This is a genomic window from Pseudomonas mohnii, from assembly GCF_900105115.1.
Lineage (GTDB): Bacteria > Pseudomonadota > Gammaproteobacteria > Pseudomonadales > Pseudomonadaceae > Aquipseudomonas > Aquipseudomonas mohnii.
Genome location: NZ_FNRV01000001.1, coordinates 172,862 through 288,204, shown reverse-complemented (window position 1 = coordinate 288,204; position 115,343 = coordinate 172,862). Strand labels below are relative to the sequence as shown.

At 60.0% G+C, this 115,343-nt stretch carries 100 protein-coding genes and 1 pseudogene (2 of these 101 running past the window's edge); 63 read left to right on the top strand and 38 right to left on the bottom strand.

All coding sequences use genetic code 11. The annotated features are described in order from the left end of the window. The 3 genes in view from arnA to arnB are tightly spaced (each overlapping or abutting the next) and all read right to left on the bottom strand, a layout consistent with a single transcriptional unit that may run on beyond the window. Nucleotides 1-382: the start of a bifunctional UDP-4-amino-4-deoxy-L-arabinose formyltransferase/UDP-glucuronic acid oxidase ArnA gene (gene arnA / locus BLV61_RS01210; RefSeq protein WP_090461941.1), read on the bottom strand. It extends 1,610 nt beyond the left edge of the window; 382 of the gene's 1,992 nt are visible here — the first part of the coding sequence; it begins with the start codon at nucleotides 380-382; the stop codon falls past the left edge of the window. Further along, the gene (arnC, locus tag BLV61_RS01205; protein WP_047529303.1) at nucleotides 379-1,398 is read right to left on the bottom strand and encodes an undecaprenyl-phosphate 4-deoxy-4-formamido-L-arabinose transferase; all 1,020 of its coding nucleotides are present in this window, start codon (nucleotides 1,396-1,398) and stop codon (nucleotides 379-381) included. Before arnC ends, arnA begins: the two co-directional genes overlap by 4 nt. Beyond that, nucleotides 1,395-2,543 (bottom strand): UDP-4-amino-4-deoxy-L-arabinose aminotransferase, encoded by a 1,149-nt coding sequence (arnB, locus tag BLV61_RS01200; RefSeq protein WP_047529301.1) that lies wholly within the window; start codon nucleotides 2,541-2,543, stop codon nucleotides 1,395-1,397. Before arnB ends, arnC begins: the two co-directional genes overlap by 4 nt. Nucleotides 2,544-2,921: 378 nt before the next feature. Between arnB and BLV61_RS01195 the strand changes: the two genes are divergently transcribed. Beyond that, nucleotides 2,922-3,860 (top strand): site-specific integrase, encoded by a 939-nt coding sequence (locus BLV61_RS01195; protein WP_090461939.1) that lies wholly within the window; start codon nucleotides 2,922-2,924, stop codon nucleotides 3,858-3,860. 16 nt (nucleotides 3,861-3,876) lie between these two features. On the opposite strand, the gene BLV61_RS01190 is transcribed toward BLV61_RS01195, so the two are convergent. The 12 genes from BLV61_RS01190 to BLV61_RS01135 form a co-directional block, all read right to left on the bottom strand. After that, nucleotides 3,877-4,941 (bottom strand): ABC transporter ATP-binding protein, encoded by a 1,065-nt coding sequence (locus BLV61_RS01190; RefSeq protein WP_047529297.1) that lies wholly within the window; start codon nucleotides 4,939-4,941, stop codon nucleotides 3,877-3,879. Continuing rightward, a complete protein-coding gene (locus BLV61_RS01185; RefSeq protein ID WP_090469664.1) occupies nucleotides 4,938-6,536 on the bottom strand; it encodes an ABC transporter permease in 1,599 nt (532 codons plus the stop codon). The genes BLV61_RS01190 and BLV61_RS01185 overlap by 4 nt, the downstream gene beginning before the upstream one ends. 3 nt (nucleotides 6,537-6,539) lie before the next feature. Then, complete coding sequence (locus BLV61_RS01180) at nucleotides 6,540-7,553, bottom strand: iron ABC transporter substrate-binding protein (RefSeq protein WP_090461937.1); 1,014 nt, start codon at nucleotides 7,551-7,553, stop codon at nucleotides 6,540-6,542. Nucleotides 7,554-7,866: 313 nt separating this feature from the next. Next, the gene (gene arnT / locus BLV61_RS01175; protein ID WP_244159768.1) at nucleotides 7,867-9,525 is read right to left on the bottom strand and encodes a lipid IV(A) 4-amino-4-deoxy-L-arabinosyltransferase; all 1,659 of its coding nucleotides are present in this window, start codon (nucleotides 9,523-9,525) and stop codon (nucleotides 7,867-7,869) included. A gap of 215 nt (nucleotides 9,526-9,740) precedes the next feature. After that, entirely contained in the window at nucleotides 9,741-10,415 is a 675-nt protein-coding gene (pmrG, locus tag BLV61_RS01170; protein WP_425272094.1) for a lipopolysaccharide core heptose(II)-phosphate phosphatase PmrG, read from the bottom strand. A 299-nt stretch (nucleotides 10,416-10,714) separates the two neighbouring features. Next, complete coding sequence (locus tag BLV61_RS01165) at nucleotides 10,715-11,257, bottom strand: PqiC family protein (RefSeq protein WP_090461933.1); 543 nt, start codon at nucleotides 11,255-11,257, stop codon at nucleotides 10,715-10,717. Between the two features lie 17 nt (nucleotides 11,258-11,274). Further along, entirely contained in the window at nucleotides 11,275-12,951 is a 1,677-nt protein-coding gene (locus BLV61_RS01160; protein WP_090461931.1) for a PqiB family protein, read from the bottom strand. Further along, nucleotides 12,932-13,588, bottom strand: coding sequence for a paraquat-inducible protein A (locus BLV61_RS01155; protein ID WP_090461929.1), 657 nt, complete (start codon nucleotides 13,586-13,588; stop codon nucleotides 12,932-12,934). Before BLV61_RS01155 ends, BLV61_RS01160 begins: the two co-directional genes overlap by 20 nt. Next, entirely contained in the window at nucleotides 13,585-14,181 is a 597-nt protein-coding gene (locus tag BLV61_RS01150; RefSeq protein WP_090461927.1) for a paraquat-inducible protein A, read from the bottom strand. The genes BLV61_RS01155 and BLV61_RS01150 overlap by 4 nt, the downstream gene beginning before the upstream one ends. A gap of 171 nt (nucleotides 14,182-14,352) precedes the next feature. Then, nucleotides 14,353-15,654 (bottom strand): NAD(P)/FAD-dependent oxidoreductase, encoded by a 1,302-nt coding sequence (locus BLV61_RS01145; RefSeq protein WP_090461925.1) that lies wholly within the window; start codon nucleotides 15,652-15,654, stop codon nucleotides 14,353-14,355. Next, nucleotides 15,651-16,739 (bottom strand): polyamine ABC transporter substrate-binding protein, encoded by a 1,089-nt coding sequence (locus tag BLV61_RS01140; protein ID WP_047529279.1) that lies wholly within the window; start codon nucleotides 16,737-16,739, stop codon nucleotides 15,651-15,653. Before BLV61_RS01140 ends, BLV61_RS01145 begins: the two co-directional genes overlap by 4 nt. A 150-nt stretch (nucleotides 16,740-16,889) precedes the next feature. Further along, entirely contained in the window at nucleotides 16,890-18,248 is a 1,359-nt protein-coding gene (locus tag BLV61_RS01135; RefSeq protein ID WP_090461923.1) for a glutamine synthetase family protein, read from the bottom strand. Nucleotides 18,249-18,409: 161 nt separating this feature from the next. Here BLV61_RS01135 and BLV61_RS01130 point away from each other — a divergent pair, with 161 nt between their 5' ends. Next, nucleotides 18,410-19,354, top strand: coding sequence for a helix-turn-helix domain-containing protein (locus BLV61_RS01130; RefSeq protein ID WP_047529276.1), 945 nt, complete (start codon nucleotides 18,410-18,412; stop codon nucleotides 19,352-19,354). Here the strand turns inward: BLV61_RS01130 and BLV61_RS01125 are convergent. Together BLV61_RS01125 and BLV61_RS01120 are read right to left on the bottom strand one after the other, a co-directional pair. Next, on the bottom strand, nucleotides 19,351-19,947 hold the full coding sequence (locus BLV61_RS01125) for a helix-turn-helix domain-containing protein (protein WP_047529274.1): 597 nt from the start codon (nucleotides 19,945-19,947) through the stop codon (nucleotides 19,351-19,353). The genes BLV61_RS01130 and BLV61_RS01125 overlap by 4 nt on opposite strands. A 178-nt stretch (nucleotides 19,948-20,125) precedes the next feature. Then, a complete protein-coding gene (locus BLV61_RS01120; protein ID WP_090461920.1) occupies nucleotides 20,126-22,087 on the bottom strand; it encodes an oxidoreductase in 1,962 nt (653 codons plus the stop codon). Nucleotides 22,088-22,401: 314 nt separating this feature from the next. On the opposite strand from BLV61_RS01120, the gene BLV61_RS01115 reads away from it, so the two are divergent. The 20 genes from BLV61_RS01115 (at nucleotide 22,402) to BLV61_RS01020 (ending at nucleotide 46,972) form a co-directional block, all read left to right on the top strand. Continuing rightward, nucleotides 22,402-23,451, top strand: a complete 1,050-nt coding sequence (locus BLV61_RS01115; RefSeq protein ID WP_090461918.1) for an ABC transporter substrate-binding protein — start codon at nucleotides 22,402-22,404, stop codon at nucleotides 23,449-23,451. A gap of 74 nt (nucleotides 23,452-23,525) precedes the next feature. After that, a complete protein-coding gene (locus BLV61_RS01110) occupies nucleotides 23,526-24,320 on the top strand; it encodes a class II aldolase/adducin family protein (RefSeq protein ID WP_090461916.1) in 795 nt (264 codons plus the stop codon). A 165-nt stretch (nucleotides 24,321-24,485) separates the two neighbouring features. Then, nucleotides 24,486-25,133, top strand: coding sequence for a TetR family transcriptional regulator C-terminal domain-containing protein (locus BLV61_RS01105; RefSeq protein ID WP_047529266.1), 648 nt, complete (start codon nucleotides 24,486-24,488; stop codon nucleotides 25,131-25,133). A 107-nt stretch (nucleotides 25,134-25,240) separates the two neighbouring features. Then, nucleotides 25,241-25,957, top strand: coding sequence for a response regulator (locus BLV61_RS01100; protein WP_047529264.1), 717 nt, complete (start codon nucleotides 25,241-25,243; stop codon nucleotides 25,955-25,957). Between the two features lie 5 nt (nucleotides 25,958-25,962). Beyond that, on the top strand, nucleotides 25,963-26,736 hold the full coding sequence (locus BLV61_RS01095; protein WP_090469659.1) for a substrate-binding periplasmic protein: 774 nt from the start codon (nucleotides 25,963-25,965) through the stop codon (nucleotides 26,734-26,736). After that, nucleotides 26,733-28,994 carry an ATP-binding protein gene (locus BLV61_RS01090; RefSeq protein ID WP_090461914.1) on the top strand — a complete coding sequence of 754 codons (2,262 nt, stop codon included), beginning with the start codon at nucleotides 26,733-26,735 and terminating at the stop codon, nucleotides 28,992-28,994. The genes BLV61_RS01095 and BLV61_RS01090 overlap by 4 nt, the downstream gene beginning before the upstream one ends. A 208-nt stretch (nucleotides 28,995-29,202) precedes the next feature. Continuing rightward, complete coding sequence (locus tag BLV61_RS01085; RefSeq protein ID WP_090461912.1) at nucleotides 29,203-30,615, top strand: amino acid permease; 1,413 nt, start codon at nucleotides 29,203-29,205, stop codon at nucleotides 30,613-30,615. Nucleotides 30,616-30,865: 250 nt separating this feature from the next. Beyond that, complete coding sequence (locus BLV61_RS01080; RefSeq protein WP_090461910.1) at nucleotides 30,866-31,342, top strand: carbohydrate binding domain-containing protein; 477 nt, start codon at nucleotides 30,866-30,868, stop codon at nucleotides 31,340-31,342. Between the two features lie 540 nt (nucleotides 31,343-31,882). Continuing rightward, nucleotides 31,883-32,674: an enoyl-CoA hydratase/isomerase family protein gene (locus BLV61_RS01075; RefSeq protein ID WP_090461908.1), complete on the top strand. Its 792-nt coding sequence runs from the start codon at nucleotides 31,883-31,885 to the stop codon at nucleotides 32,672-32,674. Nucleotides 32,675-32,725: 51 nt separating this feature from the next. Then, nucleotides 32,726-33,886 carry an acyl-CoA dehydrogenase family protein gene (locus BLV61_RS01070; RefSeq protein WP_047529254.1) on the top strand — a complete coding sequence of 387 codons (1,161 nt, stop codon included), beginning with the start codon at nucleotides 32,726-32,728 and terminating at the stop codon, nucleotides 33,884-33,886. Nucleotides 33,887-33,903: 17 nt separating this feature from the next. Continuing rightward, complete coding sequence (locus BLV61_RS01065; protein ID WP_090461906.1) at nucleotides 33,904-36,003, top strand: acetate--CoA ligase family protein; 2,100 nt, start codon at nucleotides 33,904-33,906, stop codon at nucleotides 36,001-36,003. Between the two features lie 10 nt (nucleotides 36,004-36,013). Beyond that, entirely contained in the window at nucleotides 36,014-37,621 is a 1,608-nt protein-coding gene (locus BLV61_RS01060) for a 5-guanidino-2-oxopentanoate decarboxylase (RefSeq protein ID WP_090461904.1), read from the top strand. A gap of 30 nt (nucleotides 37,622-37,651) precedes the next feature. Continuing rightward, nucleotides 37,652-38,842 (top strand): pyridoxal phosphate-dependent aminotransferase, encoded by a 1,191-nt coding sequence (locus tag BLV61_RS01055; RefSeq protein ID WP_090461902.1) that lies wholly within the window; start codon nucleotides 37,652-37,654, stop codon nucleotides 38,840-38,842. Beyond that, nucleotides 38,835-40,250 (top strand): aldehyde dehydrogenase family protein, encoded by a 1,416-nt coding sequence (locus BLV61_RS01050; RefSeq protein WP_090461900.1) that lies wholly within the window; start codon nucleotides 38,835-38,837, stop codon nucleotides 40,248-40,250. Before BLV61_RS01055 ends, BLV61_RS01050 begins: the two co-directional genes overlap by 8 nt. Before the next feature lie 98 nt (nucleotides 40,251-40,348). Continuing rightward, nucleotides 40,349-41,950 carry an ABC transporter substrate-binding protein gene (locus BLV61_RS01045; protein WP_090461898.1) on the top strand — a complete coding sequence of 534 codons (1,602 nt, stop codon included), beginning with the start codon at nucleotides 40,349-40,351 and terminating at the stop codon, nucleotides 41,948-41,950. A gap of 160 nt (nucleotides 41,951-42,110) precedes the next feature. Beyond that, entirely contained in the window at nucleotides 42,111-43,070 is a 960-nt protein-coding gene (locus tag BLV61_RS01040) for an ABC transporter permease (protein ID WP_090461895.1), read from the top strand. A gap of 3 nt (nucleotides 43,071-43,073) precedes the next feature. Next, nucleotides 43,074-43,901 (top strand): ABC transporter permease, encoded by an 828-nt coding sequence (locus BLV61_RS01035; RefSeq protein ID WP_047529241.1) that lies wholly within the window; start codon nucleotides 43,074-43,076, stop codon nucleotides 43,899-43,901. A gap of 2 nt (nucleotides 43,902-43,903) precedes the next feature. After that, nucleotides 43,904-45,550: an ABC transporter ATP-binding protein gene (locus BLV61_RS01030; RefSeq protein WP_090461893.1), complete on the top strand. Its 1,647-nt coding sequence runs from the start codon at nucleotides 43,904-43,906 to the stop codon at nucleotides 45,548-45,550. 9 nt (nucleotides 45,551-45,559) lie between these two features. After that, complete coding sequence (locus BLV61_RS01025) at nucleotides 45,560-46,264, top strand: NAD(P)H-dependent oxidoreductase (protein WP_090461891.1); 705 nt, start codon at nucleotides 45,560-45,562, stop codon at nucleotides 46,262-46,264. Nucleotides 46,265-46,519: 255 nt separating this feature from the next. Beyond that, nucleotides 46,520-46,972, top strand: a complete 453-nt coding sequence (locus tag BLV61_RS01020) for a YMGG-like glycine zipper-containing protein (protein ID WP_090461889.1) — start codon at nucleotides 46,520-46,522, stop codon at nucleotides 46,970-46,972. A 67-nt stretch (nucleotides 46,973-47,039) separates the two neighbouring features. On the opposite strand, the gene BLV61_RS01015 is transcribed toward BLV61_RS01020, so the two are convergent. The 3 genes from BLV61_RS01015 to BLV61_RS01005 are packed head-to-tail and all read right to left on the bottom strand — an operon-like array spanning nucleotide 47,040 to nucleotide 50,732. After that, nucleotides 47,040-48,071, bottom strand: coding sequence for a DUF2955 domain-containing protein (locus tag BLV61_RS01015; protein WP_090461887.1), 1,032 nt, complete (start codon nucleotides 48,069-48,071; stop codon nucleotides 47,040-47,042). Further along, the gene (locus BLV61_RS01010; RefSeq protein WP_090461885.1) at nucleotides 48,061-49,182 is read right to left on the bottom strand and encodes an HlyD family secretion protein; all 1,122 of its coding nucleotides are present in this window, start codon (nucleotides 49,180-49,182) and stop codon (nucleotides 48,061-48,063) included. Before BLV61_RS01010 ends, BLV61_RS01015 begins: the two co-directional genes overlap by 11 nt. Then, the gene (locus tag BLV61_RS01005; RefSeq protein WP_244159766.1) at nucleotides 49,179-50,732 is read right to left on the bottom strand and encodes an efflux transporter outer membrane subunit; all 1,554 of its coding nucleotides are present in this window, start codon (nucleotides 50,730-50,732) and stop codon (nucleotides 49,179-49,181) included. Before BLV61_RS01005 ends, BLV61_RS01010 begins: the two co-directional genes overlap by 4 nt. A gap of 238 nt (nucleotides 50,733-50,970) precedes the next feature. On the opposite strand from BLV61_RS01005, the gene BLV61_RS31805 reads away from it, so the two are divergent. From BLV61_RS31805 to BLV61_RS31445, 5 genes are all read left to right on the top strand, one after another. Further along, entirely contained in the window at nucleotides 50,971-52,974 is a 2,004-nt protein-coding gene (locus tag BLV61_RS31805; RefSeq protein ID WP_090461883.1) for an aminotransferase class I/II-fold pyridoxal phosphate-dependent enzyme, read from the top strand. A 24-nt stretch (nucleotides 52,975-52,998) separates the two neighbouring features. Continuing rightward, a complete protein-coding gene (locus BLV61_RS00995; RefSeq protein ID WP_090461881.1) occupies nucleotides 52,999-53,781 on the top strand; it encodes a transporter substrate-binding domain-containing protein in 783 nt (260 codons plus the stop codon). Between the two features lie 160 nt (nucleotides 53,782-53,941). After that, nucleotides 53,942-54,655 carry an ABC transporter permease gene (locus tag BLV61_RS00990; protein ID WP_047529225.1) on the top strand — a complete coding sequence of 238 codons (714 nt, stop codon included), beginning with the start codon at nucleotides 53,942-53,944 and terminating at the stop codon, nucleotides 54,653-54,655. Between the two features lie 5 nt (nucleotides 54,656-54,660). After that, entirely contained in the window at nucleotides 54,661-55,359 is a 699-nt protein-coding gene (locus BLV61_RS00985; protein WP_047538681.1) for an ABC transporter permease subunit, read from the top strand. Beyond that, complete coding sequence (locus BLV61_RS31445) at nucleotides 55,359-56,363, top strand: DMT family transporter (RefSeq protein WP_090461878.1); 1,005 nt, start codon at nucleotides 55,359-55,361, stop codon at nucleotides 56,361-56,363. Before BLV61_RS00985 ends, BLV61_RS31445 begins: the two co-directional genes overlap by 1 nt. Here the strand turns inward: BLV61_RS31445 and BLV61_RS00975 are convergent. Further along, nucleotides 56,319-56,747: pseudogene (locus BLV61_RS00975) on the bottom strand (TetR family transcriptional regulator C-terminal domain-containing protein); the annotation flags it as partial. The gene BLV61_RS31445 and the pseudogene BLV61_RS00975 sit on opposite strands and share 45 nt — an antisense overlap. A 228-nt stretch (nucleotides 56,748-56,975) precedes the next feature. On the opposite strand from BLV61_RS00975, the gene BLV61_RS00970 reads away from it, so the two are divergent. The 3 genes from BLV61_RS00970 (at nucleotide 56,976) to BLV61_RS00960 (ending at nucleotide 59,298) form a co-directional block, all read left to right on the top strand. After that, on the top strand, nucleotides 56,976-57,992 hold the full coding sequence (locus BLV61_RS00970) for a M14 family metallopeptidase (protein WP_090461875.1): 1,017 nt from the start codon (nucleotides 56,976-56,978) through the stop codon (nucleotides 57,990-57,992). A 184-nt stretch (nucleotides 57,993-58,176) separates the two neighbouring features. Next, on the top strand, nucleotides 58,177-58,734 hold the full coding sequence (locus tag BLV61_RS00965; protein ID WP_090461873.1) for a chalcone isomerase family protein: 558 nt from the start codon (nucleotides 58,177-58,179) through the stop codon (nucleotides 58,732-58,734). 39 nt (nucleotides 58,735-58,773) lie between these two features. Continuing rightward, nucleotides 58,774-59,298: a DUF3833 domain-containing protein gene (locus BLV61_RS00960; protein ID WP_047529219.1), complete on the top strand. Its 525-nt coding sequence runs from the start codon at nucleotides 58,774-58,776 to the stop codon at nucleotides 59,296-59,298. A gap of 17 nt (nucleotides 59,299-59,315) precedes the next feature. Here the strand turns inward: BLV61_RS00960 and BLV61_RS00955 are convergent, their stop codons facing one another. Then, entirely contained in the window at nucleotides 59,316-59,807 is a 492-nt protein-coding gene (locus tag BLV61_RS00955) for a DUF2878 domain-containing protein (RefSeq protein ID WP_090461871.1), read from the bottom strand. 165 nt (nucleotides 59,808-59,972) lie between these two features. Further along, nucleotides 59,973-61,163, bottom strand: a complete 1,191-nt coding sequence (locus BLV61_RS00950) for a cation:proton antiporter (RefSeq protein ID WP_047529214.1) — start codon at nucleotides 61,161-61,163, stop codon at nucleotides 59,973-59,975. 294 nt (nucleotides 61,164-61,457) lie between these two features. Here BLV61_RS00950 and BLV61_RS00945 point away from each other — a divergent pair, with 294 nt between their 5' ends. Both BLV61_RS00945 and mgtA read left to right on the top strand, forming a co-directional pair. Then, on the top strand, nucleotides 61,458-62,129 hold the full coding sequence (locus tag BLV61_RS00945; protein ID WP_090461868.1) for a MarC family NAAT transporter: 672 nt from the start codon (nucleotides 61,458-61,460) through the stop codon (nucleotides 62,127-62,129). A 158-nt stretch (nucleotides 62,130-62,287) separates the two neighbouring features. Beyond that, the gene (gene mgtA, locus BLV61_RS00940; protein WP_090461866.1) at nucleotides 62,288-65,845 is read left to right on the top strand and encodes a magnesium-translocating P-type ATPase; all 3,558 of its coding nucleotides are present in this window, start codon (nucleotides 62,288-62,290) and stop codon (nucleotides 65,843-65,845) included. Between the two features lie 355 nt (nucleotides 65,846-66,200). Here mgtA and BLV61_RS00935 read toward each other — a convergent pair whose 3' ends face one another. Next, the gene (locus tag BLV61_RS00935; RefSeq protein ID WP_244159764.1) at nucleotides 66,201-67,127 is read right to left on the bottom strand and encodes a transporter; all 927 of its coding nucleotides are present in this window, start codon (nucleotides 67,125-67,127) and stop codon (nucleotides 66,201-66,203) included. A gap of 264 nt (nucleotides 67,128-67,391) precedes the next feature. Between BLV61_RS00935 and BLV61_RS00930 the strand changes: the two genes are divergently transcribed. The 7 genes from BLV61_RS00930 to BLV61_RS00900 all read left to right on the top strand — a co-directional run bounded on the left by BLV61_RS00930 (nucleotide 67,392) and on the right by BLV61_RS00900 (nucleotide 74,924). Continuing rightward, entirely contained in the window at nucleotides 67,392-68,603 is a 1,212-nt protein-coding gene (locus BLV61_RS00930) for an MFS transporter (protein WP_081997880.1), read from the top strand. A 218-nt stretch (nucleotides 68,604-68,821) separates the two neighbouring features. After that, nucleotides 68,822-69,427 (top strand): TetR/AcrR family transcriptional regulator, encoded by a 606-nt coding sequence (locus tag BLV61_RS00925; RefSeq protein WP_244159762.1) that lies wholly within the window; start codon nucleotides 68,822-68,824, stop codon nucleotides 69,425-69,427. Between the two features lie 286 nt (nucleotides 69,428-69,713). Continuing rightward, a complete protein-coding gene (locus BLV61_RS00920; protein ID WP_090461858.1) occupies nucleotides 69,714-70,196 on the top strand; it encodes a VOC family protein in 483 nt (160 codons plus the stop codon). Continuing rightward, nucleotides 70,193-71,413 (top strand): FAD binding domain-containing protein, encoded by a 1,221-nt coding sequence (locus BLV61_RS00915; protein ID WP_090461856.1) that lies wholly within the window; start codon nucleotides 70,193-70,195, stop codon nucleotides 71,411-71,413. The genes BLV61_RS00920 and BLV61_RS00915 overlap by 4 nt, the downstream gene beginning before the upstream one ends. 31 nt (nucleotides 71,414-71,444) lie before the next feature. Beyond that, the gene (locus tag BLV61_RS00910; protein ID WP_090461854.1) at nucleotides 71,445-71,807 is read left to right on the top strand and encodes a DUF485 domain-containing protein; all 363 of its coding nucleotides are present in this window, start codon (nucleotides 71,445-71,447) and stop codon (nucleotides 71,805-71,807) included. Beyond that, the gene (locus BLV61_RS00905; RefSeq protein ID WP_090461852.1) at nucleotides 71,804-73,459 is read left to right on the top strand and encodes a cation acetate symporter; all 1,656 of its coding nucleotides are present in this window, start codon (nucleotides 71,804-71,806) and stop codon (nucleotides 73,457-73,459) included. Before BLV61_RS00910 ends, BLV61_RS00905 begins: the two co-directional genes overlap by 4 nt. Before the next feature lie 127 nt (nucleotides 73,460-73,586). Then, on the top strand, nucleotides 73,587-74,924 hold the full coding sequence (locus tag BLV61_RS00900; protein WP_090461850.1) for an OprD family porin: 1,338 nt from the start codon (nucleotides 73,587-73,589) through the stop codon (nucleotides 74,922-74,924). Between the two features lie 233 nt (nucleotides 74,925-75,157). Here BLV61_RS00900 and BLV61_RS00895 read toward each other — a convergent pair whose 3' ends face one another. Genes BLV61_RS00895 through BLV61_RS00885 form a run of 3 tightly spaced genes read right to left on the bottom strand, consistent with a single transcriptional unit; the run spans nucleotide 75,158 to nucleotide 79,145 of the window. Beyond that, the gene (locus tag BLV61_RS00895; RefSeq protein WP_090461848.1) at nucleotides 75,158-77,413 is read right to left on the bottom strand and encodes a xanthine dehydrogenase family protein molybdopterin-binding subunit; all 2,256 of its coding nucleotides are present in this window, start codon (nucleotides 77,411-77,413) and stop codon (nucleotides 75,158-75,160) included. Beyond that, nucleotides 77,410-77,874: a (2Fe-2S)-binding protein gene (locus tag BLV61_RS00890; RefSeq protein WP_047529190.1), complete on the bottom strand. Its 465-nt coding sequence runs from the start codon at nucleotides 77,872-77,874 to the stop codon at nucleotides 77,410-77,412. The genes BLV61_RS00895 and BLV61_RS00890 overlap by 4 nt, the downstream gene beginning before the upstream one ends. A gap of 5 nt (nucleotides 77,875-77,879) precedes the next feature. Then, nucleotides 77,880-79,145, bottom strand: a complete 1,266-nt coding sequence (locus BLV61_RS00885) for a cytochrome c (protein WP_090461845.1) — start codon at nucleotides 79,143-79,145, stop codon at nucleotides 77,880-77,882. Nucleotides 79,146-79,430: 285 nt separating this feature from the next. Between BLV61_RS00885 and BLV61_RS00880 the strand changes: the two genes are divergently transcribed. From BLV61_RS00880 to BLV61_RS00865, 4 genes are all read left to right on the top strand, one after another. After that, the gene (locus tag BLV61_RS00880; protein ID WP_047529186.1) at nucleotides 79,431-80,075 is read left to right on the top strand and encodes a DsbA family oxidoreductase; all 645 of its coding nucleotides are present in this window, start codon (nucleotides 79,431-79,433) and stop codon (nucleotides 80,073-80,075) included. 37 nt (nucleotides 80,076-80,112) lie between these two features. Continuing rightward, nucleotides 80,113-81,225: an alkene reductase gene (locus BLV61_RS00875; RefSeq protein WP_090461844.1), complete on the top strand. Its 1,113-nt coding sequence runs from the start codon at nucleotides 80,113-80,115 to the stop codon at nucleotides 81,223-81,225. A gap of 53 nt (nucleotides 81,226-81,278) precedes the next feature. Further along, nucleotides 81,279-82,421, top strand: a complete 1,143-nt coding sequence (locus tag BLV61_RS00870) for an FAD binding domain-containing protein (protein WP_090461842.1) — start codon at nucleotides 81,279-81,281, stop codon at nucleotides 82,419-82,421. Nucleotides 82,422-82,533: 112 nt separating this feature from the next. Next, a complete protein-coding gene (locus BLV61_RS00865; protein ID WP_047529180.1) occupies nucleotides 82,534-83,433 on the top strand; it encodes a LysR family transcriptional regulator in 900 nt (299 codons plus the stop codon). 98 nt (nucleotides 83,434-83,531) lie between these two features. On the opposite strand, the gene BLV61_RS00860 is transcribed toward BLV61_RS00865, so the two are convergent. Continuing rightward, entirely contained in the window at nucleotides 83,532-85,439 is a 1,908-nt protein-coding gene (locus BLV61_RS00860) for a sigma 54-interacting transcriptional regulator (protein ID WP_047529179.1), read from the bottom strand. 243 nt (nucleotides 85,440-85,682) lie between these two features. Between BLV61_RS00860 and BLV61_RS00855 the strand changes: the two genes are divergently transcribed. The 20 genes from BLV61_RS00855 (at nucleotide 85,683) to BLV61_RS00760 (ending at nucleotide 105,817) form a co-directional block, all read left to right on the top strand. Then, nucleotides 85,683-86,165 carry an MSMEG_0572/Sll0783 family nitrogen starvation response protein gene (locus BLV61_RS00855; RefSeq protein ID WP_047529177.1) on the top strand — a complete coding sequence of 161 codons (483 nt, stop codon included), beginning with the start codon at nucleotides 85,683-85,685 and terminating at the stop codon, nucleotides 86,163-86,165. Nucleotides 86,166-86,303: 138 nt separating this feature from the next. Continuing rightward, nucleotides 86,304-87,281, top strand: coding sequence for a Nit6803 family nitrilase (locus tag BLV61_RS00850; protein ID WP_047529175.1), 978 nt, complete (start codon nucleotides 86,304-86,306; stop codon nucleotides 87,279-87,281). Then, nucleotides 87,268-88,350 carry an MSMEG_0568 family radical SAM protein gene (locus BLV61_RS00845; RefSeq protein WP_090461840.1) on the top strand — a complete coding sequence of 361 codons (1,083 nt, stop codon included), beginning with the start codon at nucleotides 87,268-87,270 and terminating at the stop codon, nucleotides 88,348-88,350. Before BLV61_RS00850 ends, BLV61_RS00845 begins: the two co-directional genes overlap by 14 nt. A 14-nt stretch (nucleotides 88,351-88,364) precedes the next feature. Beyond that, entirely contained in the window at nucleotides 88,365-88,925 is a 561-nt protein-coding gene (locus BLV61_RS00840) for an MSMEG_0567/Sll0786 family nitrogen starvation N-acetyltransferase (RefSeq protein WP_090461837.1), read from the top strand. Next, nucleotides 88,918-89,946: a sll0787 family AIR synthase-like protein gene (locus tag BLV61_RS00835; RefSeq protein WP_090461835.1), complete on the top strand. Its 1,029-nt coding sequence runs from the start codon at nucleotides 88,918-88,920 to the stop codon at nucleotides 89,944-89,946. The genes BLV61_RS00840 and BLV61_RS00835 overlap by 8 nt, the downstream gene beginning before the upstream one ends. 1 nt (nucleotide 89,947) lies before the next feature. Beyond that, complete coding sequence (locus tag BLV61_RS00830; RefSeq protein WP_090461833.1) at nucleotides 89,948-90,283, top strand: MSMEG_0570 family nitrogen starvation response protein; 336 nt, start codon at nucleotides 89,948-89,950, stop codon at nucleotides 90,281-90,283. A 52-nt stretch (nucleotides 90,284-90,335) separates the two neighbouring features. Continuing rightward, nucleotides 90,336-91,637: an MSMEG_0569 family flavin-dependent oxidoreductase gene (locus BLV61_RS00825; RefSeq protein ID WP_090461831.1), complete on the top strand. Its 1,302-nt coding sequence runs from the start codon at nucleotides 90,336-90,338 to the stop codon at nucleotides 91,635-91,637. A 386-nt stretch (nucleotides 91,638-92,023) separates the two neighbouring features. After that, the gene (locus tag BLV61_RS00820; protein ID WP_090461829.1) at nucleotides 92,024-93,673 is read left to right on the top strand and encodes a flavin-containing monooxygenase; all 1,650 of its coding nucleotides are present in this window, start codon (nucleotides 92,024-92,026) and stop codon (nucleotides 93,671-93,673) included. Nucleotides 93,674-93,756: 83 nt separating this feature from the next. Then, nucleotides 93,757-94,806: an alpha/beta fold hydrolase gene (locus BLV61_RS00815; RefSeq protein WP_090461827.1), complete on the top strand. Its 1,050-nt coding sequence runs from the start codon at nucleotides 93,757-93,759 to the stop codon at nucleotides 94,804-94,806. 83 nt (nucleotides 94,807-94,889) lie between these two features. Then, nucleotides 94,890-95,864 carry a transporter gene (locus BLV61_RS00810; protein WP_244159760.1) on the top strand — a complete coding sequence of 325 codons (975 nt, stop codon included), beginning with the start codon at nucleotides 94,890-94,892 and terminating at the stop codon, nucleotides 95,862-95,864. Between the two features lie 84 nt (nucleotides 95,865-95,948). Next, nucleotides 95,949-97,070: a Re/Si-specific NAD(P)(+) transhydrogenase subunit alpha gene (locus BLV61_RS00805; RefSeq protein ID WP_090461822.1), complete on the top strand. Its 1,122-nt coding sequence runs from the start codon at nucleotides 95,949-95,951 to the stop codon at nucleotides 97,068-97,070. A gap of 15 nt (nucleotides 97,071-97,085) precedes the next feature. Continuing rightward, entirely contained in the window at nucleotides 97,086-97,409 is a 324-nt protein-coding gene (locus tag BLV61_RS00800) for an NAD(P) transhydrogenase subunit alpha part 2 (protein WP_003187010.1), read from the top strand. Next, complete coding sequence (locus BLV61_RS00795) at nucleotides 97,409-98,851, top strand: NAD(P)(+) transhydrogenase (Re/Si-specific) subunit beta (RefSeq protein WP_090461820.1); 1,443 nt, start codon at nucleotides 97,409-97,411, stop codon at nucleotides 98,849-98,851. Before BLV61_RS00800 ends, BLV61_RS00795 begins: the two co-directional genes overlap by 1 nt. A gap of 344 nt (nucleotides 98,852-99,195) precedes the next feature. Beyond that, entirely contained in the window at nucleotides 99,196-100,086 is an 891-nt protein-coding gene (locus BLV61_RS00790) for a helix-turn-helix domain-containing protein (protein WP_047529135.1), read from the top strand. A 92-nt stretch (nucleotides 100,087-100,178) separates the two neighbouring features. Beyond that, nucleotides 100,179-100,436, top strand: coding sequence for a hypothetical protein (locus BLV61_RS00785; protein WP_090461818.1), 258 nt, complete (start codon nucleotides 100,179-100,181; stop codon nucleotides 100,434-100,436). 462 nt (nucleotides 100,437-100,898) lie between these two features. Further along, entirely contained in the window at nucleotides 100,899-101,174 is a 276-nt protein-coding gene (locus tag BLV61_RS00780; RefSeq protein WP_425272112.1) for a DUF2251 domain-containing protein, read from the top strand. A 1,030-nt stretch (nucleotides 101,175-102,204) separates the two neighbouring features. Then, on the top strand, nucleotides 102,205-103,542 hold the full coding sequence (locus BLV61_RS00775) for an MFS transporter (RefSeq protein ID WP_090461816.1): 1,338 nt from the start codon (nucleotides 102,205-102,207) through the stop codon (nucleotides 103,540-103,542). Nucleotides 103,543-103,847: 305 nt separating this feature from the next. Continuing rightward, a complete protein-coding gene (locus BLV61_RS00770) occupies nucleotides 103,848-104,540 on the top strand; it encodes a 3-oxoacid CoA-transferase subunit A (RefSeq protein WP_090461814.1) in 693 nt (230 codons plus the stop codon). Between the two features lie 8 nt (nucleotides 104,541-104,548). After that, the gene (locus BLV61_RS00765) at nucleotides 104,549-105,190 is read left to right on the top strand and encodes a 3-oxoacid CoA-transferase subunit B (protein WP_047529126.1); all 642 of its coding nucleotides are present in this window, start codon (nucleotides 104,549-104,551) and stop codon (nucleotides 105,188-105,190) included. Nucleotides 105,191-105,373: 183 nt separating this feature from the next. Next, entirely contained in the window at nucleotides 105,374-105,817 is a 444-nt protein-coding gene (locus BLV61_RS00760; RefSeq protein WP_090461812.1) for a hypothetical protein, read from the top strand. 319 nt (nucleotides 105,818-106,136) lie between these two features. Here the strand turns inward: BLV61_RS00760 and BLV61_RS30615 are convergent, their stop codons facing one another. The 10 genes from BLV61_RS30615 to BLV61_RS00710 form a co-directional block, all read right to left on the bottom strand. Next, nucleotides 106,137-106,418 (bottom strand): hypothetical protein, encoded by a 282-nt coding sequence (locus BLV61_RS30615; RefSeq protein WP_139213587.1) that lies wholly within the window; start codon nucleotides 106,416-106,418, stop codon nucleotides 106,137-106,139. Nucleotides 106,419-106,430: 12 nt separating this feature from the next. Beyond that, nucleotides 106,431-107,471 carry a 3-ketosteroid-9-alpha-monooxygenase, oxygenase component gene (locus tag BLV61_RS00750; RefSeq protein ID WP_090461810.1) on the bottom strand — a complete coding sequence of 347 codons (1,041 nt, stop codon included), beginning with the start codon at nucleotides 107,469-107,471 and terminating at the stop codon, nucleotides 106,431-106,433. Nucleotides 107,472-107,649: 178 nt separating this feature from the next. Next, nucleotides 107,650-109,062 (bottom strand): DUF1329 domain-containing protein, encoded by a 1,413-nt coding sequence (locus BLV61_RS00745; protein ID WP_081997879.1) that lies wholly within the window; start codon nucleotides 109,060-109,062, stop codon nucleotides 107,650-107,652. 112 nt (nucleotides 109,063-109,174) lie between these two features. Then, a complete protein-coding gene (locus BLV61_RS00740; RefSeq protein ID WP_047529120.1) occupies nucleotides 109,175-110,383 on the bottom strand; it encodes a helix-turn-helix transcriptional regulator in 1,209 nt (402 codons plus the stop codon). A gap of 91 nt (nucleotides 110,384-110,474) precedes the next feature. Then, the gene (locus BLV61_RS00735) at nucleotides 110,475-111,683 is read right to left on the bottom strand and encodes an acetyl-CoA C-acyltransferase (RefSeq protein WP_081997878.1); all 1,209 of its coding nucleotides are present in this window, start codon (nucleotides 111,681-111,683) and stop codon (nucleotides 110,475-110,477) included. A gap of 7 nt (nucleotides 111,684-111,690) precedes the next feature. Beyond that, nucleotides 111,691-112,161: a MaoC family dehydratase gene (locus BLV61_RS00730; RefSeq protein ID WP_047529118.1), complete on the bottom strand. Its 471-nt coding sequence runs from the start codon at nucleotides 112,159-112,161 to the stop codon at nucleotides 111,691-111,693. A 10-nt stretch (nucleotides 112,162-112,171) separates the two neighbouring features. Continuing rightward, on the bottom strand, nucleotides 112,172-112,957 hold the full coding sequence (locus BLV61_RS00725) for an SDR family oxidoreductase (protein WP_047538666.1): 786 nt from the start codon (nucleotides 112,955-112,957) through the stop codon (nucleotides 112,172-112,174). A 176-nt stretch (nucleotides 112,958-113,133) separates the two neighbouring features. Continuing rightward, a complete protein-coding gene (locus BLV61_RS00720) occupies nucleotides 113,134-114,012 on the bottom strand; it encodes an SDR family oxidoreductase (protein WP_047529116.1) in 879 nt (292 codons plus the stop codon). Between the two features lie 67 nt (nucleotides 114,013-114,079). Further along, on the bottom strand, nucleotides 114,080-115,231 hold the full coding sequence (locus BLV61_RS00715) for an acetyl-CoA C-acetyltransferase (RefSeq protein ID WP_047529114.1): 1,152 nt from the start codon (nucleotides 115,229-115,231) through the stop codon (nucleotides 114,080-114,082). Nucleotides 115,232-115,234: 3 nt separating this feature from the next. Beyond that, nucleotides 115,235-115,343: the final stretch of an acyl-CoA dehydrogenase family protein gene (locus tag BLV61_RS00710; RefSeq protein WP_047529113.1), read on the bottom strand. 950 nt of this gene lie beyond the right edge of the window; 109 of the gene's 1,059 nt are visible here — the last part of the coding sequence; the start codon falls outside the window, past its right edge — the gene reads right to left on this strand; it ends in the stop codon at nucleotides 115,235-115,237.

Genomic DNA, 115,343 nt, shown 5'->3' with positions numbered 1-115,343 from the left:
TTTCGCCATTGACCAGCACCCAGTTGGCCGGCGCGCGGCCACGGTAGCTTGGCAGCAACGAGCCATGCAGGTTGAACGCACCTTTGCGTGCGGTGGCCAACAATGGCTCGCTCAACAGGTTGCGGTAGTAGAACGAGAACAGGTAGTCGGGGTCGAGCTTGCTGATACGTTCGATCCACAGCGGATGGTTGGCGTCTTCCGGGGCATGCACGGTAATGCCCTTGCTCGCACACAGTTGCGCAACGGAACCGTAGAAGGCGTTTTCCTTGGGGTCATCGGCGTGGGTGAAGACGGCGGCGATTTCGATACCGCTGGCGAGCAGGGCTTCAATACCGGCACAACCGATATCGTGATAGGCGAAGACAACAGCTTTTGCGCTCATGGGTGAACCCGATCAGAAGAAGTGGAGGTGAGGCCATCGATGGTGGCAACGGAAACAGGAGAGGCAGGCTGACTACGCAGCACCTTTTCGATAAAGAAACGCGGGCGGGCACGGACATCGCTGTACATGCGGCCCAGGTATTCGCCCAGCAGGCCCATGCCGATGAATTGCCCGCCGGTGAACACGAACAGCACGGCAAACAGGACAAAGGTGCCACCGCCGGCCCAGCCGGCACCGAATGCCAGACGCAACACGATCAGGGCGACGGCGAAGAGTACGCCGAGGCCCGCCATGGCGAAGCCGACGATGCTCAGCAGGCGCAGCGGCGTGGTGGTCATGCAGGTCACCAGATCGAACATCAGGTTGATCAGGCGCATGGGGCTGTATTTGGATTCGCCGTGTTCGCGCTCGGCGTGGTTCACCAGGATTTCCGTGGTGTGGCGGGCGAAGCTGTTGGCCAGGATCGGGATAAAGGTGCTGCGCTCGCGGCAGGCCAGCATGGCGTCGACGATGGTGCGTCGGTAGGCGCGCAACATGCAGCCGTAGTCGCTCATGGCCACGCCGGTGGAGCGTTGTACGGCGAGGTTGATCAGTTTCGACGGCCAACGGCGCAAGGCCGAGTCCTGACGATTGTTGCGCACGGTGGCGACGACGTCGTAGCCCAGTTCAGCCTGGGCCACCAGACGCGGGATTTCTTCGGGCGGGTTTTGCAGGTCGGCGTCGAGGGTAATCACCACGTCGCCCTTGCACTGCTCGAAACCGGCCATGATCGCCGCGTGCTGGCCGTAGTTGCGGTTGAGAATGACCGCCACTACCGGGCTGTCGGGGCGGGAGGCGGCTTGTTCCAGAATATGCGCGGAGTCATCGCGACTGCCATCGTCGATCAGTACGATCTCGTAGGGGTGGTGCAATTGCTCGCACGCCGCTTCGGTGCGGCGCAGCAATTCCGGCAGGCTGTCTTCTTCGTTGTAGACCGGAATCACGATCGAAACGAAGTTGATTGGGTAAGGTCTCACAGGCGTGTGTCCAGGCAGTTTTCTATGGCGCCGACAACGCGCTCGACGTCATCGGTGGTCATGTCGGGGAACAGCGGGATCGAACACAGTCGGGCCGAGTTCCATTCGGTATTGGGCAGGTACAGGTCAGGGTAACGCTGGCGATACCAAGTATGCAGGTGTGTCGCGATGAAGTGAATGCCGGTGCCGATGTTCTGCTCCTGCAGGGCTTTCATGAACGCTTCGCGGTCGAGGCCGCAGCGCTCGGCATCGATACGCAGGATGAACAGGTGCCAGGCGTGTTGCTGGGCATGGGCAGGAATGGCCAGCGGTTGCACCGGCAGACCTTCCAGGCGTTTCAGGTAGGTGTTGGCCAGCAGCGTGCGTTTGGCGTTGATCTCGTCCAGCCGCTCCAATTGCACCAGCGCGATGGCGGCATTGATGTCGGCCAGGTTGTACTTGAATCCCGGTTCCATGACTTGCGCCTGGGGCTTGCGGCCATGGGTCAGGCGGTCGTAAGCGTCGACACCGAGGCCATGGAACTTGAGCATGCGTACCCGCGTGGCCAGGGCTTCATCGTCGGTCACGAACATCGCGCCTTCGGCACAGGTCATGTTCTTGATGGCGTGGAACGAAAAAATCGCGGTGCCCCGGGCACCGACATGGCGGCCTTTGTACAGGGTGCCCGCTGCGTGGGCGGCGTCTTCGATCACGGTGATGCCGTGCTTGTCGGCCAGTGCATACAACGGATCGAGATCGAACGCAGCGCCGGCGTAGTGCACGGGAATGATGGCTTTGGTGCGCGGGGTGATCGCCGCCTCGATGCTCGCCACGTCACTCATCAGTGTGTCACGGTCGACGTCGACGAAAACGGGAGTCGCACCCAGCAGGCTGATCATGTTGGCGGTGGACACCCAGGTCTGCGAGGGTGTAATGACTTCATCGCCCGGGCCGATGCCCAGTGCCAATAGAGTGATATGCATTCCGCCCGTGGCCGAGGACAGCGCCACGGCATGACGGCAACCGACATAATTGGCGAAGTGTTCTTCCAGCGCCTGGTTCTTTGGTCCCGTGGTAATCCAGCCCGAGCGCAGGACTTGTTCTACCGCGGCAATTTCCTCTTCGCCGATACTGGGACGGGAGAAGGGAAGAAAAGCCTGACTCATGCGCACCTCTTGGCTGAAAAAGAGTGTAGCCGTTGAGGCTAAAAAATGGATCCGGTCGCAGTCTAGACGCAAAACGAGTCAACGAATTACTTAAGGTCGGTGAGAAATACCGCCCGTTGACTTTTCCTACAACGATCGGCAAGTTGGGAAAATGCCGAGGGTCGCCGGAGCCGCATGAGGGTATGCCCGATTTTGTGAAAGGAACATGAAAAAACGGTCGGCGAATCGTTTATCTAAAAGCTATTAAGCGACTGTTCAGACTTTTACGGTTTCTCGCTGCTTTTAACAGAAAAGTCTTACAGAAATATGGCGCTGTATATGGTCTGTTTTCCACCCTTAGTTGTTTCGTTGAATTGTTTTCATTCAAGGCCGTTTCGTTTGATTGACTTACCTGCTGTTGACTCGAATATTCCCAAGACCAATCCACTGACGCTGTATCTGGCGCGACTGGCGCCGTCCAGCCAATTGACCATGCGTTACGTCCTGCAGGACGCTGCCGATCGTCTGGACTTCGAAGACGTGAACATCGAAGAGATCCCTTGGCATCAACTGCAACCTGAAGATGTGATTGCGCTGGTCGCCACCCTGCGCGCCGATGGATACGCACCCAATACCTCGTCGCTGTACGTCAATGCGGTACGCGGTGTGATGAACGAGGCGTGGCGCATGAGCCTGATCAGCCAGGAACACTTGCTGAAAATGCGTTCGGTCAAGGGCATCGCGGGCACGCGCCTGTCCCAGGGACGCAATCTCCGCCGGACGCTGATCCAGGAACTGATGGAAGTGTGTGCCGCTGATCCACGACCGCAGGGCCTGCGTGACGCGGCGATCATCGGGATTCTGTATGGCTCGGGCATGCGCAAATCGGAATCGGTGAACCTGGACTTGAATCAGGTCGACTTCACTGAGCGCAGCCTTCGGGTCACCGCCAAGGGCAACAAACAGTTAATCAAGTACGCCCCGGCCTGGGCCTTCGCCAAGCTCGACGCCTGGCTGGAGTTGCGCCGATCACAGTTGAAGGAGGGTGAGGCCGACGACACCTTCCTGTTCAACCGCATACGGCGCGGCAGCCACATCACCCGTGAGCGCATTACCAAGCATGCGATCTATTACATCGCCCGCCAGCGGGGCGCCCAGGTGGGGGTGAAGATCATGCCCCATGATTTCCGCCGCTCGTTCATCACCCGGGTCATCGAGGAGCACGACTTGTCGATCGCCCAGAAGCTCGCCCACCACAGCAACATCCAGACCACGGCCAATTACGATGTGCGTGATGACAATGAGCGGCGCCGGGCGGTCGATCGCTTCGACCTTTGAAGGCAGGGGTGAACGGTCAGCTCAGTACATGGGCGTGACCGATGGTCGAGACTTGAACGGTACTGCCAGTCGGTGGCGCGTACATGCCGGAGCTGCGCACGAGCAGTGATCGACCTGGCGCGTCGTCGGCGTTCAAGGATTGCAGCTCCACGGTCAGCGTGCAGGTGTTGCCGCTGAAATCACGCTCGGTCACCACCGCGTTGCAACCGGCAACCTCTGTCGTGTTGGGCACGACGCTGGCCAGCTGCAATTGCTCGGGCCGCAGCATGATTTGCGCCGAGCTGTTGTTGCGGTGGTTGTTGACCGGAATCCGACCCAGATCGCAATGGGCCCAACCGGCCTCGATTCGGGCGGGCATGACCACGGCGTCACCGAGAAACAGCGCGGTCTCTTCATCCTCGGGATAGCGGTAAAGGTCCAGGGGATGCCCGGACTGCACCAACCGCCCATTACGCATGACCGCCAATTGATCGGCGAAGGACAACGCTTCGCTCTGGTCATGGGTGACCAGAATGGTGGTCACGCCGGCGTCCGCCAACAATCGCGCGACCAGTTTGCGCATGGCGGCGCGCAAGCCGGTATCGAGCGCCGAAAACGGTTCATCCAGCAGCATCAGCCGCGGTTGCTGGGCGAGGGCACGCGCCAGCGCCACCCGTTGTTGCTGTCCACCGGACAGCTCATGGGGCCAGCGGTCGGCCATGCGCGCGTCAAGGGCAACGCTGTCCATCAATTCAGCGATGCGTTCTTGCCGTTCGCGGCCCTTGCTGGCCAGTCCGAAGCCGATATTGGCGGCCACGGTCATGTGCGGAAACAGGGCGCCGTCCTGTGGGACATAGCCAATCAGGCGTTGGTGCGCCGGCACCTCGTGGGTGCTATCGACCAGCGTCTGGCCGTTGAGCGAAAGGCGGCCGGTATCGGGAAATTCGAAGCCGGCGATCATCCGCAGCAACGTGGTTTTACCCGATCCCGACGGGCCGACAATCACCGTGCGGCTGCCCGTCGGCACCGACAGGCTGACGTTATCCAGGGCCCGGTGGGACCCGTAGGATTTAGAGATCGAATGCAGTTCTAAAGCGTTCATCGGCCAGCCGTTTTCTTGGATTGGTGATAAAGGAGCCCGGTCAGCGGTAGCGACAGGACAATCATCAGCAGCGCGTAGGGCGCTGCGGCGGCGTAATCGATTTCGCTGGTCATGGCCCAGAACCCGGTCGCCAGCGTGCGCGTACCGTTGGGGGCGAGCAGCAGGGTGGCGGTCAGTTCATTGGTGATCGCCAGGAACACCAGCGCGGCGCCCGCTGCAGCACCCGGAGCGGCCAGGCGCAGGGTGATCAGCCACAGGGCCCGGGCGGGCGAGCGGCCCAGACTGCGGGCCATGTTTTCCAGTTCAACCGGCGCCTGGGCGATACCGGCACGCAGGCTCACCAGGGCGCGAGGCAGGAACATCAGCAGGTAAGCCAGCAACACCGTAATGGTGGTCTGGTAAATCGGCCGGGCAAAGTGGATGGTCGCCGTCACCAATGCCAGCGCCACGACGATCCCTGGCAGCGAACTGGTGATGTAGTTGCAGCCTTCCAGCAGTCGTTGCAGGCGGCCCGGTGAGCGAATCGACAGCCAGGCAATCGGAATCGCTGCGCAGGTGGTCAGCGCCGCCCCCGCCACGCCCAACAGCAGCGTCTGCTCCAGGGCCGGCAGTAGCTCGGGCAAGTCCCAGACCTGGGTACCGCCGGCCATCAACCATTTACCCAGGGTGTACAACGGCACGCCCAAGGCCAGGACACAAGTGATGATCTGCAGGAACAACGCAAGTGCCTTCAAAGGCGCGCTCAGTTGCACCACCCGTTGCTCCCGGGCACTGCCTGAACCGACACGGGCGTAACGCGCATTGCCACGCGCCGCCGATTCTGCGGTCAGCATCGCCAGGCAACACAGGGCCAGTACCCCGGCCAGCAGGTTGGCGGCAGGCCCGTTGAAGGTGGACTTGAACTGATCGAAGATCGCAGTGGTGAAGGTGTCGAAGCGGATCATCGCGTACAAGCCGTACTCGGCCAGCAGGTGCAAGCCGACCAGCAAGGCACCGCCGCAAATGGCCAGGCGCAATTGCGGCAGCACCACGCGGAAAAATACTGCCCAGGGCTTGAGCCCGAGGGACTCGGAAACATCTTCGATGGCCGGGTCGAGTCGACGCAGCGTCGCGGCCACCGGCAGGTAAAGAAACGGGAAGTAGGCGATGACCGACACCAGCACCCCGGCGAACAGCCCGTGAATCGGTGGCACCAGGCTGACCCAGGCATAACTGTGAACGAACGCCGGCACCGCCAGCGGCGCGGTGGCCAGCAACGACCACCAGCGTCGTCCCGGCAAATTCGTGCGTTCTGTCAGCCATGCCAGCGCTACCCCCAGGGCAATACACAAAGGAATGGTGATCACGACCAGCAACACGGTGTTGACCAGCAATTCGCCGACGCGCGGCCGAAACACCAGTGGCACCAGGGTGGACCAGCCGGTCTGCAGATAAACGCCGACGACGAATGCGATGGGAAGCAGTGCCAGCAAGGAAACCAGCACGGACAGGCCAACGACCCACGCGCCGCCACGGCTCGCGAACCGGCCGCGTGATCGACGACGCAGGTGGGCAGGTATCGCCTCGGCGATACCTGCCGGCAGGGTTTCAGGCAACAATTAAAGTAGTCCGGCCTGAGTCATGAGCTCCACGGCTTTCTTGCTGTCGAGTTTGGAAGCATCGACAGTTGGCGCGTCAAGCTGCTGCAAAGGCACCAGTTTTGGGTTGGATTGAGCATTCTTGCCCACGGCGTATTCAAACGAATTGCCGTTCTTGAGCGTGTCCTGGCCTTCCTTGCCCGTCACGTACTTGAGGAATGCCTGGGCTTGTTCCTTATGTTGGCTGGAGGCGAGGACGCCGCCGCCCGAGATGCTGACAAAGGCACCCGGATCCTTGTGTTTGAAGTAGTGCAGGGCGGTGTTCTGGCTGTTCTCACCGGTCTTGGATTGATCGACCAGACTGTAATAGTGGTAGATCACGCCGCTGTCGATCTGCCCGGCATTGACCGCCTTGAGCACCGAGCTGTTGCCCCGGTAGGCGGTGAAGTTGGTTTTCATTGCCTTGAGCCATTCAAGGGTCGCGGCTTCACCTTTCTGCTCCAGGATGGCGGCGACGATGGCCTGGAAGTCGGCACCGCCCGGCGATGCGGCCCAGCGGCCTTTCCAGGCTGGCGCAGCGAGGTCCATGATCGATTTCGGCAGTTGTGTTTCCGGCAGCTTGCTCGGGTTGTAGACGAATACGGTGGAGCGTGCGGCGATGCCGACCCATTTGCCGTGGGCCGGGCGGTAAGCGGAGTCGACTTGCTCCAGGGTGGTTTTGTCGACGGGGGCGAACAGACCCGCGTTATCGACCAGGACCATGGCTGGAGAGTTTTCAGTCAGGAACACATCGGCTGGCGACGCGGCGCCTTCCTGCACGATCTGATTGCCCATCTCGGTGTCATCACCGTTACGCAAGGTGACGGGAATACCGGTTTCCTGGGTAAAACCTTCGACCCACGCCTTGGTCAGGCCTTCGTGCTGCGCGTTATAAACCACAATACCGACGCTGTCGGCTGCATACACGTGGCCGGCACTCACCAGGGCGGTGGCCAGCAGGGCTTTTTTCAGGAATGACGGCAAACGGGAAATCATGCGGTGGCAGCTCCGGCTTTTAAGAATCGAACACGTAGAGTTGACGAGGATAGGGCGTCGCTCAGTGTAGTTCAATAGGAATCATTTGCATGTTTGGCGGGCGAATGTAGTGCGGAGAATGAGAAAAAAACGTCAAAAAAATCGTTAATTCCTGTCATTTAACGCTTCTGCGAAGGCCGGTAACGGCTCAAGCACGGGCTTTTGCGCAAAGGACTCGCGCAGCGTTGCCCTGGCCCCGAAAAACCAATGCAGCCCTGACGCAAAAAAAAACCGAGAACCCGTCGAGGGTCTCGGTTTTTTACATCAATCGCCGTCAGGGCCGGCTTTGCGGGAAGATCAGCACTTCCAGGTTGCCGCGTTGAAAACGCTGGCCGTCGATGGGCAGTAATTCGACTTCCTGAATTTCATCGACACTGTTGACCCGCATCACCACGCCGACCGAACCCTTTTTGCGTGCCTCGGTCATCCACTGCCCGACGTTTTCCTTGGTCACCTTGCGCGAAGCCATGGCCGGGTCGCTGAGGCCGTATTTCAACTCGCCGGTGATGTTGTAGAGATCGACCTGTGGGCGTTTCATCAGCCAGGACAGCGCCGAGGCCGCACCCAGGTCATTGCTGAGTAATGACGTGGTCTGCTTCAGGCTTTCCAGGTGCTCGGCGATAAACCGGTCGGGCATTTTGCTGTCGACAATCTGGCTCGGCATGGCGGCAGGCAGCAGCGCGACCAGCAGCCAGATGCCAAGTGCCGGCATCGCCCAAAGCTCCAGGGGGCGCAAGATCTGCAAGGCGTTGGCGATGATCCAGCCAACCAGCACGATGTACACCATGGACAGGCTGAACATCTCGGTATTTGCGTAGATTTCCCTGGTCGCCTGCAGGTAGAGCAACGCCAGCAAGGCGCCAGTGGCTATGACGACATTGAGCCAGCCGTTGATGCGAATCGTCCGGCCTCGCGCATGGGCCAGCAACTCGGTCACGGCATGTCCCATCAACACTGCCAGCGGCAACAGGCACGGCATGATGTAGGTCGGCAGCTTGCCGCTGCTCATGCTGAACACGGCCAATGGCAACAATAGCCAGAGCAGGAGAAAAGCAAAGACCGGTTGGCGTTTGTTCTTCCAGGCCTCGATGAAAGTCGTTGGCAACATCGCAGCCCACGGCAGACTCGAAACCACCATCATTGGCAGGTAGAACCACCAGGGACGAGCGTGTTGTGCGTTATCGGCGGCGAACCGGCGCACGTGTTCGTTCCAGAAGAAGAAGTTCCAGAAATCCGGTTCTTGGTGGTGGATGGCAAGCACCCATGGCAGGCACACGATGATCGCAACGAGCACCGCCAGTGAGCCATAGCCCAACATTTCCTTGAAACGGCGCTGCCAGAGCATATAGGGCAGGGCGATCAGCGCCGGCAACAACCAGGCGAGAAACCCCTTGGTCATGAAGCCCATGCCACAGGCAAAGCCCAGCAATGCCCAGGCCCCCAGCCGACCACGGCTCGTGCGACTGTCGATGGCGAACCACAGCATGACCAGGCTCAAGTTGACCCAGAGCGTAAACTGCGGGTCCAGGTTGGCGTAGCCGGCCTGGCCGGCGATCAGCCCGAAACTCATGTAAAACAGCGCGCACGCAAAACTTTTGCGCGGATCGTTCCAGAAACGGCGGCTGATCAGGTAAACCAGCCAGACGCTCAGGCCGGTACTCAACGCCGACGCGATCCGCACCCCGAACAGGTTGTCGCCAAACACCGCCTGCCCGATGGCGATCATCCAGTAACCGGCAATGGGTTTTTCGAAGTAACGGATACCCATGAAGTGCGGTGAGACCCAATTACCGCTCAGCAACATTTCCTGGCTGATCTGGGCATAGCGGGTTTCGTCGGGAATCCACAAGCCATGGGACATCAGTGGCAGCAGGTAGAACGCCACGAACGCCACAGCCAGGGCACACAGGATCCAGCGCTCACTGAAAAGCATTGGCCGGGAGGCATTACGGGGCAAGCCGTCAACAGATCGGGGTAAGGAAGGGTGGTGCGTCATTGCTCGTCCTTGGTACTCGGAAGTTGCCTGCAAGTATGGGCAGTTTCAGGTTGTTGGCCGACGGTGCAGAATTTATTACGTGTCATTTAGTTTCAGCGAAAACTCAATAAAGGGGAGTGCACTCACCCGTGCAACTAAGCCTGATTGTTGTTTCAGTGTTTTTGATTAGACAGCAAGTGCCAGTCTTCTGCCTTGACAATGCCGACTATCTGAAGCTCTCCATCGTTCGCGATGTGCACGAACAATGAACTGCCATATTCACTGGTTGCGGCATGTTTAAAGCCGGTCTGGGCTTCAAAATCGCTGATGCATCCGCTGTGCGTTACCAGTACCAGATTGTGTCCGGCACGCTTGTGCGCCACGACGTCATTGCGCAGGGTACTGCCACAAGTGGCTAGCCAATCCTGGGCCTGCGCGTCTTTGCCAAACATGTAATAGGCGGTTTGCATCGTGCGGGTCAGCGGGCTGGAAAGGACATCGGCCTGCGTCATCCCCAGGCCCAGAAAGCCTTGCCCGACGGCCTTGGCCGCTTCACTGCCCAGGCGGGTGATGCCGTCAGGCGGCCCCAGGCAAGGGTTGGTTGAGCGGTCACAGCGTTCAGCATGGCGCACCAGGACGACCACCTCACCAGCTGCCCATTCCTGCAACAGTTGAGCCCTGATTTGCGTTCCGGCGTCCACCAGATTGACCGGGGATTTTTGCCACCAGACAAAGCCGGTCACCAGCGCGGCAACCAACAGCACACCACCGAGCGTCAGCAACGATTTGAGCAGGCGCTTTGCCTGAACGGGGGGCTGCGATCCTTTGTGCGAAAAGCTGTTGATCAAGTTCTTTCTACCTGCGGAGGCGCATTTGAATGTGCTGTTAATAACAGGATTCAAACTGCGCAGAATGAGTGCCTCATAACCAAGAGGGCGATTTAGTCGCGGTGAAAACTAAATCCGTGCAGGTGTCGGGGGGGTGAAATGAATGTGAAAAAAACGCAACGATGCTCAAGCGGATAACTTAGTGGGTTATTGGTAACACTTATCTTTTACTGGGGCATAACGCGCAGTAGAACTGAACGGAGATCAACCGGCTCAACGGCGATCCCGTCACCGTTGAGCGCCGAGCCTGTGCAAGGTGATCAGGCTGACGGACAACTCGAGCGCGTGCCCGAGGCGGCCTGGCTGATCAGCGCAGCGAGGCGTTTAACGTTGTTCTGTTGTGCCGCCACCAGTTCATCGATGGATGGCCCGGAAGGGGTCTGCAACGTACTGCGACAGGTCATCAGAATCTCCTCGCCGTTGCGCAGGCGCCATTTCACATCAAGGAGTCCGTATTGGCCGGGGATCGAATCAAAACGCTGTACTTCCAGGCGCACCGAGAGTTTGCGTTGCGGATTACTGTTGACCATCTGATCGAGCAGGGCACTGCGCAACTCATCCACCAGGCTCGCCCCCCACCACTGGGTTTCGAGGATCGCCATGCCCGTATTGCCCTCGCGCACGACGATCTGTGGACGATCGACCTGGGGCGGGACGATCAGGCTTTCAATCCGGATATCTGTCGTTGATCCCGGACTGCTCAGTTGGGCCGGGGTCAGGGTGTGGAACTGTATCGGATCGCTGCGGCAGGCGGCGAGCACTGCCAACGCTGCGATCAACGTCATCTTCAGCGGAAAAACCATGGGTGAGGCTCCTCTGGTCATTTGCTCGGTGGTCCTTGCAGATCCATCGGCGCGGCGTTGTCGGGGCGACCGCGAATCAGGGATTCCGGATGCCGTCCCAGGTAGTCCGCCAGATCACGCAATGAACGGGATGTGCGCCCGAGTTCGTTCAGGGTCTGGTCCAGTTTTTCCCGTTGTGGCGAATCATCGGCCAGGGTGGAATGGGCCGATTGAAGCGTCGAGTTGGCTGTTTGCAGGGTCTTGCTCACGTCCGTAAGCGTGTTATGCACCCCAGGCAAGGTCTTGGCGTTGAACTGCCCCAGGCTTTTGCGCAATTCGACCAGGTTGCTGTCGAGATTGCTGGCAATGCGCTCGATCGGCAGTTGATTGATCTTGGCGACCATGGCTTCGAGTTTTTCCTGCAGTTGTTCGAGGTTGCCAGGAATCGTAGGAATCATGACCGGGCGCATATTGGCATCGAAGGTGACTTTTTCCGCTTTCGGGTAGAAGTCCAGGGCGATGTACAACTGGCCGGTCAACAGATTGCCGGTGCGAGCCTGGGCGCGCAGGCCGTTTTCGATGAAGGAACCTATCAGCCGCACACCGCCGGCTTCATCGTTGGGGTCATGATTCAGGGCCTTGAGCATTTTCTGATGAGCCTGACCCAGGCGTTGTGGATAGATCACGATCCCGACGTTGACCGGGAAACTGCGTTTTTGCGCGTCGAAATCGAGATTGACTCCGACCACCTTGCCAATCTCCACGCCCTGGAATTCGACCGGAGCATCAACCTTGAGCCCGCGCAAAGCCTGATCGAAGCGCAGGGCGAGGTATTGCGCCTTGCCATTGGGTGGGGCCAGGGCGGTTTGCTGGTCCTCGAATAATTCATAGGTATATTCCTCCGCGGCCGGCTTGTCGTTGGGACTGTATTCCGGCGCACGGAAGGCAATGCCGCCGACCAGCAAGGCAGACAAGGATTCGGTCTTGACCGCGAAGCCGTTGGCGCCGACGTTCACATCGACGCCACTGGCATTCCAGAAACGGGTGTTCTCGGTGACGTATTGATCATTGGGGGCGTGGATGAACAGGTCGATGTTCACCCCCTTGCCGTCAGGGTCCAGCGCATAGGCCACGACCTGGCCGACCGGGATCTTGCGGTAGTACACCGGAGAGCCGATATCCAGCGACCCCAGGTCCTGCGTATGCAGGGTGAAGCGTTTGCCCGGTTCGCCGTAGGTGATGGGGGGCGGGTTTTCCAGGCCCTTGAAATTTTTCGCCCTGGCATTGGCCAGGCCGATATCGGCGCCAATGTAATCCCCGGACAACAGGGTATCGATGCCCGACACCCCGCCGGCGCCGATACGCGGGCGTACTACCCAGAATTTTGAGTCTTCGCGGGTAAAACTCTCCGCCTGCTTGGCCAGTTTGACGGTCGCATTGACGCTTTTCTGGTCGTTGCTCAGTTCCACGTCCGAGACTTGACCGATCACCACGTTGCGGTATTTGACCTCGGTCTTGTTCGCCGTCAGGCCGTCACCGGTCTTGAAGGTGATGGTGATGGTCGGCCCTTCCTGCAGGATGCTGTGCACCACCAGGGAAATGCCCACCAACACCGCGACAATCGGCACGATCCAGACCAGCGATACGTTGAAACGGCGGGTCTTGATCGGCGCCGGCCCAGGCACCTGTGCCCCTTCAGTGGCTAGTTGCTTCATCCGTGACCTCCTCATTGTGTGGGGCTTGCGGTTTTTCATCCCAGATCAGACGCGGATCGAAACTCATCGCCGACAGCATGGTGAACACCACCACTAGGCCAAAGAACAGAATGCCGGGCCGTGGCTCGATATCGGCCAGGGCTTGAAACTTCACGAGCGAGGCCACCAGGGCCACCACTATCACGTCGAGCATGGACCAGTAACCAATGACCTCGACGAAGCGGTACAGCTGTGATCGTTCCTTGCGTGCCCATTGGCTGTCGCGTTTCACCGTCACCAGCAATAACGTAATGGCCACGAACTTGACGCCAGGCACCGCGATGCTGGCGATAAAAATGATCAGGGCGATGTCCCAGGCACCGGCCTCCCAGAACTCCAGCACGCCACTCATGATGGTGCTGTCGGCGCCATGGCCGACCATTTTGGTGTTCATCACCGGTAGCAAATTGGCCGGGATGTAAAACACCAGGGCGGTGACCAGGTAGGCCCAGGTGCGGGTCAGCGAATTGGTTTTGCGCCGGTGCAGCGGGGCGCCGCAGCGCTCGCATTCGTGGGGCTCGTGGGTCATGTCGCAGGCCAGCCCGCAGCTGTGACACAGGCACAAGCCGAGTTCACGGGCCACCGGAGGCGTTGTCATAGGATGTCCCAGAGTTCGCGAATGTCGCGCCCGGCAATACGGATCATCAGCAGGCTGAGAATGGCCAGGGCAAACAGGCCGATCCCCGGCAACACATCGAGAAAACCGGCGAGTTTGATCACCGCGACCATTGCCCCCAACAGGCAGACTTCCAGCATGCTCCAGGGCCGCAGGGTTTCGAGCCAGCGCATGCAAAACTTGAAAGCGGGCGAGCGTCGGCCGGCGAGGGCGAAACCGAGGACCCAGATCAGCAGAAACAGCTGAAAGATCGGCGCGATGATCATGGCGATGGCCGCCACCATGGCGATGAACGTGATGGGCCCCAGACTCAGGGCCAATACCGAATCCCAGAGCGTCGCGCTGTTTTTCAGGCCCTTGAGACTGATGCTCATGACCGGGTAGAAATTGGCGAAAATCCACAGCATCAGCGCGGTCAGGGTCAATGCCAGACGCTGCTGGAGCGTCAAGCCGTCATAGCGCTGCAGCACCCCGCCGCAGCGTGTGCACAGGGTTTTCTGGTGTTTGGCGAGCGTGACTTTCTCGTACACACAGTCGCAGTGCTCGCAAATGATCAGTGGGGCAGTCGTCGCCATTGGCCAAGCTCGACAGGAGGCAGGAATGAATGAGCACCTCCTCAATATAGAAGTGACTGGCCATTGAGCAAATCGAAAGGCTATTTGACGACTGAATGAAGCTGATTGCTCAGCCAGATACCGGTGGCGAGTGGGCTCGCCACAGGATGGGTCTATCTCTTGAGGCCAACCTCAGCCCAGTACTTCACGCAGGCGATACCACAACATGCCGAGCGCCAGCAGTGGCGAACGCAGAACGCGGCCGCCGGGGAAGGTCATGTGCGGCACGGCGCTGAACACGTCAAAGCCGTGGCTGTGACCCGCGTGAATCGCTTCACCCAGCAACCTGGCGCACCAGTGGGTCACGTTCAGGCCATGTCCGGAATAACCCTGGGCGTAGAACACATTGGGATGCTGGCTCAAGCGCCCGACTTGCGGGAAGCGATTGGCGGTGATGCCGATCATGCCGCCCCATTGATAGTCGATACGCACATTCGCCAATTGCGGGAAGACCTTGAGCATCTGTGGACGCATATAGGCCGAGATGTCTCGGGGATCGCGCCCCGAATAATGACAGGCACCGCCGAACAGCAGGCGCCGGTCGGCGGATAACCGATAATAATCCAGGCCCACTTTCTGGTCGCACAGGGCCAGGTTTTGCGGAATCAGTTGTGAGGCGAGTGCTGCCGACAACGGTTCGGTGGCGATGATATAGCTGCCCGCCGGCAGCACTTTGCCGCTGAGTTTCGGCTCAAGCTCTTCCAGGTGAGCGTTGCAGGCCAGTACCAGACTGCCGGCGCGCACCGTGCCGCCGGCACAACGCACCTGCACGGTACTGCCATGGATCAGCTCCAGCACCGGGCTCTGTTCGAAGATCCGCACGCCCAGGGACTCGGCGACTTTCGCCTCGCCCAGCACCAGGTTCAGCGGGTGCAAATGGCCCGACCCCATGTCGACCAAACCACCGGCATACACACCGGAGTTCACCACCTGCTCACGGATCTGCCCCGGTTCGATCAGGCGGGTTTCATGGGCGTAACCCGACGCCTTCAGCCCAGCGTATTCGGCTTTCAGGCCGGCGAACTGCGCCGGGGTGTTGGCCAGTTCGCAAAAGCCCCAGCGCAGGTCGCAGTCGATGCCATGCTCTCGGATACGCTGGCCCACGAGCGCCACCGATTCGACACCGGCCTGCTCCAGATAGCGCACGCCGTCGGCACCGATGTGCCGGGCGAAACCGCTGACGTCATGACCGATCCCGCGAATCAACTGGCCACCGTTGCGCCCGCTGGCGCCCCAGCCGATCCGCCGGGCTTCCAGCAGGATCACCGAGAGCCCGCGCTGGGCCAGTTCGATGGCGGTGTTGACGCCGGTGAAGCCGCCGCCAATCACACAGACATCAGCGACCAGGTCCCCGGCCAGCTCGGGCCGGGGCGCCATGCCCCTGGCCGAAGCGGCGTAGTAGGAGAGCGTGTGTTCCTGGGTGTACTGGTTCATTGATTGGACTTCACTTTGCTCCAGGAACGGGTCATCAGACGCATGATCGACTGTGGAGGGGTGGTGGAAATGTACAGTTTGTCGAGCACTGCCTGGGAGGGATAAACCTCGGGATTGTTCACCAGCTCCGCATCCATGTACTGCTTGGCGGGCGGATTCGGGTTGGCGTAGCCGACCGAGGCGCTGACCTTGGCAATCACCTGTGGATCGAGCAGGTAATTGATGAAGGCATGGGCTTGTTTCGGGTTACTGGCGTCGGCCGGGATCGCCAGCAGGTCGAACCACAGGTTGGCGCCTTCCTTGGGAATGGCGTAAGCGATGTTCACGTTGTTCTTGGCTTCCTTGGCCCGGTTGGCGGCCTGGAACACATCCCCCGAGTAACCGAACGCGACGCAAATGTCGCCATTGGCCAGGTCCGACACGTACTTGGAGGAGTGGAAGTAGGTGACGTACGGACGGATGCTCAACAGCTTGGCTTCGGCTTTCTTGAAGTCCTCGGGGTTTTCGCTGCGCGGGTCCATGCCCATGTAGTTGAGCACCGCCGGGAACACTTCATCCGCCGAGTCCATGATCGACACGCCGCACTGGCTGAGCTTCTTGATGTTTTCCGGTTCGAACAGCACGGCCCAGGAGTCGATGTGATCGATGCCCAGCACCTGCTTGACCTTGTCGACGTTGTAACCGATGCCGTTGGTGCCCCACAGGTACGGCACCGAGTGGGCGTTAGCCGGATCGTTTTTCTCGAGCAGCGCCAGCAGTTTCGGGTCGAGGTTCTTGAAGTTCGGCAGTTGCTCGCGGTCCAGCTTGAGGAACGCGCCAGCCTTCACCTGGCGGGCGAGGAAGTGGTTGGACGGCACCACCACGTCATACCCGGTCCGCCCGGCGAGCAGTTTGCCCTCCAGGGTTTCGTTAGAGTCAAAAACGTCGTAGACCACCTTGATCCCGGTTTTGGCCTGGAAGTCGGCGAGGGTGGTCTCGCCGATGTAGTCGGTCCAGTTGTAGACGCTGACCTGTGGCTGAGCCTGGGCCACGGCGCTGAACAAAACAGTTAGCGCGACCGGAACCACGGACTTCAATAGACGCATAGCGACACCTCTTCGAATTATTGGATTTTCAGGCGTTTCTTCATTGTTCTGGCGGCCGTCATCGCGAGCAGGCTCGCTCCCACAGGGGAATGCGTTTCAAATGTGGGAGCGAGCCTGCTCGCGATGAGGTCTGTGTGGGCGAAGCAGGTCTCAGACGCTGAGCATCAGGAATTCACGCTCCCAGGAGCTGATGACCCGCTTGAAGTTTTCGTGCTCGGCGCGTTTGACCGCGACATAGCCCCGCACGAACTTGCTGCCCAGATAACGGCCGACGGTTTCGCACTCTTCCATCTGCGACAGCGCTTCCTCGATGGTGATCGGCAGGCGCAGGTTGCGGCGTTCATAGGCGCGGCCCTGAACCCCGGCGCTTGGTTCGACGCCCTCGACCATGCCGAGGAAACCGCACAGCAAACTGGCGGCGATGGCCAGGTAGGGGTTGGCGTCGGCGCCTGGCAAGCGGTTTTCCACGCGCATCGCCTCCGGGCTGGAGGTCGGCACGCGCAGGCCGACGGTGCGGTTTTCTTCGCCCCATTCCACGTTCACCGGTGCCGAGGTGTCCGGCAGGAAGCGGCGGAACGAGTTGACGTTCGGGGCGAACATCGGCAGCACTTTCGGGATGTATTTCTGCAAGCCACCGATGTGGTGCAGGAACAGTTCACTCATGTTGCCGTTTTCATCGGCGAAGATCGGCTTGCCGGTGGCAATTTCCACCACGCTCTGGTGAATGTGCATGGCACTGCCGGGTTCATCGCCAATTGGCTTGGCCATGAAGGTTGCCGCCACGTTGTGCTTGAGCGCGGCTTCGCGCAGGGTGCGTTTGAACACCGTGATCTGGTCGGCCAGGTCCAGGGCGTCACCGTGACGGAAGTTGATTTCCATCTGCGCCGGGCCGTCCTCGTGGATCAGCGTATCGAGGTCCAGTCCTTGCAATTCGCACCAGTCGTAGACGTCTTCGAACAACGGGTCGAATTCGTTGGCGGCATCGATGGAGAACGACTGGCGACCACTTTCGGCGCGTCCCGAGCGGCCCATCGGTGCCTTGAGTGGCAAGTCCGGGTCTTCGCAGCGCAGGGTCAGGTAGAACTCCATTTCCGGCGCGACGATCGGCTTCCAGCCCTTGTCGGTGTACAGCTGCAGGACTTTCTTCAGCACGTTGCGTGGCGACAGTTCGATCGGGTTGCCGAACTTGTCGAAGGTGTCGTGAATCACGATGGCGGTCGGTTCGATGGCCCATGGCACGACGTACACCGCGTCGGACACCGGCTTGCAGACCATGTCGATATCGGCCGGGTCGAGCAGGTCGTAGTAGATGTCGTCGTCGACAAAGTCCCCGGTTACCGTTTGCAACAGCACACTTTCCGGCAGGCGCATGCCTCGCTCATGCAGGAACTTGTTGGTGGGTGCGATTTTGCCGCGTGCAATGCCGGTCAGGTCACTGACGACGCACTCGACTTCGGTAATCTTGTGATCTTTCAGCCAAGTGAACAGCTGATCGAAAGGGACATTCATAAAGACCTCGTTATTGGTTTTATTAACGCCAGGAGAAGCCGATTTCATCTTTCGGACACTTCCCCTGTAGCGCGTTGACGACTATCTTGGGCGAGCCTCGCCGTTCCATCTATCCACTTTAAGCAGCACAAAGCGCACCAAAAGAGTGCGCCAGGTCAACCATGACAGCCCCTACGACAGTGTTTAATCCGTTACAGGTTCAAGCGTTCAACACCGCCGACGTGGCCGAGCAAATCCGCGCCACACCCGGTTGGGTCCAGCATTACCAACAGATGTCGCCGGGGCATTTCGCCGGTCTGGTGCGCTATCTCGACCTGCAAGGCGTGGAGATTTACGAGGAACACATGAACACCCGGGTCGAGCAGAATTTCAGTGCGCCGCAAGGCTCGCTGGCGTTCTGCTTCGATCGCAGCGACAACGCGCTGTATGTGCTCAATGGTGAAAGCCGCAACATCTGGATCACCCCCGAGAACTACCAGGAAATCGCCGTGGTGTTCGGGCCGGAGTTCGTGCAGCGCCACGCGCTGGATGTGGCCAGGCTCGAAGGGCTGTTCATGGCACCCCTCAATTCGCAGCAGAATGCGCTGTTCAGTCGCTGGCTCAGCGGCACCCTGACGCGCTTGTCGCAGACCTTCGACCCGCCGAGCCGCGAGGCGCTGACCCAGCAGTTGCTTGACGATTGCCTGTTCATCCTCGACAACGCTTGCGTGTGCCTGGACCAGGGCGCCTTGCAGCGCCGGGCGGGGGAGCGGGCGATCATGAAGCGGGTAGGGGAATGGGCGGCGGATACCCCGGAAGAACACCTCAATCTGCTTGAGCTGTCCCAGGTTGCGGGGGTTTCACTGCGCCAGTTGCAGCACGCGTTCAAGACGTTCACCGGCATGGCGCCGACCCAATGGCTGCGCCTGCGTCGCCTCAACAGCGCCCGCCGGGAGTTGCTGATCAGCACGCCGTCGCAAACCACCGTCGCCGAAGTGGCGATGCACTGGTCGTTCTGGCATCTGGGGCGGTTTTCCAGCAGCTATCGCGCGCTGTTCAAGGAGTTGCCGAGCGACACCCTCAAGCGTGTGAGTGTCGCGCAGCCGGGTGGCCGCGGGCGTCGTTAGAAGGTCGGCGGGGTAATCACCCAGATCACCACCGCATCGACGTCCCCGGGGTTGCCGTAGCGGTGCGGCTCCTGGCTGGAGAAGCTGAAACTGTCGCCTTCGTTGAGCTGGAAGTAGCGCTCGCCGACCCATAACTCGAAACGCCCCGAGAGCAGGTAACCCGCTTCTTCGCCGTCGTGGCTGTAGCTTTGCTGGCTGTAGGTGCCGGGAGGGAAGCGCGAATGCAGCATTTCCAGGTGCTGACTGGGCTGTGGCGTCAGTAACTGGTCAATGATGCCGTCCTCGTAGTGCACGCTCAGGCGACTGTTCTTGCGCACGACAATGCCGTCATCTTCGGGCGCGGTGACCGCTTCGCTGGCGAAGAACCACTGGATGGTCACCCCCAGGCTGCGGGCGATATTGAACAACGCCGGAATCGACGGGTAGGCAAGGTTGCGCTCCAGCTGGCTGATGTAGCCGGCGGTCAGCTCGCTTTGTTGCGCCAGCTCCGCCAGGGTCATGCCCCGGCGTTTGCGCAGGCCACGAATCCGCGTGCCGAGAAAATGCGGTTCGGCGCTGCCGGTGGCGGGTTGTGGGGTGGTGCTGTTGCTCATGGTCGATTCCGAGCCGGTGGCTACGCTCCGCCCCCTGTAGGAGCGAGCCTGCTCGCGATGAACGTCAAGACACCGCGTTTATCCAGAAAACGCGCGTCATCGTCAGCGTCCATCGCGAGCGTGCTCGCGCCTGCAAAGAGCAGTCATTTAGCGTCAAAGCCCCGGAGTATAAACAGCCTCAAAGCTCCCACGCGACTTTCAGGCCCTCATAAATCGCTTCTTCGGCCGTTCGCGGCGCCAGGCAGTCACCAATGCGCCGGAACTCAACCAGCCCCTGCAGTTCGGCACCCAGGGTGTCCACCGGCTGATGGCCCTGGCACAGCACCAGGGTGTCGATGTTTTCCATCAGCATCGGCTCGCCGCTGGCGGTGTGTTGCAGGTAGACGGTGTTGTCATCGCAGCCGTACAAACGCGCGTAAGGGGTGATGGCAATCCCCAGTTTGTGCAGCTCGCCGGCCATTTGATCACGTACGTACAGCGGCAGGTTTTCCCCGCAATGGGTGCCGTTGACCGCCAGTTGCACCTGATGCCCGGCACGGGTCAGACGCTCGGCAATGCCGGGGCCGATCCAGTCGCAGCGCCAGTCGATGACCACCACCGACCGGCCGATCTGCACCACGTCGCGCAGTACCTGCCAGGCGTCCACCACCTGCAATTCACCACCGCGTTCGAAAAGCGGCCAGTAAGGCTCGGCGCCAGTGGCGACGATCACCATGTCCGGTTTTTCCCGTTCGACCAGGGCGCGATCGACCCGGGTGTTGCGCACCACGCGTACCCCGGCCAGTTCCATTTCCCGTTGCAGATTGGTGCTGGCGCCGCCGAACTCGCTACGCCGTGGCAGCAATTGCGCCAGCAACACCTGGCCACCCAGTTGCGCGCTGGCTTCATACAGCGTCACCTCATGCCCGCGTTGGGCAGCGACAGCCGCGGCTTTCATCCCGGCCGGGCCTCCGCCGGCAATCATGATGCGTTTGCGTGTGCTGGCTGGTCGACGCTCGCCGAAGATCAGTTCGCGTCCGGTTTCCGGGTGCTGGATACAGGAAATCGGCAAGCCCTTGTGGAAGTGGCCGATACACGCCTGATTGCAGGCGATGCAGGCGCGTACATCTTCAGCGCGGCCGGCGTCGGTCTTGTTGGGCATTTGCGGGTCGCAGATCAGGGCGCGGGTCATGCCGCAGACATCGGCCTGGCCACGGGCAATGATCAGTTCGGCCTCCTGGGGCTGGTTGATGCGCCCGGTGACGAACAACGGGATGTTCAAACCCGCCTTGAAGGTGCCAGCTTCCCTGGCCAGGTAGGCGGCTTCAATCGCCATCGGCGGCACAATATGCACCGCGCCACCGAGCGAGGCCGAGGTGCCGGCGACGATGTGTACGTAATCGAGCTGCGCTTGCAGCGATTGCACGGCGGCCAGGGATTCGTCTTCGGTCAGCCCTTCGGGGTCACGCTCGTCGGCGGAAATGCGCAGGCCGACGATGAACTGTTCGTCGGTGCTGGCGCGAATGGCGGCAATCACTTCACGCAGGAAACGCAGGCGTTGTTCCAGGTCACCGTTGTAGCCATCGGTGCGGCGGTTGACCCGTGGATTGATGAATTGCGCCGGCAGGTAGCCGTGGCTGGCGACCACTTCCAAGCCATCGATACCGGCCTGATGCAGACGCCTTGCAGCGGCGGCATAGCCGGCGACGATCTCGTCGATCATCCCCTGATCGAGCGCACGCGGCATGACCCGGAAACGCTCGTTGGGCACCGCCGAGGCGGAGTAGGCCACGGCCAGCAAGCCATCGCTGGACTCCATGATTTCCCGCCCCGGATGGAACACCTGGGACAACACCACGGTGCCGTGGGCGTGGCAGGCTTGCGCGATTTTCCGGTAGCCGTCGATGCAGGCGTCATCGGTGGCCATCAGCACATGGGAGGTATAACGCGCGCTGTCATGCACGCCGGCGACCTGCAACACGATCAGCCCGACACCGCCCTCGGCCCGCGCCCGGTGATAGGCGATCAACTGTTCGTTGACCAGGTTGTCGGTGGGCATCGAGGTGTCGTGACCGCTGGACATGATGCGGTTTTTCAGGCGCTTGCCACGGATCTGCAAGGGTTCGAACAGGTGCGCGAAGGCAGGGGTCGGGCTCGGCATGGTGCGGGTACTCCGGGCAGTCTGACCTGTAGGAGCGAGCCTGCTCGCGATGGACTTGAGGACGACGCGTTCATCCAGACAACACGCGTTAGCGTTAACGTCCATCGCGAGCAGGCTCGCTCCTACAGAGGCATTGGGTTTTGGTGTTGTTATTTTTCTCTATAGAAATTTACCCGCAGTAAAAAATCAACTTGTTTTTTTACTGGACGTTGCAGTAGTTTGAAATGGCACCCGCATCTTGGGGCGAACCTCACAACAATAAAAAAGGGCCGCACCGACTTGAGTTCGGCGGGCACCTGCACGAGGAACCACTGATGAAATCGCAAACGCTCAAGCACGGTTTTTATCCCTTGGTGTTGTCCATGGCCATGGGCCTGGGCAGCGCTCAGGCGGCATCGGAGATGGTGGTGGTCGGTTACGGCGGCGCCGGACAAAAAGCCCAGGATGTGGCGTTCTTCCAACCGTTCAGCGTGGTGGATCAAAGCAAGGTGATCCAGAGCGAATACAACGGTGAAATGGCCAAAATCAAAGTCATGGTCGACACCGGCAACGTCGATTGGGACGTGGTGCAGATCGAAGGTCCGGACCTGATGCGAGGCTGCGAAGAGGGCATGTATGAGCGCCTCGACTGGACCCGCCTGGGCCATGCCGATCAATTGATCCCCGAAGCTGCGCAGGAGTGCGGTTCGGCCGCTCTGGTGTGGAGCGTGGCGATTGCCTACGACACCGATAAACTGGCCCAGGCCCCCACCTCATGGGCGGACTTCTGGGACGTGCAGAAAATCCCCGGCAAACGCGGCTTGCGCAAACGCGCGGTGTACAACCTGGAGTTCGCCTTGCTGGCCGACGGGGTGAAAGTCGAGGACGTCTACAAAGTGCTAAATACCCCGCAAGGCGTGGACCGGGCATTCGCCAAACTGAACCAGCTCAAACCCTACATCCAATGGTGGGAGGCCGGCGCCCAACCACCGCAATGGCTGACGGCCGGCGATGTGGTGATGACCTCGACCTACAGCGGACGCATCGCTGCCGCCGCGCAAACCGGTAGTCATCTGGGGTTGGTGTGGCCTGGCAGTCTGTACGGCATGGACTACTGGGCAATCATCAAGGGTTCGAAACACGTCGATCAGGCCAAGCGCTTTATCGCCTTCGCCAACCAGCCGGATGCCCAGGTCAATTACGTGAAACAGATTCCCTATGGCCCGACCAATACCGAGGCCGCCGCTCGCCTGGACGACAAACTGGCGCAATGGGTACCGACCGCGCCACAGAACCTCAAAGGCGCGTTGTCGATGGACGTCGGTTTCTGGGTTGACCATGGCGAAGAGTTGGAAGAACGTTTCAACGCCTGGGCCAGTAAATAACCGCCTGTGGCTGGACGTCCTTGCACGTCCAGCCTTACTGTCTGCCCGGCCGCCCCTTCTGGAGAATTAAAACAATGAACGAAATCGCGACTCACCTGACTGCCGCGCCTGCGCGCAGCGCTACCGAACAGCGCCTGCGTGAAGAGTTGGCCGCCTGTTATCGCCTGATTGCGCATTACCGCATGACCGATCTGATTTTCACCCACATTTCGGTGCGTATTCCCGGCCCGGAACATCATTTTCTGATCAATCCCTATGGGTTGATGTTCGATGAGATCACGGCTTCCAATCTGGTGAAAATCGACCTCGATGGCCATGCCGTCGAGCCGTCGCCATTCCCGGTGAACCCGGCCGGTTTCGTGATTCACAGCGCGATTCATGGCGCCCGTGAAGATGCCCAATGTGTGCTGCATACCCACACCAAGTCCGGCTGCGCGGTGGCCGCGTTGAAGTGCGGCCTGTTGCCGGTGAATCAGATTTCCATGGAGTTCTACGGTCGGGTCGCTTACCACGACTACGAAGGCGTGGCGCTGGACATGAGCGAGCAGCAACGGCTGGTGCAGGACCTGGGCGACAAGCCTGTGCTGATGCTGCGCAACCATGGCTTGTTGACCGTTGGCGAAACCGTGGGGCAAGCGTTTTTGCGCATGTACTACCTGGAAAAAGCCTGCGAAATCCAACTGGCCGCGCAGGCGGCGGGTGAGTTGGTGCTGCCACCGGCCGAGGTCTGTGAACACACCGAGCGCCAGTTCAACGACCCTGGCCGACCGCTGGATGAAGGTGAGTTGAGCGACCCGGATGCCATGCAATTGGCCTGGGCGGCGTTGTTGCGCTTGCTGGAGCGAGTGGCACCGGGGTATCGGGATTGATCCAGACGTTCTGTTGATGGGGATGACGCCATCACCGGCAAACCACGCTCCCTCAGGGTCACAGACGCACACCAGACTGGAGACATGACCGGCTCGTGCTGTACAGTCGTTCAGCTTGCAGGCGTCGTGCGAGCCCCCATGATTGAATCCAGGAGCATGTCACCCATGAATCAGGAAGCCCGTTTTTCCCGCATGGAACCGGAGTTACGCAAGGCCAATCTGATCGAGGCGACGCTGGTGTGCCTCAAGCGCCACGGTTTCCAGGGGGCGTCGATCCGCAAGATTTCCGCCGAGGCCGGCGTCTCGGTGGGGCTGATCAGTCATCATTACTCCGGCAAGGACGAACTGGTGGCCGAGGCCTACATGGCGATCACCGGGCGCGTCATGACCCTGCTGCGCGATGCCATGGAACAGGCTGCTCCGAACGCCCGCGAACGCTTGTCGGCGTTTTTTCGCGGCTCGTTTTCCGCCGAATTGCTCGACCCGCAACTCATTGATGCCTGGCTGGCATTCTGGGGTGCGGTGAAAACCGCCGAGGCGATCAACCAGGCCCACGACCATTCCTACGGCGAGTATCGCGCCATCCTGCGCAAGGTACTGATGGAGCTGGCACAGGAGGAGGGTTGGGAAAACTTCGATGGCGATCTCGCCGCGATCAGCCTCAGCGCCTTGCTCGACGGGCTGTGGCTGGAGTCCGGACTCAACCCCGGCACTTTTACCCCGGAGCAGGGCATCCAGATTTGCGAGGCCTGGGTCGATGGTTTGCAGGCCGGCGGTCGCCAACGGTTCTGTATCAAGACAAGTTGCGTGTAGACGATCAGCTGTTGATCGATTGTTCAGCAATGGCTACTCTCTGGCGCTGATGCAGAAAAACACTCTAATAAGAAATACGCCTTCGGGCACAGGCAGGACACCCAGTCATGACGCCACGGGTACTGATCGTCGATGACGATCCGCTGATTCGCGAACTGTTGCACGCCTACCTGTCCCAGGAGGGTTACGAGGTTCATTGCGCCGCCACGGCGGAACTGGCTGAAACCTTTCTGGCCAGCCAGGCCGTGGACCTGGTCATGCTCGATATCCGCTTGCCCGGCAAGGACGGCCTGACCCTGACCCGTGAGCTGCGGGTGCGTTCGGAGGTCGGGATCATCCTGATCACCGGGCGCAATGACGAAATCGACCGCATCGTCGGCCTGGAATGCGGTGCCGATGACTACGTGATCAAACCTCTCAACCCACGGGAACTGGTGTCCCGGGCGAAAAACCTGATCCGCCGGGTTCGTCATGCGCAAACGCCTCAGCCTGTGGCGGCGGTCGCCAAACCGGTCAAACAGTTTGCCGACTGGTCGCTGGACACCGACCGCCGGCGCCTGATCGATCCCTCCGGTAGCGAAACCCTGCTGACCCACGGCGAGTACCAACTGCTCAGCGTGTTCCTGCGCAACAGCGGCCACACCCTGAGCCGCGACCAATTGATGGACCAGATCCGCAACCGCGAATGGGTGCCCAACGACCGCTCCATCGATGTGCTGGTCGGCCGATTGCGCCGCAAACTGCACGACGATCCGGCCGAGCCGCAGTTGATCATCACCATCCACGGCGCCGGTTACCTGTTCACTGCCAGCCTGGCGGCGTGACGGCCGTGGGGCGACCGCTCTGGTTGCTGTTGGCGCTGATGGCGGGCAATGCCCTAGCCGGGGAAAAAGTCCGCTACTGCGATTATCCGGTGTACCCGCCGATTTCCTGGAGCGACGGCAAGCAGGTCCGTGGCCTGGCGCCGAGTGTGGTGAAAAAGCTGTTCGGTGAGTTGGGCTACGACGTCGAAACCGTGGTGCTGGGCAACTGGAAACGCTGCCTGCTCGATGCCGCCGAAGGCCGGGTCGACGTGGTGCTGGCCTACAGCACCGCGCAACGGGAACAAAGCATGCTGTTTTCCTCGGTGCCGGTGCTGCGAGAAGAGGTCGCGTTGTTCATCAATCGCCAACACCCGGTGCAATTCGAACGCCTGGAAGACCTGGCCCATTACCGTGGCGGCTTGCTGTTCGGTGAAAGTTACGGCGTGGAATTTGATCGCATGGTCGCGCAAAACAACAACATCGAATGGGTGTCCGACAGCCGCCAGAACTTCGGCAAGCTGATTCGCGGGCGCATCGATTTCATCACCCAGGAACGCCGTACCGGCCAGCTCTATATCGAAAGCCTGGCGGGCGCCCAGGACATCGTCGCATTGCCCAAGGCGTTGAGCGTCGACTACCTGCGGGTCGCGGTTTCCCGTCGCTCGCCGCTGGCCAGTCAGATGCCGCAGATCAATGCGCAACTGCAGCGCATGGTCGATGCCGGTGACATCGAGCGCTTGCTCAATGAAAGCGAAGTCACCTACCGCGACATGATCAACCTGCCGGTGAACGAACAATGATGCGCCCGGGTCCCGGTGGCCTGTTGCGGCGTCTGCTGCTCTTCATTCTGTTGTTCAGCCTGTGTTTCACAGTGCTCGCCAGTACCGTGCAGTTGTACATCGAATACCGTCGGGAAATGCGCGACATCGACTCGCGCATGGAGCTGATCCGCGCCGGCTATCTGGCGAGCCTGGAGCGCAGCCTGTGGGATTTGAACCAGGAGCAATTGAACGTGCAGTTGCGCGGCCTGGTGGACTTCTCCGATGTCGCGCGGGTGCATTTGAAAAGCACGGACTTCGACCTGCTGCATGGCAATCCGGATCCGCTCGGGCCGTTGCGCGTCGAACGTTTTGCCCTGGACTACCAACCGCCGTCCGGCCCGTTGCGGCATTTAGGCGAACTGGAAGTCAGCACCGATCTGGGGGCGGTGTATCAGCGCCTGTATGCCACCGGGTTGACCAGCCTGTTGTGGATGGGGGCGTTCCTCTGTGGTCTTGCGATTGCGCTGTCCTGGCTGTTTTACCGTTTGGTCACCCGGCACCTGCAAGTCATGGCCGATTTCGCCCGGCGTATTGCAGCCGGCGAATGGCATGAGCCGCTGCGCCTGCACAAGCGGCGCAGTGTCCACAAAGACGAAATCGACACCGTGGCCCACGCCCTCGACGACATGCGCCGGGCCATCCTCAGCGATATCGACCGACGGGAAAGCGATCGGCTGGCCTTGCAGGACAACCGCGACGAATTGCTGAAAATGGTCGAGCGACGCACCGCCAGCCTGATGCGCGCCAAGGACGAAGCCGAAGCGGCCAACCTGGCAAAGTCACGGTTCCTGGCGACCATGAGTCATGAGTTGCGCACGCCCCTTAACGGTATCCTCGGCATGGCCGAGCTGTTGCGCGGCGCCAGCCTCGATCCGCAGGACAGCAAACGCCTGGATGCCTTGCACAAGGCGGGCGAGGGATTGCTGACCATCCTCAATGAAGTGCTGTTTTTCGCCAAACTGGAGGAGGGCGCGAGCCTGCCCGAACCGGTGGATTTCTCGCTTCGCCAATTGATCGATGAAGTGCTGACGCTGCTCGAGCCCAAGGCGCTGGATAACGACACCATCCTGCAATGTCGGGTCGATCAGCGCATCGCCGAGTACCACCACGGTGCCGAGCAATTCTTGCGACAAGTCTTGAGCAACCTGTTGGCCAACGCCATCAAGTTCACCGAGTGCGGTGAGGTCAGTGTCGAAGTGGCGTTGCTCGCGCAGCCCGGAGGGCCTGGCGGCGATCGTCTGCGGGTGAGTGTCACCGACAACGGCATCGGCATCGCACCGCCAATGCAGGCGAGGATTTTCGAGCGCTTCACCCAGGCCAGCGAAGAAGTGGCACAGCGCTTCGGCGGCACCGGGTTGGGGCTGGCGATCTGCAAACACCTGGTCGAGCAAATGGGTGGCAGCATCGGTGTCACCAGTGAAGTCGGGCGGGGCAGTTGCTTCTGGTTCGAGTTGACGTTGCAACCCGCTGCAGGCGTCACGGCGCAACCACCGATCACGGTGGCAGGGCCGGCATTGAAGGTGCTGGTGGTTGAGGACGTGGCACTCAATCGCGAAGTGGTCCAAGGGTTGCTGCAACGGGACGGCCACCAGGTGTGGCTGGCCGAAGAGGCTGAACAGGCATTGGCGCAATGCGCCGTGCAGAGGTTCGATCTGATACTGCTGGATGTGCATCTGCCGGGCATGACCGGTGTGGAATTATGCAAACGGATCCGCAGCGTCGATGGGCCGAATCGTACCGCGCGCATTTTCGCCCTGACTGCCAGTGTGCAGCCGGCGCTGGTTCGAGGGTATCTGGACGCCGGTATGGATGGCGTGCTGGCCAAGCCACTGAATCTGGACACGCTGCGCAAGGTCATGGGCGGGCAGTTGATGACACCCAAACCGCTGCTGGAAGAGGGCGCCATAGACTGGCCACTGCTGCAAACACACCGCAACTTGCTCGGCGAGCAGAAAGTGCAGGGGCTGCTGGCGGTGTTGCGCGACTCGATCCTGCAACACCATGAGGCGCTGCGCGAAGCGATTGACGCCGACGACTTCACTGAAATCGCACATCTGGCCCACCGTTTGGCGGGAAGCGCCGACTCTTTGGGTTTTCGTGCCTTGGCTGGCGTTCTGAGATCACTGGAACAAGCGGCCCTGAAAAATGATCAGTCGGCTATCGGTCAGTTGGCGCCAACCCTTCATGAGTACTGCAAACACGCGCTGGAGACGCTGAAAGGCTTGTTGCAGAGCTGACGTACATTATTGTTACGACTTTCTACAACTTCGATCCATACGTACAACGCGACCTTACATGGCTTTCCAATAATCGACGCAACCGCCGCAGCGCGGTCTTCGAAGCTTATTGGAGATAATAATAATGAATTGCCGTAAAGCTGATCCTTCCCCGCGCCACGACATCCTGTCCTGCGCTGCGCACCTCACTGACTACTGAGGTGCCGACATGAGTGAACACATCGACCGTAAAGGCATCCAACTGACCCGTGCCCTGAAAAGCCGGCACATTTTTATGCTGTCCCTGGGGGGCGTGATCGGCACCGGCCTGTTCATGGGCTCCGGCGTCACCATCAACCAGGGCGGTCCGGTGGGGGCGATTCTGGCCTACCTGGTCGCCGGTTTCCTGATGTACCTGGTGATGGTCTGCCTGGGCGAGCTGTCGGTGCAGATGCCGGTGTCCGGCTCGTTCCAGACCCATGCCACTCAATTCATCGGACCGGCCACCGGTTTCATGATCGGCTGGGTGTACTGGATGAGCTGGGCCACCACCGTGGGCCTGGAGTTCACCGCTGCCGGCATGCTGATGACGCGCTGGTTCCCGGCGGTGCCGATCTGGTACTGGTCAGCGCTGTTCGTGGTGGTGCTGTTCGGCATCAACGCCATGGCGACCCGCGCCTTCGGTGAGGCCGAGTACTGGTTCTCGGGGATCAAGGTCGCGGCGATTCTCGGTTTCATCGTGGTCGGTGTGCTGGTGATCTTCGGCGTGATGCCGCTGAGCAGCGGTGCGCCTGCGCCGATGATGAACAACCTGATCGGTGACTCACTGTTCCCCAATGGCCTGTCCGCCGTGTTCGCGGTGATGATGACCGTGGTCTACGCCTTCCAGGGCTGCGAGATCATGGGCGTGGCCGCTGGCGAAACCGATCAGCCGGAAAAAAGCATCCCGCGCGCCGTGCGCAACGTGGTGTTCCGCGTGCTGATTTTCTATGTGCTGGCGATTATCGTGCTGTCGGCCATCGTGCCGTGGCAGCAAGCGGGCCTGATGGAAAGTCCGTTTGTGCAGGTGTTCGACATGGTCGGCATCCCCTATGCCGCTGACCTGATGAACTTCGTGATCCTCACGGCGATTCTGTCGGTGGGCAACTCCGGCCTCTACGCCTCGACCCGCATCCTCTGGGCGATGTCGAAAACCGGCATGGCGCCGAAAAGTCTTTCGCCTTTGAGCAAGCGTGGTGTGCCGTTGCGCGCCTTGAGCATCACCCTGTGCTTTGCGCTGGTGTCGCTGCTGACCAGCTTCATCGCGGCCGACACCTTGTTCATGGTGCTGATGGCAGTGAGTGGCATGTCAGGCACCGTGACCTGGATGGTCATCGCATTGGCTCAATACAAGTTCCGTAAGGCCTACCTGCGTGACGGCGGCAAACTCAGCGACTTGAAATACCGCGCCCCGTGGTTCCCGGTATTGCCGCTGATGTGCATCACCCTGTGCTGCTCGCTGTTCGTGTTCCTGGCCCTGGACGAAACCCAGCGTCCATCCCTGTACTGGGGCTTCGGCTTTATCGCCCTGTGCTATGGCGCGTACTTCCTGTTCCATCGCAAACGCGAGGCGGTGCTGGCACCGAGTTTGCCGAGCGTTTAATTCACTTTTTCAAGCACATCCCCTGTGGGAGCGTGCCTGCTCGCGATAGCGGTGCGGCAGTCAGCAGCGATGTTGAATGTCCTGCCGTCATCGCGAGCAGGCTCGCTCCCACAGTGTTTTCCTGTTGGGCTGCCGTTGATCGACACTGTCACATTTGACAGTAGTCTGTTTCTGTACTCAGTCGCCTAATGAAGCAGAACTCGCAGATTAAAAACGAGTTTCAAATCACCCAGGCAGGAGTACCACCCACATGTCACGTAATTTGATCAGCAACGGAAACTTCGAGACTGGAAATTTTGCCCATTGGAGCGTGACCGAAAATGACGGAAGCGCAAAAGTTGTGATGTACAAAGGGAGCTACAAAGCTGAAATCAGATTGGGAAAACACGAGGCCGTCATGCTCGATACAGGACGCTTCCTGGCGGGACCGGGGGCGTTCCACTTTTCCTTGCAGGCTTCGATGCCCAAACCGCAAGACGAGAAAGAACAGACACTTATTTATTGCACTCTTTTCGGATGGGGCCCATCCCAAGCGACTCCAATTTACATATTGCCCGTACCTTTTTGGTTGTCCCAACCGGAAAAACACTTTGAATACCAACATTCCATGAAACCTGGAGTGAATGAGGTCCAGTTGATTATTGGACTGTTGCCACCACCAGCCCCCCACGCAGTTGGCCCGATTTACATTGACAATGTGAAATACAACGGGGATCTACCGAGCTGATTGCGCAGTTGCTACAACTTTCCTGTGGTAGCGAGCTTGCTCGCGATAGCGGTGCGGCAATCAACCGAGGTGTTGAGTCTCCTGCCGTCATCGCAAGCAAGCTCGCTCCTACAGTTGTTTAGTGCCTGCGATTTTCTGTGAGGCCCGGTGTTGCAAGCCCTGGATGAATCCTGAGTTTGCCAAGCGATTCATTCATTCTCTCAAGCACATCCCCCTGTGGGAGCGAGCGTGCTCGCGATAGCGGTGCGGCAGTCAACCGAGATGTTGAATGTCCAGCCGTCATCGCGAGCAAGCTCGCTCCCACAGTTGTTTTGTGTCGTGCGACTTGGTTGGGTGGCCGCAGGCAGTTGTTCGAAGTTGTAACAGCGGTTATGGCTCACTCTCCGCAATGGACATATAACCCAATAAAAACAATGTGTTAGCCGATGCTTTGATTTGTTACAGCCGATTTCGCCACCGATTGCCGGCTTACTGAACACTCGTTTAGTATGGCCTCAAGTCGCAACACCTCAAGACAAACAAAATAATTCGAGGACCCGCATGACTACTCACGATTCTCTGCTCAGTCAGGTCGAAGCAGGCGTTGCCTGGATCACCCTCAATCGCACGGCTCAGCGCAATGCGCTGGACATCCCGACGCTGAAAAGCCTTCACGCCTTGCTCGACACCTACAACGCTGATCCAGCGGTACGCGTGGTGGTATTGACCGGTAGCGGTCGCAGTTTCTGCGCCGGTGCCGACCTCGATGAGTGGGCCGAGGCCGAAGCCCGTGGCGCGCTGGAAACCTACGGCTGGACCGAAACCGCCCATGCCCTGATGACCCGCTTGCACAGCCTGGAAAAGCCGACCATTGCCGCCATCAATGGCACCGCCGTCGGTGCCGGGATGGACCTGACCCTGTGCTGCGACCTGCGCATTGCCGGGCAGTCGGCACGCTTCAAGGCCGGCTACACCAGCATGGCCTACTCGCCGGACGCCGGCGCCAGTTGGCACCTGCCACGCCTGATCGGCGCCGAACAAGCCAAGCGCCTGTTGTTCCTCGACGAACTGTGGGGGGCCGATCGCGCCCTGGCCGCCGGGCTTGTCGGTGAAGTCTGCGCCGACGATCAATTGCAGGCCGTGGCCAGCGAGCTCGCCACACGCCTGGCCGCCGGGCCGACCTTCGCTTTTGCCCAGACCAAAAAACTCATGCGCGAAGGCGCCGACCGCAGCCTGCCCGAGCAGTTGCAAGCAGAACTTGCCGCCGGCCTGCTCTGCGGGCGCAGCGAAGACGGCAGCGAAGCGCTGCGCGCCGCCATGGAAAAACGCCCGGCACGCTTTATCGGTCGCTAAGCCCGACCCGTCTCGCCAACCACTCTTTGCAAACGAACACAGGTAGCACCCATGAATTTCCAACTGACCCAAGAACAAGAAATGTTGGTGGACTCGGTACGCAGCTTCGTCGAGAAGGAACTGCTGCCCTATGAAACCGAGGTCGATCGCGCCGACGAAGTCTCCCCGGAGCTCGCCGCGCAGATTCGCGGCAAGGCCATTGCCGCGGGCTTCTACGCCTTCAACATGCCCGAAGAGGTCGGTGGTGGCGGTCTGGACTACCTGTCCCAGGCGCTGATCGAGCGTGAGCTGTCGAAAGTCTCCTGGGCACTGCACGTGTTCGTCGCACGGCCTTCGAAAATTCTTATGGCCTGCACCGGCGACCAGATCAACGATTACCTGTTGCCGTGCATCCAGGGCGAGAAGATCGACTGCTTTGCCCTGACCGAACCGGGTGCCGGTTCCGATGCCAACGCAATCAAGACCCGCGCCGTGCGTGACGGTGACGACTTCGTCCTCAATGGCAGCAAGCACTTCATCAGCCACGCCGGCCACGCCGATTTCGCCATCGTCTTCGCCGTCACCGACACCTACGAGCACAACGGCAAGAAGCGCAACGCCGTGACCTCGTTCCTGGTCGATCGCAACACCCCGGGCATGACCATCCGCCGTGGTCCCAAGTGCGTGAGCAACCGTGGTTACCACACCTTCGAAATGTTTTTCGACGACTGCCGCGTACCGGCCTCCAAGGTGCTCGGTGAAGTCGGCAAGGGCTGGGACGTGGCCAACGCCTGGCTGACCGCCGGACGGGTGATGGTGGCGGCCAACTGCGTCGGCCAGGCGCAACGGGCGCTGGACGTCTCGCTGCAATGGGCGGCGGACCGCAAGCAATTCGGCCAGCCCATCGGTACCTATCAGGGCGTGTCGTTCAAGTTGGCGGACATGGCCACGCAAATTCGCGCGGCGGAACTGCTGACCCTGCACACCGCGTGGAAGATGGACCAGGGCACCATGACCGATGGCGAGGCCGGCATGGCCAAGCTGTTTGCCAGCGAAGTACTGGGTCGTGCGGCCGATGAAGCGGTGCAGATTTTCGGCGGCATGGGCCTGATGGACGAAGGTCCGGTGGAGCGCATCTGGCGTAACGCGCGGATCGAACGGATCTGGGAAGGCACGTCGGAAATCCAGCGCCACATCATTTCCCGCGAGCTGCTGCGGCCGCTGCTGCGCTGATCGCCCGGAGAACCCCCATGTCCCAGACTATTCGTGACAACCTCAAACGCATGCTCGCGCCGCGCCACGTCGCGTTCGTTGGCGGCCGCAGCATGGCCCGCGCCCTCAAGCGTTGCGCCGAAGGCGGCTACCCAGGACAGATGTGGCTGGTCAACCCGCAACACGAGAGCCTCGAAGGCGTGCCTTGTGTGCGCAGCGTGGCCGACCTGCCGTGCGGCCCGGACGCGGTGTTCATCGCGACCAACCGCGACCTGACCCTGACCTGCGTGGCCGAACTGGCCGCCATCGGCACCGGCGGCGCGATTTGCTATGCCTCGGGTTTTGCCGAAACCGGCGCCGAAGGCCTGGCCCTGCAACAGCAACTGCTCGAAGCTGCCGGCGACATGGCTTTGCTCGGCCCCAACTGCTACGGCCTGCTCGACTACCTGCACAGTTGCGCGCTTTGGCCGGTGGCCCATGGCGGCAAAGCGGTGGAGAAGGGCGTGGCGGTGCTGACCCAGAGCGGCAACTTTGCCTACAACCTGTCCATGAGCGACCGCTCGCTGCCCGTGGCTTACATGGCTTCGGTCGGTAACCAGGCGCAACTGGGCGTGGCCGAATTGATGGACGTGCTGCTCGATGAGCCACGGGTCACCGCCATCGGCCTGCACCTGGAAGGTTTGAAGAACGTACCGGGGTTCGCCCGCGCCGCGCACAAGGCGCTGGAAAAGGGCGTACCGATCATCGCCTTGAAAACGGGCGTGTCGCAGATCGGCGCCGAGCTGGCCCTGAGTCACACCAGTTCGCTCTCCGGCTCCGATGCGCTGTACGACGCGCTGTTTGCACGCCTGGGCGTGATCCGCGTCAGTGGCCCGGTAAGCTTCGTCGAAACCTTGAAAGCTGCCGCCTGCGGCAACCTGCCGGCGGGCAACAGCCTGATCGCCCTGGCCTGTTCCGGGGGCGACGCCGGGCTGATCGCCGACTACGCCGAACGCAATGAATTGGCGCTGCCCAAGCTCGACGCCGGTCAAACCGGCGAACTGGCGCAAGTGCTGCCGAGCTACGCCAACCTGGTCAACCCGCTGGATTTCACCACGGCGATCTGGGGCGATGGCGAGGCACTGAACCGCATGCTCGACAGCGCCCTGCGCACCGAAGCCGATGCCGCGATGCTGGTGCTCGACTACCCGGCCGAGTTCACCGGCGAACGCAAGGAATGCGACCTGCTGCTGGACCTGTATTGCAAAGCGCTGGTGCGCCACGGCAAGACCGGTTTCGTCACCTCGGCCTTCCCCGAGTTGCTGCCGGCCCATGCTCGCGAACGCCTGCATGAGCAGGGCGTGGCGGCATTGCAGGGCGTTGAAGACGGCCTGTCAGCCTGGGGGCGCATCGCCAATTACCAGCGTAACCGTCAGGCCTTGTTGGCCCTGGGTGAGTCGGCGCTGGTGCCGCTGTGCCCGCAAGCGCTGCAAGGCGAGGGTCGTTTGCTCAACGAATGGGATTCCAAGCAAGCCTTGCGCGAATTCGGCCTGCCCACCCCCAACGGTGTGCTGAGTTCCCCGGACCGCGCACTGCAGGACGCCAACGCCCTGGGTTATCCGCTGGTGCTCAAAGCGGTCAGCGCCCAGCTACCGCACAAAACCGAGGCCGGCGCCGTGGCGCTGAACCTCAAGGACGACGCGGCACTGAGCGCGGCACTGGAAAAAATGCACGCCAGCATTGCCGCGTACGCACCCGGGGTGGCGTTCGATCAGTTGCTGCTGGAGCCAATGGCCAAGCCGCCACTGGCCGAACTGATCGTCGGCATCAAGCGTGAAAACGACTTCGGCCTGGCGCTGGTCATTGGCGCTGGCGGCATTCTGGTGGAACTGCTCAAGGACAGTCGCAGCCTGTTGCTGCCGACCACCGACGGGGCCATACGCCAGGCCTTGCTGAGCCTGCGCAGCGCGGCATTGCTGCAAGGTTTCCGTGGTCGCGAAGCGGCGGATCTCGACGCGCTGGTGACGGCGATCCGTGCCGTGGCCGACTACGCCTGCGAAAACGCCGCGCAACTGCTCGAACTCGATGTGAACCCATTGTTGGTCGGTGCCCAGGGCACGACCGCGGTCGATGCGTTGATTCGCCTCGGCCATGAATGAGGAACTGAACATGCAAAGCAAAACCTTGACCGGTGGCCAGGCGCTGGTGCGCTTGCTGGCCAACTACGGCGTCGACACCGTGTTCGGCATTCCCGGCGTGCACACCCTGGAGCTGTATCGCGGCTTGCCCGGCAGCGGCATTCGGCATGTGCTGACCCGTCATGAGCAGGGCGCCAGCTTCATGGCCGACGGTTATGCGCGGGTCAGCGGCAAACCCGGCGTGTGCTTCGTCATCACCGGCCCCGGCGTGACCAACGCCGCCACCGGCATCGGTCAGGCCTACGCCGACTCGATTCCGATGCTGGTGATTTCCAGCGTCAACCACACGGCCAGCCTCGGCAAGGGCTGGGGCATCCTGCACGAGTGCCAGGACCAGCGCGCCATGACCGCGCCTATCACCGCGTTCTCGGCCGTGGCCCTGACTGCCGAAGACCTGCCGGAATTGATCGCCCGTGCCTATGCGGTGTTCGACAGCGAGCGTCCGCGCCCGGTGCACATCTCGGTGCCGCTGGACGTGCTGTCGGCACCGGTCGCTCGCGACTGGAGCAATGACGTGGTGCGGCGCCCCGGTCGCGGCACCCCCGCAGCCACCGCACTGGACGAGGCGGTCGCCCGGCTGCACGGCGCCAAACGTCCAATGATCATCGCCGGCGGTGGCGCGCTAAATGCTGCACAAGAACTGGCCGAGCTGAGCACCCGACTCGCCGCGCCGCTGTTCACCAGCGTCGCCGGTAAAGGCTTGCTGCCACCGGATGCACCGCTCAATGCCGGTTCGTCGCTGTGCGTGGAGCCGGGCTGGAACCTGATCGCCGAAGCCGACGTGGTACTGGCGGTCGGTACGGAAATGGCCGACACCGATTTCTGGCGCGAACGCCTGCCACTCAACGCCGAACTGCTGCGGGTGGACATCGATCCGCGCAAGTTCAACGACTTCTACCCATGCGCCGTGGCGTTGCACGGCGACGCACAGCAAACCTTGGCCGCCGCACTCGAACGCCTGTCGCCGGATGTCCGCGACGCCGGTGCCGCGATTGCCAAAGTGGCGGCACTGCGTGAAGCCATCCACGCCGGTCATGGCCCGTTGCAGCAGATCCATCAGGCGATCCTGCAGCGCATCGCCGCCGAACTGCCGGCCAACGCCTTCATCAGCACCGACATGACCCAACTGGCCTACACCGGCAATTACGCCTTCGCCAGTGAGGCCACCCGCAGCTGGTTGCACCCGACCGGCTACGGCACCCTGGGCTACGGCTTGCCGGCCGGTATCGGCGCCAAGTTCGGTGCACCGCAACGACCGGGCCTGGTGCTGGTGGGCGATGGCGGTTTCCTCTACACCGCGCAGGAACTGGCAACGGCGGTCGAGGAGCTGGACAGTCCGCTGGTGGTGTTGCTGTGGAACAACGACGCCCTGGGGCAGATTCGTGACGACATGATCGGGCTGGATATCGAGCCCATCGGCGTGCTGCCGCGCAATCCGGATTTTGCCGCGCTGGGCCGTGCCTTCGGCTGCACCGTGACGCAGCCGCAAAACCTTGCGGAACTGCAAACCGACTTGCGCCACGGCTTCAATCGCAACGGCGTCACCCTGATCGAACTCAAGCATGCCTGCGTTCGCTGATATTCAACCTTTACTGGAGGGAATAGGGCCATGCGCTTTTCCGATCTGACTCAACGCATCGCCGGTGACGGCGCCGCCGCCTGGGATATTCACTACCGTGCACTGGCCATGATGGAGCAGGGCAAGGACATTTTGCTGCTGTCGGTCGGCGACCCCGATTTCGATACGCCACAACCCATCGTCCAGGGCGCTATCGACAGCCTGTTGTCCGGCAACACCCACTACGCGGAGGTGCGCGGCAAGCGTGCCCTGCGTGAAGCCATCGCCAAACGCCAGCGGCAACGCAGTGGTCAGTTGGTCTCGGCCGATCAGGTCACGGTACTGGCCGGGGCGCAGTGCGCGTTGTTCAGCGTGGCCCAGTGCGTGCTCAATCCCGGCGATGAAGTGATCGTCGCCGAGCCGATGTACGTCACCTACGAAGCCGTGTTCGGTGCTTGTGGGGCCAAGGTCGTGCCGGTACCGGTGCGTTCGGAAAACGGCTTTCGCGTCCTGCCAGAAGACGTCGCCGCCCGCATCACGCCACGTACACGCGCATTGGCGCTGAACAGCCCGCACAACCCGTCGGGCGCGAGCCTGCCACGCAGCACTTGGGAGGCCTTGGCCGAACTGTGCATCGCCCACGATCTGTGGCTGATTTCCGATGAGGTCTACAGCGAGCTGCTGTTTGAAGGCGAACACGTCAGCCCGGCGAGTCTGCCGGGCATGGCCGAGCGCACCGCGACCCTCAATAGCCTGTCGAAATCCCACGCCATGACCGGTTGGCGCGTGGGTTGGGTGGTGGCGCCGCTGTCTTTGTCCGCGCATCTGGAAAACCTGGCGCTGTGCATGCTCTACGGCTCGCCGGACTTTATCCAGGACGCCGCAGTGGTCGCATTGGAAAGCCAGTTGCCGGAACTGGAGGCCATGCGCGAAGCCTATCGTCAGCGCCGTGATCTGGTGTGCGAAAGCCTGGCCGATTGCCCCGGCGTGCGTGCGCTGAAGCCCGATGGCGGCATGTTCGTGATGGTCGATATCCGCGAAACCGGCCTCAGCGCCCAGGCATTTGCCGACCGTCTGCTCGATCGCCACGGCGTGTCGGTGCTGGCCGGCGAAGCCTTTGGCCCGAGCGCCGCCGGACACATTCGCCTCGGGTTGGTGGTGGGGGCGGCGCCGTTGCGCGATGCCTGCCAGCGCATCGCCCGTTGCGCCCAGGAATTGATGGAGGCTCAGGTTCATGCTTGATCACAAGGCACTGTTTATTGATGGACGCTGGCAAACCCCGTCGGGGCGAGGCATCGCCGAGGTCATCAACCCGGCCACCGAAGAAATCGCCGGCCGCGTGCCCCTGGGTGATGAGCGGGATGTCGACAACGCCGTCGCCGCTGCCCGTCGGGCCTTCGGGCCCTGGTCGCAGGCGCCGTCCAGCGTGCGCGCCGGTTATATCCGGGCGCTGGCCGAGCAATTGCGCGCCCGTGCCGATGAAATGGCCGCAGTGATTACCACTGAACTGGGTATGCCGGTGCAATGGTGCCGTTCGGTGCAGGTCGACGGGCCGATCATTGGCCTGGAGCAGTACATCGGACTCGCCGGTTTGATGGACGAGGTGCGTGAAGTCGGTAACTCGCTGGTGGTCCGCGAAGCCGTGGGTGTGTGCGCGTTCATCAATCCGTGGAATTACCCCCTGCACCAGTTGATCGGCAAACTCGCGCCAGCCTTGGCCGCCGGTTGCACGGTGGTGGTCAAGCCAAGCCAGGAAACGCCGCTGCACGCGTTTCTGCTGGCGCAGATGATCGAGGATATCGGCCTGCCCGCCGGGGTCTTCAACCTGGTCAGCGGGCCGGGTTCCAAGGTGGGTGAGGCTCTGGCCAGGCACCCGGACGTCGACATGGTGTCGTTCACCGGTTCCACCGGCGCTGGCGTGCGCGTTGCACAAGCGGCGGCGCCATCGGTGAAGCGGGTGTGCCTGGAGCTGGGCGGCAAGTCGCCGCTGCTGATTGCCGAGGACGCCGATCTGGCCGCAGCGGTGCGTTACGGCGTACAGGACGTGATGATCAACTCCGGGCAGACCTGCACCGCGCTGACGCGCATGTTGCTGCCGGCCAGCCGTTATGCCGAAGCGCTGCAGATTGCGCTGGAGGAAACCCTGAGCCTGCGCATGGGCGACCCGCTCGATCCGCAGAGTTTTCTCGGCCCGATGTGTTCGCCGGGGCAGCGCCGCACCGTTGAGGATTACATCCGCCTCGGTCAGTCCGAAGGCGCGCGGTTGCTGTGCGGTGGCGATTCGGCGCCGGACTTCGAGCGCGGCCATTACGTTCGCCCGACGCTGTTTGCCGATGTCGACAACCGCATGCGCATTGCCCAGGAAGAAATCTTTGGCCCGGTGCTGTGCCTGATTCCCTATGCGGATGAAGCGCAGGCGATCCAGATCGCCAATGACTCGCCGTTCGGCCTGTCCAGCGGCGTCTGGGCCGGCAGCAGCGAGCGCGCCTTGCAACTGGGTCGGCAACTGCGGGCTGGCCAATGTTTCCTCAATGGCGCGGCCTTCAACTATCAGGCGCCTTTCGGCGGCTACAAACAATCCGGCAACGGACGGGAGTGGGGGGAGGAGGGGCTCAACGAATTCGCCGAAGTGAAGGCGATCCAGGTGTGACGGTCAACGATTCAAAGGATGTTCGCACCGGGCCATGGCCCGGTGCTTCGCGTGGTTTTGAACGGGTATTTCCTTAGCTTTCAATCAGGGGCAATGCAATGAGCGATAACAAAAACAAGATTACTCAAGCGAACCATGAATTCAGCTTTGCGCGTCGTGACTTTTTAAAGTACAGCGCGGCCGCCGCAGCGATGGCCGGCGCGTTCTCCATGGGCCTGCCATTGGGCGCCATGGCGGCAGACGCAACGCCGAAGCCCGGTGGCGTGCTGCGTCTGGGACTGGCCGGCGCCAGCACCACCGACTCGAAAGACCCCGGTTCCTGGGTCGATACCTTTACCTTCGTCGGTTTCTCGGCGATCTATAACACCCTGACCGAAATTGCCGTCGACGGCTCGGCGATCCCTGAGCTGGCTGAAAGCTGGACCTCGACCCCGGATGCCCGGGTCTGGACCTTCAAACTGCGCCAGGGCGTGACCTTCCACAACGGCAAGACCCTGACCGCCGACGATGTGGTCGCCTCGATCCAGCATCACCTCGGGGAGAAATCCAGCTCGGCGGCCAAGACCGTGTTGGGCGACGTGGCGAAGGTCAGTGCCAACGGCAGCGACAGCGTGGTGTTCGAGCTGCACTCGGGCAACGCCGACTTCACCTACGTGGTCGCCGATTACCATCTGGTGATCATGCCGAGCAAGGACGGCGTGCCGGACTGGCAGGCCGGTATTGGCACCGGCGGTTATCGCCTGAAGAACTTCGAACCGGGTGTGCGCATGACCCTGGAGCGCAGCCCGGATTACTGGAAAGCCGGGCGGGCGCACTTCGCCAGCGCCGAACTGATCGCCATCGGCGATGGCGCCGCGCGAATCAACGCGTTGGTCACCGGGCAAGTGGACGTGATCAACAAGGTCGACCTGAAAACCGTGGCCCTGCTCAAGCGCAACCCGAACCTGGTCATCGAAGAAACCAAGGGCGCGCAGCACTACACCTTCCCGATGCTCACCGACAGTCCGGTGTTCCAGAGCAATGACGTGCGCATGGCGATGAAGCACGCGATCAACCGTGAAACCCTGCTGTCTTCGGTGCTGTACGGCTATGGCCTGGTGGGTAACGATCACCCGATCCAGCCTGGCAGCCGCTTCATCAACACCGCGCTGGAACAACGCAGCTACGATCCGGACAAGTCGCGTTTCTACTTGAAAAAGGCCGGCATGGACTCGCTCAAAGTGCGTCTGCAAGCCTCGGACGCGGCGTACACCGGCGCCGTCGATGCCTCGGTGCTGTTCAAAGAGCAGGCCCGTGCGGCCGGGATCGATATCGATGTGGTACGCGAGCCGGCCGATGGTTTCTTCTCCAACGTGTGGATGAAGCAACCGTTCACCACCTCGTTCTGGTACAGCAGCCTGACCGCCGACCGCATGTTCAGCATCGGTTACGCCAAGGGTGCGGCATGGAACGAAACCCACTGGGATAACCCGCGCTTCAATCAACTGCTCAACGCCGCCCGTGGCGAAATGAACGACCCGCTGCGCCGCGAGATGTACAACGAAATGCAGTCGCTGTGCCGGGATGACGGCGGGGCAATCGTGCCGCTGTTCGCCAGCTCCGTGGCGGCGCGCTCCAACCGGGTCGCGCACGGTGGGCAAACCGCGCCTTACGGCGAGCTGGATGGGCTGCGGGTGATCGAGCGCTGGTGGCAGGCGTAAGCGTTCGGCAAAGATGAAGAACCCCTGTAGGTGCGAGCCCTGCTCGCGAGAAAGGTCAAGGCAACGCGGATACTCAGACTGTCCGCGTCATCGTTGACGTCCATCGCGAGCAGGCTCGCTCCTACAGTTGGAAATGGTGGTCTTCGTAAGGAACTGCGCGGTGAATAGTCTTTTCAGGTTGCTACTTCAGCGTTTGGCATTGGGGCTGTTATCGCTGTTTGCGTTGTCAGTGATCATTTTTCTCGCGGTCGGCATGCTCCCGGGCGATATCGCCCAGGCCATGCTCGGCCAATCCGCCACCCCGGAAACCGTGGCGGCGTTCCGTGCGCAACTGGGCCTGGACCTGCCGCCACTGACCCGTTTCGGGCACTGGATCTGGAGCCTGTTGCAAGGCGACCTCGGTGTATCTCTGGCCAACCAGCGTCCGATCGCCGAACTGGTGGGTTCACGGCTGGGCAACACCTTCAGCCTGGCGCTGCTGGCGGCCCTGGTGTCGGTGCCGTTGGCGCTGTTGTTGGGGATGCTCGCGGCGTTGTACCGCAACAGCTGGTTCGACCGTTTGCTCAACACCTCGGCACTGAGTGCGGTGTCGTTTCCCGAGTTCTTCGTCGCCTACATCCTGATCCTGGTGTTTGCGGTGAAGCTCAACTGGTTCCCAAGCATTTCCAACCTGGCGCCGGATGCGTCCCTTGGCATGATACTGGAGCGTTCGGTACTGCCCGTGGCGACCCTGAGCCTGGTGGTGATCGCGCAGATGATGCGCATGACCCGCGCCTCGCTGATCAACCTGCTGGCCAGTCCCTACATCGAAATGGCCCGGCTCAAGGGTATCAGCCAGTCGCGGATCATCTTCCGCCATGCCTTGCCCAACGCCCTGGCACCGATCGTCAACGTGGTGGCGCTGAACCTGGCGTACCTGGTGGTGGGCGTGGTGGTGGTCGAAGTGGTGTTTGTCTATCCCGGCCTCGGCCAGTTGCTGGTGGACTCGGTGGCCAAGCGCGATATCCCGGTGGTGCAGGCCTGCAGCCTGATCTTCGCGGCGACCTACATCCTGCTCAATACCAGCGCGGATGTGCTGTCGATTGCCAGCAACCCACGCTTGATGCATCCAAAGGGGTAGACCATGAGCTTGCTTAAACAATTGGTCCGGGCACCGCTGAGTGCCAAGTTCGGATTGCTGGTCATCGTTGTGTACATCCTGGTGGCGCTGTTCGCCCCGGTGCTGGCGCCCTTCGGCGAAACCCAGGTGGTGGGCGAGGGCTTCGCGCCGTGGGGCGGGCAGTTCCTGTTGGGCACCGATAACCTGGGGCGCGACATGTTCAGCCGCCTGGTCTACGGCGCGCGCAACACCCTGGGCATTGCCTTCCTGACCACGGTACTGGCGTTCCTGCTCGGTGGCTTGAGCGGCCTGGTCGCGGCGATCAAGGGCGGTGCGATCGATCAGGGGCTGTCGCGGGTGGTGGACATCCTGATGGCCATTCCGCAATTGATCTTTGCCCTGCTGATTCTCAGTGTGGTCGGCACCACCGCGACCTCGTTGGTGCTGGTGATTGCGCTGCTGGATGCGACCCGGGTGTTTCGGCTGTCCCGGGCGGTGGCGATGAACGTCGTGGTCCAGGACTTCGTCGAAGCGGCGCGCCTGCGGGGTGAAGGCCTGTGGTGGCTGGTGACCCGCGAAGTGCTGCCGAACGCGGCGGCGCCGTTGATTGCCGAGTTCGGCCTGCGCTTCTGCTTTGTGTTCCTGTTCATCAGTGCGCTGTCATTCCTCGGCCTGGGCATTCAACCGCCCACCGCCGACTGGGGCAGCATGGTGCGCGACAACGCCGTACTGATCACCTTTGGCGACATCAGCCCGTTGCTGCCCGCCCTGGCCGTGGCGTTGATCACGGTCAGCGTCAACTTCGTCGTCGACTGGATGCTGCATAAATCCAGCGGCCTCAAGGAATGCTGAACATGACGACCTCCAAACCTTTGCTGGAAATCCGCAACCTGCACATCGAAGGTCACTACGAAGACGCCTGGCATCCGCTGATCAAGGGCATCGACCTGACCCTGCAACGCGGCGAAGTGCTGGGGCTGATCGGCGAGTCGGGGGCAGGCAAATCGACCCTCGGTCTGTCGGCCATGGGCTACACCCGTGACGGCTGCAAAATCACCGGCGGTTCGGTGCATTTCGACGGCATCGACCTGCTCAAGGCCAAGCCCGAAGCCCTGCGCAAGCTGAGAGGCTTGCGCATCGCCTACGTCGCGCAAAGCGCGGCCGCTTCGTTCAACCCGGCCCATCGGCTGATCGATCAGCATGTCGAAACCGCCGTGATAAATGGCGGCATGAGCCGTGCCCAGGCCATGACCGAAGCCGTGGAACTGTACCGCGTGCTACGCCTGCCCAATTCCGAGCAGATCGGCCAGCGTTATCCGCACCAGGTTTCCGGCGGTCAATTGCAGCGGGTGATGACGGCGATGGCCATGGCTTGCCATCCCGACCTGATCATCTTCGACGAGCCGACCACCGCGCTGGACGTCACCACCCAGATCGAAGTGCTGGCGGCAATTCGCGACGCAGTGAAAACCTACGGCAGCGCCGCGATCTACATCAGCCACGACCTGGCGGTAGTGGCGCAGATGGCGGACCGCATCATGGTGCTGCGCCACGGCAAACTTGTGGAAGAAGCCGAGACCCGCAAGATGCTCGGCGATCCGCAGGAGGACTACACCAAGTCGTTGTGGGCGGTACGCAGTTTCCGCACTGAACCCAAGGCCTGTCCGCAGCAGGAACAACCGCTGCTGGAACTGCGCAACAGCTGCGCCAGTTACGGTCGTCAGCCGGTGCTGCATGACGTTTCGCTGAAGCTGTACCGTGGCCAGACCCTGGCGGTCATCGGCGAGTCCGGCAGCGGCAAAAGCTCCACGGCACGACTGATCACCGGTTTGCTGCCGCCAACCTCGGGCCAGGTGCTGTATGACGGCCAGCCACTGCCGGCGGACTTTCGACAGCGCAGCAAGGAGCAGCTGCGGCGCGTCCAGATGATTTATCAGATTCCCGACACAGCGCTGAACCCTCGCCAGCGCATCGTCGATATCATCGGTCGGCCGCTGACCTTTTACCTGGGGCTCAAGGGCAAGGCCATGCGCGCGCGCGTGGCCGAGTTACTGGAAATGATCGAACTCGACCCGGCCACCTTCATGGAGCGTCAGCCCCGGGAACTGTCCGGAGGGCAAAAGCAACGGGTGTGTATCGCCCGGGCACTGGCGGCCGATCCGCAGTTGATCATCTGTGATGAAGTCACCTCGGCACTGGATCAACTGGTGGCCGAAGGCGTGCTCAAACTGCTCAATCGTATTCAGCAACAGCTGGGCGTGGCCTACCTGTTCATCACCCACGACGTCGCCACCGTGCGCGCGATTGCCGATGAGGTGCTGGTGATGCAACGGGGCCGGGTGGTCGACCACGGCTCACGCAGCCAGATCTTCACCCCGCCGCACCAGGATTACACCGGACTGCTGTTTTCGTCCGAACCGCAAATGGACCCCGACTGGCTCGACCGCTTGCTGGCCAGCCGCGCGCTCCCGAATTCAAACCCTACGCTGGAAAAAGTCTAAGGAATCACCATGAAAGTACTGATCGTCCACGCTCATCCAGAGCCACAATCCTTCACCGCGGCCTTGCGCGATCAAGCGGTCGCGACCCTGGAAGCCCAGGGCCACGAAGTGCAGGTCAGCGACCTGTACAAAATGAACTGGAACCCGGTGGCCAGCGCCGATGACTTCTCCTCGCGGGAAAACCCCGAGTACCTGGTGTACGCGCTGGAGCAACGCCTCGGGGTTAAAAGCCAGTCGCTGGCGGCCGACATCCAGGCCGAGCTGGACAAACTGCTGTGGGCCGACCTGCTGATCCTCAACTTCCCGATCTTCTGGTTCTCCACCCCGGCCATCCTCAAGGGCTGGATCGACCGGGTGCTGGTGTCCGGCATCTGCTACGGCGGCAAGCGTTTCTACGATCAGGGCGGTTTAAGCGGCAAGAAGGCGCTGGTGACGGTGACCTTGGGCGGTCGCGAACACATGTTCGGCGAGGACGCGATTCATGGGCCGTTGCAGGACATGCTGCGGCCGATCCTGCGCGGGACCCTGGCCTATGTTGGTTTTGATGTGCTGGAACCGTTTGTGGCCTGGCATGTGCCGTACATCAGCGATGAAGCGCGTCAGCAGTTCCTGGTTGATTACAGCCAGCGGCTGCAACACCTGAGTGATGATCAGCCGTTGGTGTTTCCGAAGCTGGCGCAGTTTGATGACAGGCTCTATCCGCTGCCCAAATGACACGACAAGATCAGCAGGAGCTGGCTTGCCAGCGAATGGGCCGGCCCCTGTGACATCGATGCTGCCTGACCTGACACAATGGCGAGCAAGCTCGCTCCCACAAGGGGATTTGGGGGGCGCAACACCGGCACCGACACCCGGCCGGCCTGGAGGCGGTCGCGGTGCAATGGGTCGGAAATCGCCTGCTCATGGAGGTTGGCGAGGAGGGCTGATCTACACTCTCTGAGGGCCAGTCGCGCCCATCCGGAGGACATCATGAACAGATTGTCGCCCATCGGCCTGTGCGTCGTATTGTCGGTTTTAAGTACCCAGGGTTGGGCACAAACGGTAGTACCGATGAAGGGCCAGAATTCGCAACAGACCCAACTCGACATCAATGAATGCAACAGCATCGCCGCCAGTAGTACATCGACGACCTCGACGCCTTCCGGTGGACGGATCAAGGGCGCGGCGGCGGGGGCGGCCGCCGGGGCCACGGCGGCGCAGGTGCGGGGAAACCAGCATGACGAGATATATGATCGCGTCGATGACAATACCAAGCAGGATTACCGGCAGAACCGCGCCAAACAGACCGCCGCCGCTGGTGCCGTGGTGGGTGGTTCGCGCCAGCGTCAGGAGCGGCGTGCCCAGGATAAAACCAACGCCTCGACCACTTCCACCGCTTATACAAGCTGTTTGCAGGGGAAGGGGTATCAGGTTAACCCTTGAGGTGTGACACAAATCCTGTGGCGCGGGAGCTTGCTCCCTCGCCACAGGGTCTGTAGAGGCCACAAGGTCAGCGCAGGCTAGCACTGATTTTTGTGGCCGGTCGCTGATCGAGCCAATGCACCATCACGCACGCATACAGCGTCACCGCAATGAACAGCCCCATGCGAATCGCGAACGCGGTGTACACGTCCTTGCCCGCGAGGCTGTCCTGAACCGACTGCCCCAACAGGATGATCAGCGTGATCAGGGTGTTGAGCCAGAAGCCCGGACTTAACCGGCCCGGGCTCAGGCCATAGAGCTTGCGCGCCAGGACCAGGGCGAACAGCAGCATCCACAAAAAGAACATCCACAGGTGCACGAAAACGCTCAGTGCGCTCCAGAACAGGATCGCCAGCAGCCCGCCGAGCAAGGTCGAGCCAATCAGCTCGCGCGCGGCGTCGCGGGTGTTGGTGCTGGAACTCTGCTGGCCGAGGCTGACGGCTTTGAGGACGATGGGCAGGTAGCTGGCGGGATCGATCAATGCCAGCAGAAAGGTCGGCATCACGATCAGGGTGGCTCGTAGCGCGACCCGGTCGACGTCGGCCTCCGGTAGTGTGGCGGCGGGCGGCGGCACCGGGGCATTGTCCGGTTCGGGGAACAGCCAGTGGCTGAATGCGCCGATCATCACCGCCAGCAGCAAGCCACTGATCAGCGCCTTGATGACCATCGCTGCCAGGCCGAAGTCGGCGACCCCCGCCGAGGGGATCATGGTCAGGCCGATCACCAGAAAGGTCACCACCAGGTTGTTGCCGCCGCGCAGGCCATATCGAAAGACCATGAGCAGGCCAAGACCGATCAATAGCACACCACTGAAGGCGTAATAGCGCAGGACCGGGATCAACAGCAGGCCGATGCCGGTGGTTAGCATCGCGGTCACCGCCAGCACCAGCGTGGCCTTGAATGGCAACGGGCGATTGAGGCTGACCAGCAGCAAGGCACCCAGCACCGGTGCGAGGAACGGTATCGGCAACGCCAGGCCGAAACTCGCGGCCAGGCACAACGCGGTGCCGCAGGCCAGGCGCAACGCGCGCTGAACCCGTGGCGAGCGCTTAGTAGGCATAGGACAGCCAGCTCATCAGCCAGAGAAACATCCGGCCCAGGGGATTGAGGACATTGCCCTCGGACGGGAAGGCCATGACCTCGGCCTGACCGCCGGCGCGAATGGCACGGTTGTCCTTGAGCATGGCCAAGGCGTCCGGCGAGAACTCGATGATCACCGGAAAGCGCTGGGCCGGACGCAGCCAGTCGCGGCTGTTCTGCACCGTGGGCAGGCTGCCGGGGGCGGGCGGCTGACCGACACTAACTCCATAACCGACACTGCGCACGCGCCCGGCGAACACTTCGCCGGGCAACGCATCCAGTGCGATCAACACCGGGCTGTCGGGGCGGACCAGGCCGAGGTTGTTCTCGGTCATGTCGGCGCTGATCCAGACATCGTGGATTGCAATCAGGGTCATCACCGGGTTCCCGGCCGCGGCGAACTGGCCGACGTCGGTGCGCAGGTCGGTGATCAAACCGGCCGAGCGCGCATGGACCTGGGTGTTGGCCAGGTCCAGTTCGGCCTTCGACAGGGCGGTGGCGGCGCTGCGCAGCAGGGCGTTGGACTCCTCGTTGCCGCCTTCCTGCTCGCGGGCGCGCTGGACTTCGGCGCGGGCGGCGGCGACCTGGCTGACGGCCTGTTCGCGGTTGGCGCGGGACACTTCCAGCAGGCGCACGGAAATGGTTCCGGGGTCCTGGCGATACAAGCCTTCCAGCCGTTGGTTGTCCTGCCTGGCCTTGAGTTCGTTGGCCTGTGCCGCACGCAGGTTGGCTTGCGCCGAGGCGATGCCGGCGGTGCTGGCGCCAACCTGGCGACGGGTGGATTCAAGGTCTGCCCGGGCCCGGTCGACCGCGATCTGGTAGGGCTGCGGATCGATCTCGAAAATCACGTCGCCCGCCTTGACGTCCTGGTTGTTGCGCACGTTGACGCGGATCACCCGGCCGGAGACTTCCGCCGCCACCGGAATCACAAAGGCGCCGACCCGTGCCTGCTGGGTATAGGGCGTGAATCGGTCAGCCAACAGATACCAGGCCAGGCTCACGACGATCAGCAGTACTACCCATTTCACGCCTTTTTTCGTCGGGTCGGCGGCAGGTTCCGCTGGCGGCGGGGGGGAGGCGGCTTCACTCATGGTTGATTACCTGGTTGGGCAAGGGGGGAGGCGGGCTGCGCGGCCGGGGGCTCGTTCAGCAGGTCGCCCCAGTCGGTGCGTTGTTCCATTTGTTGGCGCGTGGCGGCGTCGACCCTGGGCTGGGCGCTGTACCAGCCGCCGCCCAGGGCCTTGTACAGGGCAATCACATTACTCACCGCGTCGCCTCGACTGAGCAGGTAGCTGTCCTGCAGTTCGAGCAGCGCACGCTGGGCATCCAGCACCCGCTGGAAATCCGAATAGCCTTCGCGGTACAGGATGACGGCCAGGTCCAGCGAGCGTTTGGCCGCGCCTTCGGCCTCGCGCAGGATGCGTTCGCGCTGCAAAGCATGGGTCAAGCCGTTGGCGGCATCATCCGCTTCGCGAGCCGCCTGGCGCACCTTGTCACGGTAGGCCTCGATCAATTGCTGCAAGCGCGCATCCTGGACCCGCACGTTGTTGCTGATACGGCCATGGTCGAACACGTTCCAGCGCAGGCTGGGCCCGCCCACCAGATCAAAACTGCGCGACGTACCGCTCAAGGTATCGGTCGACCAGACGATGCTGCCCAGCAACGTCAGCGACGGGTAGAAGTCGGTTTCGGCCACGCCAATCAGCGCGGACTGCGCGGCGACATTCAGTTCGGCGGCGCGCACATCGGGGCGGCGCAACAGCAGATTGGCCGGTACGTCCTGCAACACGGCGCGGTCCACCAACGGGATCAAACCGGTGCTTTCCACCACCCGTGGCAGCGCGCCGGGTGGCTGTCCGATCAGCACGGTCAAGGCATTGCGGGTGCGCGATAACTGGTCTTCCAGGCCAGGAATGGTGCTCAAGGTGCCGAGGTATTGGGTCTTGGCCTGTTGCAGGTCGAGTTCGGCGGTCTGGCCGCTTTTGAACAGTCTTTCGGTGATCTCGTAGTTGCGTTGCTGTTGTTTCGCGTTTTCCCTGGCCACGCGCAGGCGCGCTTCGGTGGTGCGCAGGACAAAGTAGGTGTCCGCCACTTGTGCCCGCAGCAGCACCAGGCCGTCTTCATAGTTGGCCTCGGCGGCGAAGTAGCTGGCGTCGGAAGACTCGATGGCCCGGCTGAAACGGCCCCAGAAATCCAGTTCCCAACCGATATCGAACCCGGCGCTGTGCTGCCAGAACTGGCTGTCGACCGGGTTGCTGCCCCCGGATTGATGACGGTCGACGTACACACTGTCGGCGGCGACCTGTTGCAATTGCGGGTAGCGTCCGCTCTGGGCGATACCTAGCTGCACGCGAGCTTCCATGACCCGCAGGCCGGCGATCTTCAGGCTGGAATTGTGCGCATCCGCTGCGGCGATCAACTGGTCGAGCACCGGGTCGGCAAAGACTTGCCACCACTGGCGGATGTCCGGGTACAGGGTGCGTTGGCTGGCGTGCTCGATCGCCGGCGTGTTCCAGTGATCGACCCAGGCTTCGCCAGGCGGCTGAAAGTCCGGCCCCAGCCGTACGCAACCGCCGAGGGCAAGCAGGCCACAGAGCAATAGCCAGGCCGGTCGCGTCAGCAGGGAAGCACCTGATTGCATGGGCTGTTTTCCGACCGGGGAACTTCACAGGAGCATAGTCGCCCGGCCGCCTTCTGCCTCTTCAGGTTGGCCTGTACGCAAAAACGCCGCGACTGTCGCAAAAACGACCTGTTTACGCTGAACGCGAACCTTGATCAGTATTCTATTGAACGAGTGTTCAGCTTGGGCTATGTTCGTTCGACCTTCTCTCCCGGCTGGTTGCGGGCTTGCGTTTCTTCATTTCGAATGAGGCACTGGCATGCGGTTTTCACCCTTTGTTGAGCGGATCTCAGGTCAAGGTGTTGCGGCCTGGGATATTCACAATGCGGCGTTTGAAGCACGGCGTTGCGGCGAGGATGTGATCATCCTCAGTGTCGGCGACCCGGATTTCCCCACCCCTGATTTCATCACTGACGCCGCCATCCAGGCGCTGCGCGAAGGTGATACCCACTACACCGAAATTGCCGGTCGCCAGGCGTTGCGCGAAGCCGTGGCCGCACGTTATGGCAAGCTGTTCGACCGTGAGCTGCAAGCGTCAAACGTGATTACCGTGGCCGGTGCGCAAAATGCGCTGTTCGTTGCGTCGATGTGCCTGCTCAGTGCCGGCGACGAGGTGATTGCCCTCGATCCGATGTACGTGACTTACGAAGCCACCCTCAAGGCCTCCGGCGCCACGCTGGTGCGGGTCCCCTGTGCGGCGAGCGACGACTTCCGCCTCGACGCGGCGGTGCTGGCCAAGGCCATTACCCCGCGCACCCGGGCGATTTTCTTTTCCAATCCGAACAATCCCACCGGCGTGGTGCTCAACCGCGAAGAGTTGCAAGCCATCGCCGACCTCGCCATCGCCCATGACCTGTGGGTGGTGGTGGATGAGGTCTATGAGAGCCTGACGTTCGAACACGAACACCTGAGCCTGGCCGCCTTGCCGGGCATGGCCGAGCGTTGCGTGGTGATCGGCAGTCTGTCGAAGTCCCATGCCATGACTGGCTGGCGCATCGGCTGGATCGTCGCCGCCCCCACGCTGGTGGCGCATGCCGAAACCCTGGTGTTGAGCATGCTCTACGGCTTGCCGGGGTTCGTCATGGAAGCTGCGCTCAAGGCCGTACAGGCCCACGACGAAGTGACCCACGGCATGCGCGACATTTATCGCCGTCGACGCGATCTGGTGGTAGCGGGTTTATCGGATTGCCCGGGGATCGACGTGCTCAAACCCGACGCCGGCATGTTCGTATTGCTGGATGTGCGCGCCACCGGCCTGACGTCGCTGGAGTTTGCCTGGCGCCTGCTGCGCGAGGCGCGGGTATCGGTGCTGGATGCCGCGGCCTTTGGCGAACCGGCGCAAGGTTTTGTGCGGCTGTCGTTCACCCTCGGTGAAGAGCGCCTGGCGCAAGCCTGCCAGCGGATTCGAGATTTTGTCCTGGTGCTCAACGGTGAAGCGCCCCGGCCGAACATCAGCTGCGAGCCCCCTTCGGCGGTGGTCGAACCGGTCGCGGGCCGGACCATGATCCAGGTCGAACAGCTGCACAAACGCTTCGGCACTATCGAGGTGCTCAAGGGCGTATCCCTGACGGCCCGCGAGGGCGAGGTGATCTCCCTGATCGGGGCCAGCGGCTCGGGAAAAAGCACCTTGCTGCGCTGCATCAACATGCTCGAAGTGCCGGATCAGGGGCGGATTCTGGTGGACGGCGAAAGCATTCACCTGAACCACACGCGGCCTGGCGCGCCCTTGGTGTCCGATGCCAAACAGCTTGTGCGCATCAGGTCCAGCCTGGGCATGGTGTTCCAGAACTTCAACCTCTGGCCCCATCGCACGGTGCTGGAAAACCTGATCGAAGCGCCGACCCAGGTCCTGCGCGAGAGCAAAGCCGAGGCCACTGAACGGGCCGAAGCCTTGCTCGAACGCGTGGGGCTGGCGGCCAAGCGCAACGAGTACCCGGCGTTTCTTTCCGGGGGACAGCAACAACGGGTGGCCATCGCCCGGGCCCTGGCCATGCGGCCCAAGGTCATGCTGTTCGATGAACCCACCTCGGCACTCGACCCGGAACTGGTCGGGGAAGTGCTGCGGGTGATCCGCTCTCTCGCCGAAGAAGGCCGGACCATGATCCTGGTGACTCATGAAATGGCCTTTGCACGCGATGTCTCTTCCAAAGTTGCCTTTTTGCATCAAGGGCTGATCGAGGAAACCGGTTCGCCGGACGAAGTGTTCGTACACCCACGCAGCGAGCGCTGCCGACAATTCGTCAACGCTCATCAAACTCGCTAACACATAAAAAGACGGGAATACATCATGGGAAATCGACGTTTTGCACACTGGTTGACCGGCGCGGCCTGCGTATTGCTCGCGGGCATGAGTGCGGCCCAAGCGCAGCCCATCAGGTTCGCGGTCGCCGCCGAACCCTATCCGCCGTACACCGAGAAACAGGCCAACGGCGAGTGGAAGGGCTTTGAAGTCGACCTGATCCACAAGCTGTGCAGCGAAATGAAAGCGCAATGCGAGATCAAGGAAGTGGCGTGGGACGGGATCATTCCGTCGCTGCTGGCGAAGAAGATCGACGTGATTTTCTCTTCGATGTCGGTGACCGAGGAGCGGGAAAAACAGATCGCCTTCAGCAAGGCCTATTACGACTCGGTTGTCGCACTGGTCGGGCCGAAGGGCACTTCCGTGACCCAATACCCGGATGACCTCAAGGGCAAGACCATCGGCGTACAGAACTCGACCGTCAGCGCCAGCTACCTGAAGACCTACTACGAAAAAATCGCCGATGTGAAGTATTACGACACCCAGGACTCGGCCAACGCCGACCTGATCGCCGGGCGTATCGACCTGATGATGGCCGACGGCACGGCGATGGCGTCCTTCGTCAAGACCCCGGACGCCAGCAACCTGGCCTACCTCGGCGCGGTGCCTTACGACCCGATCTTCGGCAAGGGCGTCGGCGCAGGCCTGCGCAAGGACGACACCGAACTGAAGGCCAAACTCGACACGGCAATCAAGACCCTGCTGGCGAGCAAGGACTATGACGACCTCTCCCAAAGCTACTTCGGTACCAGTGTGAAACCGACGTTCTGACGGCAACACCCAACTCCTGTAGGAGCGAGCTTGCTCGCGATGAACGCAAGAGCGACGCGGTTCGTCAGAGAAGCCGCATCATCGTTAACGTTTTTCGCGAGCAAGCTCGCTCCTACAGGGATCACGTCAGTTGGTTGATGTTTGCTAACCGGAGAGTGAAATGCCAGCAATGTTCGATTTGATCAATTTCACCGAACAAGGATGGGGCGGGGCGCTGCTCAAGGGACTCTGGATGACCCTGCAGATTTCGGCGGGGGCTTTTGTGGTCGGACTGGCGATCGGCCTGGTTGTGGCCTGCCTCAAGCTGGGCGCGCCCAAGCCGATTGCGGCCGTGGCGCGGGTCTATACCACGCTGTTCCGGGCGGTGCCGGAGTTGTTGCTGATTCTGCTCCTGTACTACGTCGGGTCCATGTTGCTCAATTCGCTGATGGCCCGGCTCGGTTATGACGCGGTGAACCTGAGCGGTCCACTGGCGGCGATCCTGGTGCTGGGGCTCGTGCAGGGGGCTTACGCCTCGGAGATTTTCCGGGCGGCAATCCAGGCGATCCCCTACGGTCAGATCGAATCGGCGAAGGCTTTCGGTCTGCACGGCTTTGGACTGTTCCGTCGCGTGACGCTGCCGATCATGGCGCCGTATGCGATGGCGGGGATGGCCAACCTGTGGATCAACCTGATCAAGGACAGTGCGCTCATCAGTGTGGTCGGCACCAACGAATTGCTCTACACCGCCAAACAAGGCGCGGGTTCGACGCGTCACTACCTGTTGTTCTACCTCACGGCCGCCGCCTTGTATTACGCGGTGACGCTGGTGTCCAACTACCTGTCGGGACGGCTCGAGCGACGCATTCGTCGCTGGATGCCATTGGCTGAGTGAATGACATGATTCCAGCGTGGACAGTTGAATACGCGGCGCTGTTGGGCCGAGGGCTGCAAACAACCATTACCATCCTGCTGGTTTCCAGCGTGTTCGGTTACGCGCTGGCGGTGTTGGTGGCGCTGGCCCGGATCTCGAAAAACAGGGTGATCGCCAAGGTCAGCCTGTTCTATACCAGCGTCACGCGCGGCACACCGCTGTTGATCCAGATCTACATCTTCTATTACGGCCTCGGCAGTCTGTTTGCGCAGTTCCCGCTGATCCGTGGCAGTTTTCTCTGGCCCTACCTGCGCGATGGTTACTGGTACATCGTGTTTGCCCTGGTGGTGTCGGTGGGCGCCTACGTCGGTGAAGTCATTCGTGGTGGCTTGCTGGCAGTGCCCAAGGGTGAGATGGAAGCGGCTTCGGCGTTTGGCATGACCCCGCGTCAGTCCTTGTTGCGGGTGCGCTTGCCACGGGCGTTGCGCCTGCTGTTGCCGACCCTGGCCGGGGAAACCGTGATGCTGCTCAAGTCCACGGCGCTGGCCTCGACCATTGCGGTGATCGACTTGCTGGGCGCGGCCAACGTGGTTCGGGCGCAGACCCTGCAAGTCTATGAGCCGCTGTTGCTGGTGGCCGGCGTGTATGTCTGCCTGACGTTCCTGATCGAGGCGCTGTTTGCCTTTGCCGAGCGGCGCGGCACGCCCGTGCGCAGGTCAGCCTGATGAGTTCGCCACGGGTTGACCGTTCGCTGCAGGGCATTGGCCTGTGCACCTTGGGCTACGCGTTCCTGACGTTGCAGGATGCGGCCATCAAGTGGCTGGTGGCTGACTACTCGGTGGTGACCATTCTGTTCTGGCGCGCCCTGGTGGTGGCCGCCGTGGTGTTGGCCGTGGGACGCATGCGTCTGGTCTTGCGGGCCTGGCACTCGCCGAGCCGGCGCTTGCTGGTGGTGCGCGGCCTGTTGTCGATCGTGGCGTGGCTGCTGTACTACACGGCAGCCCGTGACCTGACCCTGGCGGAGATGACCACCCTGTATTTTTCCGCGCCGATCATGGTCACGGTGCTGGCAACGGTGATTCTCAAGGAGCGCGCCAGTGCCTGGCAGTGGTTCAGTCTGATCATCGGTTTTGCCGGCGTGATCATAGCTTGCCGCCCGGACAACATGAGCGAACCGGTGCCGGTTGTGCTGACGCTGCTGGCAGCGATGTGCTGGGCCTTCACCTATATCCAGTTGCGCCAGGTGGACGACCAGACCTCGGTGCTGGAGCAAATGCTGATCACCAACGTGGTGTTTGTGCTGTGCATGGTCGTGGCGCTGCCGTGGACCTATACCCCGGCGCCGACACCGGCCTGGCTGGGGATGGTCGGGGCAGGGCTGGTGGGTGGTATCGGTCAGTTCCTGCTGTTCGCCAGTTTCCGCCGCGCCACGGCGACCTTGCTGGCGCCGTTCGAGTACACCGGGCTGATCTGGGCGTTTGCCCTGTCGAGCCTGATCTGGGGCACGCTGATGGATGTGTCGTTGATGATCGGTGCCGGGTTGATCGCCGTGAGCGGCACCCTGGCGATGATCTTCGGCCGGCATCCGTCACAGGACGTCGTCGGTGCTGAATGCTCCGTGACGCAGCCCCTTTATCCAGCAACGACAGATATGGAGGCCGTTGGCGGCGCTGAAGGTCTCGGGGTTGAGGCACCACTCGAGCCAGAGTCCGTCGAGCATCGCCGATAGGCCGATGGCGGCCAGGCGCGTGTCGTGAATCCTGAAGCCTTCGCTGTCGGCCATGCCGTCGAGCAATTGGCAAAGCAGATCAAGGTAGGCGCCGTAGGTTTTGACGTGGGACTGGCTGACGTGTTCGGAGTGGCGGATCAGGCTCCAGAACACCACCCAGACGCCCAACAGTTTCGGGTCCATGACCCTGGGTGAAAACGAGCCGACGAGAAACGCATCCATTTTTTGCGCGGGTGTGCCGGCCTGCTCGATTTCCTGGAGCAGTGCCGTGGTGAGTTCGCTCGCCAGTTTCTGATAGGTGTCGGCAATCAGTGCATCGATGCTGCCGAAATGATGATTGAGCAAACCGACGGAAACCCCGGCCTCGGTGGCGATGCGCCGCACGGAAATCCCGGCATGACCGTCGCGGCCCAGGCAGCGCAGGGTGGCGGCGACCAGTAGTTCGCGACGCTCGTCAGGCTCGGCGCGGCGGTTTTTCGGGACGGTGGTGGTCACAGGGGATTCCTTGGCAGTGGTTCCACGCTGGCGAGCTTAGTTGAACGTGTGTTCAATCTCCAGCTTCGACAGCGGCAATACCTCGATTGTTAACGCTCATCAGGGGAGGGCAAGCGCATGGTTCAGGATATTTCGTTCAACGTTCGCAATAACAACGGCGAACCGGTGCAGGTCGGTGCCTGGCGTTTCGAGGGCGATGGCCACGGGCCGAAGGTGCATGTGCAGGCGGGTGTGCATGCCGACGAAATCGCCGGGATGCTGGTCCTGCATCTGTTGATGCAGCGCCTGCGGGTCGCCGAGGCCGGGGGGCGGCTCAAGGGCAGCGTGACCGTGGTGCCGCAGGCCAATCCGCTGGGTATCGGGCAGTTTCGCCAGGGGCGGATTCTGGGGCGTTACCACGACGCCACCGGGCATAACTTCAACCGGGGATTCGACCAGTCGGCGGCGATGGAGCGGTCGATGACCAACGTCCAGCAATGGCAGAAAAAACTGGTGCAGCTGGCGGCGCCGGCCGATGTGATGCTCGACCTGCACACCGACGACGAAGCGTTGCCCTACGTCTACGTTCATCGCCGTTTCTGGCCCCGTGGTCGCGCGTTGGCGGCGGCGATGAAAATGGACGTCGCGATCATCTGGGATGAGGGCGGCGACGGTTCGTTCGAAGAAACCATCATTGCCCCGTGGCTGCGCGAAGGCAGGACCGCCCAGCGCATGGCCGCGACCCTGGAGCTGCGAGGGCAGGGCGATGTCAACGATCGATTCGCCGAGCAGGATGCCGAGGGCCTGTATACGTGGCTATGCGGTTATGGGGTGATCGATGAGGCACGAACACCCCCTGACTGGCCTGTCGAAGCGGTAGAAATGGGCCACATGGAAACCATCATTGCGCCGCAGCCGGGGGTGTTGATCTTTGAAAAGGAGCTGGGCGATAGCGTCGAAGAGGGACAGCGCTTTGCACGGATTCTGCGCCGGCCGGGTGATCCATCATCGGAAGTGGTGCTGTATGCCGAGCAAACCGGGCGGCTGGTCACCCGCTTTCGCGATCGTTTGATTGCCCAGGGCATGGGCGTGGCCAAGTTCACCGGGAGCCGGGTATCGCGCAACTGGAGCGGCGGCTTGCTGGACCCGAACTGAGCCAGACGAAACTGCCTGGCGCGCGTCGCCATGGAAAACCTCCAGGTCTATCGCGGAAAGTCAAAACTCACCTGCATTGGAGAGGCGTTCACCGCAAACGTTGTACAAGTTTTGCCGCTGCTCGGCATAAAGCTATACAAACAGCTATTCTTGTACAATATTGAGCTGCAAGCAGGAGGCTCTGATGAACGTGGCTGACGCAAGACGCATTTTCAAACATCGCCTGTCGAAGGCTTGTCTGCTGTTGCTGATGCTCTCGGTGCCGGCCTCGGCGGACTGGCGCCCATCCGTCCCCGAGGCACGTCTGGTCGGCCGGGGCGATTTCACCTGGTTTGGCATGAGCCTGTACACCGCGCGCTTGTGGAGCTCCGAGGCGCCGCCGGCGTGGGGTCAGCCCTTTGCGCTCGAATTGACGTATCGCCGTGCACTGTCAAGGGACACGCTGGTCGAGGCCAGCCTGGATGAAATGCGTCGCCTGGGCGGGGCGAACCTGGACGATGCCACCCTGCAACGATGGTCCGCTGAAATGCGTGAAGCCTTCGTTGATGTCCAGCCCGGCATGCGCATTACCGGGGTCTACCTGCCCGGCAAAGGCTGCACGTTTTACGTCGACGACCGGCTTCACCGGCAAGTGCCTGATGCCCGATTCGCCCGTGCGTTTTTCGACATCTGGCTCGACCCGCGGGCGCGAGATCCACAGTTGCGCCAACGCCTGCTGGGGCAGGGCGGTCCTGCTGAATAGCAGCGTTCTGAATACCAACCTGCTGAACAGGAGATAGACATGCGGCGAATACTGTTACTGATGGGCAGCCTGTTGCTGGCCAGCTGCGGCAATGTCGGCGTGGAGCACTACGCCCGGGAACGTCCGAGCCTGGATCTGGCGGCATTCTTTTCCCGGCCGGTGCAAGCCTGGGGCCTGTACCAGAATCGCTCAGGCGAAGTGCTCAAGCGATTCCACGTCCAGATTGAGAGCCATAGAGAGGGGCAGCGCCTGATCCTCGACGAGCGGTTTGTCTACAGCGACGGTACGCGCCAGCAGCGGGTCTGGACCCTGGAACCGGATGGCCCCATGCGCTGGCGTGGCCGGGCGAGCGATGTGATTGGCGAAGCCCGGGGCGAGGTCGCCGGCAACGCGCTGCGCTGGCGCTATCGCCTTGACCTGCCAGTGGATGGCAAGCATTGGGAAGTGGATTTCGACGACTGGATGTACCTGATGGACGACGACACCCTGATCAATCGTTCGAGCATGAGCAAGTTGGGCGTCGAATTGGGGCAGGTGAGTCTGTTCTTCCGCCGCCAGCCTTAGCGGCTGGCTTGATTTTGTCAACGCGGCGCGGCCAGTCGCAGGGCCAGGGGCAAAGCTGCTGCCCACAGCGGCGCCAGCAGCAGGGCGGTGCCAAGGGTGCCCCAGGGCAAACCGACCCCGGCCAGTGGCGCCCCGGCGATGTACGCCAGCGGTCCACCGATCAGGCCGAGCAGCACGCCGTGCCACATCGGCTTCCGGGCCCAGGCCAGGCTGTGGCGAAGCCCGCTCGCCAGCACCAGCCAGAGCAGTGCCAGCCACAGGGGCAGGGGCGGCTGGTCAAATTCGAAAACCCCCAGCGCGCCCAGGCCGGCATCCATCAGCCAACCGGCCACGCCCACGCGCAGGAGCGCAGTGGCTTCCTTGCCCGGCCGTGGACAGATCGCGATATGGATCACCAGGCCGACCGCTATCAGCAGTAGCAGCCAAGGGTGCCTGGCGCCCAGCACACAGCCCCACCAGCCGGCCTGCATCCATAGTGCGTTACCGATAAGCCATGCCCGGCTCGACATCAGGCGCACGACGACGATGGGCGGCGCGCATGTGGGGTCAGGGGTGCGAACGTCGTGGCGAAAGCGGACAGGCAGGCGGACATGGCAGGTTCCAGGCAATGTTGTACAAGTCGGAAATTCTGTACAGATAAGCCTGAAGCCTAGGGGCAAAGTCGTATAAGTCAATCAACGCTCGCGACGGGCCAGCCGCGAAACCCATGGATTGGCGCTCAAGCCATGCAATACCACGCTGAGTAGAACCGTGCAGACCGCGATGGCGCCTACCATGCGACCGGCCTCCAGCGGGTAATCCAGGATCATGATGGCAAAGACGATGGTGGCCAGTCCGCGTGGGCCGAACCAACCGATGAACAGTCGCGTTTCGTAATCGAAGGCCGTGCCTGCCAGGCTGATCAGTACCGGCAGCACGCGGATCACCGTCAGGCTCAGCACCGCATAGAACCAGATGGCCGGGGTGAGATTGCCCCAGACCCGAGGGATGACCAGCGCGCCGAACACGATCCAGGTTATGACCGATAGCGGGGTGGCGAATTCTTCGCTGGCCTCGAGCAAGCGATGCTTTTGCTCGGAAAACAGACTGCTCGCCAGTAACCCGCCGACGAACGCGGCGATAAACCCGCTGCCACCGAGTGTTTGCGCTGTGGCAAAGCACAGGAGGGCCAGTCCGGGCAGCGTCAGTTGTGACCATATGGGGGATTGCCAACTCTGTTTTGAGGCGTAGCGAAACATCAGCCAGGCGATCAAAGTCAGGGCCAGCCCGACGACGGCACCGATCCCCAGTTCCTCGATGAACAACTCCCCGGCCAGTGACAGGGGGGAACGGGTCTGCTCTTCGATCAGCAATGCCAGGAACATCAACAGCACCGGAACGCAGATACCGTCATTCAACCCGCTCTCGACGTTCAACCCTTCACGCACGGCGCCGGGAACCTTGGGATTGCTCATCACAGCCTTGCCCAGCGCCGCGTCGGTGGGAGCCAAGAGGGTCGCCATGATTGCCAGTTCCACCGGCGGTATCTGCGGGAACAGCCAGCGACCGATCAGCCAACCACTGAGCATGGTCAGGGGCAGCCCGATCATCAGCAGGCGCAAGGGCAAACCTTCGTGGGCCTTGAGAATCTTCAGGTCGGCATTGGCGGCATCGCTGAACAAAATGATCGCCAATGTCAGCTCTGCGAGCATCCTCAGGCCGTCCTTGTCGATCCGGGGCTGCAAAACGCCCAGGAACGCTGGACCGAGAATCAGGCCGACGAGCATGAACATCAGGGGACCATTGAGCAGGCGTGTCTCGATCCCCCCGGCAAATAGGCTGTAGAACAGGAGGAAAGCGGCGAAGAGGGCGAGGTTCTGATACATCGACGGCATGCCTGTGCAGTGGCCGGCTTCGGATGTAAGCCGCGCAAAACGTGCTCGGTGAGTATGAGCCACGTTGGATTCGCGCGTAGTCGGGTCATCTGATTTAAATCAATGTATGGCCAGATTCTCACCGTCAGTGGTGAAAACCCACATCGCACCTAGACTTGTCTGGCGTTACTTGCCTGGCATTCGAATGCCGCCCCGAAAGGGAAGTTGTGTAGCACATGTCGACACTCAGTCGGCTCCGTAATCACGCACCACGAAGTGTTTTAGTGACTTGCAGGGTGGATAGGGATGAACCATTTATTCGACGCCGTCACGCTCGGGTTGTTGGCATTGTTGCCATTGATCAATCCACCCACCACCGTGGCGCTTTTTCTGGCGTTATCCCAAGGGTTCAGTCGTGAAGAAAAAAACCAGCAGGCCTTCCTGACGGCAGTTTACGTCTTCATCATTATGCTGGTGACCTATTACATCGGTGAGTTCGTGATGGGTGTATTCAGTATTTCGATCCCGGGCTTGCGGATTGCCGGTGGTGGGATACTTGTCGTGATCGGCTCGAACATGTTGTTTCCCAAGCCTCGCGAAACCGCTTGCAGCGATAGCGCGGCGAAAAAAACCAGCTTCGCGTTCATCCCCCTGGCCATGCCCAGCACAGCCGGCCCTGGCACGATCGCAATGATCATCAGTGCCTCTGCCACCATTAAAAACAACACCACCTTTCCGCAATGGGTGCTGCTGACGGCTCCACCTTTAATTTTCCTTGTCACCGCGTTGACACTTTGGGGTTGCTTGCGCGCGTCGGACTTAATCATGAAGGTCACGGGGGAGTCGGGTATCGATGCCATTTCCCGTTTGATGGGTTTTATATTGGTGTGCATGGGCGTTCAATTTGCCATCAACGGATCGGTCGAGATCATACAAACCCTCATCGACAATAACGCGCAAATAATACATTCCCCCTAGGCCCGGTCGGCTTGCTCAGCGCTGCGGGTACCCGGAGACCGGCAGCAGTGTCCCACCGGACTGAACCCGCTCGAGCACGCGGAATTGACATTAATCAATCCCGTCCGCCCACACGGGCCCAGAATCCAGCGATCTGCCAAATTGCTCAGGGCCCCGGCATGTCTGTCAAATTACCCATTCCAGACTTTCCCCCTTCAGCTGCGCTGGAAGACGGCCAGCATTTCAGTCGTCCCGCACTCTGGCTGACATGGCTGCTGGGAGCCGCCATGTTTGCGACGGTGGTGGGCGTCGCACTGCAATTCACGGACGTCGAATCCTTCACACGCCTGCTGACGGAGGCAGAGCCACTGTGGCTCATCGCCGCCTTAGGCTTGCAAGCCCTGACCTATATGGCGCAGGGGCAGGTTTTTCGTGTGGTGCTCAAGGCCGGGGCTCAGCATCTTTCACTCTGGGAAGCGGGCAAGCTCAGCTTGATGAAGCTGTTTGTCGATCAAGCCTTGCCGTCTTCCGGCATCAGCGGGGCCTTTGCGGTTGTCGCCTCGTTCGTGCGCCTGGGGTTCGCCAGACCCGTCGTGCTGGCGTGCCTTGTCCTGGATCTGTCCGGGTACTTCCTGGCCTATGTGCTGTCCGTTGGCGTGGCACTGCCGGTGGTGATTTTCCAGGGGCATGCAACGGCGGCTTTATTGGTGACCTGTGTGGTGTTCGTGGCGGTCAGCCTGATGCTGGCGGTTGCCACGCCAAGGCTGGCCGGCAACACACGCCTGGCGACCCATGTGCCGGGGCAGCGTTTTTCGATGATCGCCAAAGGCCTTGCGTTGCTCACCGGAGCGGATCGACAGCTGGTACGCAGCCACGCCTTGCTCTGGCGCATCACGTTGCTGGAACTAGCGATCATCCTGCTGGACAGTGCAACGCTGTGGGTCCTGGTGCGAGCGTTGGGCGTCTCGGCACCGCCCCTGGGGTTATTTGCCGGCTTCATGCTGGCCAGCGTTCTGCGCAGTATCGGCATTGTGCCGGGTGGTCTTGGGGCCTTCGAAGCCGCAGCCGTGGTGACGTTGCATTGGGTCGGGGTGAACGTAGCCGTGGCGTTGTCTGCCACGCTGCTGTTTCGCGGCCTGACGTTCTGGTTACCGATGTTGCCCGGTCTCTGGCTGGCGCATCGCGAATGGCATTCCACCACGACAAAACCGACGCATGATGTCTGCGCCGATTATTGGAGCCCGTCGCTCAGCGAGTTGTTCAGCACCTTGCACAGTAATCCGACGGGGTTGAGCCAGGCCCAGGCCAAGGCGCGACTGCGCAGCGCACCAACCCAGGCCAAGGACCGGCCACAGGGATTGGCCAGGCTGGTGCTGGAACAAATGCGCACGCCGTTGGTGCTTATTCTGATTGCCGGCGCGGTGGTGGCCGTGGTGGTGGGCGACTGGCTCGACGCGGCGATTGTCGGGTGTATTGTGCTGATCAGCGCTGTCCTCAGCGCCTGGTATGAAAATCGTGCCAGCCACGCGGTGGAGCAGCTACGCAACAAGATCGCCTTGCGCGCAACGGTCCGTCGGGAGGGCAAGACCCTGGAGGTTGCCGCCAGTGACGTGGTGCCAGGTGACGTCCTGTTACTCAGCGCCGGCAGCCTGATCGCCGCCGATGGCCGCATCCTGCAGGCCCTCGACTGCTTCATCGCCGAGAGCCTGCTGACCGGCGAAACCTTTCCGGTCGAAAAGCTGCCAGGTGATTGCGCCCCTGAGGCCACCGTGGGGCAGCGCCACAATTGTGTGTTCATGGGCACCTCGGTCCGTAGCGGTACCGCCGAGGTGCTTGTGACGCGCTATGCCCAGGACAGCGAGATCGGCCACATCGCCAAGACCTTGTCGCTCAGGCCTCCCGAAACGGAGTTCGAGCGTGGCTTGCGTCGTTTCGGTGCCTTGTTGCTGCGGGTGATGCTGGTGATCACGATCGTCGTGTTCGGCATCAACATCTTGCTGCATCGCCCGACCCTCGACACGCTGCTATTCGCCATCGCCTTGTCCATTGGTTTGTCGCCGGAACTGTTGCCGGCGATTCTCAGCATTACGCTGGCCAAAGGCGCGCAGCGCATGGCGGCGAAAGGGGTGATCGTGCGTCACCTCAACGCCATCGAAAACCTGGGGGCCATGGACATCCTGTGTACCGACAAGACCGGTACGCTGACCCGGGGTGTCGTGGTGCTGGACGCTGCGATGGATGTGGAGGGCGTCGCCGCCACTGATGTCCTGCAGCTGGCGGTGTTCAATTCCAGTTTGCAGACAGGCATGCGTAACGCGATGGACGATGCCATCACCCTGGCCGGCAAAGACCTGGCACCGTGCGCCGATGTCATCAAACTTGATGAAGTCCCCTATGACTTTGTCCGTAAACGCCTCAGCGTGGCGGTGGCCAATGCGCCCGGGGCCAGCAGACTGATGGTCACCAAAGGCGCCCTGGACAATGTGCTTGAGGTTTGCACGCACCTGCGCCGTGGTGAACAGGTTGTCACGTTGAACGACGCGGAGCGGGCGACGATCGCGCAACGTTTCGCGGACTGGAGCGAGCAGGGCTTTCGCGTCCTGGGCATTGCCACCCGTGCATTGCCCGATCAGCCGCACTATGACCGCGACGAAGAAAAGGACATGACCTTTCGCGGCTTTCTGTTGTTTTTTGACCCGCCGGAACCCGGGGTCAAGGACACGCTCGCCACCCTGGACGGGCTGGGTGTGCAAGTGAAGATCATCAGCGGCGACAACCATCTGGTCGTCCGCCATGTCGGCCAGGCGGTGGGCCTGCCGGTGGAGCGAATCATCACCGGCGGTGAACTCTCGGTGATGAAAGATGAAGCCTTGATGCACTTGGCCCCCCGGACAACCCTGTTCGCCGAGGTCGATCCCAATCAGAAGGAGCGCATCATCCGGGCCCTGCAAAAGACCGGGCATGTGGTCGGCTACATGGGCGATGGCATCAATGATGCCCCGGCGCTGCAAGTCGCCGACATCGGGATTTCCGTGGACAACGCGGCCGACGTGGCCAAGCAGGCCGCCGACTTTGTGCTGCTGGAACACGATCTGAATGTCCTGCGCGAAGGTATCGAAGAGGGGCGTCATACCTTCGCCAATACCCTCAAATACATATCGATTGTCTCCAGTGCCAACTTCGGCAACATGATCAGCATGGCCCTTGCTTCCCTGGCGCTACCCTTCCTGCCGCTGCTGGCCAAGCAGATATTGCTCAATAACTTCCTGGCCGACATCCCTTCGATGGGAATTGCCAGCGACAACGTTGACCGGGAATGGGAAAGCACGCCTCACCGATGGAACATCAAGCAGATACGTAACTTCATGGTGGTGTTCGGGCTGGTGAGCTCGCTGTTCGACATCCTGACGTTCGTGGCCCTGTACCTGCTGGCAGAGATGGTTCCTGCAGTATTTCGCAGCGGTTGGTTCGTTGAGTCGCTGCTGACTCAACTGCTGACGATCTTCATCGTGCGCACCTACAAACCGTTTTACCAAAGCCGCCCGGCGAAACTGCTGATCGTCAGTGCACTGGGCATCGGCCTGCTGGCCATAGGTCTGCCGTACAGCCCGGTAGCCCCCTGGTTCGGCCTGGTGCCTTTGCCATTCCATATCCTGTTGCTGATGCTGGCAATCAGTCTGGTGTACATGGTGTCGGCCGAGTTTGTGAAACGGGCTTTTTATCGGCGTCAACACTAGTGGTTTCAACGCGCTTGAGACAGGTGCAGCGCGTTAACGGGGGAGGGCGTCTCGGGCCGTTGAAAAAACGGGCACAGACAGGGAAGGGGTTCAGAATGTAATTCGAACATAGACGCCATATAAAGCAACTATTCGGCCTCAGGGAGGCGATATGACCAATCCACAAGATAAAACCGAATCCGATGCGGATTTAGTTTATGTGGGTGTGGTGATAGCGCGGCTTGCCGGTCTTTATCCATCGAATCAGATTAAGTGACGCTCGATTTTCCTGAACCACTTGCGGGTATTGGTCAATAATCAGACTCAGTCGAATATTCCACCGATGCATGAATGGAATACAGCGCAAGCCCCGGTTTCAAAGCCCTGCGCCGAAGCGATATTGCCAGACGACGCCAATGGCATCGTATTCGCTGCCCGTACGAGTATGTCCGCCATTGCTCGCATTGAGCTTCACTGAATGGTTGCGGTTCAACGGTAGCGTGAGGGTGCATCCGTAGCGCGTATTTTCCTGGAAGTCATGGTTGCCGACGCCATCGATTGAAGTACTCCCCCCCTCATAGTAGGTCGAATCCAGCGAGACCCAGACTCCGCTCTCAAAGGCATAGATAAGATGCGCCTGCACCTGGTAAATCGGGTTCTGGGAAAGTGTGCGGTTGCCAAGGTACTCGTTGTTGTCGGTGTAATAAGTTGCCGCTGCGGACAATTCCAGGGTCACGGGTCCCAGACGCTTGGAAATCCCGAGTTCGGGCTTGAACGACCAGCGGTTGTTGCCGAGATTCACCAGCTTGTTCGCGTCGTACTGGCCGAGTGGCGCCGTGATCGCCAGGCTGGTGCCGATAATCACATCCTGTTTATAGCTGGGGAATTCAGCCAGGGACATCGCCGGGGCGCCATACACGTTGACCGAGAAGCGAAATCTTGGATCGATCAAACCCGTCACATTTCGCTCCTTGGGCTCGCCGGCAAACAGGGCAGAACCCGTCAATTTTGCCTCAGGCACGACGATATCGAACTTCCCGGAGCGGCCCCAGATGTCGAGGGATCTGGCATAGGCAAACACGACAGTCTTGATATCGAGCTTGGCATCCTGGAGCGGGACCGAGGGGTTGGCCGTCACGTTGCCATGGAGATCGCTATAGCCCATGAGCAGGAAGTTGATACCGACCGGCGTATTGGCGTAGGACCTGGGCTCGAGATCCTCTGCGCCGGCAATGGAGGTGACGAGGATGAGCGAGGCGGTTGCGAAACGAATCGGCCGAACGACGCAGAGTTGGTGTTTCATCCACATTCGATCGCTGCCTGTCAGGCCCCGGAAGTTCTACTCATTGTAGTAGCGCATCCGTATTCGTCTGGCATTCATAGCGACCACGTTCCGACGGTGGTTCCAGCAGACTGCCCAGGCATCTTTTGCGCACGACGCAACATGACGTTGCGCCATGTCCATATTCTCCCGGCGAGGCGTGCCGCCTATTTTGTGGCCTGACAAACATCCAGCGGGTGACCTTCATTGGAACGTCACCGTTGTCGAACTTCAGGAGTCCACAGCATGAGTGTTTCAACAAGCGGTACGGCAGCGACGATAGCAAAAGCTTCAATGACGAGAGGGATGGTGCTTCTCTTTGCGTTTTGTTGTGGCGCCATCGTGGCCAACATCTATTACGCACAGCCGATTATCAGCCTGATCGCCCCGGATATCGGCATGTCCAATGGCAGCGCCAGTTTTATCGTATCGCTGACTCAAATCGGTTACGCACTCGGATTGTTCTTCCTGGTTCCCCTGGCGGACCTCATGGAAAATCGCCGGCTGATGATTGCCACGATCGTGGTTACGATCTTCAGCCTGATCGCAGCCGGCCTGGCCAGGCAGCCGAGTGTGTTCCTTGTCGTCTCGGCACTCATCGGTTTCAGCTCGGTCTCTGTGCAAATGCTGATTCCATTGGCCGCGCATCTGGCGCCGGAAGAGTCTCGCGGCCGAGTGGTGGGCGGGATCATGGGCGGCTTGCTGTTGGGGATCCTGCTGGCGCGGCCGCTGTCGAGCCTGGTTGCTGATCATTTTGGCTGGCGGGTCGTGTTTATCAGCGCGGCTGCGTTGATGCTCGTCATTTCCATGGTGATCGGCATGACCATGCCCAAATGGCAACCAGCCCATCGCGCGTCGTATGGCCAGTTGCTGAAATCCCTTGGCCAACTGTTTTGCCGCGAACCCGTATTACGTCAGCGAGCGCTCTATCAAGGGTTGATGTTTGCCGCGTTCAGTTTGTTCTGGACCGCTGTCCCGATGGTATTGAGCCGTGAGTTCGGCCTCTCGCAAAGTCAGATCGCGATTTTCTCCCTGGTCGGCGCCATCGGTGCAATCGCCGCACCTATCAGTGGTCGACTCGCGGATGCCGGGCACACTCGACGCGCCTCACAGTTGGCCATGATATTGGCCGCAGTGAGTTTCCTGCCGGCGTTCATCAATCCCTTTTACGGTGTGATCGGCTTGGCGGTGACCGGTATCGCGCTGGATTTCGCGGTGCAGATGAACATGGTGCTTGGGCAACGCGCCGTCTACGCCTTGGGCACTGCCAACCGAGGCCGTCTGAATGCGTTGTACATGATCAGCATCTTCATTGGCGGGGCGTTTGGCTCCTCGGTGGCCAGCTCGCTTTATGAACACTTCAGCTGGTTGGCGATTGCGGCCGTCGGCAGTGCACTGTCACTGGTGACCTTGATCGTCTTCCTGGTGGTGTCCCGTAGAGACGCGCAGAACCACTGAGTCATCGCGCTGCCTGAACGCCTGCCCGGTGACGGAACGGTTCACGTCCTCGGACGCCGGGTCGGGGTTCATAGCCAGCGCATTCTTTTGTTTTGTATGATGCCTCGATGAAGCTCGAGCGAGGCGTTATGCAAGACTCAAAAAAAACAACGGACTCACAGGGCACTGTCAAAGCGGCAACCCGGCGCCTTTCCCCAGAGGTCCGGGAAAAGCAGATCGTGCAGAAAGCCATCGAGCACTTCGCGACCTGCGGATTCTCGGGAAGCACCCGTGAGCTGGCCCGGCAACTGGACATCACCCAGCCTTTGCTTTATCGCTATTTCCCCAGTAAGGAGGCACTGATCGACCGCGTTTACGATGAGGTTTATCAGTGGGATGCTTCTTGGGAGACGGTGATCAAGGATCGTTCGCAACCCCTTCAGGAACGCCTGGTGCGTTTCTATACCTCATACGCCCACGTGATTTTGCGACGAGAATGGATTCGCATCTTCGTGTTCGCCGGGTTGACCCGTGAAGGCATCAACGATCGGTATCTGGCCAAATTACGTGAGCGAGTCTTCATTCCCGTTATTGCCGAAATTCGCCACGCCCATGGTCTGGCGCCTTCCTCCGGTGAAACGATCAATGAAAAAGAGCTCGAACTGATCTGGAGTTTGCATGCCAGCATTTTCTATATCGGCGTGCGCAAATGGATCTACGATCTTCCGGTGACCGAGGACATTGACGCGCTGATAGAGCAGATGGTCGATGCGTTCCTCAATGGCGGTCCCCATGTATTGGCTCAGGTCGACAACGACATCGGCGGGACGCCTCGCTTGAGTTGATTTCCCGCCTGGCCACCTCCTGACATCCTGCTTTCACCCTTCTTTTTTCGACCACTCATCACCTGTTTCAGCCTTTGGCTGGATAGGTGGCGGGAGGGCGCGCACCTCGCTATTTCGCTCTGAAAAGCCCGTTCCAAACGCCTCAAGCGCGTTCTGCCAAGACGCCATCGCGACGCGGTTCAGGGGCAGACGTTAAAAAATCGGGTCCGCCGGCTATTTACATCAATTTCGTCAGGCCTTACTGTTTATCAACCGATAAATAACAACAAAAACTGTTGGAGGCATCATGCAAGTCCGAAAACTCGCTCATTACTCGATCCGGTCGTTCGACCTGGAAAAGTCCAGCCATTTTTATGAAAAAGTGCTCGGTTTCACCCCTGGCTACCGGCCGCCGTTCGACTTCCCTGGCGTGTGGTTGTACATGGGAGGGGACGAGCAGGATTTTGGTACGGTCCACATCATCGGGATCGATCCCGCCAACCCCGAGGGCCTGAAGAAGTATCTCGGCGACAAGGACATCCCGCTGAAGGGCACCGGGACCGTTGATCACATTGCGTTTCTGGTAACAGGCCTGGTTGAGTTCTGGGGCGCCCTGAAAGCCGAAGGCATTGCCTGGCGTGATCGCACCGTTCCGAGCCTGGGCCTGCATCAGGTATTCATCGAAGACCCTTCCGGCGTCACCATCGAACTGAACTTCCCGGCCTCCGAGATTGAAGCCGTCGGTTCCTACGCCGCCCATGCCGCTGCGACGGTGGAGATGCAACCATGATTAATATGCCGAACAAACGCCGCGCCATTGTCGTCGGTGGCTCGCTGGGTGGTCTGTTTGCAGCGAACATGTTGCTTCGCAAAGGTTGGGATGTAGAAGTCTTTGAACGGGTACCCGATGAACTCGCTGGACGAGGCGCAGGGATCGTTACACACCCTGAGTTGTTCGAAGCGATGGCCGCAGCGGGCATCCCACTCGATGCGTCGGTAGGTATCGATGTGCTGTCGCGCGTCACGCTGGACCAGGACGGCGATGTCGTATTGGAGAACGCGCTCCCGCAAACGCTGACCGCGTGGGGAAAGATGTACCAGGTGCTTCGCGCCGCTTTTCCAGACGCGCTCTATCGTTGCGGCGGCAACGTCGTCTCGGTCGAAAGCACGGAGTCCCATGCCAGCATCACACTGGCCGATGGCTCCACGCATCAAGCAGACATCATCATTGCCGCCGATGGATTTCGCTCGACGATTCGCCAGCAGCTTTTGCCTGACTTGCATCTGCAATACGCCGGCTACATCGCATGGCGCGGGTTGGTCGATGAAGGTGTTCTTTCCGACTCCGCCCACGCTGCGCTCTTCGATAAATTTGCGTTCTGCTTACCCCCGCGCGAACAGATTTTGGGGTATCCGGTTGCCGGCCAGTCGAACAGTACCCTGGCAGGCGAGCGTCGTTATAACTTCGTGTGGTATCGCACCAGCGGCGACGATGAGTTGAAGGACCTGCTCCGGGATGAGAGCGGTAAGCAGTTTGAAGGTGGAATTCCTCCGACGCTGATACGTCGTGACGTGCTCGCCGATATGTATGAGTCTGCCGATACGCTGCTGGCCCCACAGTTTGCCGAAGTCGTGAAGAAAGCTGCGCAGCCGCTGTTCCAGCCTATTTACGACCTTGAAGTACCGAAGATGAATTTCGGACGAATCGCGTTGCTCGGCGACGCTGCATTCGTGGTCCGTCCCCATTGCGGGATGGGTGTCACCAAGGCGGCCGGTGATGCCTTGGCAATCGTCGAAGCGCTCGAGCGACAAGCATCCGTTGAAGAAGCCTTGGCGGACTACAGCGAGCAACGTTGCCGTTTCGGCGCCTCGATCGTTCAGCACGCCAGGCATCTTGGCGCCTATATGCAGGCGCAATTGAAAAGCGAGGAAGAGCGCGAAATGGCTGAGTTGTACCGGACTCCGGAAGCCGTGATGCGCGAAACGGCAGTGCCCGTGAAGTTTTAATTCAGTCACACGCCCTTCGCAGGAGAGAACCATGGAACATGCATATCCGCAAGACGGTGGCTCGGCCGTGTCCGCTGAACAGCTTGAAGACACTATTCAAAATCCGATTCTGGAAAACCCGCAGTTTCGTGCATTGGTCAAACAGCGACGAATATTTTCGTGGAGCATGACGGCTCTCATGCTGGCAGTGTATTTCGGCTTCATTCTTACGCTGGCCTTTATTCCTGCCCGCCTGGGTACACCCATCACCGAAGGTCATCCCATGACGTGGGGCGTGCCGATTGGTTTCGGGATGCTCGCCTTCACGATTCTTCTCGTTGCCGTCTACGTCTGGCGCACCAACACCTGCTACGACCCCAAAATAAAAACAATCATCGGGAGCTTCAAAAAATGAAGCGTCTTCTTATTACATTCTCGGCCATCCTTGCTTCGGCAACTGTATACGCGAGCGATGTCCCTGCCGCCGTGCCCAAACACAACCCCATTGCCATCGGCATGTTCCTGGCGTTCGTCGTGTTCACCCTGTTTGTCACACGATGGGCGGCGCGCAAGAACAATAGTGTTGCCGATCACTATGCCGCAGGCGGGAAAATCACCGGTTTCCAGAATGGTTGGGCCATTGCCGGCGACTACATGTCCGCAGCGTCTTTACTGGGCATCTCCGCGTTGGTGTTTACCAGTGGTTTCGATGGACTGATCTACTCGATCGGCTTTCTCGCCAGCTGGCCGATCATTCTGTTCCTGATCGCGGAGCCGTTGCGCAACCTTGGGCGCTACACCCTGGCGGACGTACTGTCGTACAGGTTGAAGCAAAGACCCATACGAGCGTTCGCGGCGTCCAGCTCGATCGTGATCGTGCTGCTTTACCTGGTGTCTCAACTGGTCGGTGCCGGGAAACTGGTGGAATTGCTGTTCGGTTTCGACTACACCGCGGCTGTACTGCTGGTGGGTACGCTGATGGTGATCTACGTGTTCTTTGGCGGGATGCTGGCCACCACCTGGATTCAGATTATCAAGGCAGTCTTGCTGCTGACCGGCTGCGTTTTCATGGCGTTCATGGTGTTATCCGAGTTCGGATTCAGCCTGAACCAACTGTTCACTCAAGCGATTCAGGTTCATCCGTCCCATGGGGCAATCATGAGCCCCGGCGGTTTGATTTCCGATCCGGTATCCGCCATTTCCCTGGGGTTGGCACTGGTCTTCGGTACGGCAGGTCTTCCACACATTCTTATGCGGTTTTTCACCGTCGGTGACGTTAAAGCCGCGCGCCAGAGCATTCTTTATGCCTCCGGTCTCGTCGGCATCGGCTATGCGCTGATAGTCATCATTGGCTTTGGCACCATCGCCCTGGTGGCAAGCAATCCGGCCTATCACGATGCATCCGGTGGAATATTGGGTGGCGTTAACATGGTTGCCATTCACCTTGCCCATAACGTCGGGGGCAATGTCTTCCTCGGATTCATGTGTGCGGTATCGTTCTCGACCATATTGGCGGTCGTGGCAGGGTTGACCCTGGCGGGCTCGTCAGCGGTTTCTCATGATCTCTATGCCCATGCGTTGCGCCGCGGTACCGCCAGCGACCGTGACGAAATGCGTGTCTCTCGCGTGACGACCATCGTGCTGGGGGTGATGTCGATTCTCCTGGCGATTGCATTTGAAAAGCAGAACATCGCCTTCATTGTCAGCTTAACGTTCTCCATCGCCGCCAGTTCCAACTTTCCGGTCCTGCTGTTATCGATCTACTGGAAAGGCCTGACAACCCGTGGTGCCGTGATGGGTGGATCGCTGGGGCTGGTATCGGCCATTACCTTGTGCATTCTCAGCCCAACCGTTTGGGTCAAGATCCTTCATCATCAGCAAGCCTGGTTCCCTTATGAATATCCGGCCCTGTTTTCAATGGCCGTCGCATTCATCGGTATTGTCTGGTTTTCCAAGACCGATCGCTCCGCCAGTGCCATCAACGAACGCAATCAATTCGAAAACCAGTTGGTCGATTCTGAACTGGGTACGCCGGCAACATGGAAGGCTCAGCTCAAAGCTGATTGATCCATGTCGTTGATGTCTGCATTAAATAATTTCTGAATAACGGCGCTTATGCTCCCTGTGCGGTCGGGACATTTGCGCCTGAAAAAAGCTTAAACAACAATAATAATCTCAACTTGGGTGCAGAGAAATGAAATGTACTTTTACCCTCGCGGCCGCCCTGTGTGTCTTGGCGCAGCATACCCATGCGGCGGGTTTCATTGATGATAGTAAGGCGGCACTTAAACTGCGTAACTACTATATCAACAGCGATTATCGTGACTCCGCAACACCCGCGCAGGAAGCCGCCAATCAAAGTTATCAAGCGGAATGGGGACAGGCTTTCCAGTTGGAATATATCTCCGGATATACCCAAGGGCCTGTAGGCTTCGGTGTCGATGCGCTAGGCATGTTGGGTGTCAAACTCGATTCAAGCACCGGCAAGCATGGCAATCCAACGGGCAACAACTTCGGCGGTGTGGTGTTTCCAAGCGACGGCGATCATGCGGTTGACGATTTTTCCAGCCTGGGACTGACCGGGAAAGTGAAGATCTCCAAGACCGAGTTGAAGCTTGGCACTCTGGTGCCGAAGCTGCCGGTTATCTATAGCAACGACGGGCGTTTGCTGCCGCAAACCTGGCAGGGAGCCCAGGTGACCTCTGCGGACATCAAGGATCTGACCCTGACAGGAGGGCAAATTGACGGGGTCAAGGGCCGGAACTCCAGCAATACCGAAAACATGTCCATTGCCGGCGCCAACAATCCGGTCACCGGTCGTTTCAGTAATAAATTCATTTATGCGGGCGGCGACTACAAACTGAGCAAAGACCTGACCTTGCAATATTATTACGGCAACCTTGAGGATTTTTATAAGCAACACTTTCTGGGGTTGATTCATAACTGGGCAATCGGTTCAGGCGTGCTGACCAGTGATCTCCGATATTTCAATAGCCAGGACGCTGGTGCGAACGGCCATGACCCTGCTTACTTTACGACAGGCTACTACGGCGGTAATACGCTAAAAGGCAAAGTCGACAATAACCTGTTCAGTGGTTTATTGACCTACGCCGTTGCCGGTCACACCTTCGGAGCCGGCTATGAGGTTAGCAACGGGAAAAGCGATTTCCCTTATTTAAACCAGGGTGACGGCCCGACCACTTACACCATCACGGAAATGCAGGTTCAGAAATTCGTGCACGCCGGCGAGAAGTCCTGGCAAGCACGCTACGCCTTTGACTTTGCAAAACTGGGCTTGCCCGGCGCGACCGCGGGGGTTGTCTACGTTAACGGTGATGACATCAACACCATCGCGTCCAGCCATTCCAGTGAGTGGGAGCGCGATATAACGCTGGCCTATGTCGTGCAATCGGGACCGTTGAAAGGCGTTAGCCTCATGTGGAAAAACGCGATGGTACGAAACAACATCCCGAACACCCGCCAACAGGACGAAAACCGGATCATCATTAATTACCAACTGGCATTGTTTTAGGCGTTATCCGGTAGAGCGCGGGTGAAAACTTATTCAGCGGGCTGGCTGCCCGCTCGACTGACAGGCAGCGCTTAAAGGCGTGTTGCGTGTACATGCCGTTCTCTTCCAACGGCATGTTTTATAGAAGAGAAACATTTCCCTTGAATGGGGTAGGGCGGTGCGGGTGATCCTCCACCGCCCTTTTTTTTATCCCAGGTGTGCGATAGCCGACCGATTCAGCCCGTCAGGATCGCTCATGATCCCAACGCTTCCTGCCAGCCACGTCGAGCCAGTGGCAGATCGAGCAAACGCTTGCCGGTGGCATCCCGAATGGCGTTACCCAGCGCTGCGGCCATGGGGCCCTGGACGATTTCCGCGGCACCGAGAAATGGCTGGTCCGGCTGATCGATCATGTGGACCTCGATCTGTTTGGGCACCTCGGAAAAACGCATGATCGGATAGCCGCTCCAATCGAAGCTATGCAGGCCACTGGCGTCATAGAGAATTCGTTCATAGAGCGTCCAGCTGGCGGACTGCACGATGCCACCCTGAACCTGATTGAGCAGCCCGTCAGGGCTGACAATTTGCCCCACATCGACGGCGGTCACCACCCGATCAATCGTCACTTGCCCGGTCTGGCGCTGCACATGCAACTGCACGGCAATGGCGCAGTAACCCATGATGTTTTTATAGCGGGCGAAGGCGAAGCCGATTCCGCTGCCGGGGCCTGTGGCTTTTTGGGGCCAGTTGAACGCACTGGCCACCCGATCCACCACCGCCAGTGCTCGCGGATCGCTCAAGTGATTCCGGCGAAATTGCACCGGATCCACAGCTGCCCGCGACGCCAGTTCATCCACCGTGCTTTCGATGGCGAACACATTGATATGGGCACCCAGCGAACGCATGGCCGAGGTCCTGAAGGGCATGGTCAGCACAAAATTCAGATCAACCTGCAGGTTGGGTATCTCATACAACGGAACCGCGTTACGGTCGCCGTCGCCCTCGGGTTGGGCGATAGGGACCGAAGGCGCAGGGGTGAAGGGTTTGGCCAATAGCCACGCCGGCAGCAGGCGCCCGGCATTGACGATGCGTTCGTTGTGCGGGGTACTCCAGAGTTCGTATTTCCAGTCACGAAGACGCCCGCTGTCGTCCAGTCCCGCTTCCACTTCAGCCAGCATTGCCGAGCTGTAGGGCTCCCAGAGATTTTCCTGTTCGCGCATCCATTGCACCCGTACGGGTTTGCCAGGCAGGGCCATGGCGATCAACGCGGCATCGGCGGCGGCGTCATCGGCGCCGTTGTGGCCATAGCAACCTGAGCCTTCAGCATGGATGCAGCGTACCTGCTGCACGGGCAGACCCAGCATCTCGGCGATGCCCATGCGCAGAGGATAAACACCCTGGGTGTGGGTCCAGACGGTCAGCATCCCCTCCTTGAACCAAGCCACCGCGCAAGACGGCCCGATGGAACCGTGCATCAGGTATTGCCTGGTCACCCGTGCCTTGTACCCAGGGGATTCGGGTTGGGTGAGGTGACCCTTGGCGCTCACCGGGTAGCGTCGCGCCGGCAACTCGGTGAGCAGTTGATGGATATGTGTCGAGTCAGGTAGTGGATTTCCTTCGGTCCAGCGGGCAGTTGCGTAGCCCTCGCGCATCGCTTTGACCGCCAGCCACTCATCGGTGGCGACCACGGCGAGGTAACTGCCGTTACGGACCAGCTTCACCACACCGGGGAGTTTGTTGAGGGCCGCCTCGTCTATGTCCAGTAGCTGACTGCCGCGCCGGGGTGGACGTATTACGCGGGCATGCAACATATCGGGCAGGCGCATGTCCTGCACATAGGCCGCACCGCCGCTGACCTTGGCCGGGATGTCCAGCCTGGGCAATGATGTGCCGATCAGGGTGAAACTGCTGGCTGGCTTGAAGGGGGAACTCGCGGAGGCGAAGCGATGCAATTGAACCCCGTTCACCGCTTGTATGTAGGTCATGCTGCGGCCTTGCCCATCGTGGATCACCGCGTCCCGCGTGCTCAGGCTGTCGGTATTGCATTGCCATTGGCGAGCCGCGGATTCGAGTAACAACTGGCGCACCTGGGCCGCCGCGTTGAACAGCGCAGTGCCGCTGTCGACGATCGTATGGCTGCCGGCGGTGTAGCCCTCATTGGGTGTCAGGGCAGTATCGGCGGTGAGAAAACGGATGAGACCCGGTGACACTTCCAGGCGTTCCGCGGCGATCTGCAGGAGCGCGGTCTTGACGCCAGTGCCCAGCTCCACTTTGCCGGTGTAGACGGTAATGCCATCTTTCGCGTCAATGCGGATCCAGGCGTCCAGATAGGGCGTGGCCCGCAAACTGCCTGGCAGATCAGGCGCCAGGATTTCCGTACCCAGGGTGTCCACTTCGGTGTCGGCGAAGGCACGCGGGATACTCGGGAGCATGGCGAACCCCATCACCAATGCACCGTTTATCACGAAGGCGCGGCGGCTCAGATCGACGTTTTGCCTTGAGGACTTCATACCTTGTCTCCCTGCGCGATGACCGACTTGATAGCGGCGAGGATCCGTACATGAGTGCCGCAGCGGCACAGGTTGGGCGCCATGTGGCGACGAATCGTGTCATCGTCCGGATGAGGGTTTGCCTCCAACAGCGCCTGCGCCCGTACGATCATCCCCGCGATGCAATAACCACACTGGGCTGCCTGCTCGTCGATAAAGGCTTTCTGCAACGGTCCCGGTTTGTCGGCACTGCCCAGGCTCTCCACGGTGCGCACGGACTTGCCCGCCAGTGCGCCGCAGGGCGTCAGGCATGAAAATACCGGTTTATCGTTCACTAAAACCGTGCAAGCGCCGCACTGACCCAGACCGCAGCCGTATTTCGCGCCATTGAGCCCTACCTGGTTGCGCAGGGCATACAGCAGCGGCATGTCTTGCGGGATGTCCAGTTCATGCGTCTTGCCGTTGATGTCGAGTGTGATCACGGTGGCTACTCCTGAGTCCGAATGCTCTTGATTGTCTTGTCGAGATCCGTCCAGGGCCTGGTCGGGCAGCTCTCGTTGCGCAAGTACTCGGCGATGGCGGCGAGGTGGATGTCATCCAGACTGTCTGCGAAGGCCGGCATGTAGTGGCTGGCAGCGGCAGTGGACATCGGGATGCCCTGCAAAATGGTCTGGATCAGATTACGTGGCGAGTCCGCCCTGACGGCGCTGGTGTTGACCAGCGCGGGCCTCGAATCAAGGGTGCGCATGGGGGCGGCGGAGCTGTGGCAACTTGCGCAGGCACCCTCGAACAGCGCCGCACCGGGCAGCGTCTTGGCAGTGGGATTGGCCGCTGGCGGGCAGGGCGGTGACGTGGCGTCCGACGAGGTTTTTTTGAGGTCGAGGATATAGCGGGCGATGGCCTGGGCATCTTCCACCGGCAATTGCGCGATGCTCAGGCTGACCGGCAACATCGGGCCCGCCGCCGCGCCGTGATCTTCGGCGACCTTGCCCGTCAGATAGGCGACCAACTGGGCTTCATTCCAGGGGTGTTGCGCGTCGGCCATCCCGCGCAGGGAGGGGGCCGTCCAGCCGTCGACGACACCGCCGTTGAACAGCTCGCTGCTCTTTTCGCCGCCAATCAGATTCAGCGGCGAATGACAGGACGAACAGTGTCCCGCGCCTTCGACCAGATAGCGTCCGCGGTTCCATTGCGCAGACCGGTCGGGAATCGGTTCCAGCGGGTCGCCATGCAGGAACAGCAAGTTCCAGAACGACACCAGCGCACGGAAGTTCATGGGGAAAACCATATGGTTTTCAGGTGCGGTGTATTTGACCGGGTCCACGCTCATCAGGAAGGCGTAGGCATCCGCGATATCGGCACCACTCAACTTTCGGTAATGCACGTAGGGGAAGGCCGGGTAGAGGAAGTGACCGTCGCGGGCGATGCCTTCACGCATGGCTCGTTCAAAGGCCGGCAGCGACCACTTGCCGATACCGGTTTCCGGGTCCGGGGTGATGTTGGTGGTGAAGAGTGTTCCGAAGGGCGTGATCAATGGCAAGCCGCCCGCCATGTAATCGCCCCCGGGCCGCGTGTGGCAGACCGCGCAGTCGCCCGCTTCGACAATGCGCCGGCCTCTGTCCAGGGTTTCCTTTCCGGCACTCTGCGGCGGGCTGACAGCAGCGATTTCCGGCCTCCACATCATCCAGAACGCGAACCCTATTCCCACCACGCCGAGCGCCACAACGGCACCGATGATCGTCTTGCGCTTCATCGCCTTACCTCTCGAACTGAGTAAACGACAGATTTTTCAATCCGCCGCGTGCGATTGGCGTACGGCGATTTCTGCTCGGTGAGCTTAGACAGGGCGCTGGTGATCGTGTAGCCCATCAAGACGCAACGCTACGTTGCGCCGTGCGCAACGGCAGCCATGGGCCGACGCGCCGATCACCTCAGCGTTGCGTTTTGCGAAAAGCAACGTTGCGCGGCAGGTGGATATTCCGGAGGGCGCTGGAGGCTTACCTTGGGGGTGTGAAAACATTCAACCACGGAGACCATCATGAGTTTGCATTCATCAACCATTCAGGTGACTTACGACTTCATCTGCCCATGGTGCTGGATCGGTGAGGAAAACCTCGAGCGCGCACTGGCCGCGTCGGGTTTTCCAACTGACCACCCCATTCATTTCCTGCCTTACCAATTGAACCCGGACATGCCTGTTCGAGGCATGGATCGCAAGGCCTATCGCTCTGGCAAATTCGGCAGTTGGGCGCGCAGCCAGGCCATGGACGCGCAGGTCACCCACGCCGGTAAAGCCGTCGGCCTCGGGTTCCATTATGAGCGCGTCGAAACAACCCCCAACACCCTGGCCGCGCATCGCTTGGTATGGCGCGAGCAACAGGCGGGTAAAGACGCTGCATGCCTGGTCAAGGCCATTTTCAAGGCGTACTTCGGCGAGGGGCGGGATATCGGCGACCTCAATGTGTTAGCCGATATCGCTGGCGAAACAGGACTGGACCGCAAGGTCATTGTCGACTTTCTCAACACCGATGAAGGCACGACTGAAGTCTTGAAGCTCGAAGCGCAAAGCAAGGCGTCCGGTGTGCGTTCGGTGCCGACCATTGAGATCGCGGATGACGTGATCAGTGGCGCACAACCCAGCGAAATCATGATCCAGATACTGAAACAAAACCAGGCCGCTTGAGCCGCTTGTTCAATCCCGATCCCTACAGGAAATTATCATGTCCCAGCACTTGTTCAGCCCCATCAAACTCGGTCAACTCAACCTTGATCACCGTGTCGCCATGGCCCCTTTGACTCGCTCGCGGGCAGGGCAGCCCGGCAACGTGCCGACATCGATGAACGTCGAGTACTACCGTCAGCGCGCCAGTGCCGCGTTGATCATCACCGAGGCCACTCAGATTTCGCAGCAGGGTCAGGGTTACGCCTGGACGCCGGGCATCCATAGCGACGAGCAGATTCACGGCTGGAAAGCGGTCAGCGACGCCGTGCATGCGGAGGGCGGGCGCATTTTCCTGCAGCTTTGGCATGTGGGGAGGGTGTCACACCCCGTGTTTCAACCGAACGGCGGCTTGCCGGTCGCGCCGACCGCACAGCCGGTCCCCGGCAAGACCTTCATCCTCAATGAGCAGGGCGAGGGGGTGTGGGGTGATGTTCCAGTCCCTCAGGAACTGGACATCTCGGGGATCGAGGCGATCGTTTCTGATTTCCGCAAGGCCGCGCGCAATGCGCTTCTGGCCGGTATGGACGGCGTGGAAATCCACGCGGGCAATGGCTACTTGCTGGACCAATTCATCAACAGTGCCAGCAATCAGCGTAGCGATCGCTACGGTGGAAGTATTGAAAACCGTGCACGGCTGCTGCTCGAAGTGGTTCAAGCGGTGACCGAAGAAGTCGGGGCCGAACGCGTTGCCGTGCGCCTGACACCGATGGGGCGATTCATGGGAATGGGCGATGACACCCCGGAACAGACCTTTGGCTACATTGCTTCCCGGCTCAATCAATGGAATCTCGCCTACCTGCACCTCGTGGAACCAATGATGGTCGGCACGGTGCTCGATGAAAGTAATGATCCACGCTGGGACGCCATCATCAAACAGCTGCGTGCTGACTTCCACGGCGTTCTGATGCTGGCGGGGGGGTACACCGCAGAGACCGCTGAACGCGCCATCGCGCAAGGGCGTGCCGACGTCATCGCGTTCGGTCGCCCGTTCATTGCCAACCCCGACTTGCCGGCTCGCCTGCGCGGGCGTACCGAACTCAACCCGGCGGACGGCAACAGCTTTTTTGGCGGCGACGCCAAGGGCTATATCGACTATCCGGCGCTGGCATAACGCAGCTCAAAACCGGTTGGTTCGGGAATCACCACTACGCAAGGAGAAAGGTAATGAAGAATCCGGATAGTCCGAAAGCCCTGGTCATCGGTGGTTCTCTGGGCGGCCTGTTTGCCGCCACAGCGTTGCGGGCAATTGGCTGGCAAGTCGATGTTTTCGAGCGCTCCCCCGCGGCAATGGATAGCCGTGGCGGAGGCATTGTTCTGCAAGCGGATGTCCTGCAGCATTTTCGCTATGCAGGCATCCAACATACCCATGCGCTGGGTGTCCGCTCCCATGATCGCCTGTATCTGGATCGAGCCGGTAGCGTCTTGCATAAAGAACCGATGCCGCAAACACAGACGTCCTGGAACACCGTGTACAACGCATTGTTTTCGGCATTTCCCGCCGAGCACTATCACCGTGGCAAGACGCTGGTGGATCTGGCTCAGGACGAGCACCGGGTGACGGCGATGTTCGCCGATGGCAGTCGTGCCGAGGCAGACCTGCTGGTGGGGGCCGATGGGGCGGGTTCATCCGTGCGGAGCAGGGTGTTGCCCGGGGCGCAACCTGGCTATTCGGGCTATGTGGTTTGGCGTGGGCTTGTTGATGAAGACCGACTTGCAGACTTCGCCAAGACGCAGCTTTACGAGGACTTTGTCTTTCAACAGGACCCTGGATCGCTGATGCTCGAATACATGGTGCCGGGCTTGAACGGCTCCATTGAGCCTGGCGAGCGTCGGTTCAACTGGCTATGGTATTTGAAAGCCGCGCAAGGGCCGGAACTGGACGCCGTGCTCACTGATCGCGACGGCCAGCGGCGTAACCACTCCATTCCACCGGGGGCTTTGGCGGCGGAGCAGGAGGCTTATCTGCGGGAAATGGGCGAGCGATATGCAAATCCGGCTTTTCGCGAACTGATACGCCAGACCCAGGACATTTTTGTCCAGGCGATCCTTGATCTCGACGTTCCACAAATGGTGTTCGGACGTGTGCTGTTGACCGGCGATGCCGCTTTTGTACCGCGGCCCCATACCGCCGGAAGCACGGCCAAGGCGGCCCGCAATGCACTGTTCCTGGCGCAGGCCATCGACGACAATGGCGATCTCGACAAAGCCCTGCAGACCTGGCAAAGACAGCAACTTGCAGAAGGCAAGCGCATGAGGGACTGGGGAGTGTACATGGGCAATCGGATCATGGGCATCACGCCATCCTGATTCAGCGGCTCGTATCGGGTTTAATCCACCTGGTTAAGCACATCCATGCAAGACGTGAAACGCCTGGTCATGCACAGTCGTTACCTTACCTTTTCGATCCTGGACTCCGCTTATGGATAAGTTGCTGGCGCTCAAAATGTTTGTCGAAACCGTACGCTGTGGGGGGTATTCGTCTGCGGCGCGCAAGCTTGGCATCTCCACTTCGTCTGTGACCCGGCAGGTAGCGGGGCTGGAGAGTGAGTTGGGCGCCAGCTTGCTCAATCGCACCACGCGCAACACGAGCGTCACGGTGGCAGGGCAGCACTATTTCGATAAAGCCGTGGCGATCCTCGAGGCCATCGACGAGGCCGATGCCGTCGTGACCGACCGTGGCAGCGAAGCCCAGGGACGCTTACGGGCCAGCGTCCCGGTGGAGTTCGGCCGACGCATCATCGCGCCGCATCTGGGACGACTGCTGGATCGTCATCCTGGCCTGGAGATCAGCCTCGCGCTGAGCGACGAGGTCAGTGACCTGCTCAGCGAGCAAATAGATGTGTCCGTGCGCCTGGGTTCATCGGTCGTCAGTGAAGACATCGTCAGCAAGCGCCTGGGCGATTTCCAGCGTTGGGTAGTGGCGAGCCCCGATTACCTGACGCGTACCGGACTGCCCCGACACCCCCATGATCTGCTGGAGCACCAATGCCTGCGTTTTGATTACCGCACAGGCCACCACAATTGGACATTCCAGGGTGATGAGGAAATCATTCGCTTGAATGTGCAGGGAAGGCTGCAAAGCAACAACGCCGACATTCTGCGTGAGGCGGCGTTGGCCGGGGGCGGGGTGACGCTATTGGCCGACTGGTTGGTGCGTGACGATGTCAGCGCAGGTCGCCTGACGCGTGTGCTGGAGCAGTACGAGGTCAACCCTGGCAGTGCCAGCAGTTGTATCAATGCGCTGTACCTGCCCAATCATCGTGGTTCCAGTCGCATTAATGTGTTCATTGAATTTCTGCAGGAAATCCTCGCCCCCTGAGCATGTGCCGTGCATTTGACTACCCGGCCTGTGCGACATTGCCCAAGGCGGTTCAGGCAGGGTAGATATTCATCATGAGGCCGGCAGGGCGGCGATGATCAATCGCCCACTTTGATGTCCAGCCGCTTGAACCTCGATGCCAGCGTCGTGGGCTTGAGCCCCAGCCGTTCAGCAGCACCGCCCTTGCCGAACAGCTTTCCATCCGCGGCCTTCAGTGCTGCTTGCATGTTGTTGCGTTCAAGCTCGCGAATCTGGGCGTCAGTCATGATCACGGACAAGGGGGGAGGTTGTGGCGTGGCGTTGAGGCTGGCTTTAGGTTCGTCGGGCAAATCCAGGTTCAGGTCCGCGCCGATCGAGGTGATCAACGCACGCTCGATGACGTTTTGCAACTCGCGAATATTGCCTGGCCATGAGTAGCGTTGCAGGCGTTCGATGTCGCTGTTGCGCAATCGCCTGCCAGGCATGTTCAAGCGTTTGCCGGTCTGCTTGAGGAAGTGTGCGGCCAGGGCGCCGATGTCCATCGATCGATCACGCAATGGCGGCGACTTGATCGGGAATACGTTCAGGCGAAAGTACAGGTCTTCGCGAAAGTGCCTGGCCTCGACTTCCTGACGCAGATCGCGGTTGGTCGCGGCAATGATCCTGACATCGACCTTGCGCGTGCGTTCTTCACCGACGCGCTCGAACTGACCTTCCTGCAACACTCGCAGTAGCTTGCTTTGCAGCTCCAGGGGAATTTCGCCGATTTCGTCGAGGAACAGCGTGCCTCCGTCAGCCAGCTCAAAGCGCCCGACGCGATCACGCACCGCCCCGGTAAACGCGCCCCGGATGTGCCCGAAAAACTCGCTCTCGAACAATTCCGCAGGGATCGCCGCGCAATTGACCCGAATCAGCGGATGGGCATTGCGGCGACTGGCCTGGTGGATGGCGCGGGCAATCAGCTCCTTGCCCGTTCCCGATTCACCGTTGATCAACACGCTGGCATCGGTCGGGGCGACCACGTCGATCTGCCGGATGATTTTTTTGATCGGCTCGCTCTGGCCGACGATTTCGCGGAAGTTGTGCTCGATGTGAATCTCTTCCTGCAAGTAAGCGTTCTGCTCTTCGAGACGCTCCTTGAGTACCTTGAGTTCATCCAGGGCACTTTGCAGCTGGTTTTCCGTGCTGCGCCGCTCGGTGATGTCGCGGAACACCACCACCGCACCGACGATACGGCCCTCGGAAATCACCGGAGTGCTGGTGAATTCCACCGGAAACGAACTGCCATCCCGGCGCCAGAACACTTCCTGACGACCCTCATGAATCACACCATCGTGCACCGCCTTATAGATCGGGCACTGTTCGACCGGGTAATGACTGCCATCGGCATGGGTGTGGTGGTGAATGCGGTGGATGTTCTTGCCGATCATGTCCTGGGTTTCCCAACCCAGCATCCGCGCACAGGCGGGGTTGACGAAGGTGGCCAGGCCCTCGCTGTTGATGCTGTAGATGCCGTCGCCCACGGAACTGAGCAGCAGTTGGTTGTCGCGTTCATTTTCCTGGAACAGGTTAAGGATGTTGCGCCACTCGATCAGCCCGCCGCGCATGGTGCGCTCGGTCTGGGCCTGGTCGCGCTGGTACTTCTCCTGACTGCGTTCACGCAGCACCAAAATGAGGTGTTGTACGCCCTTGATTTGTAGGGTGGTGGCGGAGATTTCCAGTTCGATGCGTTCGCCGCTTTTGCAGTTGCAACTCAGTTCATCTGTCCAGCCGCGGCCTTTGTCCATCACTGCCTGGGTGAAGACGATCAGGTCCGCCAGTTGATGCCCGAACAGCTTGCTCACCGGTAGCTCCAGCAGTTCCTGGCGGGGATAGCCGAGCAACTTGCAGGCGGCGATGTTCAGGTCGCCCAACCGGTCGGAAAACGGATTGAGCAGCGCGATGGCTTCGGCGCAATGTTCAAACACCATATGCCGTGACGAATACGCCAGGTCGGCCCAACCGCTGAGAGAGTCTGCTTCAGTCATGACTACGAAATCTCGTGTTTTGCCACTACGAATACTCGTATTTCTACGGGAATGCGTGGTTCGGCGAAAGCATCAGATGCGAAATCAAACACCGGATCAGTTCAGTATTTACATAAAAATCAATGGGATAAGTCGTTACGAAAAAGGTTTTATTTTTCTGGCACGGCGTTCGCTCTATCTCCTGCAACCCGGCAGCCAATACAGGCTGACGTCAAAGCACGAAGAAAACTGGAGAGCGACACTATGCCAAGCGTGGACATCCCCCATTACAAAGACGGCGACTTCCTGGTCAATTACGAAGAAAAAGTCTTCGAGGACATCAAAGCCGAGCCTGGTGAGAAAGTGCTGATCACCTTTCACACCATCGCTTTCGAGGGCTCCATTGGCCTGGTCAATATGCTTCAAGCCAAGCGCCTGCTGCGCAAAGGCTTCGAAACCAAAATCCTGCTGTATGGACCCGGCGTGCAGTTGGGCGTGCAACGCGGCTTCCCGACCTTGGGCGCCGAAGCATTTCCCGGCCACCTGGCGGTGAACAAGCAGTTGATGCAGTTCATGGAGGAGGGCGGTGAGGTTTACGCCTGCCGCTTCGCCCTGCAAGCGCTGTACGGCCAGACCGAAAAAGCCCTGATCGAAGGCATCCGCCCGATCAACCCACTGGACGTCATGGACCTGCGCCTGCTGATGCGCCGTGAAGGCGCGATGATCATCGATACCTGGACCGCCTGACGCACAAAAAACCTTGTGGGAGCGAGCTTGCTCGCGATCGGTGTAACTGATGCACCGCGTCACCCGAATCGCAGGCAAGCCAGCTCCCACAGGACCGCTGTTGATCTTCCGAACACTACTGACTTCAGGACCCCCATCATGGCCATCATTCGCGCAGCCGCCGTTCAGATCAGCCCAGTGCTTTACAGCCGCGAAGGCACCGTGGACAAGGTCTGCCAACAGATCATCGCCCTCGGTCGACAAGGCGTGCAGTTCGCCGTGTTCCCGGAGACGGTGGTGCCGTACTACCCATACTTTTCGTTTGTGCAGCCGGCGTTCGCCATGGGTGCACAACACCTCAAATTGCTCGATCAATCCGTCACGGTCCCATCCGCCGCGACCCTGGCCATTGGCGAGGCCTGCAAGCAAGCAGGGATGGTGGTTTCCATCGGCGTCAATGAGCGCGACGGCGGCACGATCTACAACGCGCAGTTACTCTTCGATGCCGACGGCAGCCTGATTCAGCATCGGCGCAAAATCACCCCGACCTACCACGAGCGCATGGTCTGGGGGCAGGGTGATGGTTCGGGTCTGCGCGCCATCGACAGCGCCGTGGGGCGCATCGGTTCGCTGGCATGCTGGGAGCATTACAACCCGCTGGCCCGTTACGCCTTGATGGCGGACGGCGAGCAGATTCACGCGGCGATGTTTCCCGGCTCACTGGTGGGCGACATCTTTGCCGAGCAGATCGAAGTCACCCTCCGCCATCACGCCCTGGAGTCCGGGTGCTTCGTGGTCAATGCCACCGCGTGGCTGGATGCCGATCAGCAGGGCCAGATCATGCAGGACACCGGTTGTGGGCTCGGCCCGATCTCCGGTGGCTGCTTCACGGCCGTCGTGTCGCCCGAAGGCAAATTGCTCGGCGAGCCGCTGCGTGGCGGCGAAGGCGTGGTCATTGCCGATCTCGACCTGGCCTTGATCGACAAGCGCAAACGCATGATGGATTCGGTCGGGCATTACAGCCGTCCGGAACTGCTCAGCCTGTTGATCGACCGCACGCCGACGGCCCATGTCCATGAGCGCGGTACGCACTTCGCGGCGCTGGCCACCGAGGAGTTCGATCATGCGAGCCAATGAATTGCTGGCCGAGTTGCAATGCCATGGCGTGCGTTGGCCGGCGGCACAAAACGGTTTGTCCCGACAAGGCGGCGCGGGGCCGTCGGACCACAAGGCGCTGAGTTTTGGCAGTCGGACCATGATGGTGCCGATCCTCAATCAGGCTTCACAGGATTCGCCCTACCAGGCGCAGCCCAACGCCGATGGCAGTCAGGCGCTGATCTTCCGGGAAGGCTTGCAGGTGGGGCAGGTGCAAATGCCCGGTGTGCCGAAGTTCTACGGTTTGAGCACCGCCGATGGCATTCCCTATTGGAAAATCGCCACGCTGCACAGCAGCGATGTCCTCGCGACCACGGTGTTGCAGCATTGCATTCGTTTCAATGATCGCGGCAGTTCCTGCCAGTTCTGCGCCATCGGCCAATCGCTGGCGGCGGGCAAAACCATTGCCCGAAAACGCCCGCAGCAACTGGCGGAAGTGGCAAAGGCCGCGGTGGAACTCGATGGCGTCAAGCACATGGTGATGACCACTGGCACACCACAAACGCCGGACCGTGGCGCGGCGATTTTGTGTGAATCGGCCGCCGCCGTTACAGCCGCTGTCGATTTGCCGATTCAGGCGCAATGCGAGCCGCCGGACGATGATCGCTGGTTCCAGCGCCTGGCCGACAGCGGAGTGGTGTCACTGGGTATCCATCTGGAAGCCGTCACCGATGAAGTGCGCCACCGGATCATGCCGGGCAAGGCCGAAGTGCCGCTGAGCCGCTATTTCGAAGCCTTCAGCGCAGCGGTCGAGGTCTTCGGTCGGGGCCAGGTCAGCACCTACATCCTGGCCGGCCTGGGCGACAGCGAAGCCGCCATCAGCGAGATGAGCGAACGTTTATGCGCGTTGGGTGTGTATCCGTTCGTGGTGCCGTTCGTGCCCATCGACGGCACGCCATTGGCCCATCACCCAAAACCGGAGAGCGCGATGATGGCCCGGCTTTATCCGCAGATCGGCGCCAGCTTGCGCCGCCACGGATTGCACTCCGATCAGATCAACGCCGGTTGCGCCAAATGCGGCGCGTGCTCGGCCCTGAAAAGCTACGAATAAGCCGGAGAATCCCTATGTCGAATTCCGCCTTTGCCCTGGTCGACAGTACCTTCGAGCCGTTCCGCGCGGGCGAGTTATGGGTCAAGCCCGCCAGCGAACACTGGGAGAAACAAGCCTATTTTGCCCTGCGTCGGTCGGTATTTTCCGATGAGCAACAACTGCTGGTGCAGGACAAGGACAGCCATGATTTTCAGGCGATTGCCATTGTCGCCCTGGCCGGCAATTGCGGAATCGCCGATCAGGTGGTGGGCGCGGTGCGCATCTACCAGCCGGAGCCAGGCCTATGGTTTGGTGGGCGTCTATGCGTGGCGGCGGCGTATCGTCGCCACAGCATGATCGGCAAGGCGTTGGTCAACGAAGCCGTGTCGCGGGCCAAGGAACTGGGCTGCGAAGTGTTTCGCGCTACGGTGCAGGCGCAGAACGAAGTCTATTTCCATGGCCTGCGCTGGCAAACCCTGGAAAAGCTGGAGTTGCTCGGCCAGCCGCATTGCTTGATGCAAGCGGATTTGCCGAGCTACCCGCTGATGCCGCGCCAGGTCTCATTGCGTGCGCTGAAGGTGGCTCGCCATGACTGACGCTCTTGATCTGGCGGCGCTGATCGACACCTTGCGGACCACCCCAGCCATGCGCTCCAAACAGGCGATTCAGCAGCCTGCCGCCGTGGTGGGTCGCGCAACACAAGCGCTGACCCGCGAGCAGCTTTACGCCTTGCCTGGCGACGACACAGCAGCGATTGCCTGTGGCGATCAGTTTCAGCTGCTGGCCATCGAAGGCATGTTGCCGGCCTTTGTCGAGGCTGCGCCGTGGTTTGCAGGATGGTCAGCGGTCATGGCCAATGTCAGTGACATTACGGCCATGGGCGGTCGTGCCACGGCGGTGGTCAACGCCTACTGGCATCACGACAAAGACGCCGCGCAGCAGATTCTGGCGGGCATCCGTGCAGCCTGTGAAGCCTATGGCTTGCTGTTGGCCGGTGGGCACACCAGCCTCGACGCGAACCATCCCGCCGCGCTGGCCGTGGCGATCACAGGGACTGCGCAAACACTGCTGTCGACCTTGCATGTCGCTCCCGGCCAAGTCATCGCCATGGCGGTGGACCTTGAAGGCGCCTGGCACGCTGACAGCACCTATTGGAAAGCCTTCGAAGGCGTACCGGCCGAGCGTCTGCGCAGCAAGATCCACGTATTGCCGCGCCTTGCCGATGCCCGACTGTTGCTCGCGGCCAAAGACATCAGCAACGCCGGGATTCTCGGCAGCCTGTTGATGCTGCTGGAAACCACCGGCTGCGGCGCAACCATCGATCTGGCTGCACTGCCGTGTCCGCCGGATGCCGACCTCGCACGCTGGCTCCAGGTGTTTCCCAGCTACGGCTTCCTGATGACGCTCGACGAGCGTGACTGGCCGCAAGTCCAGACAGCCTTCGCATTCGAAGGGATTCCCTGTGAGCGTATCGGTCAAGTGAACTCAAGCGGCGCATTGACCGTCCGGCACGGACAACAGCGTGGTGAATTCTGGAACCTTCGTGAGCAGGCCTTTACCGGATTCAGTTACCCCCATCTCGACCTCACCCCTTTAAACCTGAAACAGGAGCACTGACATGCCCGCCGTCAATTTCAGAATCCGCTGGCCCAATGGGCGCGAAACCACCGGCTATTCACCCTCGACCGTGATTTTCCAATACCTGGAAGAGGGCGCCAGCTACCCGTTGCCGGAGTTTCTACAGCGCATCGAACAGGCCTTGAACAACGCCTCGGAGCGGGTGAAGGAGGTCAAGGGGTTCTATTGCAGCTCGGCCATGGACACCTTGAGTTCATTGAAGGGACAGGCCAGTGATTTTCAAGCGCCTGCCCACGAAGAAGGGCAGGTGGACATTCTCAGCATGCGGACCGAAGGCGCCGGTCAGGTGATCGGCGCAGGCTGGAGTTCGTTCTGATTCATTGAATTTCCCCTTGATGCTTATCGTCACCCATGACAGGAGCAACGTTATGACCAGCCATCTCACCTCAATCAAAACCTCACATTACAGTGTGATCATCGTTGGCGGTGGCCAGGCCGGGTTGTCCGCCAGCCATTACCTGCAACAGGAAGGGATCGACCATCTGGTGCTGGAAAAGCACAGCGTGACCCATACCTGGCGCAATCAGCGTTGGGACGCTTTCAGTCTGGTCACGCCTAACTGGCAATGCGCCTTGCCGGGCTATACCTATGTCGATGATTTCAAGGGCGCCGACCCTCACGGTTTCATGAAAAAGGACGAGATAAACCAATACCTCGCTGGCTTCGTCAAATCGGTGAACGCGCCGGTTCAGGAGGGCGTTACCGTGCAGCGTGTGGTCCCGCGCACACTGGGTGGTTTCGAGGTGCATACCTCGAACGGCGAGTTCACGGCTGATCAAGTGATCGTCGCGTCCGGCGGCTATCACACGCCAATCATTCCGCGCCTGGCCGAGCGTTTGCCGGCCGGTGTTCATCAACTGCATTCAGAGCAATACCGTAACCCCGGGGCATTGCCTGTCGGCAACGTACTGGTGGTCGGCTCCGGGCAGTCGGGGGCACAGATTGCTGAAGACCTGCATCTGGCAGGACGCAAAGTCTTTCTTGCAGTGGGTGACGCACCGCGTTGCGCGCGTTTCTATCGAGGCAAGGACGTGGTCGACTGGCTGGCGGAAATGGGCTACTACGAGATCGGCGTCGACACCCATCCGCTGCGTGAGGGCGTGCGCGACAACACCAACCATTACGTCACGGGACGCGACGGCGGGCGCGATATCGACCTGCGTAAATTCGCCCTGGAGGGCATGGAGTTGTACGGTCGTCTTGAAGGGTTGCAGGGTACGCGCATGCAATTCGCCCCTAACCTGGAGGAGAGCCTGGACAACGCCGATGCGGTGTACAACCGCATCAACGGATCGATCGACAAGTACATCGAGGAACACGCAATCGACGCGCCGCCCGGTGAACGCTACGAGCCGAATTGGTCGCCCGAACAAGAGCGCAGCGAACTGGACCCTGAGGAGGCAGGCATCACCAGCATCATCTGGTGCATCGGCTTCAGTCCGGACTTTACCTGGGTCGAGGCTCCCGTCTTCAATGGCCGTGGCCACCCGGGACACCAACGCGGGGTCACGGCGCAGCCAGGTCTGTATTTCCTCGGATTGCCATGGTTGTACACCTGGGGGTCGGGGCGTTTTTCCGGCGTGGCAAAAGATGCGCAATACCTAGTGGACCGTATCAGGGCTTCACGCATAGAACCTTCGATTCAGACGAAACGGGCTATCGCAAGGTAGTCGTCAGAATCGGGGTGAACGATATCGTGTAGGCGCGAACTTCGTTGCTATCGGAAAAGTCGGTTCAAATAGGCTGGGCAAATAGTGCGGGCGTAGATACAAACGCACTTATCTTGTATAGCGAAAATACCGGAGGAGAGCTATCACGAGGCCGGTCACGCCTGGGAAAAGAGCAAAGCGACGATGAACCCGCTCATCGTTCGCGGCGTTCTCCAATCAATTTTGCGGGTCATACCGCCTGTCACTGCACCGGATTCTTCAAGCTATTCACCATTTCCTTCAAGAGTGACACTCGCCTTCATTGTTAACGTTTATCCGCGCCTTAACCATTGCCTGGCAGCAAGTAAGTAAAGGCAAATATAAACATAACAATATGAGGTTTCAAAATGAGTGCTCAATCTAAACTCACCTCTGCGTTTACCGGCGACGGTAAAGTCACATACCTGGACGCAATGGTGATTGGTGCTGGGGTTGCTGGCCTCTATCAGTTGTATCGACTTCGTGAAATGGGCTTGACGGTCCGCTCCTACGATACGGCTTCCGGTGTTGGCGGCACATGGTATTGGAATCGTTACCCCGGTGCGCGCTTTGACTCTCAGGCTGAAATTTATCAGTACTGGTTCTCCGAAGAACTCTACAAATCCTGGCAGCCAACCGAGCGATTCCCCGCGCAGCCCGAAACAGAGGAGTGGCTGAACTTCGTCGCGGATCGGCTGGACCTCAAGAAAGATATCCAGTTCAACACCCGTATCGCTTCCGCTCACTTCTGCGAGGAGAGTGGTCGCTGGATTGTGACAACCGAGGCGGGTGAAACGATCAATACGCAATACCTGATTTCTTGCTGCGGCATGCTGTCCGCGCCACTGTCCGACCGGTTCCCCGGCCAAACCGACTTCAAAGGCCAGATCTATCACACCGGCCTGTGGCCAAAAGACCCCGTGGACTTCAAGGGCAAGCGTGTGGCCGTGGTGGGCACTGGCGCCACGGGTATTCAGGTGATTCAGACCATCGCCCCGTCAGTGGGATCAATGAAGGTCTTCGTGCGCACCCCGCAGTATGTCATTCCGATGAGGAACCCCAAATACAGCAAAGAAGACTGGGAAAAGTGGGGCACACAATTCCATCAACTCAAGAAACGCGTGCGAGAAACCTTTGCAGGTTTCGACTACGACTTCGACGCCGGCCCCTGGGCCGAGAAGACCCCCGAAGAGCGACAAGCCGTGCTTGAACAACTCTGGGAAGATGGCTCGTTAGCCATGTGGCTGGCTTCTTTTCCCGAGATGTTCTTTGACGAGCAGGTCAACGAAGTCGTGTCGGAGTTCGTGCGTATCAAGATGCGTGAGCGTCTCCAGTCCAAGCCGGATCTTTGCAACCTGCTGATCCCCACCGACTATGGTTTCGGCACCCATCGCGTACCGCTCGAAAACAAGTACCTTGAAGTCTATCTGCAACCCAACGTCGAGGCGGTTGACTGCAAGCAGTCACCGATCGAGCGCATCGTGCCGGAGGGGATCCAGACCGCCGATGGAAAGATTCACGAGGTCGACATTATCGTGCTGGCCGTGGGCTTTGATGCCGGTTCCGGCGCGCTCAGCCGGATCGATATTCGCGGTCGCGACAGCCGGTCACTGAGGGAGCAGTGGAAACAAGAAATCCGCACATCCATGGGACTGCAGATCCACGGCTACCCCAACCTGTTCACAACAGGTGCACCGTTGGCACCGTCGGCTGCACTTTGCAACATGACCACCTGCCTGCAGCAGCAGGTGGACTGGATCACTGGATGTATTGAGTTTGCCGCCCGGCACGGTAAACAAGTCGTGGAAGCCTCCAAAGAGTTCGAGGACGACTGGGTACAGCATCACGACGAGACGGCGGCGAAGACCTTGGTCGTCAAAACCGACTCTTGGTACATGGGCTCCAACGTCGATGGAAAACCGCGCCGACTTGTATCCTATATTGGTGGCGTTGGTAATTATCATCGCCGATGCGACGAAATCGCCGCACAGGGTTACCCGGGCTTTGAAATGGCCTGAGGTCGAATGACTGCTCACTAGTTGCAGCTGTCACCACGACTCTCCATTTCGCCGTGACAGCTCGATAAACGAGGTAACCTGTAATGAACAATTATTACTCCCAAGAAAATCACGGTCCTTTTGAACTTATTAATATCGGGCCGCTCCAGCTTGAAGAAGGGTCATGTATTCCTGACTGCCGACTGGCAGTAGCAGTGCATGGCACCCTGAACGCCGACAAGAGTAACGCCATACTTGTTCCGACCTGGTACTCCGGCACGAGCAAGGCGATGGAGCAGATATACATTGGCGAGGGGCGAGCGCTGGACCCTTCGAAATACTGCATCATTGTTGTCAACCAGATCGGTAACGGCCTTTCCAGCTCTCCGAGTAACACGGGCGGATCGCTGGCAGGTCCTGGATTCCCGAATGTCAGGATTGGCGATGACGTCAGTGCCCAGCACACATTGCTGACCGAGTACTTTGGGATCGAGAGCCTGGCGTTAGTGGTGGGGGGGTCGATGGGGGCGCAGCAAACCTACGAGTGGGCCGTGCGCTATCCAGACTTTGTCAAACGCGCCGCAGCGATAGCGGGTACAGCGCGCAATAGCGAGCATGACTTCCTGTTTACCGAATTACTCATTGAAGCGATAACGACCGATCCGGCCTTCCGGGCGGGCTTATACAGCTTATCTTCAGAAGTACAGGCCGGACTCAAGCGGCATGCAAAACTGTGGGCATTGATGGGCTGGAGTACCGAATTCTTCCGCGCCGAGCGGCATAAGGCGCTGGGTTTCGAGTCGATGAAGATATTCGTCGACAGTTTCATGGCGAGCTACTTTGCGGCAATGGACCCTAACAACCTCCTGACCATGGCCTGGAAATGGCAGCGGGGAGATGTCAGTAGAAACACGGGCGGTGATCTTGCGACAGCCCTGGGTCAAATAAAAGCGAAAGTCTATGTAATGCCAATCTCGCACGACCAATTCTTTACCGTGGAGGATTGTTTGTCGGAGCAAAAAATGATCCCGAACAGCGAGTTCAGGCCCTTGAGTTCAATCGATGGTCACCTCGGACTGTTTGGCACCGATACTGAAATGCTCAATCAACTGGACGCCCATCTGGCAGAGCTGCTGTCATCCCCAACACATTGAAACACGCCTTCAAGAACAATAAATAAATGGCACAGGACTCCTGTGCCAAACCCAGAACAATTTTATAAAAAACAGGGTTGAAGATGAAAATAACAACAGCACATTTTTTGCGCGTGCCAAATACGCTCGAGCCGAGTTCTGACGCTAACGTTGATAGCCTCAGAAAAAACAACATAAACGTGCGAATTCGCCATGCGTTTCGGTTGATGATTTTAGTTTTCTGCCTTCAACTATCTATTGTGTGTCACGCATTGGATGTCGATCCTGGTGACTATACGCCAATGCCAGATGGCACAAAGCTTGGACTTGTTTATTTACAGCACGCCGAGCGCGACGATTATTACGTGCGGGGTAATCGTTTAAGCGATAAATATAACCTTCAGTCGGACGTCGCCATTCTGAGGGGGGTCAGCTATCAGGAGTTTGCAGGCCTGCTGACGAATATCCAACTTCTATTGCCTTTTGGCCACCTGTCGGCAGGTGGCGATATAAAAACCATGGGCAGCGAAACAGGAATGGGCGATCCCATTCTGGCCAATGCGATCTGGATCCACCAGGACCCTTCGGCAAACCGCGCATTGGGCATAACTCAATATCTGTTTTTGCCTTTGGGAGACTACAGCAAGAATAAAGAGCTGAATATTGGGGAAAACAGATGGAAGTATGTTTTGCAGGGTGGGTATATGCACGGCATCGGCAGCCACGTCATTCTGGATTTCGTCGCTGACGTTACTTTTTTCGGTGACAACGATAGTTACTCCCCCGACGATCTGACGATGAAACAGCGTCCACAGTACCAGATGCAAGGATTTGCCAGGTACAAACTCAGTGAGCGCGCGACCATTCATGTCGGTTATTCCCGGCTATGGGGAGGGGAGAGAGAAGTTGATGGAACTGATTTGAAAGATGAAAGCAGTCAAGAAAAAATAATGTTGGGAGGGTCTTATTTCGTCACTCCCAAAACACAACTGCTTGCGACATTGGGGCGTGACATTTCAGTTGATAATGGCTTCAAGGAAGAGTCTCGCCTTAATCTTCGATTGCTTTACGTATTCTAAACAACACCGTTCTTGATCATGGAAAGTCTGGAAGGGACTCCACACCACGCTCCGCTCTAACGTTATTATCCAGAGAGATTCGCCGTGCATATTGGTATAACTCGCGAAACACACGCTGGAGAGACCCGTGTGGCTGCTACGCCGGAAACGGTGAAAAAACTCGTTGGCCAAGGCCATAGAATCACCGTCCAAAGCGGCGCCGGCATTAAGGCCAGTGTTGTCGACAGTGCTTATGAAGCGGCAGGCGCGATCATTGGCAGCGCCAACGATGCGTTTGGTGCGGAGCTGATTCTTAAGGTGGTCGCGCCCAGCGACAGCGAGCTGGCGCTGATCAAGCGCGGCACCGTTGTGGTGGGCATGCTCAACCCGTTCAGCAATGAAACCATCGCCAAAATGGCTGAGTGCGGCATGACCGCGTTCGCGCTGGAGGCCGCACCGCGTACCTCCCGCGCCCAAAGCCTGGATGTGCTGTCCTCGCAAGCCAACATTGCCGGCTATAAAGCCGTGCTGCTGGCCGCTCATTACTATCCGCGCTTCATGCCGATGCTGATGACCGCTGCAGGTACCGTGAAGGCGGCGCGCGTGCTGATTCTCGGCGCCGGCGTGGCCGGGCTGCAGGCGATCGCCACGGCGAAACGTCTGGGTGCCGTGATCGAAGCGTCTGACGTGCGCCCTGCGGTAAAAGAGCAGATCGAATCCCTCGGCGCCAAGTTCGTCGACGTGCCCTACGAGACCGACGAAGAGCGTGAATGCGCCGTCGGTGTCGGCGGTTACGCGCGGCCCATGCCGGCCAGCTGGATGCAGCGCCAGGCGGTGGCCGTGCACGAGCGCGCCAAGCAGGCTGACATTGTCATCACCACCGCGCTGATTCCGGGCCGCAAGGCGCCGACGCTGTTGAGCGCCGAAACCGTGGCACAGATGAAACCGGGCTCGGTGGTCATCGACCTTGCCGCCGCCCAGGGCGGCAACTGCCCGCTGACCGTGGCCGATCAGGTGGTCGTCGAAAATGGCGTGACCATTGTCGGTCCGACCAACCTCGCCGGTGCGGTCGCGGCAGATGCTTCAGCGCTGTATGCCCGCAACTTGCTGGACTTCCTGAAACTGGTCTTCACCAAGGAAGGCCAGTTCGAGATCAACCTCGAAGACGACATCGTCGCCGCGTGCCTGATGTGCCGCGACGGCCAAGTCATCCGCAAAAACGCCTAAGCAGGGATTCAGACGATGGAAGAGCTTATCTCCCCCGGTATCTACAACCTGATCATCTTCGTGCTGGCGATTTATGTCGGTTATCACGTGGTCTGGAACGTTACACCTGCGCTGCACACGCCTTTGATGGCCGTGACCAACGCCATTTCGGCGATCGTGATCGTCGGCGCCATGCTGGCAGCGGCTTTGACCGTGACGCCACTGGGCAAGACCATGGGCACCCTCGCGGTCGCGCTGGCCGCGGTCAACGTATTCGGTGGCTTCCTGGTCACCCGCCGCATGCTTGAGATGTTCAAGAAAAAAGCCCCGAAAGCCGTAAAAGAAGAGGCGCCGAAGTAATGAGCATGAACCTCGTAACGACGCTCTACCTGATCGCGTCGATCTGCTTCATCCAGGCCCTCAAAGGCCTGTCGCACCCCACCACGTCGCGTCGCGGCAACCTGTTCGGCATGCTCGGCATGGCGCTGGCGATCCTCACCACCGTCGGCCTCATCTATAAGCTGGGCGCGCTCTCTTTTGGACAAGGCGGGGCGACAGCGGGCATTGGTTACGTGATTGTCGGCCTGCTGATCGGCGGCACGGCCGGTTCGATCATGGCCAAGCGCGTTGAAATGACCAAGATGCCGGAACTGGTCGCGTTCATGCACAGCATGATCGGTCTGGCCGCGGTGTTCATCGCCATTGCCGCCGTCGTCGAGCCGCAGTCCCTGGGCATCGTCAAGCACCTGGGTGATTCGATTCCGGCGGGTAACCGTCTGGAACTGTTCCTCGGCGCCGCCATCGGTGCCATCACGTTCTCCGGTTCGGTGATCGCGTTCGGCAAACTGTCCGGCAAGTACAAGTTCCGCCTGTTCCAGGGCGCACCGGTACAGTTCACCGGCCAGCACAAACTGAACCTGCTGTTGGGCCTGGCCACACTGGCGCTGGGCGTGACCTTCATGCTGACCGGCAACCTTAGCGCCTTCGCCTTGATGCTCGCCCTGGCGTTCGTCATGGGCGTGCTGATCATCATCCCGATCGGTGGCGCCGACATGCCGGTGGTGGTGTCGATGCTCAACAGCTACTCCGGCTGGGCGGCGGCGGGTATCGGCTTCTCGCTGAACAACTCGATGCTGATCATTGCCGGCTCCCTGGTGGGCTCGTCCGGTGCGATCCTCTCGTACATCATGTGCAAGGCGATGAATCGCTCCTTCTTTAATGTGTTGCTCGGCGGTTTCGGCAACACAGCCGACGCAGGCCCGGCAGGCGCCAAGGAAGCCCGTCCGGTGAAATCCGGCTCGGCTGACGACGCGACCTTCCTGCTGACCAACGCCGACACCGTGATCATCGTTCCGGGCTACGGCCTGGCGGTGGCCCGCGCCCAGCATGCGCTGAAGGAACTGACCGAGAAGCTGACCCACCGTGGCGTGACCGTGAAGTACGCGATCCACCCGGTGGCAGGGCGGATGCCTGGCCACATGAACGTATTGCTGGCCGAGGCCGAGGTGCCTTACGACCAGGTGTTCGAGATGGAAGACATCAACTCCGAGTTCGGTCAGGCCGACGTGGTCCTGGTGTTGGGCGCCAACGACGTGGTCAACCCGGCCGCGAAGAACGATCCGAAATCGCCGATTGCCGGCATGCCGATCCTCGAAGCGTTCAAGGCCAAGACCATCATCGTCAACAAACGCTCGATGGCCAGCGGCTATGCCGGCCTGGACAACGAACTGTTCTACCTGGACAAGACCATGATGGTGTTCGGCGACGCCAAGAAGGTCATCGAGGACATGGTGAAGGCCTGATATAAGTCGCTCCGCTGCGAGAACTACGTCTCGCAGCCCCTTTACGGCCACCCCCAGGCGGCCGTTTTTTTTCCCTGGACAGGAAAATTTCGAAACCATCAGCTCATGGGAATTAGTTGGTATTTTGTTATGTCTTTTTCATATTGGCGTTCGGATTTTTTATAATAACTTTAAGTCGCATGGCGATTGATATCTCTTTCGACACCGAGAATCCCATGCTAGTATCCCGACATGCTGCATATACTAATAAAAACAATACTAGCCGACCACCTCTTGAGTGCTTTCAATTCTGCGTAGGAGCGCAATAAGAGCAAGGGGGACGGCCCTCAAATGAGACTTTAAGTATGCCGACTGTCATTACTCCAAAGGAACTTCTCAAGTGGGTGCCAGGCGTAGTTCTCAGCTCAAGCGAAGAACTCGGCTGGAAAGATATAGAGCAGCGGTCATATCGATACAAAGGTCAGGACGTCCTTATCCCACCCCTCGATCATTTCATGATCGTTTATTATTTCCTGGGCCATACACCGATGGATAGATGCGTGGATGAAGGGTGGACGCGTACCGCTTGCGCTCCGGGCGATATTTCCCTGCTTACAATGTCACAGGACTCCCATTGGAACTGGACCGAAGACATTGATGTTTCTCACCTCTATCTTTCCAATGCGCTGATGTCACGTGTTGCCATGGATGTTATGGAACGTCCGATTGAAGAGGTCCGCCTGCATGATCTGCTCCGTACGCAAGACTCGATTCTGACTTCCATTGTCAGCGCAATTACAAGCGAAGTCAGAAGCCGTGGAATTGGTGGATCGTTGTATGTTGAGGCCTTGAGCATGCAGTTAGCCATTCACCTTCTCCGAAATTACGCCAGCGTCACCTTTAAAGAATCCTGTACGCCTGGTCGCCTATCTCAACAGCAGAAGAAACATTTGCTCGACTTTATCGATAGCCATTTGGAACAATCCATACGCTTGGATGAAATGGCCGATGCAGTAGGCTTGGGAGTCTGGACATTCTCGAAAAAATTCAGCGAATCATTTCATTGTTCGCCACATACATTTGTCACCGAGCAGCGCGTCGAGCGAGCGAAGCGGCTGCTGTACAATGGAACACTTTCGATTAAAGAAATTGCATATCATTGCGGATTTTCGGATCAGGCGCATTTAACTCGCATCCTGCGTACCAAACTTGGCGTGACACCTACACAACTAAGGCGAATTAAAAACCAAGAATAGCGTGCCTGCAAATATCGAAATGAATTTTTCTGCTTCGCTGAACAAGGGCAAGCGAAGTCAAGCATTTGCCGTCAACTGCTATCGGAAAAAACATGGACCTTTTAGACATTCTATCATCCGCTGTCATATCGGTATTGGTTGCGGCGCTGATAACACTCAGAACCATAGACAGGAAGGTCCGGATCGAAAACATCACGCAGGAACGTGCCAAATGGGAAGAGAAGATTCGCGGTAAATCCCAGTTAACCCTCACACGACGTCCGGGCGAAACCTCTATCCCGAAACAACATATGCCTTGCGAGTCTGCAACCATCGGCGAGGCGATGTCTGATCCGACGGATAAAACATAAAGCGGGCCATCTGGTGCATGATTTGATGGAGCAGAGTAGGGGAGCGCGACCCTATCGTCTTGGAAGTCTTTACGACGAAATCTTGGTGGATCAGGGATCGGATCTCAGTGGATGCGACAGGGAGATCCTTAGGGGCGGTGCCATCGTATTCTATCGTCCAATAACCGCCTCTTTATTATAACTAAACTAAATGGATATTTAGTTTAGTTATAATTATCAGTTATTTGTCGGTAGCGCAGGGCAGGTTAACCACCGTCATCTTGCCGTTGTGATCCGCCAATGGCTGTTGGCATTATCGAATGCTCCAGATATTCACCCCGTAAAGGAATACCCGATGCCAAAATACCTGACAGCCGAATCTGAACTGCATGTGGGCCAAGGCTCCGTCACAGAAGCACTGCGGAGGCAGGAACTTACGTTGTCGTATTCGAAGACGACGAAGATACCGGCTATTTCTACGCGCTGGACACAGCGGCTGAAGGCAACCCGATTCAGGATGCACTGCATATCTACAACGTGGCGGACGTTTCTGACAAACACAAACCCTCCAGCGTGAAGATCGGCTGGTCGGTTGATCACAGCAAGGCTGCGCTGCTGATCAACGATTACCCGCATGCCATATTTGATTTCACGGCGAAGCAAGGATATTGCCGTACCGGGTTCCCGCCGCAAAGTGACAATGGCTGGTCCGAGCGTGGACACGAATGGGATGATTCGGCGCTTGAGTTGTTTGCGTGAAACAGCATCAAATTGCGTTAAACGCCATGTGTCAGGAAGCATGGCGACTTGAATCGTAATTTCGTCACGGTGTTTTCTCGCATGCGAGAAATTCGACTTGGCTAGCCTGGTCACCAGGTGAAAAGCGGCAGCAAAGACACCCAGGCTTCGTATATCACAGTTCGCATAATGTATATTATGTTAAATGCAGTATTGCTCGATTAATGATAGGCGCGTTTAGTTCTGATTCTCTCCCCCAGTGCCCAATTGCTCATCAACAGCGTCGTCATGCTGCCTGGGTGTTGTCCTGCGTTCCGTACTGTATTGGATTGCCAGTTTCATTGAGCAAAACTTCGCCCGCGCCCCTAAGCAACGCAGGACCAGCAACCACATCGTGTGCAGACACGTGCAGCTAGATACACCGCACGCGCCATCGCCAACGACTACTTTTGCAGCCCGTATGCAACGAGGACATGGCGAAAAAACTACTTGGAGCGCAGCGCTCATGATTATTTCTTCTTTATTCACGGCAGCCGAACTGAGCATCACGCGGCTATCACTTGACCAAATCATGTCCGGAAGTTTGAGAACTGCGTATTTGCCATCGCGTAGCAAGTTAGACAGTCCTTCACTCCAAGTGATGCAGTCTGGAATTCCCTCTAGCGTTACAGGTGCATAAACCACACCTGACATCTCCTGTCAGAGCATGGCCGGTCTCGTTCCCCTCGAGGTCGAATAAAAACAGGTCAAGCAACTGACGTAATAGCTGTTCAATTTCGACATCGACCACTGCCTTACCCCCCTGCCCCTCGCCCCGTCTGCTCGTTGCCATTCTGTTACAAGAAGTTGTCTGCCTTGCAAAGCAGTGGGGTTATCAGGGCCACTGACGTTTGAGGGCACGTGAAATTGATCATGCAATAGCAGTTCATACCTTCTAGGTATCAAACACCACTCAAATGATATTAGACCCCGGTGAGTTTCGAACTTAGCCTGTGATCCGTAAGGCTATGCGTACGCATAAAAAATAAAAATGCCTTTTAATGGAGCAATTATGAGTACTCATTGTTCGATTCCCACGCTTCTCGACGGCACTCGAATCAGCGCATTTCAATGGAAAGTGTTTGGCCTCTGCTTTTTCGTAGCCATACTCGACGGCTTTGATACTCAAGCCATTGCCTTCACAGGTCCCTCAATCACTCAGTTTTTCGGACTGGGCGCAGGTGCATTGGCACCGATTCTCACCGCCGGTATTGTCGGCATGGTGCTCGGGGCAATGACATTGGGACTGTTGGGCGACAAATTTGGTCGACGACCGACCATTATCGGATCGGTCACCTTATTTGGTGTGGCCTCCTTAGCCACCGCATTTGCGCACACTACCGAACAAATTCTGGTTTTGCGGTTTATCGCGGGACTTGGAATGGGCGGCGCAACGCCCGTGGTTCTGTCGCTTGCGGCCGAGTACGGCAGCGCCAAACATCGCGGCACAATCATGACCACTGTTTTGCTTGGATTGCCTGCGGGCGCCATTCTGGGCGGATTGTTGGCGGCAAAAATGCTGCCCTCGATCGGCTGGCAAGGTATTTTTGCGGTTGGCGGCGTAGTGCCGCTGGCGCTGGTGGGGGTATTAGTGTTCGCGTTGCCTGAGTCGCTGTATTTTTTAGCGAGGAATCAATCAACTCTCAGCCGCCAAAAGATTGCGCGAATTATTGCCAGCATCACCAAAACCCAAACAACACCCGACGCCACTTATAGCGTTCCTGAGACGGAAGTCAAAACCAGAGTGGCTTCGTTGTTCAATGGCGGCCTGGCTCGTAATACCCTGGGGATATGGACGGTCTACCTGTTTAACTGGGTTGCCTGGTTTATGTTTCTATCCTGGCTGCCCACTGTTCTTAAAGCGACCGGATTACCCGCAGAACAGGCGCCTATGGGGACTGTCGCGGTCAATGCAGTGTTTGTTGCGTGTGCCATACCACTGTCTATCATCTTGCCGAAGATCAACACGCGGCTTTTGCTGCTTATCCTGTTCCTGTTCGGGATCGCGCTTTGCTGGGGACTGGCTAACAGTGGCACCAATTGGACCCTGGTGTTCATCCTGGCCGGCTGCGCCGGTGTAGGTATCGGAGGTCAGCAAATAGTATTGAACTACATGGTTGCCCAAGCCTACCCCACTGCACTGCGTGCAACCGCAACAGGCTGGGCTATTGCACTGGGGCGGGTCGGGGCCATTATCGGATCGGCAAGCGGTGGCTGGTTTCTTGAACACAGTGGGCCCGCTGGCTACTACTCAGCGCTGATCATTCCACTGATCATTGCCGCAGCCGGGCTGCTCATTATTCGCCCTCAAATCGATGCGGTGGAAGGTCATCCGCTCGCCACTCATTGACGCTCAGCGGTTACACGGGAAGGTCTCGAGGAGGACGTTCATTAAGGTTCGTCTTCCTCTAACCCCGGTACAACCCAACCCAATGCCAAGGATGGGTTCGCTAACCTCGCACATGCACAGCTGAATGCTCCAAGGTACCTGTCACGGTGTTACGGTTTCGTTCGCTAATCGCACGACATCACATGTCGGGACACCCTCCTTGCCCCATTGTTTGGCACGCTATGCACATCTTAACCGTCACGATGATCCAGCGGTTTTTTCCATCGGATCATTCTGTTCAGCCAACATAAAAACGGGAGTACGTCTTGATCAACAAAACATTTGAGTCCGTCGCTGCTGCACTAGACGGCATTGCCGATGGTTCGGTCATCATGGTGGGTGGCTTCGGCACTGCCGGGATGCCGTCGGAGTTGGTAGATGGTGTCATTGCTTCCGGCGCTCGCGAGCTGACCATCATCAGCAACAATGCCGGCAACGGTGAGATTGGTCTGGCGGCACTGCTCAAGGCCGGGCGCGTTGCCAAGGTCATCTGTTCGTTTCCACGCCAATCCGATTCCTATGTATTCGACGAGCTCTACCTGGCAGGAAAGGTACAGCTTGAAGTCGTGCCACAAGGCAATCTGGCCGAACGTATCCGCGCGGCAGGCTCTGGAATCGGTGCGTTTTATTCGCCCACCGGGTTTGGCACGTTGCTGGCCGAAGGCAAAGAAACCCGAGTGATCGACGGTCGCAACTATGTACTGGAAATGCCGTTGCGCGCCGATGTCGCACTGATCAAGGCCGAAAAGGGCGATCGCTGGGGCAACCTCACCTATCGCAAAGCCGCGCGTAATTTTGGACCGATCATGGCGATGGCGGCGACAACGACAATCGCCCAGGTCAATCAGATCGTCGAGTTGGGAGAGCTGGACCCCGAACACATTATTACCCCGGGGATCTTCGTTCAGCGCGTGGTCAAAGTGCCGCGTGCCCCTCTCACGAAAGCCAACGTCAACTGAGGCCCGCCATGACTGTTATGAAAAAACTATCGCGTAGCGAAATGGCCCAACGAGTGGCCGACGATATTCTCGAAGGCTCTTACGTGAACCTGGGCATTGGCGTGCCCACGCTGGTGGCCAACTACCTGGGTGACAAGGAAGTGTTCCTGCACAGTGAAAACGGTGTACTGGGCATGGGCCCGAGTCCTGCGCCGGGTGAGGAAGACGATGACCTGATTAACGCGGGCAAACAGCACGTGACGCTGCTGCCCGGTGGCGCCTATTTTCACCACGCCGATTCGTTCTCGATGATGCGCGGCGGGCACATCGATATTGCCGTGCTTGGCGCCTTCCAGGTCTCGGTCAACGGCGACCTTGCCAACTGGCACACCGGCGCCGAAGGCTCCATTCCGGCAGTGGGTGGCGCGATGGACCTCGCGACAGGCGCGCGTCAGGTGTTCGTCATGATGGATCACCTGACCAAGACGGGCGAAAGCAAATTGGTGCCGCAATGCACCTACCCACTGACCGGCATTGGCTGCGTGACTCGGATTTATACCGACCTGGCTATTCTGGACGTCACCGCGGAAGGCTTGAAGGTCCTGGAGATTGTCGCTGATATCAGCTTTGAGGACTTGCAAACGCTCAGTGGCGTGCCCTTGATTCGATAACGGATCGAGTCGGTTGGCTCGTTACAGGCGGGCCAGCCATCCAACTGTTTCAATACATTCAAAATTGCAGCGCATTTCATAATGGAGGATGACCGCCCATCAGCTAGATCCCGCGCCCAGCGCAGGCCACTAGACTACACAGGGGGACATGAAATCAACGCACTTCAAATCAGGAGTTCTGTAATGAACAGAAAATCTTGGCTGGCGTTGGTAGTGATGGTCGGGACGATTTCAGGTTGCGCAAGCAGAACCGAGGTTGTCGATGTCCCCCTCAATGCTACCCCGCAAAACGCCGAGCATATCGCTCGAGCCACCCTCAGCCCGGTGGGCAACCAAACCAGCATCTGGCTCACCGTCGGTGGTGTCCCTCACGACCTGGCTGTACCTAGCCGCCTCGTTACTGCGATCTACTCTGGCTCGTGTCAGCAATTGAGCGCACAACCGGTGTACAAGACCCATCAGGCCAACAGCGTCGATTATCCATCGCTGGCCCCGCGTACCCAGCAATGGTCCCAGGCGCCGGTCGCGCTGAGCGAACTGACCAAGGGTGACTATGTCTTGCTCGTTCGCACCAGCCCGGCGGACGGTAGCCGCCCTCTTTTCTGCGGCAACATCAGCGCGAGCTAGAGGCGCATCAGGCAATTCGTTCGGTACCGTGGCTTGCGCACATCCACCAGGCCACGATGAACCCGCGCTTTTCAGTGAGCGCACCTTGCGCCCGTCGAGAAATTTATCCAACGCCTCGGCATCGCCATGGGAGCGGCTGGCGACCACGTCCAGTCCCTCCTCCGATACCGTCCGGCATTGAATGACCTCGCGTTTTCCTGCCTGCTCGATACAGGTCGCCTCGTCTCGCTGCTCACGGAATGGTCGTGTGGACATTGAAGGGTCATGAAACAGAAAAAGGCGACAGGGATGTCGCCTTTTTTTATGCGTAATGCCGCCGCTAGCGAAGGTTAAGCCAGTTCGGAACGCTCTGGCTGATCGCGACGCAACCCGCATACTGCTTGCAGGCTTTTACGCTGGGAGATTCCGCTGGTTGCGAGACCTGCACGGTGAACACCAGCAGGAACAGAATCAGCAGGCAAACATGATAGGCAAGAAGACTTTTTATTTTCATTGTCAGTGCTCTCGTGACCGTCAGGTCGGACCTATGTCGTTCAAGAACCCGGAACGGGTGACCTCTTTCCGACGCCCCATGAGCGACACGGCATGGCGTGTCGCTCATGGGGCCTCACCTTCAGCGCTCGTCGACCGTGATGAATTCACGGCGTTCGGCCATGAACGCGGGCACGTCATCCTCATTGGTGAAGAACTGTTCGTACCACTCGCGCAACTGGTACACCGGGCCGTCGGTTTCAGCCAATATCGGCTTATCGATCCGTATCTTGTGCTTCCAGATCACGACGTCCTGATAGAACGAATCCCGATTGCCCTGGACATAGGCCCTGGCCACCTCCTGGTTCTGTTCTTCAGTCCAGCCCGGCACCCGTTTGACCATGCACCCAAAACGTAAATCGAAGCTGTTCGGCGTCACTGGCACGTGGCTATTGAGCAAAATGGCGTGGATGCGCACATCGCCGAACATCGAGCTGATCTGCGTGAAGTGGGTAGCAGGGCCGTAGTAGGCCGATGGCGCGATCAGGTCGCCACCCAGGCGCTCGGAGTCACCATGGAAAATCTGGTGCCCGATGTGACCTTCAAAGACGTTGGCGAAGTATTTGGTGGGCGTGCCGTGTACCGGTCCGAAATGCTGGGCGTCCACCAGGTTATCGACCAGTTCCCGTGGATTGGTCTCGATGTGCATGGTGTCGATGTTCCAGTCATGGATCCAGTCCGGGTCGTCCATCTCCGGCAGGTGCGGGATGACCACGCCTTCTTTTGGCGGACGGCCCTCGGGATTGTTCCAGATGAACAGCAGGTTATTTTCTTCGCAGGTCAGCCAGCTACGGGTCTTGGCCTTGGGTGGAATGCGCTTGCAGTAAGGGATCTCCACGCATTTGCCGCCCGTGTCGTACTTCCAGTGGTGGAAGGGGCAGACCAGTTTGTCGTTCTCGATGGTGCCTTGCGACAGATCGGCGCCCATGTGCGGGCAATAGGCATCCAGAACGCTGATGTTGCCTTGGCTGTCGGCGAAGGCCACCAGCCGGGTGCCAAAAACTTCCAGGGTATGGGGCTTGCCGTCACGGTATTCGCTGGCATTGCCCAGGCAATGCCAGCCACGCGCGTAACGGTGGGTGCGCTGGGCGTTCTCGACATTGATCTCAACGAGTTTCGTCATTGTTATTGTTCCTCGATTGCAGACTTCGGGGCGGGTAATGCCCCCAAGAAATACAGGGTGATCCCATGGCAGGCATCATTGAACAGCTGCGCAAGGAGATCATCCTTCAGTTGGACTAGATCAAACGCGATCCATTCTCAAAGGGTGCTCACTGCTCGATGAGCACCCTGCTCCACGGCTATTGACCGAATCGACGGGCGGCTTCCGGGCCGAAGTCCCGCGGGCTGAAACCCGGCTTGTTCAACTGGTAACCACTGCGCTGTTCATTGATCAGGTTGAACGCCAGGTAGCTGCCGGCATTGAGGTCGTAGTACAGCCCCACACCCGCTTGCGGTCGCTGGCTTTCATAGGCGTAGAAGAAATTCAGCATCGACGTCCGCCATAGCTCGCCACGGTTGTCGTAGTTGTCGGCCAGCATCGGGAACCAGGTGTCTTCATCGATGTACAGCTTGCGTTTGCCGTACAGATGGCGATAACCCGGCTTCAGGGTGCCTTCCAGCTCCCAGACCCGATGACGCTCGTAGCGCATGGCGTCCTGATTGAAGTGGCCCGGGGTCAGCAAATCGGCGTACTTGAGATTCGCCGCGTGCAGGCGATACGTGTTGTAGGGGATGAACATCTCGCGCTTGCCGACGATCTTCCAGTCATAACGCTGGCCCGAGCCGTTGAACAGCCGCACTTCGTCCACGGTGATCGAACCGCCGCTGCCAGGGAACGACATGTCGAAGCCATACCCCGGCGACTGGCGCACACGACGGGTACCGGGGTCGTAACGCCAGGCCTGGCGGGGTTCGGTCTTGTCGTTCCAGAACTCGGTGCCGGTATTGATCTCGCCCTTGTCCCGTTGTGGCAGAAGCGTTTCGTTGAGGTAGAACGCCGAGTTGCCCACCGTCTCGCCTTTCTTGCCCGGTTCCAGCGACGGCGCCAGGTTGCGCGAGTGCACGCGACCCCAGTTGATGTTGCCGTCCTTGAGCACATAGGCGTTGTCGGAGGTGTACTCCTCGGTCCAGGCGCGCAAGGTGAAGGCCGAGGCGTTCTTCAGCAGCTCCAGGCCGCTGCGTGGTACGGGAAAGGGCGTGCCACCGGTTTTGCCCACCACCCCTTCACCGTCATCGACCAGTCGCGCGATGCTGGCGTTTTCGCGGGTGGCATTGCACACCCCATCATCGAAACGGAAATCCCGGTGCGAGGGATAGACCGGCATCTTGTACGTAGCCGGGTACAGCTTGAACAAGGCTTTCTGCCCGTCGGACAGATACTGGCTGTATTGCGCCAGGTTGGCCGTGGTAATCACGAACAGCGGTTTTTCGTCCGGGTACGGGTCAATGGGATGGTTGCCGGTGCCCTTGAAGTCCACGTGGGGTGGCACCCCCAGCCACTTGCCACTGAACGCCGGGATGCTGCCATCGGCATTGGCGCTCTTGTCGGCGCCGACACAGGTCAAATCCTTGCCCAGGCGCTCCACATCTTCGGGTGCCGCATTCGCCGTGGCGATTGCACTGCATCCCAATATCAACCCCAACACCCAGCTGGGAGTGGCGTTGGCAGGCCGCGAGACAAGACAACTGGAGGCCAGGTTACTGCCGGTCATTTTTATTCTCCTTGGTTACCGATAGCGGTCACCCAGTATCGGCAGCCCAAGGATCGAGAAGCATCGTCCGCACGGACTAACGCATTTTTACCCGGCGCCCAAGCAATACCACTTAAAGCGCTGGCTCGGCCAAACCCGGTCCGTGGGGCTGCGCCAACGCCACGACACTGTTGAGCATGATCCTCACCAGTTCGGTCTGGCGACGGACACCGGTCTTGGAAAAAATCGAACGCAAGTGCGCACGGGCTGTGTTGCGGCGAATACTCAATGTCTCCGACGCCTCCTCCAGCGACAGACCGTTGGCCAGCTCCAGGGCCAGCGCGGTTTCCGCCGGCGTCAGGTTGTACAACTGCGAAGTCGCCACGTTACTCACCAGCGACTTGCTGACCGCGTCGCGCACATACACCACGACCGTCGGTTTCCCCCTGCCCTCGACCAGCTCCTGCGTCGGTATCAATTCCACTACCACGCCCAGGCTGACTTTCCCCGAGGGCCGGGAAATCGACATGGCCTCGGCACCCTGCACGCCGGCACCGCCCGAGCTTGCCCGCTGAAAGGCATTACGCACCAGGCGCAGCAGTTCGCGATTGTCACTCGGGTAAATGGCTTCGAGCCGACCGCCAACGACTTTAAGGCCGTCCTGACTGTCGAGAATCTCCCGGGCCACCGAATTGAGCTGCACTACACTGCCGTTCTCATCGAGGACGAAGGTCGCCACCGCCATGCGGCTGATGGTTTGCGAATACAGGCTGCCCAGGGATTCACTGCGATCAAGCTGTGAATGCATGTGCAACGCACGGCGCAAATGCGGCAGGAGCATCTCGCACATGGCTCGATCGACGTGAGAAAACCGTGCCTGATCCCGTGGGCGGTTGATCCGGAAACGTACGGCGCTGCCATCGGGCATGCGGATATCGGCACCCAGCATCTGATGACAGTTATAGGGTTGGCAGTAGAGCAGATAAAAAGAAGAACCAAGCCACTCGGCCTCGCTCACCAATTCATCCACGGTGAAAACCGTGTCGGTGGGCAGATTGTCGAACAGCGTGGATTTGGAATAGTAGGCGTAATGGTTGATGCCCCCCTCCCCCAGCTCGACATCGCCGGCGACCATCATCGGCGACAGCAGCGGCTCATCCTGAACGCGCAGGATCAAGGTCACGAAATTGGCCTTGAACAGTGAACGCAGCTGGCGCAACGAATCACCCAAACGGCGGATATCCATGGCCGAATCGTACATGTTGCCGATGAGCCGTTCGTAGTCTGAAAGCTCCAGCCCCATCTCAGTCAGGACCTGTGTGTTCGTCAAGCGACTTTGCATTGCCACTCCCCCGGCAGCGGGCCCGGACTAAGGGGCCCGCTTGAATCAATGGTCATGGGTGATATCGATGCGCATTGCACCGTGGTCCATCTTAAGGCAGTTCGAACAACCCGGCCGCGCCCATGCCGCCACCGATGCACATGGCAATCACCACATAACAGGCGCCGCGACGACGACCTTCCAGCAGTGCGTGACCGACCATGCGCGCACCGGACATGCCGAACGGATGGCCAATGGAGATTGCACCGCCGTTGACGTTCAGGCGTTCGGCCGGGATTTGCAACGCATCGCGGCAATGCAGCACCTGGCAGGCGAAGGCTTCGTTGATTTCCCACAGGCCGATGTCCGCCACGCTCAGGCCAAAGCGCTTGAGCAACTTGGGCACCGCCACCACCGGGCCGATGCCCATTTCCTCGGGGGCGCAGCCGCCCACGGCAATGCCCCGATAGATGCCCAGCGGAGTCAGCCCGCGACGCTGGGCTTCCACGCGACTCATCAGCAGGCTGGCCGATGCACCGTCGGAAAACTGCGAAGCGTTGCCGGCAGTAATGAACTCCCCCTGCTCAATCCATTTACCGTCCTTCCACACCGGCTTGAGCGACGCCAGGTCCTCCAGGCGCGTGTTGGGGCGATTGCATTCGTCGCGCTCGACCACCACACGCTGATGACCGCTGGGTTGGCCGGCGGCATCGAAACACAGCTTGTCGACGCTCAAGCCAACGATTTCCTCGTCGAACAATCCGTCACGCTGGGCGGCGGCGGTGCGCAGTTGGCTCTGCAAGGCATACTCGTCCTGAGCAGCGCGGCTAATGCCGTAGCGACGCGACACGATTTCAGCGGTTTCCAGCATCGGAATGTAGGCGCTGGGCATGATCTGCAATACGGCTTCGGACTGGGCGCGATAGCTGTTCTTGTGCTTGGTCTGGGTCAGTGACAACGATTCCACGCCACCGCCGATGGCGATGTTCAACTCGCCGGTCATGATGCCCTTGGCCGCGACGCCGATGCTCATCAAGCCCGAGGCGCACATGCGATCCAGGGCCATGCCCGGCACGGTGTCCGGCAAGCCGCCGGTATAGGCGCACAGGCGGCCGATGTTGTAGGCCTGGGTACCCTGCTGCACCGCAGCGCCCATGATCACATCATCCACTTCACCCGGTTCGATACCGGCCCGCTCGACCACGGCCCGTACCACGTGTCCGCCCAGCACCGGGGCTTCGGTGTCGTTGAACGAACCGCGAAACGACTTGGCGAGCGCGGTCCGCGCAGTAGCAACGATGACAACTTCATTCAAATCCATGACAGGCTCACTCGGTAATAGGGTTGAAGGTGTAGCGGCTGATCGTGTCGATTACACAGCCGGGGCGCGACTGGCCCTCGACTTCCACAGTGACGCGCACCACCAGTTGCACGGCGTCCGCCAGTTGTTCGGCACGCACGATGCTGGCGCTGCCACGCACCCGCGATCCAACCTTGACCGGTGCCGGGAAGCGCACGCGGTCACTGCCGTAATTGACGCCCATCGCCATGTTGTCGATCGTGAGCAATTGCGGCAGGAACAGGTTAACCAGCGACTGGGTCAGGTAACCGTGGGCGATGCAAGCACCGAACGGGCCGGTGGCGGCGCGTACCGGATCGACATGAATCCACTGGTGATCGCCGGTGGCTTCGGCGAACAGATCGATGCGCGCCTGGTTGATGGTCAGCCACTCGGTGCAGCCGAGGTCCAGGCCTTCGGCCTCGAGCAACGCCCGGGCACTGCTGAAAACATGAGTCATCGCCTACTCCTCAGGCTTGTTGGGAACTGACGGACAACACTTCGCCGACCATGTAGGAGGCGTAATCGCTGGCCAGGAACATCATCACGTTGGCGACTTCCCAGACTTCGGCGGCACGCCCGAACGCCTCGCGCCCGGCCAGGCTGGCGAGCAGCTCTTCACTGGAAGCCTTCTTGAGAAAGTCATGCAGGGCAATCGATGGCGACACCGCGTTGATACGCACGCCATACTCCGCGGCCTCCAGCGCGCTGCAACGGGTCAGCGCCATGACCCCGGCCTTGGCCGCGGCGTAATGCGCCTGTTCCTTCTGGGCGCGCCAACCGAGGACCGAGGCATTATTGACGATGGCACCCGCGCCACGGCGTTGCATCGGCCCCAGCATCGCGCGGGTCATGCGAAACGTGCCCGTCAGGGTCACATCCAACACCCGCAGCCACTCTTCGTCGCTCATCTCGACCACGCGCTTCTGGCCACCGAGGCCCGCATTGTTGATCAGCACATCGACGCCGCCGAGGTGTTCCTCGGCGCTCGCCACCAGGGCCTGGACCTCATTTTCGAGGGTGACATTGCACAATTGGCCATAAATGGCTTGCAGGCCCGTTTCGGCCTTGAGGCGCTCCACCGCCTCTTCAAGGCGACGCGGGTGCACGTCGGAAATCATCAATGCCCGGCAGCCCTCCTCGGCGCTGCGCCGGGCGGCTGAGTACCCGATACCGGCACCTGCGGCGGCTGTAATCAGCACCGACTTGCCTGCCAGCAGTTGATGACCGGGAACATAAGGGGGGGCTTGTTTCACAGCGTCTACCTCCAGGGAATGAATGCCCTGCATTTGTAGGGAGGGCGCCAGGCGGGCGCATCGTCAAAACAGGGTATAAAACCCCGGTGTCCCTGGGAGCTCGGTTTGCCCGCGAAGAACGAAAAGGCGCAGTAACAGACACGCTGCTGCGCCCGGTTCGAAGGCCAGCTTGGCGACTACGTGCCCCACACCTTCTGAGCCTTCGGGGCTTCGGCGAGGATCTCGGCTACGGCGCCACCAATTTCCTCCACCTGCCACCTCGCCCCCTTGTCGCGGGTCACGCCGGTGCGCCAGCCGTCCCCGAGGGAAATTCGCCCGCCCTGGCTCTCGAACACCTGGCCATTGACGTGGGCCGATTCCGTGCTGCCAAGCCACACCACCAGCGGTGCAACGTTTTCCGGGGCCCAGGCATCGAAGCTATCGTCCTCGGGCTTCTTCACCACATCAGGCATCGCGCTTTCGGTCATCGAGGTACGCGCTGCAGGGGCCAGTGCGTTGGCGGTGATGCCGTAACGCGCCAGTTCGGCCGCCTGGACCAGCGTCAACGAGGCAATCGCGCCCTTGGCCGCTGAATAATTGGACTGCCCCACCGAGCCCTGGAGACCCGCGCCGGAGCTGGTGTTGATGATGCGACCGTCAACCGGTGTACCGGCCTTGGCCAGATCACGCCAACGCCGCCCCAGCAGGTTGGCCAGGCAGTAATGCCCCTTGAGGTGCACGCGCATGACCATGTCCCAGTCTTCTTCGCTGAGGCTGATAAACATGCGGTCGCGCAGGACCCCGGCATTGTTGACCAGCACATGCACTTCACCGAAGGCCCCCAACGCCGCGTCGATGATGTGCTGCGCGGTGGCCAGGGTGGTGATGTCGTCACTGTTGGCGATGGCCTGGCCACCACTGGCGCGGATTTCGCCCGCGACGTCTTGCGCCGCATCGGCGCGGATATCGTTGATCACCACGTTGGCGCCCGCTGCGGCGAACGCCAGCGCATAGGCGCGACCGAGCCCGCCGCCGGCCCCGGTGATGATCACGGTGCGGCCTGAACATATAGCCATGCTTGACTCCTTTGACTGCACGACCGCACGCCCCACGGGCGGCGGTACGGATGGATAAGGGAAAACCCTAGAGGCGTTCGATGATCGTGACGTTGGCCTGGCCACCGCCTTCGCACATGGTTTGCAGGCCGTAACGGCCACCGCTGCATTCCAGCTCGTTCAGCAGCGTGGTCATCAGCCGGGCTCCCGTGGCACCCAGCGGGTGACCCAGGGCGATGGCGCCACCGTTGACGTTGGTGCGCGCCGGGTCGTAGTCGAGCTCCTTGGCCCAGGCCATGACCACGGAGGCGAAGGCTTCGTTGATCTCTACCCGGTCGATATCGCTCATGCGCAAACCGGTTTTCTCCAGGGCCCGACGGGTCGCGGCGATCGGCGCGGTCAAGTGCCAGATCGGGTCATCGCCCAGCACCGTCAGGTGATGGATACGCGCGCGAGGCGTCAGGTCATAACGCTTGAGCGCTGCCTCCGACACCACCAGCAATGCCGCCGAGGCGTCGCAGGTCTGGCTTGAAACAGCGGCGGTGATCGAGGGAAATTGCGGGTCCACCGGCTGCAATTCGGCCATTTTCGCAAGACTGGTCAGGCGCGGCGTTTCATCCACTCGCAAACCGTTGCAGGCAACGATTTCCCGGGCGAATCGCCCGCTCTCGATGGCGGCCAGGGCGCGGGCATGACTTTGCAGGGCGAAGGCCTCCATCTGCTCGCGGCTGATGCCCCAATGATCGGCGATGCGCTGCGCGGCGTAGAACTGGTTGACCGGTTGATCGCCGAACCGTGCGCGCCAGCCTTCACTGCCGGAAAACGGATCGGGATAACCCAGCGCCTGCCCGGCCAGCATGGCCGAGGAAATCGGAATCCGGGTCATGGTTTGCACCCCGCCGACGGCTATCACGTCCTGAGTGCCGCTCATCACCGCCTGCGCGGCGAAATGCAGCGCCTGTTGTGACGAGCCGCACTGACGATCAATCGTGGTGCCGGGCACGTTCAGTGGCAAACCGGCGGCCAGCCAACTGGTGCGGGCGATGTCCCCGGCCTGGGCACCGATGGTATCGACGCAACCGAAGATCACATCGTCATAGTCTTCGCCGGGAATGGCGTTGCGCTCCACCAACGCCTTGAGCACCCGGGCGCCCAGGTCAATGGCGTGAACGTCGCTCAAGGCACCCTTGCGCTTGCCGGTCGGGCTGCGCAGTGCATCAACAATATAGGCCTCTGGCATGACTCACTCCTCGAAGGTATGGCCCGGGCCCAGGCGGGCACCATCGGCGAACACGTACTCGCCGACACGGGTTTTATGGAAACCGCGATCCCCCCAGGACGCATCGAGCGCC

What these genes read in the sequence shown, in the direction of transcription:
- BLV61_RS00845 (WP_090461840.1), top strand. Translation starts at nt 87,268, where the DNA reads ATGCGAGCCAATGAATTGCTGGCCGAGTTGCAATGCCATGGCGTGCGT.
- BLV61_RS01090 (WP_090461914.1), top strand. Translation starts at nt 26,733, where the DNA reads ATGATGCGCCCGGGTCCCGGTGGCCTGTTGCGGCGTCTGCTGCTCTTC.
- BLV61_RS01075 (WP_090461908.1), top strand. Translation starts at nt 31,883, where the DNA reads ATGACTACTCACGATTCTCTGCTCAGTCAGGTCGAAGCAGGCGTTGCC.
- BLV61_RS01115 (WP_090461918.1), top strand. Translation starts at nt 22,402, where the DNA reads ATGAAATCGCAAACGCTCAAGCACGGTTTTTATCCCTTGGTGTTGTCC.
- BLV61_RS01015 (WP_090461887.1), bottom strand. Translation starts at nt 48,071, where the DNA reads ATGCCTACTAAGCGCTCGCCACGGGTTCAGCGCGCGTTGCGCCTGGCC.
- BLV61_RS01060 (WP_090461904.1), top strand. Translation starts at nt 36,014, where the DNA reads ATGCAAAGCAAAACCTTGACCGGTGGCCAGGCGCTGGTGCGCTTGCTG.
- BLV61_RS00955 (WP_090461871.1), bottom strand. Translation starts at nt 59,807, where the DNA reads ATGTCGAGCCGGGCATGGCTTATCGGTAACGCACTATGGATGCAGGCC.
- BLV61_RS00850 (WP_047529175.1), top strand. Translation starts at nt 86,304, where the DNA reads ATGGCCATCATTCGCGCAGCCGCCGTTCAGATCAGCCCAGTGCTTTAC.
- BLV61_RS00960 (WP_047529219.1), top strand. Translation starts at nt 58,774, where the DNA reads ATGCGGCGAATACTGTTACTGATGGGCAGCCTGTTGCTGGCCAGCTGC.
- BLV61_RS00715 (WP_047529114.1), bottom strand. Translation starts at nt 115,231, where the DNA reads ATGCCAGAGGCCTATATTGTTGATGCACTGCGCAGCCCGACCGGCAAG.
- BLV61_RS00820 (WP_090461829.1), top strand. Translation starts at nt 92,024, where the DNA reads ATGAGTGCTCAATCTAAACTCACCTCTGCGTTTACCGGCGACGGTAAA.
- mgtA (WP_090461866.1), top strand. Translation starts at nt 62,288, where the DNA reads ATGTCTGTCAAATTACCCATTCCAGACTTTCCCCCTTCAGCTGCGCTG.
- BLV61_RS01130 (WP_047529276.1), top strand. Translation starts at nt 18,410, where the DNA reads ATGACAGCCCCTACGACAGTGTTTAATCCGTTACAGGTTCAAGCGTTC.
- BLV61_RS00995 (WP_090461881.1), top strand. Translation starts at nt 52,999, where the DNA reads ATGGGAAATCGACGTTTTGCACACTGGTTGACCGGCGCGGCCTGCGTA.
- BLV61_RS00855 (WP_047529177.1), top strand. Translation starts at nt 85,683, where the DNA reads ATGCCAAGCGTGGACATCCCCCATTACAAAGACGGCGACTTCCTGGTC.
- BLV61_RS00765 (WP_047529126.1), top strand. Translation starts at nt 104,549, where the DNA reads ATGACTGTTATGAAAAAACTATCGCGTAGCGAAATGGCCCAACGAGTG.
- BLV61_RS00745 (WP_081997879.1), bottom strand. Translation starts at nt 109,062, where the DNA reads ATGACCGGCAGTAACCTGGCCTCCAGTTGTCTTGTCTCGCGGCCTGCC.
- BLV61_RS01045 (WP_090461898.1), top strand. Translation starts at nt 40,349, where the DNA reads ATGAGCGATAACAAAAACAAGATTACTCAAGCGAACCATGAATTCAGC.
- BLV61_RS00900 (WP_090461850.1), top strand. Translation starts at nt 73,587, where the DNA reads ATGAAATGTACTTTTACCCTCGCGGCCGCCCTGTGTGTCTTGGCGCAG.
- BLV61_RS00740 (WP_047529120.1), bottom strand. Translation starts at nt 110,383, where the DNA reads ATGCAAAGTCGCTTGACGAACACACAGGTCCTGACTGAGATGGGGCTG.
- BLV61_RS01080 (WP_090461910.1), top strand. Translation starts at nt 30,866, where the DNA reads ATGTCACGTAATTTGATCAGCAACGGAAACTTCGAGACTGGAAATTTT.
- BLV61_RS31805 (WP_090461883.1), top strand. Translation starts at nt 50,971, where the DNA reads ATGCGGTTTTCACCCTTTGTTGAGCGGATCTCAGGTCAAGGTGTTGCG.
- BLV61_RS01135 (WP_090461923.1), bottom strand. Translation starts at nt 18,248, where the DNA reads ATGAATGTCCCTTTCGATCAGCTGTTCACTTGGCTGAAAGATCACAAG.
- BLV61_RS01100 (WP_047529264.1), top strand. Translation starts at nt 25,241, where the DNA reads ATGACGCCACGGGTACTGATCGTCGATGACGATCCGCTGATTCGCGAA.
- BLV61_RS01150 (WP_090461927.1), bottom strand. Translation starts at nt 14,181, where the DNA reads ATGGCGACGACTGCCCCACTGATCATTTGCGAGCACTGCGACTGTGTG.
- BLV61_RS01190 (WP_047529297.1), bottom strand. Translation starts at nt 4,941, where the DNA reads ATGAACGCTTTAGAACTGCATTCGATCTCTAAATCCTACGGGTCCCAC.
- BLV61_RS01010 (WP_090461885.1), bottom strand. Translation starts at nt 49,182, where the DNA reads ATGAGTGAAGCCGCCTCCCCCCCGCCGCCAGCGGAACCTGCCGCCGAC.
- BLV61_RS00825 (WP_090461831.1), top strand. Translation starts at nt 90,336, where the DNA reads ATGACCAGCCATCTCACCTCAATCAAAACCTCACATTACAGTGTGATC.
- BLV61_RS00885 (WP_090461845.1), bottom strand. Translation starts at nt 79,145, where the DNA reads ATGAAGCGCAAGACGATCATCGGTGCCGTTGTGGCGCTCGGCGTGGTG.
- BLV61_RS00985 (WP_047538681.1), top strand. Translation starts at nt 54,661, where the DNA reads ATGATTCCAGCGTGGACAGTTGAATACGCGGCGCTGTTGGGCCGAGGG.
- BLV61_RS01140 (WP_047529279.1), bottom strand. Translation starts at nt 16,739, where the DNA reads ATGCGTCTATTGAAGTCCGTGGTTCCGGTCGCGCTAACTGTTTTGTTC.
- BLV61_RS00840 (WP_090461837.1), top strand. Translation starts at nt 88,365, where the DNA reads ATGTCGAATTCCGCCTTTGCCCTGGTCGACAGTACCTTCGAGCCGTTC.
- BLV61_RS00870 (WP_090461842.1), top strand. Translation starts at nt 81,279, where the DNA reads ATGAAGAATCCGGATAGTCCGAAAGCCCTGGTCATCGGTGGTTCTCTG.
- BLV61_RS00735 (WP_081997878.1), bottom strand. Translation starts at nt 111,683, where the DNA reads ATGGATTTGAATGAAGTTGTCATCGTTGCTACTGCGCGGACCGCGCTC.
- BLV61_RS31445 (WP_090461878.1), top strand. Translation starts at nt 55,359, where the DNA reads ATGAGTTCGCCACGGGTTGACCGTTCGCTGCAGGGCATTGGCCTGTGC.
- BLV61_RS01050 (WP_090461900.1), top strand. Translation starts at nt 38,835, where the DNA reads ATGCTTGATCACAAGGCACTGTTTATTGATGGACGCTGGCAAACCCCG.
- BLV61_RS00865 (WP_047529180.1), top strand. Translation starts at nt 82,534, where the DNA reads ATGGATAAGTTGCTGGCGCTCAAAATGTTTGTCGAAACCGTACGCTGT.
- BLV61_RS00905 (WP_090461852.1), top strand. Translation starts at nt 71,804, where the DNA reads ATGAAGCGTCTTCTTATTACATTCTCGGCCATCCTTGCTTCGGCAACT.
- BLV61_RS00750 (WP_090461810.1), bottom strand. Translation starts at nt 107,471, where the DNA reads ATGACGAAACTCGTTGAGATCAATGTCGAGAACGCCCAGCGCACCCAC.
- BLV61_RS00835 (WP_090461835.1), top strand. Translation starts at nt 88,918, where the DNA reads ATGACTGACGCTCTTGATCTGGCGGCGCTGATCGACACCTTGCGGACC.
- BLV61_RS00810 (WP_244159760.1), top strand. Translation starts at nt 94,890, where the DNA reads ATGAAAATAACAACAGCACATTTTTTGCGCGTGCCAAATACGCTCGAG.
- BLV61_RS01035 (WP_047529241.1), top strand. Translation starts at nt 43,074, where the DNA reads ATGAGCTTGCTTAAACAATTGGTCCGGGCACCGCTGAGTGCCAAGTTC.
- BLV61_RS00950 (WP_047529214.1), bottom strand. Translation starts at nt 61,163, where the DNA reads ATGTATCAGAACCTCGCCCTCTTCGCCGCTTTCCTCCTGTTCTACAGC.
- BLV61_RS00920 (WP_090461858.1), top strand. Translation starts at nt 69,714, where the DNA reads ATGCAAGTCCGAAAACTCGCTCATTACTCGATCCGGTCGTTCGACCTG.
- BLV61_RS00895 (WP_090461848.1), bottom strand. Translation starts at nt 77,413, where the DNA reads ATGAAGTCCTCAAGGCAAAACGTCGATCTGAGCCGCCGCGCCTTCGTG.
- BLV61_RS00785 (WP_090461818.1), top strand. Translation starts at nt 100,179, where the DNA reads ATGGACCTTTTAGACATTCTATCATCCGCTGTCATATCGGTATTGGTT.
- BLV61_RS01160 (WP_090461931.1), bottom strand. Translation starts at nt 12,951, where the DNA reads ATGAAGCAACTAGCCACTGAAGGGGCACAGGTGCCTGGGCCGGCGCCG.
- BLV61_RS01120 (WP_090461920.1), bottom strand. Translation starts at nt 22,087, where the DNA reads ATGCCGAGCCCGACCCCTGCCTTCGCGCACCTGTTCGAACCCTTGCAG.
- BLV61_RS00965 (WP_090461873.1), top strand. Translation starts at nt 58,177, where the DNA reads ATGAACGTGGCTGACGCAAGACGCATTTTCAAACATCGCCTGTCGAAG.
- BLV61_RS00815 (WP_090461827.1), top strand. Translation starts at nt 93,757, where the DNA reads ATGAACAATTATTACTCCCAAGAAAATCACGGTCCTTTTGAACTTATT.
- BLV61_RS01105 (WP_047529266.1), top strand. Translation starts at nt 24,486, where the DNA reads ATGAATCAGGAAGCCCGTTTTTCCCGCATGGAACCGGAGTTACGCAAG.
- BLV61_RS00990 (WP_047529225.1), top strand. Translation starts at nt 53,942, where the DNA reads ATGCCAGCAATGTTCGATTTGATCAATTTCACCGAACAAGGATGGGGC.
- BLV61_RS00935 (WP_244159764.1), bottom strand. Translation starts at nt 67,127, where the DNA reads ATGAAACACCAACTCTGCGTCGTTCGGCCGATTCGTTTCGCAACCGCC.
- BLV61_RS30615 (WP_139213587.1), bottom strand. Translation starts at nt 106,418, where the DNA reads ATGAGCGACACGCCATGCCGTGTCGCTCATGGGGCGTCGGAAAGAGGT.
- BLV61_RS00775 (WP_090461816.1), top strand. Translation starts at nt 102,205, where the DNA reads ATGAGTACTCATTGTTCGATTCCCACGCTTCTCGACGGCACTCGAATC.
- BLV61_RS00945 (WP_090461868.1), top strand. Translation starts at nt 61,458, where the DNA reads ATGAACCATTTATTCGACGCCGTCACGCTCGGGTTGTTGGCATTGTTG.
- BLV61_RS00720 (WP_047529116.1), bottom strand. Translation starts at nt 114,012, where the DNA reads ATGGCTATATGTTCAGGCCGCACCGTGATCATCACCGGGGCCGGCGGC.
- BLV61_RS01030 (WP_090461893.1), top strand. Translation starts at nt 43,904, where the DNA reads ATGACGACCTCCAAACCTTTGCTGGAAATCCGCAACCTGCACATCGAA.
- BLV61_RS00910 (WP_090461854.1), top strand. Translation starts at nt 71,445, where the DNA reads ATGGAACATGCATATCCGCAAGACGGTGGCTCGGCCGTGTCCGCTGAA.
- BLV61_RS01085 (WP_090461912.1), top strand. Translation starts at nt 29,203, where the DNA reads ATGAGTGAACACATCGACCGTAAAGGCATCCAACTGACCCGTGCCCTG.
- BLV61_RS00800 (WP_003187010.1), top strand. Translation starts at nt 97,086, where the DNA reads ATGGAAGAGCTTATCTCCCCCGGTATCTACAACCTGATCATCTTCGTG.
- BLV61_RS00830 (WP_090461833.1), top strand. Translation starts at nt 89,948, where the DNA reads ATGCCCGCCGTCAATTTCAGAATCCGCTGGCCCAATGGGCGCGAAACC.
- BLV61_RS00795 (WP_090461820.1), top strand. Translation starts at nt 97,409, where the DNA reads ATGAGCATGAACCTCGTAACGACGCTCTACCTGATCGCGTCGATCTGC.
- BLV61_RS00880 (WP_047529186.1), top strand. Translation starts at nt 79,431, where the DNA reads ATGAGTTTGCATTCATCAACCATTCAGGTGACTTACGACTTCATCTGC.
- BLV61_RS01070 (WP_047529254.1), top strand. Translation starts at nt 32,726, where the DNA reads ATGAATTTCCAACTGACCCAAGAACAAGAAATGTTGGTGGACTCGGTA.
- BLV61_RS01180 (WP_090461937.1), bottom strand. Translation starts at nt 7,553, where the DNA reads ATGATTTCCCGTTTGCCGTCATTCCTGAAAAAAGCCCTGCTGGCCACC.
- BLV61_RS01110 (WP_090461916.1), top strand. Translation starts at nt 23,526, where the DNA reads ATGAACGAAATCGCGACTCACCTGACTGCCGCGCCTGCGCGCAGCGCT.
- BLV61_RS01125 (WP_047529274.1), bottom strand. Translation starts at nt 19,947, where the DNA reads ATGAGCAACAGCACCACCCCACAACCCGCCACCGGCAGCGCCGAACCG.
- arnT (WP_244159768.1), bottom strand. Translation starts at nt 9,525, where the DNA reads ATGCTTTTCAGTGAGCGCTGGATCCTGTGTGCCCTGGCTGTGGCGTTC.
- BLV61_RS00860 (WP_047529179.1), bottom strand. Translation starts at nt 85,439, where the DNA reads ATGACTGAAGCAGACTCTCTCAGCGGTTGGGCCGACCTGGCGTATTCG.
- BLV61_RS00970 (WP_090461875.1), top strand. Translation starts at nt 56,976, where the DNA reads ATGGTTCAGGATATTTCGTTCAACGTTCGCAATAACAACGGCGAACCG.
- BLV61_RS00875 (WP_090461844.1), top strand. Translation starts at nt 80,113, where the DNA reads ATGTCCCAGCACTTGTTCAGCCCCATCAAACTCGGTCAACTCAACCTT.
- BLV61_RS00790 (WP_047529135.1), top strand. Translation starts at nt 99,196, where the DNA reads ATGCCGACTGTCATTACTCCAAAGGAACTTCTCAAGTGGGTGCCAGGC.
- BLV61_RS01005 (WP_244159766.1), bottom strand. Translation starts at nt 50,732, where the DNA reads ATGCAATCAGGTGCTTCCCTGCTGACGCGACCGGCCTGGCTATTGCTC.
- BLV61_RS01155 (WP_090461929.1), bottom strand. Translation starts at nt 13,588, where the DNA reads ATGACAACGCCTCCGGTGGCCCGTGAACTCGGCTTGTGCCTGTGTCAC.
- BLV61_RS00930 (WP_081997880.1), top strand. Translation starts at nt 67,392, where the DNA reads ATGAGTGTTTCAACAAGCGGTACGGCAGCGACGATAGCAAAAGCTTCA.
- arnB (WP_047529301.1), bottom strand. Translation starts at nt 2,543, where the DNA reads ATGAGTCAGGCTTTTCTTCCCTTCTCCCGTCCCAGTATCGGCGAAGAG.
- BLV61_RS01025 (WP_090461891.1), top strand. Translation starts at nt 45,560, where the DNA reads ATGAAAGTACTGATCGTCCACGCTCATCCAGAGCCACAATCCTTCACC.
- BLV61_RS01145 (WP_090461925.1), bottom strand. Translation starts at nt 15,654, where the DNA reads ATGAACCAGTACACCCAGGAACACACGCTCTCCTACTACGCCGCTTCG.
- BLV61_RS00730 (WP_047529118.1), bottom strand. Translation starts at nt 112,161, where the DNA reads ATGACTCATGTTTTCAGCAGTGCCCGGGCGTTGCTCGAGGCCGAAGGC.
- BLV61_RS01020 (WP_090461889.1), top strand. Translation starts at nt 46,520, where the DNA reads ATGAACAGATTGTCGCCCATCGGCCTGTGCGTCGTATTGTCGGTTTTA.
- BLV61_RS01065 (WP_090461906.1), top strand. Translation starts at nt 33,904, where the DNA reads ATGTCCCAGACTATTCGTGACAACCTCAAACGCATGCTCGCGCCGCGC.
- BLV61_RS01165 (WP_090461933.1), bottom strand. Translation starts at nt 11,257, where the DNA reads ATGGTTTTTCCGCTGAAGATGACGTTGATCGCAGCGTTGGCAGTGCTC.
- BLV61_RS00760 (WP_090461812.1), top strand. Translation starts at nt 105,374, where the DNA reads ATGAACAGAAAATCTTGGCTGGCGTTGGTAGTGATGGTCGGGACGATT.
- BLV61_RS01055 (WP_090461902.1), top strand. Translation starts at nt 37,652, where the DNA reads ATGCGCTTTTCCGATCTGACTCAACGCATCGCCGGTGACGGCGCCGCC.
- BLV61_RS00915 (WP_090461856.1), top strand. Translation starts at nt 70,193, where the DNA reads ATGATTAATATGCCGAACAAACGCCGCGCCATTGTCGTCGGTGGCTCG.